The organism is Marinobacter shengliensis, from assembly GCF_003007715.1.
In the GTDB taxonomy this organism is placed as follows: Bacteria; Pseudomonadota; Gammaproteobacteria; order Pseudomonadales; family Oleiphilaceae; genus Marinobacter; species Marinobacter shengliensis.
This window is the reverse complement of sequence record NZ_PXNO01000021.1, coordinates 57,204-172,546: the sequence shown is the minus strand read 5'-3', so window position 1 is coordinate 172,546 and position 115,343 is coordinate 57,204. Positions and strand designations below refer to the sequence as shown.

Here is a 115,343-nt window from a genome sequence, read left to right as displayed (position 1 = left end):
ATGGGGTCCAGGTAATCCGGCCCATGCTTGAACACCCGGACGTTACGGCCCGCATTCCGATGCAGGCGCGCCAGCGCAGCCGTAACCATGGATTTGCCCTGGCCGGAACCCGGGGCGGTGATCATGGCGGCGGGGATTTTGTTGTCTGGCATGTGTTGCTGTTCCCTGTCGTCTGAATTTGGTGCAGACGGGCAGCGGAGCAGGGCTTTCCGGGACACGCTGTAAATACATCCCTGTACGCTTGACTGCAGCATCCCTGCTGCAGACAGTCCCGGAAAGCCCTGCTCCGCTGCCCTCGCTATACTTATGAGCTAGACTCGTTTTGGCACGAAGAAAGGCGCGCCATCCACTTCCACCGTTGCCAGTTGCTGGTTATACAAACGTTCCAGAGCATCCGGCACCAGCATCCTTTCTGCCGGGCCCCAGCAGGTTTCGCCATTGGGGTACATCAGCAAAATATGATCACACCAGCGGGCAGCCAGGTTCAGGTCGTGCAGGCACATGAAAATGGCGTTACCCGCTGCCGCCCGGTCAGTGAGCAATTTCATGACGGCCACCTGGTGGTGCAGGTCCAGGTGATTTGTCGGTTCATCCAGCAGCCAGGTGTGGGGCGACTGTGTCATCAGCGTGGCAATCGCCACTCGCTGGCGTTCGCCGCCAGACAGGGTGCTGACCAGGCGGTTTTTCAGATGCAGGACATCCAGCGCTTCAAGTGATCTCTCGGCCATGGCCAGATCGTCTGCCCCTTCCATCTGCCAGGGCGCCAGCCACGGATGACGCCCGATCAGCGCGGTTTCCAGTACCGTTGCAGGGAAGCCATCCTGTCGGTCCTGGAACACCAGCCCCAACTGTTGGGAGAGGGCTCTCCGCTTTAGCTTCGTTGTAGGCACATCATTCAGGAACAAAGCACCGGCACGGGGCGCACGAAGACCTGCGAGGGTGTGCAACAGCGTGGTCTTGCCGGCACCGTTGGGCCCAAGTACGCCCCAAACCTGACCTGATTTTATTGTCAGATCCAAAGGGTAACCGTCGGCCCGGCCAGGAATATCGATGACCAGTTCCCGGGTACTCAAGGCTTGCATTGGGGGGCGTTTATTACCGGACATCAGCGACTCCGGTACAACAGATACAGGAAAGTGGGAACGCCCAACAGCGCGGTGATCACACCCACCGGCAGTTGCTCCGGCGCGATCACAACCCTTGCCAGGGTATCCGCCAGCACCAATAGTGTGCCACCGGCTAACGCACAGGCCGGTAAAATCAGGCGCTGGTCGTTACCAAGCACCAACCGGAGCATATGCGGGACCACCAGCCCTACAAAGCCTATGCTACCGGCCATGGTCACCGCCGTGGCCGTGAGCAGGCTGGCCAGTATGTAAATCAGCCATTCCAGTGGGCGCACTGAGATCCCCAGGGCAGCAGCCTGCATGGGGCCACGGGCCAATACATTCAGACTGCGGCCAAGAGGCACCACCAGCGCACACACCAGCACCAGCACGCCAAGCCCCGGCCAGGGCGCCCTGGCGTAGGACACATCGCCCATTAGCCAGTACAACATGCCCGGCAACTCTCTGGCCGGGCTGATGGCCAGCATCAAGGTAATGACCGCCCCCCAGCCAGCCGCCACCACAACCCCCGTGAGCAAAAGGCGGGAGGGCGTCCAGCTGCCGGTGCCGTGGGCGAGCCCAAACACCATCAAGGTGGCCAGCATGGCACCGGCAAAGGCCGAACCGGAGATAACCGCGCCGCCGAGCCCCGCCAACATCGCCAGCAATGCCCCCACGGCGGCACCCCCGGACAGCCCCAACACATAGGGATCGGCAAGCGGGTTACGCAGCAGCACCTGCATCAATGCCCCGGCCACCGCCAGCAGACCTCCGGTGGCAAAGGCCGACAGCGTTCTGGGTAGCCGGAGCTCAAAAATCAGAGTGCGGTGCAGGTTGGAGCCCTCACCCAGAAACACCAACAGCACGTCCGCAGGTGCAATTGCGACACTGCCAATACCGACCGACATCACCATGGCGATCAGCCCGGCTACGGCCAGAACGGCAAGGGGCAGGGTGATCGGGCGTATCACACGGCTACTCCACTAGGGCCGTCGGCCACGGGCCACCTCCAGTTTCTCGCAAAACAATTGCGTTCCCTCGAGCATTCTCGGAGTCGGTCGCTGAACCAGTGACGGCGGAATAAAAAACAGGTTGTTTCGCTCTGTCGCAGTGATGCTGGGGAATGCCTGCCAGCGCGTCAGCCAGTGGCGATTCTCCTCACCCATTCCACCCGCCAGAATGGCCTCGGGATTCGCCGCAATCACCGCTTCCGCACTGATCCTCGGCACTAGCCGGTCCAGCTGACCAAACACGTTATCACCACCGCAAAGTTCAATCATTTCACCGATCAGGTGCTGGCTGTTGACCGTCATCAGGGGCTCATCCCAAACCTGGTAGAACACCGGCACCGGATCAGCCTTGGCGTACGCCTCCTGCAAGTCGGCAATGCCCTGACGGAATCGCTCCGCCTCTGCAAAGCCTTCTGCTTCAGTACCTGCCAGTATGGAGATGCGCTCAATGGTGTTGGAGACAGCTTCAAAACTCCGGGGTTCAATGGAGAACACCGGGACGCCCATATTCTTGAGTGAGACCAGCTGCTCCGTCGGATTCCCGGTTACCCAGCCAATCACAAGATCCGGCTGCAGCTCCAGCAGCCGTTCCATATCCATGCGGGTATGGCTACCCACTGAAGCGACCTCTCGGGCTGCCGGGGGATAATCGCTGTAAGCCACCACGGCAACTACCTGATCACCGGCGCCCGCCGCCCATGCCAGTTCTGTCGCCCCAGGCGAAAGTGCGGCAATGCGTTTTGCCGGGTGTTCCAGGCATATCTCCTCGCCCAGATCATCCGTGGCGCAGACATAGGATGCCAGGGCCGGAGATGCCAGCAGCATCCAGCCGAGCAGTATGCTCACACCCTTAAGCTTTCCCACTGGCGCCTCCCCGGCAAGATTATGCAGTTTTATCGGAAGTCATAGCGAATCGAAAGAAACCCTGCGGTTCCCGCCGCCAGGTAGCCTGAACCATCAAATCGGGTTGCCGTCGCGTATTCCTTATCCGTAACGTTCTGAAGCGTCAGCCGTGCTGTCCAGTCCTGAGCAAATTCCCACCCTGCACGAAGGTTGAAGGTGACGTAGCCCGGTAAACGATTTTGATTACTAGCATCATCGTAGCGGTAGCCACTGGCCAGAGCGGTGCCTCCCAGACTCCAGGCGCCCATTTGACGGTCCAGGTCAACCCTCAGCGATTGGTGACTGCGACGACGCAGGCGGTTATCCGTCTCACGATCACGAGGATCCATCAAGGTGAGTTTGACCCCAAGATCCCAACCATTCGACCGCAGACCGGAGGCCAGCTCCGCGCCACGAATACGGGCTTCACTCACGTTGGCAGGCCGGAGATCACCGTTGATGCTCTGGAGTTCAATCAGATTCTCTACGTCCAGTTGATAAAGAGCGGCATCCCAGTACCAGTGTTCGTAACGACCGCTAAGCCCCAGCTCCACGGACGCGCCTTCCTCCGGCTTGAGGTCCGGGTTGCCGGCATAACTGCCACCGAAATCGAATATCTCCAAAGGATAGTAAAGATCATTGAACGTGGGCGCCCGGAAAGAGGTGCCATAACTCACCCGTACCCGGTGGGAACGGTCAAACGAGTGGCCAAGGGCAATGCCACCGGTTTCCTGTCGACCGTATGCCTCGTTGTCGTCGCCGCGAAATGACAACTGAATATCGGAAGGGCCGAAGTTTAAGCGCAGTTGGGTGAATAACGCGGCATTAGTGCGACTGTTCTCATCGAACTCGATGGTGCTTTTCACTTCGTCGGATTGTAGCTCTCCCCCGACCGCAAGCTCGTGCACGCCTGCGGTGAAAGTGTTTTCCCATCGTGCGGTTCGGGTTTTGGTGTTGAATACAGAATCGCCGGCACTACGGAAGCTTTCTTGCTCGTCAGCGGATTCTGAAAGCTGGATGGACGTCGCCCAATAATCACTGACAGGGGTATTCAATGTGACGCCGATGGTCCGGATCATAAAATCCGTGTTGCCACCGTCAAATTCAGTATTGCCCTGTGACTGCATGATGACGAAACTGGCCTCTCCTCCGCTCGGCAATTCATGCACAACACGCCCGACGCCAGCGGTATTGCGAAAACCTTTGTCCTCGCCATCTTTCACAATTCTGGTGCCATCGGTCTCCTTGTGCAGCCCGCTGAGGCTGAACCGGGTTGCGCCGTCAGTCGCCGATGCGCCAGCACTGGTTTTCTGGGTGTTGAAATTGCCTGCTCCGGTTTCAACCCACCCTCTGTTACCGTGCTTTGGATCCAGTGTAAATGCCTGAATGACACCGCCTACCGCGTCAGCGCCATAGAGTGCACTGCGGGGGCCCCTGACGATTTCCACGCGCTCAACCAGATCAGCTGGAAAATACTGCCAGGGCGCGCCACCGCTGGTGGCAGAACGAAGGCGCACACCATCAACCAGAAAGACCGTGGAATCATTCGCAGTGCCACGAGTGAATACACTGGTGTTCTTGCCAAATGACCCGTTAGTGACCAGATCAATGCCGGGCTGCGCCGCCAGCAGATCGGTAAACTCGGCAGGCGCCTCACGACGGATGGTTTCTTCTTCGATGACCGTCACCGAAGACAGGCTTTCGCCCACCGTACGGGGGCCAAGCGTGGCAGTTACAACAATAGGTTCAAGAGTATCCGGGGCGGCTTCAGACTCTGAACCACTCGCCGGTAGGGCAAAAGGCATGAACACAAGGGCAGACAAGACTTTGGAACGCTTCATTTCTTCACTCGCTTCGCACCGCACTCACCCGTGCGGTTGATACTGATTCATGCGGAGGAGAAATGTTGGTATTGACGGAGGGTGGAGGGGCGTCGATCAGTTGCATTGGCCGGTTCACCCACCGCCGCTGCCCTCCGCAACGTAGGTGTCTGGAACTCATGGGCTCCAAATTCCAGGCCGGTCTCCGGGCTTCCAGGTGGAGCTGATGCTCCGGGGCAATCACCTTCCCATGCCAGAGGCACAGTGGCGCATTGGATTGCCTTTCACCTGATTACCGTTGCGGGGGCAGCGCCGGGCTCTCACCGGCTTCCCGTTTCACTCACTGCATTCGCCGGACTATCGCCAGTCCGGTTGGAACGCTCAGAGCACCTGAAATTGCGGGCAAGACTATCAACCCGGGTGGGGGTGGTCAATGAGATATGTTAATTCAGACAACGCACTTCCCAGACGTTGCCAACCGGACTCATCAGGCGGCAAACCGAAGCGCAGGGCTGGCGGCTCATCAAAACGCCTGACCAGAATGGCACGACGAGCCAACTCATCCGCTATTGGTGCTGCGTTTTCGTGATGGACCGTGCGAAACAGCAACGTACCGTTGGTTGCTGGCATGCCAGATTTCCTGAGCAGGCCGTCCATCCGCAGCCGTGACGTCTGCAGCCTGCCCCGCGCCTCTATCTGCCATGCCCTGTCAGCCAGAGCTCTTGCCATCAGGTAACGCGCCGGGCCACTGACGGTCCAGGGGCCCAATTCAAAAGCCAGCGCACGGGTCAGCTCAGGTTCAGCCAACACAGCCCCGGCGCGCATTCCGGCCAGGCCGAAAAACTTGCCCAGGGATCGCAGAAGTATCAGACCCGGCGCGCCCGCCCAGGGTTCCAACCCGAAACCCGGCTCTCCCTCGACAAACGCCTGATCAAGTACCAGCCAGCCCCCACGTGCCTGCAATCGTTGATGCCATAACAGGAGACAAGCCGGATCGAGCAGTTGCCCGGTCGGATTATTCGGCTGTATCCACACCACTGCATCCACAGAATCCAGCCAGGCCGGATCACCACTTTCCAGTTTGTCGGCAGGAATCGCCACCACCTCGAAACCAGCGCGACGCCAGGCATGACCATGCTCGCGATATCCCGGAACAGGCACAGCCACCCGACCAATACCATGCACCCTGGCGCGCACCGCAGGCAGGGCCATGATCGCCGCCTGGGAGCCCGCCACAGGCAGGCAGCTGGCACGCTTCGGCGCACCGGCCCAGGAACGGATGACCTGCTCCAGCCCATCGTCCGGCTCTGGCAATCGTTGCCATACCTCCGGTGGAATGGCCGGCACCGGCCAGGGCACCGGATTGATGCCTGTGGACAGATCAAGCCATTGCTCGCGGGGAATGCCCCAACGCTGTATTGCAGCCCGTAACCGCCCGCCATGCTCCGGGGATTCCGGAAGGTCGAAGGCCGTCATCCGGCACCTCCAGGCACCACCCAGCTGCAGGCAAGGGCGAGGACGAACAGCACCGACAACCAGAGCATTACCCCACGCTGTACCAAGGCAATGGCACCTTGGATTGTTGCTGCCGAGGCCCCGGGGCCACAACCTAACACCGGCCGCTCCTTGATGCCGCTAGCATAGGGCGCCGGCCCACCGAGGGTCACACCAAGGGCGCCCGCCCCTGCTGACATCACCGGCCCGGCATTGGGGCTATCCCAGGTTTTTGCCTGGGTACGCCAACAACGGAGCGCCTCCCGGGTATTTCCCAACAGTGCATAAGTGAGGGCTGTAAGCCGGGCAGGTAGCCAGTTCATCAGGTCATCCAGCCTGGCAGCAAACCGGCCGAAGTAAAGAAATCGTGAGTTGCGATAGCCCCACATGGCGTCCAGGGTATTGATCAATCGGTGCAAAACCACACCCGGCAGCCCGGCAAGCAGGTACCAGAACAGACTGGAGAAGACCGCATCGGCACCATTTTCCAGCATGGATTCCGAGGCGGCCGCAGCCACCCCCTCGTCGGACAGCGCCGCTGCGTCCCGACTGACAATCCACCCCACCGCTTTCCTGGCTTGGTCACCGTCGCCCGCAGTCAATGCCGCGGACACCGCCCGGCCATGTTCCGCCAGCCCCCGTAACGACATTGCGAGCCATACGCCGGCCACTTGAGCCACCAACCATAGCCAGCCGCCCAGCCAGAATTGCAGTGCTACAGCCAGTGCCAGCACCGGCGTGACGACGATCGCGGTTGCCAGCGCACCCAGGCACAGGCTCCTTGCGGCGGCCTGCGGCTGGCCATTCAGGCCAGCTTCCGCCACCGAGGCCCAACGGCCAAAGCCTGCCAGAGGGTGCCACCGGCGCGGTTCACCAACCAACCAGTCCAGTGCAACCGCCGCGACACATACCAACACCGCAACCAGAAACGTTTCCAAATGTGGGCTCCATGAATCAGATGCTGGCAAGTCTAACCGAGTGGAGCCTGATCTTGACACCTTCGCCTCCCGGTATGACCATCCTCGGTTTTCCGCCCACAAGGAATCATCGTCATGGCCCTGCCTCAAAGCTGGCTAACACCGCCCCCCGCCCCCTCAGCCGAACACGCCGCGCTTGCCGCAGCGCGACAGCAGGTTCTGACCAAACCGCCGGGCTCTCTCGGGCAACTGGAACAGCTGGCGATTACCCTGGCAGCCCTGAACGGCACAGACAGGCCAACCGTTGATCCTGTCCGCATGGTAGTGTTTGCCGGTGACCATGGCGTATGTGCTGAGGGTGTTTCCGCTTTTCCTCAGGAGGTCACCGCCCAGATGGTTGCCAACTTCGCCGGCGGTGGCGCGGCCATCAGCGTTATGGCCAGGGAGCTCGGTGCCAGCCTGGAAGTTGTGAACCTGGGCACGGTCGGAGAGGTACCGATGCTCCCCGGCGTCATTCACCAGATTATTGGCCCCAGTACTGCCAATATGGCCGAAAAATCCGCCCTTGGCCCGGGCCAGGTAGCTGCTGCACTGACCAGTGGCGACCAGGCAGCCGAGCGGTCGGCCAACGCCGGATGTCGGCTGTTCATCGGTGGCGACATGGGTATCGGCAACACAACCAGTGCCGCCGCACTCGCCTGCGCATTGCTTGACCTGCCACCCGAGAGGCTCGTCGGGCCGGGCACCGGCCTTGACAGCGAGGGGGTCACTCGCAAAGCCCGGGTGGTCGCCAAGGCACTGGCCCGGCATGGCGACGACCGAAACGCCTTGTCTGTGCTGACTTCTCTCGGCGGCTTCGAGATTGCGGCGTTGACCGGTGCCATCCTCGGCTGCGCAGCCCGCAAGATCCCGGTATTGGTCGATGGTTTTATCGTCTCGGCCGCCGCGCTTGTGGCGGTGCAACAGCAACCCGGAGCGCGTGATTGGCTCATGTTTGCGCACCGGTCTGCCGAGCCCGGTCACGACGCGGTGCTGGAAGCACTTGATGCGACCCCACTGCTGGACCTGGGCATGCGCCTGGGTGAGGGCAGCGGCGCCGCCGTTGCCCTGCCTTTGCTTCGGGCAGCCTGCGCACTGCACAACAACATGGCCAGCTTTACTGATGCCGGCGTCAGCGGAAAATCCGGGGAGTAGAACCATGACAACCACCGTGATCGACCTGATACGCCATGGCGAACCCGAGGGTGGGCAAATGTTCCGGGGCAGCAAGGACGACCCGCTGAGCCCCGTCGGCTGGCAGCAAATGGAAGCCGCCGTCCACGGTCACGACCATTGGGATGCCATTGTCAGCTCGCCGATGACACGGTGCCGCCTGTTTGCAGAACAGCTCTCGCAAAGACGCAGGATTCCCCTGCACATCGAAGATGACCTGCGGGAAATCGGATTTGGTGACTGGGAGGGGTTAACTTCGCGGCAGGTCCAGGAACGTTATGGCGACCATCTCAGCCGCTTCTGGCAGGATCCCATAAACTCCAACCCGCCCGGCGGTGAAGCCATTACCGACTTCTACCAGCGAGTCACCCTCGGGTTTGATCGCTGGCAGGACAAGCTTGCGAGTCAGCGTATCCTGGTGGTTTGCCATGGTGGCGTTATTCGCATGGTGCTGGCCAACGTGCTGGGCATTCCTCTGGAGAAATCGTTTGCCGGCTTTTCCGTGCCCTATGCCTGCCGCAGCCGGATTCAGGTGGACCAGTCCGAGTTTGGCACCTTCCGCAGCCTGGTCAGCCACCAGCCTTGAGGGTCAGTGGCAGACCAGCCACCGACATCACCACCTCATCACAGCGCTGCGCGAGTGCCTGGTTGAGCCATCCCAGCTCGTCGGCAAAGCGACGGGTGAGGGGGTCCATGCCGATGGTGCCCAGGCCTACCTCATTGGTGACGATCACCAAGGGGCCTGGATAAGTTTCCACGGCAGTCAGAAAGGCGGCACGTTCAGGCTGAAACAGCGAACGGTCGGCGAACAGGAGATTACTCAACCAGAGACTCATGCAGTCCACCAGAACCAGCGGCGAGGTATCATGCCCGTCAGCCAGGTCTGACAGCGCCCGGCCAAGGTAAACGGGCTCCTCAACCAGCTGCCAGTGTGCCGGGCGTTGTTGCTGGTGGCGCCGGATCCGCAGGGCCATTTCATCGTCACCGGCGGTGGCGGTAGCCACGTAGACCACGTCTGCGCCGGCGTCGCGTGCCCGTTGCTCCGCCAGCCCCGTTTTTCCAGACCGGATACCACCGGTAACCAGTAACTTGTTGACCATAAAACACTCTCTCGTGCTTACCCACCGTGGCCAAGGTACACCAAGTGAACAGACAGCTGCTATAGTTTGGCCAGACTCTGGAATAACCGGTCAGCCAACCGCAAACATTTAATCAAGACTCAGTCACTCTGGAGAGCCCATGCAGGCCGAACTGTTGGACATCCGCAACCACATTGCCCAATACCCCCCGTTCAATGACATGCCTGAAGAACTACTTGAACGAGTTGTCAGCGGTATTGAGGTGGTCTACTACCGCGCCGGCACCCAGATACTTGAACTCGGCCAGACCAATCATTGGCTCCACTATATCCGCAGCGGCGCCGTGGAGATTTTCCGCCGCTCCGGTGAGCTGTATAACCGCGTGGGCGAGGGCGAAATCTTTGGCCAGTTCGGATTGATGATGAACAAGAAGGTCCGGTTCCCCGCCAAAGCCATCGAAGATTGCCTGATCTACAAGATTCCGGATACCACCTTTCAGCATCTGTGGGAAAACGACGAAAACTTTGCAGACTTTGTTGAGATTGAAGACCGCAGCCGGCTGCGTTCGGCGGTGTCACGCAGAGAGAAATCCAACGAACTGATGACCGCCAAGGTTACCCGCCTGATATCCCGGGAACCGGTTTCCGCTCCGACCACCGTTCGCCTGCAGGAAGCCGCCAGAATCATGACAGACAATGGCGTATCGGCGCTGCTGTTGATGGATGAAAGCGGCGAACGCCCGAAATTGCGGGGCATCATCACCGACCGGGATCTACGTACCCGTGCGGTTACCCATGCCCTGGCCTCGGAAACCCCGATCAGCGACATCATGTCGGAAGGGCTGATCACCATCAGCGCCCGCTCCTTCATCTTCGAAGCCATGCTCACCATGCTCCACAACAACGTGCACCACCTGCCGGTGATGGAAGGCGACGAAGTGCGCGGCGTGATTGCGTTGTCAGACATCGTCAAGTATGAAAGCCAGAGCAGCCTGTACCTGGTAAGCAACATCTACCATCAGAACGACGTCAAAGGCCTGAAGAGAATCAGCCTGGAAGTCCGCGACAGCTTTGTACGCATGGTCAACGAAGACGCCAACTCCCACATGATCGGCAGCGCCATGGCCGGTATCGGTCGCAGCTTCAGCCAACGCCTGCTGGAACTGGGTGAAGAAAAACTCGGCCCGCCACCGGTTCCCTACTGCTTCATGGCCCTGGGCTCCATGGCCCGGGATGAACAGCTGGTCGTTACCGACCAGGACAACGCCATGGTGCTGGACGACAGTTTCATCCCCGAAGAACACGACGAGTATTTCCTCGCCCTTGCCAAGTTTGTCTCCGACGGCCTGGCCGAGTGTGGATACACCTACTGCACCGGCGATATCATGGCCACCAACCCCAAATGGCGGCAACCGCTGAGTGTGTGGAAAGGTTACTTCACCGACTGGATCGAAAATCCCAAGGCGGAAGCCCTGCTCAACAGCAATATCTTCTTCGACCTGGATGGCATTCACGGGCAAACCGACTTTACCGAACAGTTGAAAACCCTGATTGTAGAGAAAGCCAGCGGCAGTCAGCGCTTCCTTACCTTCCTGGCCAGGAATGCCCTGAACCGAACACCACCGCTCGGTTTCTTTCGCACCTTCGTGCTTGAGGAAGACGGCAAGCACCAGAAAACATTCAACCTCAAGCGCCGGGGTACAGCGCCATTATCCGATTTGATCCGCGTACACGCCCTGGGATGCGGCAGCCGCTCCCAGAATTCCTTTGAGCGACTGAAAGACATTGCCAAAACCAAGCTGCTGCTGGAAGACGATGCCGGCAACCTGCGCGATGCCCTGGAATTCATCTCCATTGTTCGCATCCGCCACCAGGCCCTGGCCATTGAAGAGGGGCGAGAACCCGACAACAACGTACGCCCGGAAGACCTGTCCCCGTTCGAACGCAGTCATCTGAAAGACGCCTTCCAGATCGTCAGCAACGCCCAGAAGTTCCTGCGCTTCCGTTACAACGCCGGAGGAGCCACTAGGAATGTCTGACAGCATCAAAAGCGGGAACAGCAAACAGGACTGGCCAGACAACTACCGAAAAGCCGCGGAAAAAGCGAAGGATGCCCGAATCCGCGCTTTCTACCAAGCCGGCTGCCCTGACCCGCAAACTCCCATTAAAGAGGTGCCAATGGTCGCCCTCGACTTCGAAACCACAGGCCTGGATGCCGACCGCCATTCCATCATCAGCATCGGCCTGGTCCCCTTTACCCTCGGCGGCATTCAACTCGGCAATGCCTGGCACCAGATCGTCCGGCCGCAACTGCCGTTGCAGCAAGACACCGTCACCATCCACGGCATCACCCACAGTGAAATCGAACACGCCCCGGACCTCGCCGACGTGCTCGACACCCTGTTCCAGCACCTCAACGGCCGAATCCCCGTGGTCCACTACCGCAACATCGAACGCCCGTTCCTGAACCGGGCCCTGCAGTGGCGCCTGAAAGAACAACTCCGCTTCCCGGTTATAGACACCATGGCCATCGAAGCCCACCTGCACCCCAAACGAAACCCAAGCCGCTGGCAACAACTCATGGGCAAACAACCCATCTCCATCCGCCTGGCCGACAGCCGAACCCGCTACGGCTTACCACACTACGCCGGCCACAACGCCCTGATAGACGCCATCGCCACCGCCGAACTGTTCCAGGCCCAGGTGCAGCATCATTTCGGCACTGATACGCCTATTGGAGATCTTTGGGTCTGACCGCCATAGCCCCAAAGCCCTGCAACCGCTAGAATGACCCCACACCAACCAAAGAGCCCAAAGTGACCGAACAAATCACCAAAACCACCCCCCTGGACGCCTTCCGTCGCGCCAGAAGAATGTGGCTAAAAGGGGAGAAAATCAGCCTCGCCGCCCTGGCCGATGACCTGCACATCGGCCGAGCTACCCTGTTCCGCTGGGTCGGAAACCGAGACCTGCTGATTGGTGAAATCCTATGGTCGCTCTATGAGCCTCTGTACAAAGAAGCCCGGGCCCAAACCCCCGGCCATGGCGTAGATTACGTGGTCGGCGTATTCCGCCACATCAACATGACCATTCTGCACTTCAGCCCCCTGCGCAAATTCCTGCACCAGGACCCTGAATACGCCCTGAAAATGCTCACCTCGTCTCATTCCACCCTGCACGCCCGCACCGTGGAAGTGAACACCCGCTTACTGAAAGACGAAGTGCGCGCCGGCCACCTGAGCCCACCGATGAACATCCAGAGCCTGTCCTACTTCATGGTGCGCATCGCCGAATCCTGTCTGTACAGCGATATCATCGGCGGCCGCGAACCCAGGGATGAAGAGCTGGAAGATGCCTGCACCGCTGTGCGCATCCTGCTAGGCGGGAAAGTCTGACAACATCTGCGCTGGCAGAACCGTGCAACGCAGGCTAATCTGACGCAATAACGCCGGGCCCCGGCCCGTTCAAAAGCAGACCACAAACACCCGGAATCAACACCCGCAAAGGAGCGCGACATGCCGTTACACCAATCCATTAGCCAGAAACTGTTTACGCCAATCATCATCGCACTCGCCCTGATTGCCCTCACACTCGCCCCCCAGGCACAGGCTCGCGACCTGACAGAAAAAACCGTTCGGTCTTTCATTGACAGCCTCGGCGCCGCCGAAACCCTGGCCGAAGATCATCAGGACTTTCTCGACGCCCTGGAAGCCGAACAGGGCGACGAAAACATGGATTTCTCCACCGTGTTCTCTTCCAGCCTCAAAGATCTGAAAGGCCATGCCATGTACGGTGAACTTGAAAAAGTCGTCAAACAACATGGTTTCTCCAGCGTGGACCAATGGGGCGAGACCGGGGACCGGGTGTTCCGTGCCTGGTTCGCCCTGGAAATGGACCAGCAAGGGGGCGTAGCGCAACAGGAAATGCAGCAGGCACTGGCGGAAATCGAAAACAGCCCTCATATGACCGAAGAACAAAAAGCCCAGATGCGGGCGATGATGCAATCCGCTACTTCCGCCATGGATACAGCAAGGAACGCACCGGAAAGCGACAAGCGTGCGGTTCGACCGTTTATGGAGGAATTGCGAGCCCTGAGCGAGGACGAAGACAGGGGCTGGTAACCAAAATTTACTGAACCGACATTGATTCAGGTCATATTTGAGTCTTTTATTTAAAGGTTCTTGGATTGCTTCCGATAAACAAACATGCATCCGAATCAGAATTGATCAAGACTCAAACAGGAAACTTAGATGTCAATGCTCGACAAACTCAACAACGTCTCTGTAGGGAAAAAGCTCGGTGCGGGCTTTGGCTTACTTGTATTACTCAGCGCCATACTAGTCTATATAAGCATTGACACACTCAGCGCTTATAACGAGCGCTCGGTCATCGTTGCCACGGTCAGCAGTGCCGAGACCAACCTGGTGCGTGCGAGGGTGCAAGAGAAGAATCTGCAGCTTCGGAGAGACAACCAGTATCGAGAAGAAGCAGAGCGACTAGTTAGTCGCGCCGAAGAGCGAATCAGTTCCCTTAGAGAGCTTTTGAGAGTTCCGGAAGACCAGCAAACCGTGAGAAACGTGCAGAGCAACATTAACCAGTATAAAAGCTTACTTGGTCAACTGGCTAACAACCTGGATAGCCAACCGAATGTGGTTGCTAACATTGAAAGGCAGCTGCTCGAGACCGCTCGGAATATGGTTGAAGGAACCACAAACCTGCAGGATATTCAGGTTGAGCGAATGGGCGAGCAATACAATACCGCCATCACGCAACTGGTCAGTATTGCGCTTTTTGGGCTCATCGCTGCGGTGCTGATCGCCTGGTTCATGATCAACACCATTACGAAACCCATAAGACAAACCGTTGAGGTCGCCAAAAAAGTGGCCTCTGGGGATCTCACCGTCACCGTCAACAGCGACCGCGGCGATGAGTTTGGCGTTCTACTTGCAGCCTTCGGCACCATGGTCACCCGTCTGCGAGGGCTGATTCAGCAAATTGACGCCGGCGCATCTAACATTGCCTCGTCTTCCGAGGAGCTTTCCGCCGTCACCGACCAGACCCGCCAGGGTGTGGCAGACCAAAGGGACCAGACGGATCAGGTCGCCACTGCCATGAATGAAATGGTGGCAACCGTTAGCGACGTTGCCAAGAGTGCCGAAGCTGCCTTCGCCGCAGCGCAGCGAGCGAGCCAGAAATCCGGTGACGGCGAAGCGGCAGTCAATGAGACCCTGACTTTCGTCACTGACCTGAATAGCCAAATTGGCGCCGTGATGAAACAGCTTCGCGACCTGCAAAGTGACACCCAGAACATTGGCACCGTTCTGGACGTCATCAAATCCGTCGCCGAGCAGACCAACCTGCTGGCCCTGAACGCGGCCATTGAGGCTGCTCGCGCAGGTGAGCAGGGTCGCGGGTTTGCCGTGGTGGCCGATGAAGTCCGCTCACTGGCCCAGCGCACCCAGAGTTCCGCCACCGAAATCGAAACCCTGATCAGCAACCTGGTGAGCAGCGCCGAAACCTCAGTCACCACCATGGAGAAAGGCTCCAAGCTGGCTGAGCAGACCCTTGAGAGAGCTAGATCTGCGGGTGGTACGATTCAGGAAATGGCTGAAGCCGTTGAGGAAATCCGCCAGTACAACAGCCAGATCGCCACTGCGGCAGAACAACAGACGTCTGTTGCCGAGGACATCAACCAGAACGTCACCCTGATTCGTGATGTTGGCGAGCAGAGCGCCACATCGACCGAGCAGGTATCGGCCGCCAGTGAAGAGCTGGCCAGATTGGCGGAAGGACTCAGCACCCAGGTGGCACAGTTCAGGGTGTAACCCCTGGCGATTGCGCCCGCCGCAGTTACTCAAGGCCATAAAAAACCCGGCGACTGTCTCCAGCGCCGGGTTTTCTTTTTGGCGGGCTATCAGCCGGGCTGATTACGCCAGCAGGTTGTAGACAAACACGATTGCTACAGCAATCGGCGTCACAAACCGGATCAGGTTGTACCACAAGCCAAAGGTGCTTTCCTGCAGAGCCAGGTCGCTCTTCAGAGACTCCTTGGCCACGAACCAACCCACGAAGATGGCGGTCAGCAGGCCGGAGAGCGGCAGCATGATGTTGGCGGTGAAGTAGTCCAACAGATCGAAGATGGTCTTGCCTTCGAATGCAGCGAACATACCCAGCGGTGCCACATCGGCCCACACGTTCAGTGACAGGATCGACGCGATACCCAGCAACCAGCAGGCACCACCGGCAATCACGGCACTGCCCACACGGGCAAAGCTGGTTTTCTCCTCAATCCACTCAACCACTGGCTCCAGCAGTGAGATGCCGGATGTCCAGGCGGCGAACAGCAGCAGGACGAAGAACAGGGTGCCAAACAGGGTTCCCATGGGCATGTTGCCGAACGCCAGTGGCAAGGTCTGGAAAATCAGGCCGGGGCCGGCACCGGCTTCAAGGCCGTTGGCGAATACCACCGGGAAAATAGCCAGGCCAGCCAGCAGGGCCACGACGGTATCCATGATGGCCACGGTGACTGCCGTGCGGCCGATAGAGACATCGCGGCTGAGGTAAGAGCCGTAAGCCATCATGATGGCCATACCGAGGCTCAAGGTGAAGAACGCATGACCCAGGGCCACCAGCACACCGTTAACCGTCAGGGCACTGAAATCCGGATTAAACAGGAAGGAAACCGCTTCCCCGAAGTGGCCGGTGGTGGTGGCATAACCCACCACCATCAACAGCAGGATAAACAGGGCCGGCATCAGAATGGTAACCGCACGCTCCAGGCCGCCTTTCAGGCCGCGGGCGACAACCAGCACGACCAGAGCCATGAACACCGTGTGCCAGAGCAGGAGCTTGGCCGGGCTGGCCAGCAGGCCGCCGAACATTTCACCCACGGATTCGGCAGTACCGCCGGTGAAATCACCCATGGCGGCGTGGCCAACATAGGACGCAGCCCAGCCACCGATCACCGAGTAGAACGACAGAATGATGAAGGCCGCCAGCATGCCGATGATGGCGGAAATTCGCCAGCCGGACGATGCCAGGTTGCGCTCAGCCACCAGGCGGAAACTGGTGATCGGATTGTGGCGACCATTCCGGCCGATAAACACCTCGGCCATCATGATGGGAATACCGATGATGAAGATACAGAGCAGGTAAACCAGAACGAAGGCACCGCCGCCGTTCTCACCAGTGACATAAGGGAACTTCCAGACGTTACCGAGACCAACAGCAGAACCGGTTGCTGCCAGAATAAACGCGAACTTGGACGACCAGAGTCCGCGAGCCCCGATACCGCTGTCTGATGCGGAGTTGGACTGTGACATGAATTTTCTTCCTGTGCTTTTGGCTATAGGAAACTACGAATTGTGAGGGCGCCAAACCAATGGTTCAGGCCATTGGTGCGGGATTCTGCCAGCACTGGCGCGGTGATGCCAGTGCTGAAATGTTGTTCAGTGGTTTCTGTCGACCACACAGATCCAACCGGCCAGCGCTAACTAGCCAGATTTACTGACAAACCGGGCAATCAGATCCTTCAGACCACGGGCCATGCCACTGAGTTGGTCGCTGCTGTCTTTAGCGGCTTCAGCCTGCTCGTCGCTCTGGTCGGCAAGGCCGGCGATGTTCACGATTTGCCGGTTGATCTCGTCCGATACCTGGCTTTGCTCCTCGAACGCGGCCGACATGGTAATGAAACTGTCGGAAATCGAGTCCACCGAACCCACAATGGTTTGCAGGGATTCTGCCGCGCCCTGCACCCGGGCCAGACCCTGGCTGGCGATTTCCTCACCAGAACGTACGGCCTGAATGGTTTCATCCACCTGGGCCCGAAACTGCTCAATCACCTCATGGATCTTGACGGTGGACTGCCGGGTTCTCTGGGCCAGGGACCGCACTTCATCGGCCACCACGGCAAAGCCTCTGCCTTGCTCGCCGGCGCGGGCTGCTTCAATAGCCGCGTTGAGAGCCAGCAGGTTGGTCTGCTCGGCAATGTCCGAGATCAGGTCGGCCGCTTCACCAATGGTGCGGGTGGATTCACCCAAGCGACTCACCGATTCGCCAATGCCATTCACCTGCTGCACCAGCTGCTCAATCGCGGCAGTGGCCTCACCACTGCGCTGGCTGCCCTCGTGGGCCAGCCGGTTGGCCTGCTCTGCTTCTTTGGCGTTGTGGGTAACGGCTTCCGCCACTTCCTGAATGGACGCGGTCATTTCATTGATCGCCGAGGCGGTCTGGTCCGTCTCCGCCCGCTGCCGGGCAATGGCCGTGGCCCCCTCGGTAATGAAGCCATGGGACGCCCGGGCCTGCTGCAGTAAATGCTCAGCCTGATCGTCAATTCGCGCCAGCGCTGTGCGAATCCGCGCTTCCTCACTGACCAGCACCAGGGCCAACCGCGACATCAGGCCACGCTCACCGCTGTATGTGCGGGCAACGATGGGGTCCTGGAAAGCATCGGGGCGCAACGCGAGTAAACCTTTCAAACGATTGGAAATAGACCCGAACACCAGACTGAAAGCCAGACCATGACCCACCAACACGACCAGCGCTGCCAGCCAGAGCGGCTCGAGTTGCATGGCACCCAAGGTGATTACCAGGGATAACAAAAACGGCCAGCCGGATCGGCCCATCGACATGGCCCGGTTACTGAACGATGACGACAACTTGCCTGCGGAGATACCGGCATAGAGCTTTTCAGCCCGCGCAATCTGGTCCCGAGTGGCAGCCACGCGCACGGACTCATAGCCCACCATCTGGCCGTTGTCCCAGATAGGAGTGGCATAGGCACTGACCCAGTAATGATCTCCGTTCTTTGCCCGGTTCTTGACCACACCCATCCAGGCCTTGCCCGCTTTCAGATACTCCCACATGTCGGCGAACACCGCCGGCGGCATGTCCGGGTGGCGAATCAGATTGTGGGCCTGGCCAATCAGTTCGTCCCGGGTGTAACCACTGATGGTTTCAAAATCGTCGTTGCAATAGGTGATCACGCCCTTGAGGGAGGTGGTACTGATCAGGCGCATACCTTCCGGTACGGTAATTTCGCGCTGGGTGACAGGTAGATTCTTGCGCATAGGGGTATCGATATCCGTTAAACCGGGGGATTTATTTCAGGGCGCAAGCGTAAGTCTGGATGAATATCAAGGAAATATCTAATGAGTTACGCTACGTCACATTAATGTAACGGCACACAACCCGATATCTTGAAGACAAGGCTTGTCAGGGCCCGGCCAGGACCCTTGCCCGGGGATGAAAACGGGCATTCACCCACAGTGAAAACGCGATCACCGCGCCGCCAAGCATAAGGCGCATGAGGTCCGCATCCCGGTTCCAGATCAGCAGGTTCACCAGCAACCCGGCAGGCACCAGGGCATTGTTCATAATAGCCAGGGTGCCAGCATCTACCTCACAGGCACCGCGATTCCACAGGTATAGCCCAAGCCCCGAGGCCGCGAGCCCCAGCCAACCGAGAATGCCCCACTGAAGACTGGTCGTGGGCAGCTTGTCAGCATCACCGAATATCAGGAACGACGGCAAGGCGATCACCAGCGCCCCGAAAAAGAAGTAGCCGAAGGTACGGTAGCCCGGCAAGGCCAGGGCGTAGTGGCGCATCACGTGTTTGTAGCCCACTTGGCCGGCGGCAAAGGTAAAATTAGCCACTTGCAGTAACAAGAAGCCGGTAATGAAATCTTCACTCAGGCCATCGTAGCGAATAATCCCGGCGCCCAGAGTAGCGATGGCTGCCGCCAGCAAGGCCACCGGGGAGAACCTGCGAAACAGGGCATCGTCAATCAGCGTAACGTACAAAGGGGTGAAGATGGTGAACAGCAACACTTCAGGCACCGTGAGGTAACTGAACGAGCGGTACAGGCAAAGGTAGGTAATACCGAACTGCAGCATGCCGGTAATCAGAATACCAAGCTTCATGCCCCCGGGCACACCACGCCAGCGGGTGAAGGGCAGAAACACCAGGGCCGCCAGCAGCACACGGGTAAGCACGGCAAAATCGCTGTCTACCCGGCCAGCCAGGAACTCGCCGATCAAGCTGAACGAAAACGCCCACAGCGCCGTTACCAGAACCAGAAGAACCATACCACCACACCAGAAATAAACCGGACCGCTACTGTACCGTTTTTGCCGGCATTATCCAGTACGGAAGGCGGTGCAAACCCCTATAAGCTGCCCGACCGCCAATCGGGTACCATGTCCGCCTCTGACAGGTACAACCCTGACGAACCAACATCGAAACCAGCACCATGGACGAAAACCACCAACCGTTACCCGAAGCCCGACAGCCCCTTGTTCGCCGCACGCTGGCGGAATGGAGAACCCTGGCCATTCTGGGCGGGCCGATCCTGATTGCCCAGGTGGCACAGATGGCCAATGGGGTTATTGATACCGTTATGGCGGGCCACGCCAGCGCTCGGGATTTGGCCGCGGTAGGCATAGGCAGCAGCCTGTGGATGCCACTATTCCTGTTTTTCATGGGCATGCTGGGTGCTCTGCAACCGATCATTTCCGGCTACAACGGTGCCCGGCAGCACTCGAAGATCATGCCGGCCACCTGGCAGGGCATTTACATCGCAGCCGGCGGCACGGTGATCATGGCGTTGTTGCTGACCAACGTACACCCGGTACTGGCGATGCTGAAGATGGATACAGAGACTGCCGGCATCACCCAGGGATACCTGAACGCCTTCGCCTGGGGCATTCCAGCCCTGCTTCTTATGAACGCTCTGCGGGGACTCACTGACGGCCTCGGCCACACCCGGGTAATCATGGCTTTCTCTGTACTCAGCACGCTGATCAACCTGCCTCTGAACTACATCTTCATTTACGGCAAGCTCGGCCTGCCCGCCATGGGCGGTGTGGGCTGCGGCTGGGCGACATCGCTGTCCAACGGGACGGCCGCCATTGCCTTACTGATCTACCTGAACCGGAGCCGTACCTTCCGCCAGTTTCACCTGCTGGCCGACTGGGTGAAGCCCAACTGGCGGGGAATTCGCTACATTCTGGGTATCGGTGTGCCCATTGGCTTCACCATTTTTGTTGAAGCCAGCATGTTTTCAGTCATTGCCCTGTTCCTGGCACCCCTGGGGCCGGTGATTGTGGCCGGACATCAGATTGCGCTGAACGTGGTGTCGTTGTTGTTCATGCTACCGCTGAGCATAGGCATGGCACTGACGCTGCGGGTGAGTTTTCTGGTGGGTGCCCGGGCGCCGGATACCGCCCGGCTGATTTCCCGTAGCTCACTGATCCTGGCCTCGGCGGTTGCCCTGATCTTTGCCACGTTGCTGTTTGTGTTCTCCGCACAGATCGCCGCACTTTACACCGGCGACCAGGCCGTGCGGGATGTCACCATTCGCCTGCTGGCGTTTGCCGCCATGTTCCAGGTTGCTGATGTGATTCAGGTAACCTGCATCAGTGCGCTCAGGGGCTATAAGGACACCCGCATTCCCATGTTCATTATGCTGTTTTCGTTCTGGGGGGTTGGCCTGCCACTGGGCTACGTTCTGACCTTTACAGACCTGCTTTGGCCGGCGTTGGGAGCGGCGGGGTTCTGGGTGGGGCTGACGGCGGGGCTGACCTCCGCCAGTGTTTTGCTGGGTTGGCGATTGTTCCGCTACCGGCCCGGAAACCACCATCACGGCGAACCCGACAGCCGGACTTCAGTTCAAGCCGGTTCGGCCACCAACTGAGTGTTTTTATCTGCAAATACAATCCGGTCCCGCCCGGTCTCCTTGGCCTGATACAGCGCTTCATCAGCCCTCGCCAGCCAGCTCTCCACGCTCTCGCCGTGGCCCAGCAAGGCGACACCAAACGAAGAAGTGACCGGGCCGCCGGGGTACTTGAGATGCCTGCGCAACACCTGCTGCAGGTTGTTCATGACCGTCTGCAAGCTGGAACCGTCCACACCCGGCAGCAATAACACGAACTCCTCACCACCATAACGGAACAGCTGATCAGACTTTCGTGTGTTGTGTTCAATCAGCGCCACCAAGTCCGTCAGCACATTATCACCGACGCCATGACCATACACATCGTTGATTTTCTTGAAGTGGTCGATGTCCAGCATCACCAGCGCGTAGGGTAACCCTGATCGCTCCGCATTAGCAGCAGCCGCATCAAGTTCCTCATCCATGGAGCGGCGGTTCTTGACCCCGGTCAGCGGGTCGATGGTGGCCAGGTGCTCCAAGCGTTCTCGCTGATCCTGGTTACGATAGGCAAAGACATAGGCACAGGCGCTGACCACCGTCGCCGTGGTCGCAAACGTCCACATTTGAACCGTTGAGCTGAAAGCCGTTTCAATCGACATCAGCGCCAGAACGGATAGCAGGTTCAGAATGGCCGCAAGTCGGCTCGATACCAGAAAGAAGGTTGTCACCAGGCAAGGGAAGAGCCAGAACAAACCTGCCTCACCCATAACCGCGCCAACGGTGACCGCGCCCGCGCAGATGATAATCGCCAGGAACATACCGCTGCGGTATGTGTCGCCGGTGACCCAGGCATAAGCAAGGCTGCCAACGATGCCAGACAGAATCCCGAGATCAACAAAACCGGCGAGCGGATTACCCTCGACAAATCGCAGGATCAAGAACGGCGTGATGCCAATGATGGCACTGATACCAAGCAATGTGATGATCGATAATCGGAAATCGTTTTTTAGCCGATGAAACATTCAGAGTGCGTCCGACTATGGTCTTATTTAGTGATCCAGAATAGCGCAAGCCCACGATATGTTCGCCACACCGCTACGTTTCTTAACAATTAAGCATGAACGGATACCGTTTTGTGATGCATGTCACAAAACGATTCAGCTACACTCCAAACATGCAACCGAAATACCCTTGGCAGCTTGCTATGACCAAATTGGGAATAGCTCCGCCTTCAGTCTCAATTAAGTACTTGGCTTGCCACTTGGCATACCACCATCAACGCCTACCCGGCTTTGATATTGCGATACTTGATAGTGATCAACGGTCCGGGAATCAACAGATCACATTCAGGTTCTAACGATAGCGCCGAGGGCGGACAACCGCTCGTTAAGATGCAAGGCAGGTAATACAATGACGCAAACTGCCCCGACACAATCCGAACAGGACGCCCTCAATGCCCGGCTGGAACAGGCGAACCGGCAACTGCTTCAATCCGAGAAACTGGCGGCCATTGGCCAGCTTGCCGCTGGCGTAGCCCATGAAATCAACAATCCGGTGGGGTACGTGTATTCCAACCTGCAAAGCCTGGAGAGTTACCTTAACGATCTGTTCCGTCTGACCGAGGCTGTGGATTCAGCAGCGTCGCTGGAAGATTTGCGCCTGATCAAGCAGAACATCGATTACGACTACCTGCGTGAAGACCTTAAAGACCTGTTGGCAGAATCCCGGGAGGGCATTGAGCGGGTCAAGACCATTATCTCCGCGATGAAAGACTTTTCCCACATCGAAGAGGAAGAGTTCAAGCTGGCGGATCTGCATCGGGGCATCGAAACCACCCTGAACGTGGTCAACAACGAACTCAAGTACAAGGCCGAGGTAGTGCAGGATCTTGGCGACCTACCGGAAGTTGAGTGCATCATTTCCCAGATCAACCAGGTGATCATGAACCTGCTGGTCAATGCCGCCCATGCCATTGAAGAATTCGGCAAGATTACGGTGCGCACCCGCCACATCGGTGACACCGTGGTGATTGACGTTGAAGATAACGGCAAGGGCATTTCCGAGGAACACCTGAACCGGATTTTTGAGCCTTTCTTCACCACCAAGCCGGTGGGTAAGGGCACCGGCCTTGGCCTGTCTCTCAGCTTCAATATCATCGAAAAACACAACGGTGACATCAAAGCTGTCAGCACTCCGGGGCAAGGTACTTGCTTCAGCATCACCCTGCCCGTCACCCAACCAGACCAGAACAGCGATGACTGAGTCCAGCTTGCGATCAAAGGCAGGTGCCGAGAACCTGCCAGACCAGGCAAAACTGCTTCTGGTCGACGATGAGGAAAACATCCTGCGCAGCCTGCAGCGCGTTCTGCGCCGTGAACCCTGGGAGCTGACCACCGCAGGTTCCGGTGACGAAGCACTGGCATTGATGGAGAATGAAAAATTTGACCTGGTGATCTCCGACGCCCGCATGCCCGGCATGGACGGCCCCACGCTGCTGGCAGAAATTCGCAGTAAATACCCCTGGTGTATCCGCATTCTGCTCACCGGCTATGCCGACATCACCTCCACGGTGAAAGCCATCAACGATGGCCAGATCTACCGGTACATCAGCAAACCCTGGGACGATGACGAACTGCGGCTGATTATCCGCCAGGCCCTGGCTTTCCAGTATTCCGAGCGCCGTCGGCTGGCGCTGGAAAAGCTCACCCGCAAACAGAACAAGGAGCTGCAAGCCCTCAATGCCAGCCTGGAAGACAAGGTACGGGAGCGCACCGAGGAGCTGAAAGAAACCGCCGACATGCTCGACCTGGCCTACCAGGAGCTGCGCCAGAGCTACGTCACCACCACCGAGGTGTTCTCATCGCTCATCAATAAACGGCTGCCGGCCAATCGCCAGCCCAACGCCAAGGTAATCCGTCTGGTCAAAGCCTTTGCCGAGTTTATCGAGCTGGATGAGGAAACCACCCGCAACCTGGCCATGGCCGCTGCCCTGTATAACATGGGCAAACTAAGCTGGCCGGATGAACTGTTTACCGCCCCGTCAGACTTGCTGTCCAAGAACCAGCGCCTGGAGTACCTGAAATACCCGGTCGCCGGCGAGCAGTTACTGATGGCGTTGGAGCCGTTGAAAGACACCGGCAAGATCATCCGCCACCACCAGGAAAAATGGAACGGGTACGGCGTTCCGGATCGCCTCGAAGGCAGCCAGATCCCCCTGGAATCCCGCATCCTCAAGCTAGCGGTGGATTTTGTGGAACTCCAATTCGGCCTGGTGCTTGAGCGCAAGGTAGCGCGAGACAATGCCATTAAATTGCTCAAGAAATACCGTGAACGGCTTTACGACCCGGAATTGACTGACCGTTTTGTTGAAATGCTGATCGAGCTGGCCCCAGATGTGGAACACGAAGACCCCTCGATTCTGGTACTGGATACCTTGCGCCTCAGGCCAGGCATGGTCCTGGCCCGCAACCTGTATGCTGCGTCAGGGATGCTGCTACTCAACGAGGGCAAGGAACTGAGCGCGATCCTGATCGAAAAACTGGTGGCGTTTGAAAAAGGCGAGCCAGATGGCCACCGCTATACTTTGTATGTGCACAAACCGAACGACGACACGGAGACCTCCGCATGATCAGAATTCAGCTGGTAGATGACGAACCCAACATTCTGAGCAGCCTGCGGCGGTTGCTGAAGCCCCAGGGCTGGCAGATTGACACCTTCAGCAAGGTGGAGGATGCACTGGGCGGGCTGCTGGAACACGAATACGCGGTGATAGTCTCCGACTACCAGATGCCCACGGCTGATGGCGTCACCTATTTGCAGTTCGCCAAGCAAAAACAACCGAACGCCATCCGCCTGGTACTCAGTGCCTATGGCGACCGAGAGTCCATGATCAAAGCCATCAACCAGGCGGAGGTATACCGTTACCTGTCCAAACCCTGGGACGACTACGAAGTGGTCGCCGCCATCAAAGCCGCCATTGATTTATACCAGCTACACAAGGAAAACCAGCGGCTGCGAGAAGAAAACGATGCCCAGCGTGCCATGATCAAGGCCCGGGAAGAAGAGCTGCTGCGGCTAGAGGCCGATAACCCCGGCATCACCCGGGTAAAACGCGATGCCGATGGCTCAGTATTACTGACCGACGATTAACCCAGGTGAGGCCCCATGCCTGATTTCAGTCCGGACGACAACAAGCTTGCCCTCAAGGTAGTGTTCTATGGCCCTGCGCTCAGTGGCAAGACCACCAACCTGATGCAGTTGCACAGCCTGCTCAACCCGGAGCGCAAAGGCGAGCTGATGGTGCTGGAAACCCGTGACGACCGTACCCTGTTTTTCGACATGCTGCCCATCGGCCTGCGCGGCAGCTCCGGCCTGGATCTGCGGTTAAAGCTCTACACCGTGCCCGGCCAGGTGCAGCACGACAGCACCCGCAAGGCTGTGCTGTCGCGGGCAGACGGCGTGGTGTTTGTGGCTGACTCCCAGCCATCCCAGCAAGACAACAATGCCATTGCCTTCGGCAACCTTGAAGAGAATCTTGAGAAAGTTGGACTGGATATCGACACCCTGCCCATGGTGGTGCAATTCAACAAGCGGGATATTCCTGACGTAGTACCGGAGCAGGAGCTGCAGGAGCGCTGGGCGGATACCCCCTGGTCACCGCTGGTGATGGCCTCCGCCCTGCGCGGTGACGGCGTGATTGAAAGCTTCCAGATTCTGCTCGACCGGCTGTACACGCAGATTGACGACGAATTCCATCTCGCCGCTGATCATGGCATCAGCCGCCGCATCTTTGTTGAGCGGCTGAGCCGCAGCAGCGGACAGGGGGCGCCCTGTGCGTAATTTTGAAGACGACCCGACCCTGACGGACCTGCTGAGCCGCGATCAGTTGGCGCGGCTGAACCAGAGCCTGTCTGCCCTGTGCTCAGCGCCGGTTGAACTCAGCGAACAGAAACCGGGAACAGACGCCACGCCTGTGGAATTCAATCTAGAGACGGTGGGCTGGCTCAGTGGCGCTGGCAGCGCCGAGGAACGCCAGGCGGCCTCAGGCATAGTGGCCTTCCTGATGATGTTCATCGCCAAGTACCGGCTGGCTGCCAATCTGCATCACGACGCCACCGAAGCCAGCTATGCCGAGCTGCAACGCCAGAACGAGGCCCTGAAGGAATCCGAAGCCCGCTACCGGGAGCTATCCGATCAGCTCCAGGAAAAGGTCGATCAGCAGGTCAAAGTCATCAACAAAACCCAACATGAGCTTTATGAAAGCGCCCGCCTGCGCTCCGTTGGCCAGCTGGCAGCAGGGGTCGCCCACGAGATCAACAACCCCATTGGCTTCATCAGCAGCAACCTGCGGGTAGCCCGGGATTACGTCAAAGAGCTGGGCGAAGCACTGCCTGAGACCAGCGCGAATGAGGAGCTGCTGGCCGATTTTAACGATCTGCTGGCGGAATCCATCGACGGCACCAACCGTATCGCCAGCATTGTGTCTGACCTGAAAACCTTCTCCAGCATCGACCAGGCCGATTACACTCGGTGCAGCATCAATCAGTTACTGACCAGCGCCATTCATCTGGTACAAACCGAATACCAACATCAGCTGGATATTGTTGAACGCCTGAACGAAGTGCCGGAGATATCCGGCCATCCTTCCAGGCTATCGCAAACGTTTTTCAATCTGCTGGACAACGCTGCCCAGGCGATTCGCGATGCTGAGCCGGAGAAAGGTCAGGGCAGAATTCTGGTGAAAACCCAGGTGCAGGCCAATGAAGTGCAGATCATTATTCAGGACAACGGCTGCGGCATACCCGAAGACCAACGAGCAAAAGTCTTTGATGCCTTTTTTACCAGCCGGCCGATTGGCTCTGGTACCGGGCTGGGGCTGACGGTGGCCCGGGACACCGCCCGCGCCCACGGCGGCCAGTTGCAGCTGGACACCCGCGAAGGTACCGGAACCCGGGTATTGCTAACACTACCGATCAATTAGGGACGCCGGATGGCAAAACGTTACGCATCACTGTTCTACGGCAAAGACACCGATGCCGGCCAGGCCGCCAAACCTGAGCCGAAAAAGGTGCCTTATCGCCTGCTGTTGGTGGACGACGAGCCGAACATCCTTGCCTCGTTGCGCCGGGTATTCCAGCGCGAGAACTACGAGCTGCTGTTTGCCAAGGATGGCCAGGAAGCCCTGGCCATTATGGAAAAGCAGCCAGTAGAACTGATCATGACCGACTTCATGATGCCCGGCATGAACGGCAGTGAACTGTTGCGGGAAGTGCGGGAGCGTTGGCCCCAGACCATTCGTATCATGCTCACCGGCCACGCCAATACAGACGCTGTTATGGGCTCCATCCGCGACGGCGCCGTGTACCGGTTCATTCTGAAACCCTGGAACGATGACGATATTCGCCTGACGATTGCCCTGGCACTGGAGCAGTACGAACTCCTCCAGCGGACTCGGGCACTGGAACAGCAGACCCAAAAGCAGAGCAAAGACCTGGAAACCATCAGCAAGCTGACTGCCACCAATCGCAGCCAGCTGGCGATCCTGTTACACAAAAAAGGCTGGTTGAACGCCCAGCAAATACAGCAGCTGCACCGGGAGATGCAAAGCAAGAAAAGCCCGGTGATCCGCACGCTACTGAAACACGATTGGGTAGACTTCAAAAAGGTCTTCGAGCTGCTGCGGGACGACATGCTGTTTGAGGAAGTGGACCTGCGGGAGTTCCAGCCAGACCCCAGCCTGCTGTCGCTGATCCCCCAGAAAATCTGCACCCGCCAGCTGGTGCTGCCATTGCGGGCCCAGGGCCAGCGTTTGCGCCTGGCCATGGTGGACCCGATGGATGTGAACCTGATTGACGAACTGGGGTTCATGACCGGCTACACCATCCACCCGCTGCTGTGCGAAACCGGGCAAATGCAGGCCAAACTGGCGGAGATCTTCGGCGAAAGCCACGATCTGGATGACATTGCCACCAAGATTGGCACCAATGACCCCTACGAGGGCATCGAAATCGTATTGGACGATGAAGCCGACCAGGAATCCCTGGAACAGCTTCTGGGCAGTTCCGAAGAGCCTCCTGCCATCCGCCTGGTGAACGCCATCATCCTGGAAGCCCTGCGCCTGGGCGCCAGCGACATTCACGTACACCCGCGCACCAAATCCCTGGTGGTGCGTTACCGCATCGACGGTGTGTTGCAGGACAAGATTCACATCCCCACCAATTTGCTGATGTCTGTGGTGTCACGCATCAAGGTGATGGCGGAACTGGACATTACCGAACGCCGCCGGCCCCAGGATGGCCGGATTACTGTAAAAACCCCCATGCGCATTGTCGACTTGCGTATTTCCACCCTGCCCACCATCAATGGCGAGAAAGTGGTGATGCGGGTACTGGAACGACAATCCTCGGCGCAGTCGCTCTCAGACCTCGGCCTGTCTGAACATAACCTGAACCGCTTGATGCACGTAGTGGCCAAGCCCCAGGGCATCATTTTGGCCACCGGGCCCACCGGCAGCGGCAAAACCACCACCCTGTACGCCCTGCTGCAGCACAACGCCAGCCCGGAGCGAAACTACGTCACTATTGAAGACCCCGTGGAGTTCCACGTCGACATGGCCGGGCAGGTGCCGGTAAAGGACCGCATTGGCCTGGATTTCGCCAGCGTGCTTCGGGCCATTCTGCGGCAAGACCCGGACGTCATCCTGCTGGGGGAAATACGCGACGAGGAAACCGCCGATGTGGCCTTCCACGCCGCCATGACCGGCCATTTGGTGTACTCCACCCTGCATACCAGTTCCGCCTCGGCCACTGTCGCCCGATTGCTCGACCTGGGCCTGAAGCCCTATGTGGTGGCTTCGGCGCTGGAAGCGATCATTGCCCAGCGCCTGGTAAGGCGTATCTGCAATCATTGCAAGGAAGAGACGGAGGCGCCCGTCGACATACTCAAACGGCTCGGGCCGCAGTTCATGGATGCTGACATGGTGTTCTATCGTGGCCAGGGCTGCGAGAAGTGCCACAAGGGTTACAAGGGTCGGGTAGCCATTCACGAAGTGCTGACCGTGGATGAACAACTACGCGCTGCCATCACCGAAGGCGCCAGCGCCATGCAGATTGAAACCCTGGCCCGGGAGCAGGGCATGAAAGTGCTGCTGGATGATGGCCTGGAAAAACTTCGGAGTGGGCTGACTACCCCGGAAGAAATCCTGCGGCTGCTTGGTCCCCAGGTGCTTAATGGTTGAGTCCCGTAACGTCACGGTGTTTTGGCTCTGTGCCACACTCGCCCTGTCGATTACCCTTGGTGCGGTCGGCGTAACCATCGTTTACGATGCCATCGCCGCCGGCGACGCGCCCGGCCGCCTGAGCCTGAGGCCCGGTGTTGGTCTGTTGGCAATTGCCCTCAGTATAGGCTTTGCAGCCATCGTTCTAAGGAGACGGTGGCTGGCAACGGTTTTGGCGGTAATAGTACTGATTTGTGCTCTGATCTTCTCCGCGCTCAAAGCACTGCCAGACGAAAACATCATCCGCATTCTCGCCATCAACCCCGTGCTTTTGCTAGTAACAACCTTAATAGCCCTCAGCATTCTAACCACCGTGTGGACCCATCAGACCAGTGCGTTGGGTATTGTCACCGCCGGCGTGTGCCTGATCGCAAGCGCACTGTCACTACTCTCGAACTGGTACCCAGTGTTCGAGAATTTCCATTTGGGTAGCGTAGCCGAATCAAACATTGTGATTAGCCCATTAGTGATGTTGGTCGGTGCCACACTGCCATTTATGTCCAGCGTTTTTCATCGTCAAATTGACGTTGCCTACCGGGGGCTTCTCGTCGTCGGTGCCATTGGAATCCTGCTTACCACTGCCGGCTGGCATGTTCTCAGGCTACAGCACAGCCACAATCTGTTAGAGCGTGCCAATACCCTGGCCACTCAATTGGAAGCCTCCAGCGTCAGTAACTACGCCATCAATCTGGCCCTTATCCGCCGACTGGCCGAACGCTGGGAGTACCTTGGCGGCCTGCCGCCAAAGGCCTTCCGGGAGCAAGAGGTTACAAGCTATCTCCGCGACTTTCCGGAGATAAGACTACTGACCGTTCTGGATCCTACACAACGCCCAGTCATGACCGAGTCCCGGGGACTGGAGTACCGGCTCTGGATCAATGATTTCCTGCGCCAGCCCGGAACCTCTGAGTGGCTGAACCATGTCCACGAATCCAGGCAACCGCATTTGAGCCGACCCAGAAAAACCGAAAGCGGACGCCCTCATTCCGCTATTGCCGCACCGATCACCCTGTTACAGGATTTGAACTGGACCATCATAGCTGTCGTCGATCTTGAGCACGTTTATCAGGCCCTGACTCAACACATTGAGGAAGGGCTGATTTTGCGAGTTACCGCTGACGGCCTTACGCTGTTCAACCAGAATCCGGACCTGCCGCCAAAACAACGCATCGACTTGGTATCCCGAACGGTTGAGACACACCACGATACTCGTTGGACTGTACATGTCAGTATGCCCGCAGGCACTCTGTCGCCGGACGATCTATACCTGCCACCATTGGTACTGTTCAGCGGTATCGGCCTGAGTTTCCTGGTCATGCTCAGCTACCTGTTCTGGCGCGAATCCGAACGGCGCTCCGAGTCTCTGGAAATGCTCAACAATACTCTTAACTACCACCTGGACCAGGAACGATCCCTGCGCTTAACCAATGAACGCATACTGCAGTTCTCCAGGGATATCCTTTGCTCCATCAGTGTTGATGGTCGTTTCCTGAGTGTAAGCCCCGCCTGTCAGGAAATACTCGGTTACAGCCCGGATGAGCTTCAGGGTAAACACTACGACCTGTTGCTGGTGCAGGAAGACCGGGCGGCCACCGAACAAGAGGTACAGCTACTGATATCCGGTGATCGGGACCGCGCCTCGGGTTTCCGGACAAGGCTGCGGCATCGGGATGGCCACATCATCACCATTTCCTGGACATCAGAGTGGTCCAAAGCAGACAAAACCCTGTTCTGCGTCGGTCGTGACATCACCGACGAGTTGATGGCTGAGACCCTGACCAGAGAGCGAGACCAGTTTTTCTCGCTATCGCCAGACATGTTCTGCATTGTCGATCTCAACAGCTATTTCTTCGAGATGAACCAGACCTTCCTGGAAACACTGGGATACTCGAGAGAGGAGTTACTGGGCACCTCATATCTGAAACTGGTGAATGCCGAAGACAAAGTATCGGTGCGCCAAGCCGTACAGTCGCTCACCGAGGGCCACGAGGTCTCTGAGTTGCATATCCGGGTGCAGGACAAACAAGGCAACACACATTGGCTGAATATAAACGCCACCCTCAGCGCTGACGACCTTATCTATGTGGTGGCCCGGGATACCACAGAGCAGCGGCGCATCGAACAGAAACTCAGGGAGAACGAAGCCCTTCTTAAAATGGCCGAGCGAGTGGCCATGATTGGTGGCTGGGTGGTTGATTTGAATACCGGCAAGTCCACTTGGTCGGATGTCGTTTGCGCGATACACGAGCTGCCGCCGGGCCAGGCCCCCGATGTTGAGGATGCCATTCAGTTTTACATTCCAGAGCACCGGGAGCGTATCACCAACGCAGTCCAAACCTGCATTGAAGATGGCATACCCTTTGATGAAGAACTGCAGATCATCACAGCAAAAGGACGACAACGTTGGGTAAGGGCCATTGGCCATGCAGTCAAGGATGGCAATGGGGATATCGCCAAGTTACAGGGCGCGTTTCAGGATATAACAGCGTCCCGGCAAGCCATGGAACAGATCCGACGATTTGCCGAGCGCCAGGCCACTATCTTCGAGAGCATTACCGATGCGTTTTTCACGGTAGATCGGGAATGGCGTTTCACCTACGTGAACCGACGTTCTGAGGAACTGCTGCGTAAATCTCGTGACGAATTACTGGGGCACAACCTCTGGGAGATCTTCCCGGCCGCCGTTGGTACCGAATTCGATGAGAACTATCGCTACGCCATGGATACCGGGGAGTCTGTTTCGTTTGAAGGCTATTACGAGCCTCTGGACAACTGGCTTGAAATCAGCGCTTACCCTTCTGACGAGGGACTCGCCGTTTATTATCGAAGTATCCGCGAGCGTAAGGAAGCCCAATGGAAACTGGAGGCCACCATGGCAGAACTTGAACGCAGCAATCGGGAGCTCCAGGATTTCGCCTTCGTGGCGTCCCACGACCTGCAAGAACCCCTGCGCAAGATACAGGCGTTTTCTGACCGGTTGATCAGCAGGTCAGACAAGCTGGAAGAGCAAGAGAAGGATTACCTCAAGCGCATGCAATCAGCTGCTGGCCGGATGCAGAACCTGATTGAGGACCTGCTCAGCTATTCCCGGGTGACAACCCGGGCCAAGCCCATGGTTTCCTGCGATACAGAGACTATCCTGAGGGAAGTCATGCAGGATATGGAGACCAGTATCAGCCGGGAGCAGGCCATTATCACCACTGGACGTTTGCCGGAAACCTATGGCGATGCCACACAGCTCCGACAGGTGCTACAGAACCTCTTGAGCAATGCCATCAAGTTCCACGAACCAGAACGGCCACCGGAAATCTCACTTACCGCAGAGGATGTCACCGATACCGATTGGACACTGGTGGTTCGCGATAACGGCATCGGTTTTGAGGAACGCTACGCGGAGAAACTCTTTCACCCATTCCAGCGTCTACACCAAAAGGACGGTTACACCGGCACGGGCATTGGTATGGCGATAGTCAAAAAGATTCTGGATCGCCATGGTGCAACGGTGGCCGTCAACAGCGCCCCCGGCAAGGGCACTACGTTCCGAATACGGTTCCGACGGGTTAACGAGGCACAGCCAATGACTGACGACACATACAGCCCCCTGATCATGATTGCCGATGACGATCCGGACGACCAACTGATGATACGCGAAGCCTTCGGGGAACGGTGCCAGCAATGCCAACTGTGCTTTGTATCTAACGGCGTGGAGCTGATGGCGGCATTGAAAGGTGAGTGCCCGGACTTGCTCGCCGGCAGCAGCTCCCTGCCGGACCTTATATTGCTGGATCTCAATATGCCTCTGAAAGACGGCAGGCAGGCGCTTGTTGAGATACGTTCAACGCCGGAACTTTGTCGGCTGCCTACCGTGATACTCACGACCTCCCGGAACGATGAGGACATCGGTTTCTGCCAGGCCCAGGGCGCCAACGATTATATCGTCAAGCCAACCCGGTATACCGAGCTACTGAACATTGTTGAGGCCCTGACATGTTACTGGGACCAAAAACACCGGGAACCGACCATACCGGATAGCAATGATTATGACTGACCCGATTTTGCGCGTCCTGTTGATTGAGGACGATGAAGACGATTACCTGATAACCCGGGATATGCTCGAAGAGGTGAGCCCGGTCAGCACCCATCTAATCTGGCGTGACTGCTTGAGTGATGGTCTGGCCAGCCTGCATGACAATGGCGTGGATATAGCACTTGTTGACCTTCGGCTGGGGCCTGAGTCAGGCCTCGACCTGATCCAGCGAGCCAAGGAAGAGGGTATCACCACACCGTTCATCCTGCTGACCGGCCAGGGGGACAATGAACTGGATGCCCGTGCTGTAGAGATGGGAGCCGCCGATTATCTGGTAAAAGGCCGGCTGGATGGCCACACGCTGCTGCGCAGTATCCGCTACGCCATAGACCGGGCCGCCGCCACCGAGGACCTCGCCAGCAGTGAAGCGCAATACCGGCTCCTGTTTGAAAATAGCCCGAGCCCCATGTGCCTGGCGGAACCGGATACTGGCCGCATCAAAGCCATGAACAGCGCCGCTCGCGAATTGTATGGGCTTGCCCCGCAAGGCTCCCCAAGGCTGTCATTGGATGACCTGAGAGCACCAAACCAAGCTGACCTTCCAGATGGCGACAGTCTCACCCTGCAACTCGGAGCTGTCCTGGAACACCATCTCACCCAGGACGGCCGCTCGCTGACTGTCGAAGTAACCCACGAGTTAATCTCGATCAACCAGACTGAGCTGGCGCTTTATATTTTTAACGACAAAACGAGTCAGATCGAGAATGACCGTCGGCTCAAACTGCTGAAACGCTGTATCGAATCCAGCTCTAACGGCATTGTGGTAGCAGATGCGCTGGCCGAGGATATGCCCCTGGTCTACGTAAACCCTACGTTTGAGCGAATCACCGGCTATACAGCTGAAGAAGTACTTGGCAGGAACTGCCGGTTTCTGCAGGGGGACGAATTTGACTTGAGTAATGAACAGGCCCTCGATCAGATTCGCAAGGGGCTCGCCAGAGGCGACGATATTTCGGTCGTGCTGCGTAACTACAAAAAAGACGGCAGCCCGTTCTGGAATGACCTTTACCTATCGCCCATCCGTGACGATCAGAACACGATCACCCACTTTGTTGGCGTCCTGAATGATATTTCTGAACGGAAATCCATTGAGAATCAGCTGGCCTACAATTCCAGCCATGATGTGCTGACACAGCTACCCAACCGCGCGCTGCTGGAAGACCGGCTAAACCAGGCCTGCCAGTTTGCCCGACGGTACAACCGCCACGTGGGCCTGCTTTTTATTGATCTGGACGGTTTCAAGCTGATTAACGATTCACTTGGCCATCGCACCGGCGACCAGATTCTGATTGAGGTAGCTCATCGACTCAGAGGGCTCGTGCGCTCCGGCGATACCGTGGCTCGCGTCAGTGGCGATGAGTTCGTCATAGCACTTTCCGATCTCGCACAGGATAACGACGCGCAAGTGGTGGTGGAGCAGGTCATGAAAGCTTTGGCTTTGCCTTACCGAGTATGCGATGAGACCTTGCATCTGACCGCTAGCATCGGCATGACGGCCACCGATGGCAGCATCCAGGAGCCCTCCGAGCTGATCCAGCAAGCAGACCTCGCCATGTATCAAGCGAAGCAACTTGGCCGCAACACCTGGCAATGGTTTGAGGAGGAGATGAACACCCAAGCGAACTTACGGGTCAAACTCCGCAACCAGCTTCAGGACGCCATCGACGATGAAGCGCTGACACTATTCTATCAACCCGTTGTCGACGCCCGCACCGGGCAGACAAAGTCTGTTGAGGCGTTGGTGCGCTGGGAGCATCCGGAACAAGGATTGGTGTCGCCGGGTGACTTCGTGCCGATGGCGGAGGAAACCGGTCAGATCATTGCCCTTGGGCGCTGGGTGTTGCACCAGGCCTGCCGAGATATGGTCCGCATTCACGCATCCGGCTTCAAAGATTGCACCGTTGCCGTCAATGTCTCGCCGATACAGATTCGGAAATTTGGCTTCGTCGAGGTTGTCCAGCAGGCGCTTCAGGCATCTGGACTGCCCCCCGCCTCTCTGGAACTGGAGGTAGTAGAGTCCACCGTTCTCTACGACACAGATATGGTGGTTCGTACTCTGAATGAACTCCGGGCACTGGGCGTACGTATCGCGATAGACGATTTCGGAACTGGCTTTTCAAGCCTCACATACATCAAGCTCATGCCGGCCAACAAAATAAAGATTGACCGTACGTTTATCAAAGATGTTATCCAGAATCGCAGTGACGCCGCCATTACCCAAGGGGTGATTTCGATGGCCCACCATCTATCGCTTGAGGTAGTAGCCGAGGGTGTGGAAACCGAGGCGCACGCTGCCTTTCTGCGCAGGAACAACTGCGACCTGTTGCAGGGATATGCCTTTGCGCGACCGATGCCTTTCACCGAACTCATCGACTTCATGAATCAGCAAGGCGGCCACCCGAAACTCTCAACCCAAAGCGACGAGAGCGGCCAGAAAACTCTCCTGTTACTGGACGACGAGGCCAATATCATCAAAGCGTTATCCCGCACCTTGCGAAGAGACGGGTACCGTATATTATCGACTACATCGGTGAGTGAGGCATTCAACTTGCTGGCCGAAAATGCTGTGCAGGTAATCATCTCTGACCAGCGAATGCCGGAAATGTCTGGCACGGAGTTTCTCAGCCGGGTGAAAGCCATCCACCCGAATACCGTGCGTATTGTGTTGTCTGGATACACGGATCTGAAATCCGTGACCGACGCGATAAATCAGGGCGCGATCTACAAATTCCTGACCAAACCCTGGGATGACGACCAGATTCGCGAGCATATCCGGCAGGCGTTTCACTATCATGCTGCCATGCAATGAGATTGGGTATATGGTGGCATTGACGACAGTTTCAGGGTTAGACTTTTGAGCCAAAGTGGTATTCAGGAACCAGCATTTTGTCTGATTTAATACGCATCGCCCCTGGGGCATTGACCATCGGCCGTCCATTACCCTGGGATGTTTTCGACGCCGATGGAAACGTCTTGCTGCGTCAGGGCTATGTTATCCAGACCAATACCCAACTGGAGCAATTGTTTGAGCGGGGCCGGTTCAAACCCCGGAAAATCGAACGGAAAAAGGAAAAGATTCAGGAGGATCAACGGCAGCGTAACCCGTTTGCCGACTACGCTGACCTGCTGGCCACCCTGGAAGCAACCCTCAACGCCATCACCAGTGAAGATCCGTCTGCCCAAAAACGTTTATTGGGGCTGGCGCGAATGCTGGAGCGGACCTGTCAGGAAGCCCCGGAAGCCAGCCTGGCCCTGGTGCACCTGTACTCCATCGGCCCCACCATTCACGAACAGATTCTTTTCTACGGCATTTTGTGCCACTTCACGGCCAGGGCGTTTGGGCTTGATGAAAAACGTACCAGTGTGCTGACCGCCGCGGCCCTGACCGCCAACCTGGCACTTGTGCCGGTGGCCGACCAGCTAAATGCTTCCACCCGCGTGCTCACCGACGACCAGCGGGCAGTTATCCGCAAACACCCGCACCGCAGCATCCAGGCACTGACCTCCGCCGGCATTACCAATAAACTGTTGCTGAAAATCATCGCCCAGCACCACGAGCAGGCCGATGGCTCCGGCTATCCGGAAGGATTAAGTGGCACTGATATTCTGCCAGAGGCGGAAATTCTGGCTCTGTCAGAACGCTACGTGGCCATGATCACCAAACGAGCCTACCGCAACCGGATGACCATCACCGCTGCCCGCAAACTGATAGCCACCCTCGGTGACGGCAAGGTCCGCCCGGCCATTCCACGGTCACTGTTGCAAGTACTCGGCGAATACCCGCCTGGCATGCTGGTGCGGCTCGACAATAACGAAGTCGGTGTGGTGACCGGCCGCGCCGTCAGGGCCAGGGGACCGTTTGTCAAAGCTATTTTCGGGCCCCGGGGCAACCGCTACAGCGGCACGTTTGAGCGCGACACCAGCGTTCCCGAATACAACATCCAAGGCGCCGAAGAGCCAGAAGAAATGCCTTCCATGGATTTCAGCCTGCTCTGGGGCTTTCGCAACTGAAACCCGCGGAGCGTGGCGGGCTCATGCCAAACCCAATGCCCTGGCATGATGATTCAGGTGGTCGTCAATGAACGAGGCAATAAAGAAATAGCTGTGGTCGTACCCACGGTGCATTCGCAGGTTGATGTGGTGATGAAACTTCTCACAGACATCCGCCAACGTTTCCGGGTTCAGCTGGGTTTCCAGAAACTCATCGGCCGTACCCTGGTCTACCAGTAGCGGCAGCCGCTCTTTTGCGGTCGGGATCAGGCAGGAAGCATCCCACGCTTCCCAATCGTTCTGGTCTTCCCCAAGATAACCCTTGAAGGCTTTCTGCCCCCAGGGGCACGCCATGGGATTGGCAATGGGGGCGAACGCCGATACCGATTTGTAATACCCCGGATTCTTCAAGGCACAAATCAAGGCTCCGTGGCCGCCCATGGAATGGCCGCTGACTGACCGTTCACTGCTGAGCGGCAACTCATTCTCGACCAGTTGGGGCAGTTCCTTCACCACGTAATCGTGCATGCGGTAGTGGGGTGCCCAGGGCTGTTCTGTGGCATTCACATAAAAGCCCGCGCCACTGCCAAAATCATAACTGTCGTGCTCGCCAGGCAGGTCCAGGCCCCGGGGGCTGGTATCCGGGCACACAATCGCCAGGCCCAGCCTGGCGGCCAGTTTCTGGGCACCGGCTTTCTGCATGAAATTCTGGTCGGTGCAGGTCAGCCCGGACAACCAGTACAGCACTGGCGCTGGTTTGCCTTTCTCGCCCAGAGCCGACGGCGGCAGAAACACCGCAAACTCCATGTCGCACTGGAGCGTGGCAGATGAGTGGCGGTAGCGGCGGTGCTCGCCGTCAAAGCAAACGTTGGTGGCTAGCAGTTCCATAGTCTTCCTGGCAGTTGTAGGTGGACAAGTCAGTCCGCAGCGTTGGCAAATCGCTGTTTTTCGATGGTATTACCGGATTTGGCCAACTGGGACAGAATAGCTGTACGGGTGACAATCCCCACCAGTTTGCCATGATCAACCACCGGGTACACTTTCGGCTTTCCGGCCCCCAGATTCTGCGCCAGATCGATCACTGACATCTCTGGCGACACCGTCAGCGGTTTATGGAACATCACATCGTCCACAATGGGCTCGCCCTCGCTGTGATAATTACTCACCAGCAGCGAGTGAATGCAGTCCTGCTCCGACACAAAGCCCAGAACCTGGCGCTTTTCATCCACCACTGGCAAACCGGTAACGTGGTTATCCAGTAACGCTTTAACAACCTTGGTCAGCGGTGTGCCGCAACGGATAGGCTCAATGTGATTCCACATGACTTCCGAGATTTTCAGTGAGCGCATAGGCAGCCCCTTTTCGGTTTTATTTAAGGCGCCGAAACTGGCACCGCAGTTACTCTAAACATAGGCAATGGTGGGCAAAATGGACAACTCTCAGGAGCAAAACGGTTTACACCACAAAATAGTCGACTAAACTCAACAGGTTATGCCCTCTGGGGCTCTAATCATATGACCTAGCCGTGGTAAACAGTGGGAGAACCCATGGAACCCATTTCTGAATTTGTAAGTCAAATCAATAGCCTGGTCTGGGGACCACCGATGTTGGTGATGATCCTCGGGGTCGGGCTGTTTCTCAGTATTGGTCTGAAACTGATGCCAATCCTGAAACTGGGCGCCGGGTTCCGGCTGATGTGGAGCGGCCGTGCCCGCGGTGACGAGGACGATGGTGATATTCCGCCATTCCAGGCCCTGATGACCGCCCTGTCAGCCACCGTAGGCACCGGTAACATTGCAGGGGTTGCCACCGCCGTGTTCCTGGGCGGCCCGGGCGCCCTGTTCTGGATGTGGCTGACCGCCCTGGTGGGCATGGCCACCAAGTACGGCGAGGCCGTGCTGGCCGTGCGCTACCGGGAAGTGGATGAGCGTGGTGCCCATGTGGGCGGCCCCATGTATTACATCCGCAATGGCCTGGGCAAGAAATGGGCCTGGCTTGGGGTGTTGTTCGCGATCTTCGCCTCCATTGCCGCTTTCGGTATCGGCAATACGGTACAAGCCAACTCGGTGGCGGATGTGTTGTCTGCCAACTTCGGCCTGCCCCACTGGATCACCGGCGTTCTGCTGATGATTATGGTGGGCCTGGTGCTGATTGGCGGCATCAAGCGTATTGGCCAGGTGGCCAGTGCCCTGGTGCCATTTATGGCGGTGTCTTACGTGCTGGTTGGCCTGATTGTTCTGGCCATCAATGCCAGTGAAATTCCCGCAGCCGTCAGCATGGTGTTCAGCTATGCCTTCAGCCCGGCCGCAGCCGAGGGGGGCTTTGCCGGTGCCGCTGTCTGGGCGGCTATCCGCTTTGGTGTCGCACGCGGTATCTTCTCCAACGAAGCGGGCCTGGGTTCTGCGCCCATCGCCCATGCCGCCGCCCAGACCAAGAACCCGGTCAAGCAGGGCATGGTCGCCATGCTGGGCACCTTCATCGATACCATCATTGTGTGCAGCATCACCGGCCTGGTGATTATTACCTCCGGCGCCTGGACCTCCGGCGAGACGGGTGCGGCCCTCACCTCCCTGGCCTTTGAAACAGGCCTCCCCGGCTTCGGCAACTACGTGGTCGCGATTGCGCTGGCGATTTTCGCCTTCACCACCATCATTGGCTGGTCGTTCTATGGTGAACGCTGCATCGAGTTCCTGTTTGGTGTGAAGGCCATCGTGCCTTATCGGGTGTTGTGGATTGTCGCCATCCCCGTGGGTGCCACCATCAACCTGGGCTTTATCTGGCTGGTGGCCGACACCCTCAACGCGATGATGGCGCTGCCCAACCTGATCGCCCTGCTGTTACTCAGCCCGGTGGTGTTCAAGCTCACCCGGGAACACTTTGAGAAGCAGAAGGCCCTGGGGGTGAAATAAACAATCGGTATGTCTGGTGCTCATAAGGATGTGAGCAAACCGTTGGATGCTCTGGATCAAGCCCCCCCTTGCATTCAGGGCATCCATCGCCACAGTGTCTAACGTACACAAAAAAACACCGTGTTTGCCAACAACCTGTCTGAGGAGAACGACTATGAGTTTGCGTCTTGGAGACACTGCACCGGATTTTGAACAGGATTCCAGCGAAGGCACCATTCGCTTCTATGACTGGCTTGGTGACAGCTGGGGGGTTCTGTTCTCGCACCCTGCCGACTTCACACCGGTATGCACCACGGAACTGGGCCTGACCGCCAAACTGAAAGACGAATTCGCCAAACGTGGCGTCAAGGCCATTGCCCTGAGTGTCGACCCGGTTGACTCCCACAAGGACTGGATCAAGGATATCAACGAAACCCAGGGCTGCACCGTTAACTTCCCGATCATTGCCGACCACGACAGCAAGGTGGCCAAGCTGTACGACATGATCCACCCGAACGCCGACAGCACCCTGACCGTGCGTTCGCTGTTTATCATTGATCCGAACAAGAAGGTGCGCCTGATCATTACCTACCCGGCATCCACCGGTCGTAACTTCAACGAGGTGCTGCGGGTTATCGACTCCCTGCAACTGACCGATGACCATAAAGTGGCTACGCCAGGTAACTGGGAAAAAGGCGGCGATGTGGTGATTGTGCCGTCACTGCAGGATGAAGACGAGATCAAACAGCGCTTCCCGAAGGGCTACAAGGCAGTGAAATCCTACCTGCGGATGACTCCAGACCCGTCCTCTAACTGGAGCGGTGACTGATCCTCGCCTTGCAGTAAGTTTTGTGCCAGTAAAAAGCCGGGCAGTGCGAACTGCCCGGCTTTTTCATTTTCGAGTACCCGGATGTCAGAATGCCGGTACTACTGCACCTTCGTATTTTTCTTTGATGAACTCGCGAACGGCGTCTGATTTCAGCGCATTGGCCAGTTTCTGCATGGCGTCGCTGTCCTTGTTGTCCGGGCGGGCAACCAGGATGTTTACGTAAGGGGACTCGGCACCTTCAATCACCATGGCATCTTCAGACGGGTTCAGGCCGGCTTCCAGGGCGTAGTTGGTGTTGATCAGGGCCATGTCGACCTGGTTCAGGATACGCGGCAGGGTAGCGGCTTCCAGTTCGCGGAAGTTCAGGCGCTTGGGGTTGTCGGCAATGTCACGGGGTGTGGCGGTGATTTTGCTTTCGTCTTTCAGGGTGATCAGGCCGGCTTCCTGAAGCAGCAGCAGGGCGCGGCCGCCGTTGGTGGGGTCGTTGGGGATGGCCACCACGGCACGATCTTTCAGTTCGTCGAGGGAGCTGATTTTGCTGGAGTAGGCGCCGAAGGGTTCAACGTGGATACCGGCAACGGTGACCAGGTTAGTGCCACGGCCGCTGTTGAATTCATCCAGGTACGGCTGGTGCTGGAAGAAGTTGGCGTCCATGCGCTTCTGGTCAACCTGGATGTTTGGCTGTACGTAGTCGGTGAAGACCTTCACATCCAGCTCAACACCTTGTTCGGCCATTGCCGGCTTCACGAATTCCAGCAACTCAGCATGGGGGACCGGAGTAGCGGCTACGGACAGTTTCTCTGCAACAGCAGCAGAGGAGAAAGTTGCTACGGCAGCGATGGCTACCAGAGTTTTCTTCAGATTCATTATTGCGTTCTCCTGTGGAGCATCGTGTTTAACTTTGGTTTGCGGCAAGCTGCTGGGAGGCTCCTTCCGAAAAACGCCCGTGAATACGTCCATGTAGGGCTCCGTCGCGCCATCCCTGGCGCTCCAGGTTTTCGGAAGGAGCCTCCCAGCAGCCTGCCTATACCGGACTTTGGAATTGCCTGCCCGGTTCAATCACGGCCTTACTTTCTGCTGAAATACAGCACCAGACGATCACCAACCATCTGGAGTACTTGTACGAAAATCACCAGTAACGCGACGGTAATCACCATCACGTCGGTCTGGAAACGCTGGTAACCGAAACGGATAGCCAGGTCGCCCAGGCCGCCGCCACCGATAACGCCAGACATGGCCGCGTAGGAGACCAGGGTGATGGCCGTCACGGTAATACCGGCGATGATGCCCGGAAGCGCTTCCGGCAGCAAGGCGCCGAAGATGATCTGGCGCACGTTAGCACCCATGGCCTGAGTGGCTTCGATGATGCCGCGGTCAACTTCCCGAAGGGAGGTTTCCACCAGGCGGGCGAAGAAGGGTGCGCCACCGGCCACCAGTGGCGGGATGGCGCCGGCCACGCCCAGTGACGTGCCAATGAGCAGTACGGTGAACGGGATCATCACGATCAGCAGGATGATGAAAGGCACGGAACGCAGTACGTTGACCACAAATGACAACACCGCGTAGGCCACCGGTTGTTCCAATAGCTGGCGTTTGCCGAACAGGAACAATAATACGCCAATGGGCAGGCCGATCAGTACGCTGAACAGCAGGGACATGCCCACCATCACCAGGGTGTCCCAGCTGGCCCAGCCGATTTCCAGCCAGTCGACGTTGCCCATGAGGGTTTCCATTAAAGCTTCCATCAGCGCACTACCTCCACGTGAACGTCGGCGGCTTCCAGCGCCTGCATGGCGACGTCGAGATCACCGCCCACCAGTGACAGGGTCAGCTGGCCGTAGGGGGTGTCTTTGATGTGATCGATCCGGCCGGAGAGGATGCTGAAGTCTACGCCGGATTCCCTTGCCACACTGCCCAGCAGGGGTTTGTAGGTGGATTCGCCCTTGAAGGTCAGGCGCAGGATGCGGCCTTCGGCTTTCTGCAGGTCTTCCTGGAGTTCGTTGCGGTCGATGTTTTCGCTTTCGAACACAAAATCCCGGGTGGTGGGATGCTGGGGGTGCAGGAACACCTCGCTCACCGGGCCCATTTCCACGACGCGACCGGCGTCCATTACGGCCACCCGGTCGCAGACCCGGCGCACCACGTCCATTTCGTGGGTGATCAAGACGATGGTCAGGCCCAGTTCTTTGTTGATGTCACCCAGCAGTTTCAGGACCGACTGGGTGGTTTGCGGGTCCAGTGCGCTGGTGGCTTCGTCGCACAGTAGAATGGTGGGGCGACAGGCTAGGGCGCGGGCGATACCAACGCGTTGTTTCTGGCCGCCAGACAGCTGAGACGGATACTTGTCGGCGTGGTCGGTCAGGCTCACCCGGGCCAGCAGTTCCTGTACCCGCTCCCGTATCTCGGTTTTGCTGTAGATGCCCGCCAGCTTCATCGGAAACGCGATGTTGTCTGCCACGGTTTTGGACGACAGCAGGTTGAAGTGCTGGAAGATCATGCCCACTTTGCGGCGGAAGGCTCGCAGCTCCGCAGAGTTGTACCGGGTAATGTCTTCGTCGTCGATCAGGATGCGGCCGCCGGTGGGCGGTTCCAACAGGTTGATCAGCCGTACGAGGGTGGACTTACCCGCACCGGAATGGCCGACGATGCCGAATACCTCGCCGGTTTCAATGGTCATACTGGTGGGGTGCAGCGCGGGGATCGCCCGGCCGGCCACCTGGTATGACTTCTGTACCTGGTCAAATACAATCACGATCAGTGCCTTGGTCTTTGCCTTTGGAGTGCGTAGGGCGCGCAGCCGAAAACCGGCGATTATAGCCTATTCGATGACCAAACCCGAATCCCGGCGGTGTGTAGTTGCCCTTACACAAAAAGCTACCTGACACACCCGCCTGCCCTCAGCTAAACTGCTATTTGAAAAGAACATTAATAAACCTCCACCTATCCGAGGCGCGCCGTACCTGTGACTACCCCGTCCGAGAATACGCCCTCAAGGATGAATTCCACCCAGGCATGGGTTTCCTACCTCAGCAAGGTAGAGCTGCCGGTATTGGCCAACACCCTCCGGCAGATCAACGAACTGACCGACAGCCGCAACAGCACAGTGAACGAACTGGCGAATGTCATTCTGAATGATGCCCAGTTGACCTCCCAGGTGCTCCGGCTTTCCAACACGGTGTTCTACAACCAGACCCGCACCCAGGTGAGCACGGTCAGCCGTGCCATCACGTTGATCGGTTTCGATGCCGTGAAATCCATGGCGATTTCATCGCTGATTGTCGACACTCTGCTCAAACGCAACGACCGGCCACACCTGTTGCGTTGCCTTGCCCGCGCTATTCACGCAGCCGTTCAGGCCCGGTGCCTGATGCCCAAACGCACCGAACATGCGCTTGAGGAAGTGTTTATCGGGGCCTTGCTGATGAACATCGGTGAGCTGGCATTCTGGTCCTGCGAAACCGATCAGGCGACAGAGCTGGAGGAGCGCCTGCGGCTGGATGAACCGCCTGTGGAGGCACAGAAGGCCGTACTGCACACCACCTTTACCGAGATCACCCGGGGCCTGGTGGAAGCCTGGTCTTTAGGGCCGTTTATCCGTGAAGTGGTGGCGCCCGGCAAGGCCAATTCCCTGGCCAGCAGCCTGGTGCGCAACACCGTGGAAATGGCCGCGGTGTCCGAGCATGGCTGGAGTGGGCCAGAGATGGACAAGGTGCTGGAACGTTTGTCGGCAGATGTTGGAGAAAGCCCCGCTGCCATCCGGGACCAACTGAAGGTCAACGCCCAGGAAGCCACCAAAGTAGCCGTGTCTCTGGGCATTCCGCAGGTCACGGCGTTGCTGCCCGGCAATCAGGAGAGCGCCGCCGGACACGGCGCCGAAGCCCCGGTTATGGACCCCGCCCTACAGTTGCAGATCCTTCGGGATCTGACCCATACACTGGCAGAAAAACCCGATATCAACGAAGTGTGCCAGCTGGTGATCGAAGGCATTCACCGGGCCATTGGAATGCAACGGGTAGCCCTGCTGATGAGTGACCGCACCGGACAAGACCTGATTCCCAGAAAGGTAGGAGGTCGTGGTACCGAAGAGTGGCGCGAACACCTGATTATCCACAAGGATGGCACCGGGCCACTGGGAGAGCTTTTACCCCATGGCACTTGTGCCATCTACAAACCCGGCAAACAGGCGGGCGGTGTTCCCTATGACCGCTGGCTGGGCAAGGTGCCGGCCCTGGTAGGCTCGCTTACCGCCAAGGGCCGACTGGTGGGCCTGTTCTATGCCGATAATGCGGCGGCGGGCTATGTGCCGTCGGAACAGCAGCTGGCAGCCTTTGCCCACTTTATCCAGAACGCACAATTGTGCCTCACGCTGCTAACCACCAACCACTGATCCGCCGAGAGGCGGGTCGACCCTGTTTCACATCTCGTAAAGCCGGGTGATATGCAGGACCGGGCCGGTCGGTACGCCCGTGGGAGAGCCGCCTCTCGGCTCCAGGCTGATGGCCAGCGTGCGGCTGCTGGCCAGCAGCCTGCGGGCATCCTCAGACAGCGTCACCTCGTATACTCCTCCCACGGCCATAACGCCCAACGACAAGGGGCTACCGTCACCCGGCACTACCCATAACTCGTAATCCCTGCCCTGTTCTGCGTCGACGGCGGCCACGGGTCTCAGCCTCAATCGGTTACTTCCCGCTTCGCTGACCAGCCATAGCGGATCGCTCACGTCAGCCTGCACCACTGCGCCGGTTAACTGGACATCACGGCCTGTGCCCGTCTGGTGAGGAAAAGCCACGATCACTGCCAGAACCAGGGCAGCCGCGCTTGCCAGCAAGCTCCAGCTCGGCCAGAGCCAACGCATGCGCGGGTGTGCGTGGGGAGTTTCGCCGGCAGTGGGCCAAAGCCGCCGTTCTATGTTCGCCCAAACCGAAGCAGCTGGACTGACCGACGGCACCGCCCGGGTCAGTTGGCCAAGCCGCTCTTCCCAGAACCAGACCTCCTGCCGAACCTGCACCGATTGCATCATCCAGCGCTCAAAGCGCTGCCTCGCCCGCCCGGTTAGCGAACCCAACACATACTCTGCGGCGAGACTTTCAAAACGTTCCGGCGTTTTTTTCATCGTTCCAGGCACCTCTTCAGCGCCATCAGGCCGCGCCTTATCCAGCTTTTCACCGTACCAACGGGCGAGGCCAGAGTCTGTGCCAGCTCATCATGGGTCATCCCCCGATAGTAGGACAGCAGAATGGTGTCTCGCTGGGTGTCGCTCAATTCCTCGAGGCACCCCGTCAGCGCTGTTGCTCCAGCTTGCTGTAGCCGGGTCTCCAGTGGCCCCCAGCGTCCGTCTTCCAGGTGTTTCAACATGTCGTCACCAGCACTTCTCAGTGATCGGCGCGCCCGGATGAGATCAAGAGTTCGGTATCTGGCAATGGTCAACATCCAGCCCAGGGGTGCACCTCTATCGCCGTGATACTCGCCCGCGTTGTGCCAGATCTGAACAAAGGCATCCTGCAACGCTTCTTCAGCGAGATCCTGTTGGGCTGAGAGCTTGTAACACAGCCCGAACATGCGAGCCGAGACTCGCTGGTACAGCTGTCGAAAAGCCTCCCGATCATGCTGTGCCACTGCCAACAACAGGTTCAACAATTCTTTTTGTTCTGACTCATCAACCGTCATGTTCTGCCCCGTGTTATCCAATGCTCCTGAACAGTTACGGGGCGGGTGCCGCGAAAGTTGCAAGACCGCTCGTTGAAAATCACAACTTTTATTTTGCGCCGGAGTGCATCTTTTCAGCGGTGGCACCCGTTACCCCTTTGCATTACCAACCATCGATGAGGAAGCACGGAATGAACACATTAATAAAACGCTCCGGCCTCGCAGTTGCGGTTGCCGGTTTGTGCCTGGCCGCCGGATCCGGACACGCGTCCAGCCACAGAGAAGCCCCATTCATTACCGAGATGCCGAAAGTGGACGGAACCGATTTCTATATGTTCCGCAGTTATGAATCTGGCCGGGAAGGTTTCGTCACATTGATCGCAAACTACCTTCCACTGCAGGATGCCTATGGCGGGCCCAACTACTTCGATCTTGATGAAGACGCCATCTACGAGATTCACATCGACAACACCGGGAACGCGCAGGAAGACATCACCTTCCGTTTCTCATTCCAGGATGTGAAGCAGGATCTCAAAATCGATGTGAACGGAGAAATGGTCTCCATCCCTCTGAAAACTGGCGCACCGGTTGGTCCCGGCGCCATGGATGACGCCATGAACGGCGCTATTCAGGTTCGCCAGACCTATACCGTGGATGTCATTCGAGGTGATCGGCGCACCGGCGTAGCGCAGCCCGTTACAGGTGACGGCGGCAGTCCCACCTTCAACAAGCCACTGGATAACATCGGCAGCAAAACCATTGCAGATTATCCTGCCTATGCCCAGAGCCATGTGTACACTGCCAATATTCCGGGCTGCGGCACCGGCCGGGTGTTTGCCGGCCAGCGGGCCGAAGCCTTTGCCGTCAACCTCGGCGAAGTCTTCGATCTGATCAACCTGTCGCCCGAGGATGTCACCGGCGCGAACGGCCGGGATCTTGGCCTGAATATTCTGGAAGGCAAGAACGTGACGTCGCTTGCTCTTGAGGTGCCGATCGAGTGTGTTGCCTCGGCCAATGATCCGGTCATCGGTGCCTGGACTACAGCCAGCGTTCGCCAGGCACGAGTGATCAATCCGCGACCTGTCGCCTTCGAAGAAGGTGATGCAGGCAAGGGTGCGACCGTTGAAGGTGGCGCATTCACCCAGGTGTCGCGCCTCGGTTCCCCTCTGGTCAATGAAGTCGTGATTGGCCTTCGGGACAAGGATCTCTTCAACGCCAGCGAGCCGAAAGACGATGCGTCTAACTTCGCACCCTATGTACTGACTCCCACCTTACCAGTGCTGATCGAGAGCCTGTTCGGTGTGCAGGCGCCCGACGCCTATCCGCGCACCGATCTGGTCTGGGCCTTCCTCAATGGTGTACCAGACCTGACACGCCCCGGCGGCACGCCAACCCTGGGTGAAATGCTTCGACTGAACACCAGCATTGAGGCCGCCAGCAGCGACGTCACCATGCAGGATGATCTGGGTGTCATCGCCGGAGATGTTACCGGCTTCCCGAATGGCCGCCGGCCTGTGGATGACGTAGTCGACATTGCCTTGCGGGTAGTGATGGGCGTCCTGCTCGACGAAGAGTCGGCACCTGCCGGTCAGATCAACTACACCGACGGAGCCGTGGTTGATCGGGATCTTCTGCTGAGCGGCTTCCCGTACCTGGGCCATCCGTTCTCTGGCTCCCCGAATCCACAGCGTAACTGAAGCGACAAAAGGAGGTTTCCATGAAACCCATACTCAAGATCGCGGCGCTGTTGGTGTTTGCTCTGGCACTTGCTGGCTGTTCAGACAGCTCCAACAACCGGGGCCAGGACCTGAAAATATCGGTGGATTTCACCACGTTCGTCCAGAACGAGATACAGCGCACGGCGGATGATCGCGAACCGGTCAATATCAATAACCTGGAGTTCAGCTTCAATGATCAAGACAACGAACAGGCGTTTGACAACCTGTTCTGATCGCGGCTTGCTCCGCTACCAGCGTGCCGGGAAAGGCGCGCTGGTAGCTCTTGCGCCTGCCCTGAAGGGCGGAGCCTTTTTAGCCATCCTGACCGGGATGGCCGCTTTTGGCTCCGCCGCCTGGGCAGCACCCGCCGATATCAGAACCGACTTTGGTGACACCGACATTCTGGTCACCCTGCCACAACCCGCGCTAACCCAAGCCCCGCTGCCCGACAACGCAGCGGAACTGGCAGACACCATACAGCAGCAGATCCTCCAGGCCAGACGGGATGGCGACCCAAGATACCTGGGTTATGCCAGCGGCTTGCTCTCGCAATGGCCCGAGGACCGACTGACCGACCGACTGAGAGTTCTTCGAGCCACGGTTCGGCAAAGCCTGCATCAATTTGACGAGGCACGGGCAGACCTGCAAACCGTCATTACCACCGCCAATGACCCAACTCAAAAGCGACAGGCCCAACTGACACTGGCAAACCTTGAGTTGGTGCAGGGCCGCTATGAACAGGCGGCCGCACAATGTCAGGCTTTGATTGAATCCTCACCGGGGCTGGTTGCCCACAGTTGTCAGGCACAAGTCCAGGGCCGAACCGGGCAACCCCAAGCGGCATATCAACAGCTTCTTGATCGTACCCGCGCAGAACAGCGGCACAACAGCTCGGCAAGACTCTGGGCGGAGGGGACGCTTGCCGACCTCGCAGCCCAGCTCGGCGATGCCCGTGCCCGCGACCACTGGCGGTTCATTCTCAGCCAGCATCCAGACGATCTGTACACCCGCGCCCGGCTGGCCGACTGGTTTCTGGACAATGACCAACCAGAAAACACCCTGTCTTTGACAGAAGGCTATGAGCACGTGGACTCCCTGGCAGTTATCCAGACGATTGCCATGCTGCAAACCAATCATCCCCAAGCCAATGCCATGATCACTCGCCTGAAAGAGCGGTTTTCCGAAGCTCGCTGGCGGGGGAGCCTTCTGCATGAACGAGATCTCGCACGGTTCCAACTGGATGTGGAAGGACAACCACAGCAAGCGCTTAGCCATGCCTTGGCCAACTGGCAAGATCAACGGGAGCCGGAAGACACCAGGCTGGTATTACGCGCCAGCGTTGCGGCCGGCGAAGACGAACCCGCCAATACGGTTCGCAACTGGCTGAACCAACACCGGCAAACCGACAGCCGCTTCCCGGAGACCGACTCATGAACCGATTCCTTCTTCCTGGGTTACTGTTCGTTGCGATGCTGGCAGCAAGCTCATCGCCGGCCTGGGCCCACAAGGCCAGCGATGCCTTTATCTACCTTGACCTTGACCAGTCGACCGTCCGGGTAGACCTCGCCCTCAGGGACCTTGCCCTGGAGGTGCCCCTCGACCGCAATGCCGACCGGAGGGTCAGTGGTGCCGAGCTAAGAGCAGCCCGAGGAGAAATTACCCGCTACCTGGAGGAGGGTCTGCTCCTGGCCAATCACAGCGGCAGCTGCGCCCTGCAGGGTGAGCAGTGGGGGCTATCCACCCACAGCGATGGCCCTTACGCGGCGGCTTTGTATCAGGTCTCATGCCCAAACGGACAAGTACCGGAATCCATTACCTATACACTGCTGTTTGATCGCGACCCCCTGCACAGAGGGCTTGTCAGCCTGACCTACGAAGGCCAGGAGACGCTTGCCGTTATTGGCCCCGATGACCCGACGCTGGCCTTGGCAGCAACCAGCTTCGGTAGTGGTCGCTTATTCGGCACGTTTCTCTATGAAGGCGTCGTTCACTTGCTGATAGGGCTTGATCACATTCTCTTCCTGCTGGTGTTGATGCTGCCAGCCACGATTCGACGACGGGAAACCACTGGGACCCGGCATACTTCGGTTCACGCCGGTCTGAGACCGAGGCTACTTGAACTGGTCGGCATCGTCACCGCTTTTACTGTGGCCCATTCCATTACCCTTGGACTTTCAGCACTCGGTGTGGTGCGCCTGCCCATTGCCTGGGTAGAGACCATTATTGCGTTGTCCGTTGCGCTGGCCGCCCTGAACGTCATCTGGCCGATACTGGGCCGGAAAACCTGGAAGCTGGCCTTCGGCTTCGGTCTTATTCACGGGTTTGGTTTTGCCAGTGTGCTGGGCGATCTGACCACCGGCGTCTCTCAAATGGCGGTGGCGCTGGCCGGGTTCAATCTTGGCGTGGAACTGGGGCAGGTTGCGCTGGTGCTGGTGGTTTTCCCATTGCTGTACCTCGCCGCCCGCTCGCGTTTCTACGAACGGGCCGCCGTGCCAGCCATGCTCGTGGCAGTCGGCGCCCTGAGCCTGTATTGGGTGGTGGAACGGATCGCCGAAATATAGAACCTATCCGGCCGGGGCCGTGGCGCCCGGCCGGCCTTTATCACGGGATCAGTGCAACGCCCGCATCTGCCGCGGGTAGAGCGCCGCGCTGACCTCGGGTTCTTCCAGCAAATCCGCCAGCTCGCGGTCGATATCGGTTTCCTCGCCTTCGTCTGGCAAAGGTTCGAACAGGGTGCTCAACCAGGCAGCCACGCTTGGCGCGCTGTCTCTGTCGTAGTCGGTGGACAGCGCTTTGATCCGGCGAAAGCCGATAATGCGCTGATGTTTGGGATCGCGGATTTGTTCAAAGCCCCGCCAATAGATTCTGTCTCGGGTGTGCAGCTGCACAAACAGGGTGTCGATGGGGCCGTTATCATCATCGGCACTGTCTTCATCCTCTGCCTGGGCCTGGGATGTTTCGGCATCGGTCGGTTTTCGACGGATGGTGGTCCAGGCCGGGTAGAGTACCGCTACGGCGTCGGCTTCCACATGTTCGCGGGCCGCCCGCAGAATCAGACCCCAGCGGGCCTTGTCGGCATCGGTTTCCAGAGAGTTGATGGGCAGGTCGTAGCTCTGCTCACTGGACAGAACTATGGCCATCATCGGGGCGTCCAGTTCCCCCATGGCTTCGGCCTGTGCTACGGATACCAGATCGTCGATTGCCATCGATTGGTTCATAAGATGCTCGCCTCCTCGATGCCATCAGGGTAGTCAGGGAATCAAATCCCTGTGTTACAGCATAGCCTGTTCCACCAGTAAAGATAAACGTGGAGTTTGCCGGCGCGGATCACAACCCCGCACGGGAGTTTGTGTCACCGCGTCAGAATGCGTTTTCCAGGCGTTCGTAATTGGCGAACCAGGGGTTTGCTTCCTCAAGCTGGGCGGCCAGCTGCAACAATCGATCCTCGCGACCATGGGCGGCGCCGAACTGGACGCCTACCGGCAAACCATCGCGGGTCCAGTGCATGGGTACCGACATCGCCGGCGTGCCGGTCAGGTTCGCAAGCTGGGTAAAGGGCGTTCGGGCCAGGCTTTCCAGCGCCATCTGGTCCACCTGGCCGCTACGATGGACCAGTTTGCCCGCTTTCAGGGTTAGCATCAGCCTGGCGATCAGTTTGAGGTGGGCCGGCGTATCCATTTCACCGATCCTGGCCGGCAACTGGCCGGTGGTCGGGGACAGGTACAGGTCAAAACGCTCGAAGAATGCACCCAGAGCACGGGCAAAGTCATTCCATTGCTGCCGGCGGCGAACATAATCCGGCAACGGCATAGTACGCCCCAACATACCCAGCAACCGGGTCTCCAGCTCAAAATCCTTGTCCTCTGCACCGAACTGCTCGCGGGCCCTGTCCATCATTGAGGACACTTCACCGAAGTAAAGGGCCAGGTAGCACCGTGCCAGGGCCATGCCGTCAAATTCCGGCCGGGCATATTCAACATGATGCCCAAGGCCTTCCAGCATACGGGCGGTTTCTTCGACGGCGACCACACACTCCGGCGCTACTTCGGTGTCGTAGGGAGAAGAAGTAAACACACCAATCCTCAGCCGCCCCGGCGATTGCTGCATCAGGTCCAGCCAGGAACCCTCCGGTTCCGGAATTCGGAAGGGGTCGCCACTGGCGGCTCCAGCCAGTACATCCAGCATGCTGGCGCTGTCTCTCACCGTGCGGGACACCACATGGTCGGTCGAAGCGCCGGTCCAGGCTTCACCTGCGTGGGGCCCAACCGAAATCCGGCCGCGGGATGGCTTCAGTCCAAACAGCCCGTTGTAAGCCGCCGGAATGCGGATGGAACCACCGCCATCGTTGGCTCCGGCCATGGGAACAACACCGGCGGCCACCGCAGCACCGGAGCCACCGCTAGAGCCCCCGGGCGTCAGTTCTGTGTTCCAGGGGTTGCGGCTCGGGCCCCAAAGGGCAGACTCGGTGACGGCTTTGAGGCCGAACTCCGGCGTTGCCGTGCGACCGATAAACACCAAGCCGGCCTTACGGGCAAGTTGTACGAACTGTGAGTCCCGGCTCGGAATATTCTTTCGCATGGCCCGGCTGCCGTAGGTGCAAGGTTGCCCGGCCTGTTCCTGGGCCAGGTCTTTCAGCAGCAGGGGTACACCAGAAAACGGCCCATCAGACACCGGCGACTGCCCCATGGCATCCGAGTACTGGGGGTGGCAAATGGCGTTCAGGGCCCCATTGACATGATTGGCACGCTCCACCGCCGCATCGGTTACCTCTCGGGGCGTCACATCACCCCTGCGAATCAGATCAGCCAGCGCTGTTGCATCGTATCTCAGATATTCGGACTGGTTCATGGGCCACCCTGCTTGTTGTTATTTACCCGCCCCCACTGGACTTTCGGAGCATAAACCGGAAACTCAGGAGCTTACGCCAATCCCAAAGTGAGTTCCATGGACCTGACCCTGTTTCCAGAGGCCATTAGCCCGGGCGTCGCTCTTTTCCTGCTATTAGCCTCGGCGATAACCTCAATGCTGACCGCTGTGCTCGGTGCCGGTGGTGGCGTTCTGCTGCTGGTGTTGATGGCATCCTGGATGCCACCGGCGGCGATTATTCCGGTGCATGGCATGATTCAGCTTGGTTCCAATACCGGCCGGGCAGTGCTGACCCGGCACCACATCGACTGGAAGGTTATTGCTGCCTTCACGCCCGGCGTAATAGCAGGGGCGGCGCTTGGCGCCTGGCTGTTGGTTGATTTACCCGCGCACCTCTGGCAGCTATCCATCGCTCTGTTCGTGCTGTATCTGTGTTGGGGGCCGAAACTGCCAAAAGCGTCGTTCGGGCCCGTTGGCATTTTTTTAGCTTCCGCCGTCACCAGTTTTGTCAGCCTGTTCGTGGGCGCCACGGGCCCCCTGGTCGCCGCCTTTATCAAGCAGATTCACCGGGATCGCTTTAAAACCGTGGCCACCTTCGCCGCTGCCATGACCTTGCAACATGCGCCCAAAGCACTGGTCTTCGGGGTTGCCGGATTCGTGTTCTCGGACTGGCTGCTGTTCATTCTCGCCATGATTGCCTGCGGCTTCACCGGCACCTGGCTGGGGCTGCACGTTCTGAAATCCATGACCAACCGGTGGTTCAGCCTCGCCTTCAACCTGGTACTGACACTGCTGGCGCTGCGCCTGCTGTGGCAAGCGGCGGAGTCCGCCGGCTGGTTGGCCTAAAGTCCCGTGTCGTCAGGCGGGGCGGGCACTGAGACCACCGCATTGCGCCCCCGAGATTTGGCGATATAGCACCCTTCATCCGCCCGTGCCATGACCTCCCTCGGGCCGCTGTCGCCAGCAGACACCGGTGTGAGCCCAATGCTTACAGTGACACCGAAAAAACGGCCATCGTGCTGGACTTTCAGCGCCTCGACCCGGCTGCGCAGGTTTTCTGCCAGGGCTTCGGCCCGGTCCAGACCACATCCGGGCAAAAGAACCGCAAATTCATCACCACCCAACCGTGCGACGGTATCCGATTGGCGAACCGCGCTCTGGAACAGATCCGCCAGGCGTTTCAACAGGTCGTCGCCCACCAGGTGGCCGCCCTGGTCATTGACCGGTTTGAAATGATCCAGATCGATCATCATCAAGACAGCGGGCGTCGCCTGGTGTGGCGCCTCAGCCAGCGCTTTCAGCAACGCGGCAGTGAAAGCCCTGCGGTTCACCAGTTGGGTCAGCGCATCGTGGGTAGCCTCCCAGGAGAGTCGTTCTTCTTCCCGACGCCGTTCGCTGTCGTCCCTCAGCACAAAGACCAGGCGTTCCTCATGCTCACCCCTGCGCAAGTGCAACATGGTGAGATCAATGTCGAAGACCTGACCCTGCGAGTTTTCCAGAGTAACGTACCGGTTATCGATTTCCTCGCCTTCCTGAAACTCCTCCGGCTCCATCTTGTGGTTGTCATAACGAAAGGTCACGGTCTCGAAGAAGTTCTCACCAATGCAATCATCGCCCAACGCAAGAAATTCGCCGGCCGCGTCGTTGGCGTACCGGATCAGGCCTGCCTTGTCGACCATCAGAACGCCTTCTTGCAACACATCCAGGATCGAATCGGCCCTCTGCTGCTCTTCCCGGAGCGCCTGCTCAAAGCGCATTTCACGGGTGATATCCCGCACAATCGTGATGGTGCCAAGCGCCTGGTCTGGCAGTTCAATGACCGAGGTCATGGTATCTACCCAGACATACCCCGGTGAACGGGTGGTCAGCAACCGCAGGCGTCCGCGATAGAACCTGCGGCGGGTCAATGCCCGGCGCCAGCCCGCCATGGCCGCGTCGCGATCTTCATCCGCCACTTTCGAGATAAGGTAGCGCTGGGCAACCTGTTCAGCCGTTTCACCGAGAATGCTCAACAGCGCCGGGTTAACAAATTCAATCCGGCCGAGAATATTGGAGTGGACAATGCCAATGGGGGCATCCTGGGTCAGCGAACGGAAGAACGCCTCCCGCTCCGCCAATGATCGCAGAATCTCGTCGCGCTCATGGCGGACCATGTTGAAAACCCGGGCTACATTCCGGATTTCCCGCCCTCCGATTTCCGAGACCGGCATCTGGCGTTCCCCGGTATGACGCTGATAGATCTGCAAGCTCAGATCGCGCAGTGGCCGCAACAAGCGATGGAAGAACCAGAATGCCAGGGGGACCAACACAACCAGTACCGACAGCAGTGTCCAACTGAAAGCGTCGCGCATACGATTGACCGACGCGAAGGCATCCGTCTCGGGCCAGACCGCCGCCACAAACCAAGGCACTTGGGCCATTTGCCCATAGGCAGTGATGGTCGGCATTTGCTGGTCAGACTCATCGCGAAGTGTACCTTCAAAGCCCTCCATGGCACGTACAATAGAGCTCTGCCGGGCATCCACCGGCACCATAACCCGACCGTCTCGGCCATCAGCCAGTACCACCCCCTGCCGGGTTATCAGGCGCAGATAGCCTGCATCCCCCACACGAATCCCGGAGATATCGCTCATGAAGTTGTCACCATCGAGCAGAATCAACCCGCCAATCATGCCGGTGAAACGTTTACGGTGATCAAAAAGTGGTGCAGCCAGCATTACGCCTGGCCGCCCCTCAAGAGCGGTAACGTACGGTTCGCTGATAATCGGCACGAGCTGGCTGGAAACGGCTTTGAAGTATGGCCGTTCCGAGGCATTGAAGCTGGGGACCAGGTAATCAAGGGGATTGGCGGCCAGTAGCTCACCCTCGGCATCCATTATAAACAGAGCATCAAACAAACTGAGCAGCGAAGCCTGCTGGCGCAATATCACTCGCGCCCGATTCTGGAGCAGGGCTTCCGAGGCCGGGATTTCACTGGCAACGTGAGAGAGAACGTCACGCCGCAGGGCAAGTTTCTGGTCGAGGTCACGAGTCACCATTCCGACAATCATTTCAACTTGGCGGTGCGCCTGATATTCCAGCTCTGACCGGCTCAGCGCAGAACCAATGCTGGCCACCACAACCGCGGTCACCAACACAAAAGCCACTACCAGGGCAACTGCCCGATTCGCCAGACTCGCAAACCACAACTTTATCAAATAACCAACCTCATGCTGTCCAAACCATACACACCGCATTCTACGAACTTTATGAAAGTGTAGCAAAGACAGGTTTTTCCAATCAGATTCCCGCTTGTAATTTCAGTGATAATCGTTATTATTTAGATCTATTTTCATTTTCCGAGCGATTCTGTATGGATTCCATCAGCCCTGCATCCGCCGCACTGGCCCAGCACGGCCCCCTTGCCCAACTGATCGACATGGGCGGACCGGTGATGATTGTGCTCATCGCCATTGCCGTTATTGGCCTCGTCACCTTCGTTTATCTGATGCTTTTCGGCGCCTTGTACGCACCCCGATACACCCGCAAGCTGAAGCACCTTATCCAGCAGTGGCAGTCCTCCCCGGCAGATACCCGGCCCGAAAAGGTGCGGGAGCAGGCAGGCTTTTTGGGCCGTTGTAATCCTCTGATGCATTTGATGGTGAATACCATGTCGGCCTGCAAAGGCACCGCAAACACCACAGCGGTTCGGGAGACCGCCGTGCGGGATGCCCAACACGCTCTGGAACCCTTTGAAGCGCCGCTCAAGATCATTGAAGTGATCGCAGCCCTGGCGCCACTGCTTGGCCTTCTGGGCACGGTTATGGGCATGATGGAAGCCTTCAGCGCCATGGCCGCAACCGATGGTCGTGCCAATGCCAGCCAGCTCAGTGGCGGTATCTACGAAGCGCTGACCACCACTGCCGCAGGCCTGGTCATTGCCATTCCATTTGCGGCACTGGCGGCGTGGGTGGAGTTTCGCCTGCGACGCATTCACAAAGTGATCAACAGCACCCTGGTAAGCGTGTTCAACGTGCTGCCTGCCACTGAGCCGCAGCCTGTTACCGGGCAATCCGCAGTTGCTGCGGAGCAGGCCGCTCAAGCCAGCCACAGCTACGACACCGCAGACAACCCGCGTTTTGCCCATGCAGCTGGTTGAGCCCCGACCAAACAGGCCCATACCAATCCGGATTACACCACTAATTGATGTGGTGTTTATCCTTCTGGTGTTTTTCATGCTCACCACCAGGCTGTTACCTGTGGATTATTTGGAACTGGGCAACGACACCAGCCAGCGCAGCACCACCGAAGGCGACCCCCGCCCGGAACTCCGGGTAGAGGTAGATGGCCGCATCCTTTGGCAGGACACCCGCTACAGCCTGCAGGAGCTGGTACCGGCCCTGACCGCCGCCGGCGTTTCCGAAGCAAACCTCGAGACGGCTCCAGAGGCCAGCCTGGCCAGCTTTACCCGCACGCTGAGCACGCTGGATAACGCCGGCATCACCCCCCACTGGAAACGTAGCGGCACACCCGAATCATGACCGAACTGGTTCCACCCCCCGCCACCTCCGGAAAAGGTCTGCTGGAACGTGTTGAAGATGCGTTGCTGCCGCTGATCAATCTGGTGTTCCTGTTGTTGATGTTCTTTATTGTTGCTGGCCAGCTCACTGAAAACCCATTACCGGAACTGCCGGGAAGCTCGCAGCTAAAAGAAGAGCGCGCTCCAGAGGCAGATCTGATGGTCAAGGCCGATGGCAGCTGGACAGTGGGTGGAGAAACGGTCAGCCGGAACCGACTGCTGGCAAGTTTGCCCGAACCTGAAGATCAGGCGTCTTTGCGCATTGCCGCCGACCAAAGCCTCACCATGGCGGACCTGGAAGACCTGTTGGGTGTTCTGGAAGCCGGCGGTTACACCGATGTGCTGCTACTGACGGAGCCTGGGGCATGACAACCGCAGGCCGGGGACCGAAAACTCTGATTCTGACCGCCGCCATTGTGGCGACGGTAGCCACACTGGCGCTGATGGCACCAGACAAACCCATGGAACTTCCGGTGCTGGGCGACAGCGCTGTCAACACCGCTCCGGCCATCCGGATCAGCCTTGCGGGCCGACAATCGCCAGAACCGGAACAGGAACCTGTGACCGAACCTGAACCCACCCCGGAACCAGAGCCGATACCGGAACCTGAACCCGAGCCAGAACCCGAGCCAGAACCCGAGCCAGAACCAGAGCCAGAGCCCGAACCAGAGCCCGAACCAGAGCCCGAGCCCGAGCCCGAACCAGAGCCAGAACCGGCTCCGAAGCCAGAGCCCGTTCCTGAGCCAGTCAGCGAGCCCAGCACACCAGCGCCCACGGATTCAGCGGCTGTAGAAGAAGCGGGGGAGGAAGCAGATGCCGAAAACAGCCAGGATGCGATACCCCTCCAGAACGCAGGAAATTCCAGCGAGGTCGACAGCTACCTGAGCAAGCTCAGCCGCCACCTCGCCCGTTATTACGAATACCCCCGGCGGGCCCGCCGCCTCGGGCAGGAAGGTACCCCGGTGATCGTCTTCGAATTTGCCCGTGACGGCACGCTGGTCAGCCATTCGCTGCGGGACAGCTCCGGGCATCAACTGCTTGATGACTCAGCCATGCAGATGCTGGCCCAGGCAGCGCCCCTACCCAAGGTTCCGGACTCCATGCGCGGCCAGACGTTTACCTACGCGCTGCCCGTTCGCTTCAGCTTGCGCTGAACCCGCACCACAGAAGCGCAGATCGCACTGAGCCGGTGCAGGCCAGCAAACACCGCCCCGGGCACACAGCCCGCTGCCCTTTTATTACTTACTGAATTAAAAGCCTTTTCCCCGAAAAACCCAGAGCTGGCACGGTGCCTGCTGAGTCCTGGTCAGCAGATCGAATTTGTCTGCCCAAACAGCAATCTTTCAGACGACGGCGTCTGCTCATGCCTGCCATTCACGGCAGCCCATGGGCGTCGTCGTTTTTTTTCGCCCACGGAAAAGCGGGCAAAGAAGGAACCAGGGGATAACCTATGTCTTACATCATGCCTTCGGAATTTGTCACCAAAATGGTGGACACCGGTGAATCAAAAATCTACATGGCTACCCGGGATGTACTGATCCGAGCGTTCATGGCTGGCGCCATTCTGTCCCTGGCAGCGGTATTCGCGGTCACCGTTGCCGTTCAGACAGGCAGCCCACTGATCGGCGCCATGCTGTTCCCGGTTGGCTTCTGCATGCTTTACCTGATGGGCTTTGACCTGCTCACCGGGGTGTTCATGCTCACCCCCCTGGCCCTGCTGGACAAACGCCCGGGGGTAGATACCCGCGGCATTCTTCGCAACTGGGGCTGGGTATTCCTTGGCAACTTTGCCGGCGCTTTAACCGTCGCTGTCATCATGGCCTTTGTCTTCACCTACGGCTTTAATACCGAACCCGGCGTGGTCGGCGACCGCATTGCCGCGATCGGCAAGGAGCGCACTCTGGGTTACGCGGAACACGGCGTGGCCGGCTGGTTTACCATTTTTCTGCGGGGCGTACTCTGCAACTGGATGGTATCTATGGGCGTGGTCGGAGCGATGATCTCAACCACGGTACAGGGCAAGGTGCTGGCCATGTGGATGCCGATCATGCTGTTCTTCTACATGGGCTTTGAGCATTCCATCGTCAACATGTTCCTGTTCCCCTTTGCCCTGCTGATGGGCGGCGAGTTCGGCATCATGGACTACTTCGTCTGGAACGAAATTCCCACCGTACTGGGCAACCTGGTTGGCGGCCTGTCGTTCACCGGCCTGACCCTCTATGCCACTCATGTGCGCACGGCGCCCAAGCGCACCCTGCCGGAACGCTTTAACACCAATGCGGTATGACCTCACAGCTCGCGGTCTCTACCGGCCAGCACACTGACCCGGGGCCCAAGCCGGTCAACCAGGATTTTCATGGACTGATGATCCCGGGCGACCATCAGCTGGGCACCAAGGGTATCGCGGTGGCAATTGCCGATGGCATCAGCTCCAGCAACGTCAGCCAGATTGCCAGCGAATCTGCCGTCGCCGGTTTTCTGAACGACTATTACGCCACACCAGACAGCTGGTCCGTAAAACAGTCGGCCCAACGGGTGCTCCGGGCCACCAACGCCTGGCTGCACGCCCAGACCCGGCAAAGCCGCTACCGCTATGATCAGGACAGAGGCTACGTCTGCACCCTCAGTGTACTGGTGCTGAAATCGGCGACGGCCCATGTGTTCCATGTTGGCGATGCCCGCATCTATCGTTTGCACGGTAACGCGCTGGAACAGTTAACCACCGATCACCGGGTATGGTTGTCGCAGGAAGACAGCTGCCTGAACCGGGCCATGGGGCTGAGTCAGCAAGTCGACATCGACTACCTGGCGGTGCCGGTATGGCCCGGTGATACCTTTGTGCTGGCGACTGACGGCGTCTATGAACATCTGACCGAGCGTGACATGGCCGGCATTATCCGGGCGGCCGGTGACGACCTGAACGCCGGGGCCCGAGAGCTGGTCCGCCGCGCTCTTGCCGCTGGCAGCAACGATAACCTGAGCGTGCAGCTTGTTCGTGTAGATTCCGTTGCCGCCGGAAAGAGCAGCGCCGAAGTCACCCGGGATGTTCAGCAGTTGCCCTTCGCCCGGGAACTGGCACCGGGGCAGGTACTGGATGGCTACCGTATTGTGCGGCCGATTCACGCCAGCAGCCGCAGCCACGTCTACCTGGCCATCGATGAAGCCAGCCATCAGCATGTCGCCCTGAAAGTCCCGGCCATGGAACTGCGCGAAAACCCGGCGGGGCTGGAGCAATTTGCCACCGAGCAATGGGTAGCCCAGCGCATCGACAGCCCTCACGTGGTGAAAGCCTTTGCGCCGGAACGCCCACGCAGCTGCCTGTACCTGGCCACCGAGTACGTTCAGGGAATCAGCCTGCGGCAATGGCTTCTGGACCACCCGGCGCCGGCACTGGAAACCGTGCGTCAATTGGTGGAGCAGATTGCCCGCGGGCTGCGGGCCTTTCACCGGCTGGAAATGGTGCACCAGGACCTGAAACCGGACAATATCCTGATCAACGGCGAAGGCACCGTGGTGCTCATCGACTTCGGCGCCACCCGCATCGCTGGCCTGCAGGAACTCCATGACCACGATGAGCCCACCTGGCCCCGTGGCGCCGCGCTTTACAGCGCTCCGGAAGCCTTTCTCGGCGAAACCACCGGCTGGCAGGCGGACCAGTTTTCCCTGGGCGTAATCGCCTATCAGATGCTGACCGGCCAGCTACCCTACGGCACCCGCGTGCCGGGTATTCGCAATCACCGCCAGTTACGCCAGCTCAGCTACCATCCTGCTCGCCTGCACCGGGAGGACCTTCCCGGCTGGATTGACCATGCCCTGGCCCGGGCGTTGCACCCGGAATCCCACAAACGCTACCCGGCGCTGTCGGAATTTCTGTTCGACCTGCGCCAACCGAATCCGCAGTGGCAGCAGCATCACCAGAAACCCTTGATGGAGCGCCACCCGGTGGCCTTCTGGCAGGGAATGTCTGCGCTGTTGTTACTCGCCTTACTTGCGTCCTTCGCCTGGCGCCCCTGATCGGGCAACTTTTTGCCCGGCCAGCAAAAGCTCGCCCAGAGGCCAAGCAAGGGTTTGCTCACCACCAACTTCGGCTTCGCCGAATATTACATAACTATATGTATTTTATATATTTTTTAAAGTTGGCACAGCGCTTGTAACCAGTAAGCGCGTCCAGGGAACAGCCCGGGGACAAACATTCACTTAAACGTCATGGAGCAGACTATGCCAACTCCTTGTTATATCAGCATCGAAGGTAAAACTCAGGGTAACATCACCGCTGGCGCATTCACTTCCGACTCCGTAGGTAACATCTACGTTGAAGGTCACGAAGACGAAGTGCTGGTTCAGGAATTCAGCCACGTTGTCACCGTCCCTACTGACCCGCAGTCTGGTCAGCCTTCCGGCCAGCGTGTTCACAAGCCGTTCAAGTTCACTTCTGCCCTGAACAAAGCCACCCCGCTGATGTACAACGCCCTGGCTTCCGGCGAAATGCTGCCGAAGGTAGAGCTCAAGTGGTACCGCACTTCCGTAGAAGGCAAGCAGGAGCACTTCTTCTCCACCATCCTGGAAGATGCCACCATCATCGACATCAACTGCAACATGCCCCACTGCCAGGACGCCGCCAACGCTGACTTCACCCAGCTGGTGACCGTTTCCCTGTCCTACCGCAAGGTAACCTGGGAGCATGCCGTTGCCGGTACTTCCGGTGCAGACGACTGGCGTACGCCGATCGAGGCGTAAGTTAGCTTCGCCCATGCGTCATATTGCCCCGGCCATCGTAAGATGGCCGGGGCATTTGCTTTGGACTTCAAGGAATGAAGATTATGAGCGACACTATTACTCAGAATGATGTCGATATCATTCAGGCAATCATCAGTGCATTTTACGGACAGGCTAACGCCCGACTTTTTACATCATCTTCGATTACGGATGAGACAATCATAAGGGTGGTTGAATTACTGGCGGAAATGGAAGACTGCAGCACATGGATTGATGCCGTTCCAAACCCTCAGGATCTCCTTTGGCCCGCAAACAAGCTTAGAAAATGGGCTTTACGTGTCATTAGAAAGTCGGGGGAGCCCTTTCTACTGGGCAACGTACGCATTAACATGATGTGCAAGCGCTTTCGCGCTGTTCAATTCAAACCTGCTATTCTCGACTCTTTGAACTAAACAGGGATCCGTTTGATGAAAAGAACTATCGCTATAGGGTTTGTGTTAGTCAGCATGCTCTCTGGTTGTGCTGCTACGGGCCAGACACCCATTCAGTTTCGCACCTCCAACGACCTGACTTTCGAACTCAGTAACAGTCAGTTTGATACAGTCGATGTGCAACCATTTGAAACTCAGATTTGGCTCGATTCGGCAATGATTGGTTCGTTGATGACCATGGAAACCAACCCAGATTTTGACACAGCGGTCGACGAAGTCAGGCAAGGATTTGATGAAGCGGAAAAATCCTCCGGCAAGATCGTTCAGCTGGACTTGGGTGATAGCGCCTACGGCTTCTCGGTCACCGTCAATGGATACACCACTGCATTTATCGCCACCTCAAAACATCCAACTTCATGGATTACCATAAGTATTAAGGAAGACGTGTTCGACGATGTTCTATCTTCCATGTCTGTCAGCAAGGCACACAAATGATCCACGCCGGTTATATTTGTTCAGGAAAAGAGGGGTTCTACCCCATTTTAGAACCTCTATCTAAACGCCATTGAGATTAGCCTTCTACCATGCCACGGATGGGCCTCTCTTTAGCAGTTTTACTTCTGGCCTCTGGCTGTGCCACCAATTCGTCATTGGTCATACAACCATACAGCGAATTAACCATAGAAGTACCAGATAAGATGTTCTCCTCTGTAAAGATGAGGGATGACGAACTTCTGTTTCTACGAAATGACCGGATCGTAGGTTTTGTGAAATCAGAAGACATCCCAAGTTCAGTAAGCTTAGGTTCAGCAATCGACACTTCACTGACGCTCTTTGAGAGCGCAAGTCAGGGTTCAATCAAACCAGTTTGGATAGAGCAGATTCCCGAAGCTCAGGTATTTGGAGTAGTTCAGGGAGAATTTAGAACCGTATTCATCGTACCGAACAGCCAAGCTCAATCACTTATTACATTTCAGGGGCCAACTGAAAGCTCAATGTCATTGCGGATAAATGGCGCAAAAATTTTGGAGTAGTGCAGCCGGCTTGTAACTTTGCATAGAAAAAACTTGTAACCGAAATTTTATTTTCTTTATCTGTCAGAAAACAACGCAAATGATCTATGCTGTCTATGTTTTTTTAGGCGATGAAACAACTGCCTACGGCGCAGAGATACCCGATATCCCTCGAAACCATGAATGTACTGAAGGCGCTGCAATAGCGCCTGCTCGATATTGTCTTCCGAAATAAAACTAGCCATCGGCCTGCCGACTCCATGGACCGGGTGGTGGACTTCCCCGGAGTTACACCGCTCCGTTAGTGAGTACCGCCTGCATTGTCCTGATTAAGCGACTTGTTGGCCGCCTCCGCCTGCAAACGTTCAACCAGCCAGACCTTGATGATGGATTGACGGGTAACGCCAATACGCGCAGCCTCACGGTCCAGAGACTCCACGACCCAGGCCGGAAAATCAACATTGATTCGCTTTTGTTCCTGATTCACCCGCCTTGCAGAAGACAGATCAAGATCTCCAACAACATCTTTCTGGCTCTCATCAAACTTCTTGTCAAAATCTTTAGCTTTCATAAAGCTCAACCTCTTTCTTGCGGGATCGCCTGACCGAAATCAGACGAATACGTCCTTCCCGGTAGGTCACAACGGCCGACCAGTGCTTGTCCCCAATCTTTCCAATCAGCAGATATCGAGGCTCATCCACGCACTTTGCCTTTACTTCCAGCAAATACGGGTCTTCCCACAACTGCTGGGCAGCCAGGAAATCAATGCCGTGCTTATCCAGATTGGCCTGGCTTTTGGTTCCGTCAAATTCAAACACATCCATGAGTACAAACTATTCCTTTTTTACTCGCCCGGCAAGAGAATACTACCACGGTACAAAACGTCAAAGAGACTCTGTACAACTTTGCCAACACGGGCCATAGCAATTTGTGAATCCCATGGTTACGCTTGCACGACCATTACCATTCTGTTGTCTTCAACCCAGATAGCCAACATTCATGACAGTACCAATGTCAACCATCCGAGCCATCGGCACTCTCATGTGCCAGGCCACCCGCCACATCCTGTGGGCGCCCGCCGAGACCTGGGTGCGGGAGCAAAACCGGGGTGTAGCGCTGGCATTGCGGGTGGGGTCCGGCCAGGCCACCTATCACCGTTACGATCCAATCCAGAAGCAGCATCTGATCACCTATGGCGCGCGGATGATTGCCGCCAAGCATCAGCCGGAAACCGCCCAGGGCTGGTTATCGACTCGGGAAATCCGGAGTCGGGGTTATTTTGGGGGTGAGGTGAGTGTATTGAACCTGCTGGCCCACACCTGCTGCCATGAGTTTGCCCATTTGCTGCAATACAGTGCAGGCCAGCGGCACTATGGTTCGGTGCATAACCGGCATTTCTATGAAGCGCTGGACGGGTTGTATAGCAGTGGTGCGGCGGTCGCCACCCGGCAGTATCTTGAGGAGACTGCAGGAAAAGCCGGATTGGAGCTTTCCAGCACACCTTTTGAATTCCCCAACCCCGTCCGGGCACTCCAACAGTGGCAAATAGGCGATGCGGTCTGTTTTGGCGAAGGCCGGCACGAGAAACGGGGCCAGGTTGTCCGGGTGAACCGAAAAACCTGCACGGTTGCGGTTACTTTGAATGCCCGCGGTTTGCGGTACCGGGTACCGGTTTCCCTCCTACGCCGCCCGGACTGATCCGGTTTCAGGCAGGCTCCCGATCCGCCGATTTCGCCAGCAAGCCACGAATCTCAGGTATACAAGAACCACAATTGCTGCCGCACTGCAGCCGCTGACCCAATGCTTCAACGCTGGCGGCCCCATCTTCGATTGCCTGGTTGATCTGGCGCTCGCCTACCTGGAAACAGCTGCAGACCAGCGGCCCGGTCGGTTCTGCATCGATCGAACCTGCAGCCAACAAGGATCGGCGCTGCTCCGGTGTCAGGTTCTCGGAGCCAAAACAGTCATCCAACCAGCCGAGGTCCGGCATGGTTTGCACACAGGACTCTACCAGCAATACGCCATCCAACCGGTTGCCGGTGAGCCAGGCCGCACGAAAGCGACGCCGGGCACTATCTTGCATAACCAGCTCCGGTTCCCTGGCGAAAATCTGCCGGGCCCATTCACGCCAGTCCATTGACCGGCGACCGGCCAGCCACCAGGACCGGCTATGAGGCAGTGCCTGGTGGCTCCAGTAGTCCAGTGACCTGGCGTCCAATGCGGTGCCCCCGGCCGCGGGCAGCATCAGCCGGGCTTGCCATCGAGTGATTAGTGGCCGAAGGGAGGCTACGCCAAATTTGGCTTCCGGTTGCCCTGAAATCGGGTCGACGACGGGGGCGATGAGGTCGGAGGCCAGGGCTGAGGATGCAAACTGCCGATTCCAGTGAATGGGAACGAATACCTCTCCGGGTCTCTGTGCCGGGCTGGCCCGGACCCGGCCGGTGAACCCCTTTCGGGCATGCCCTGTCAGCGTGGCCAGTGCACCTTCAATCAAACCAAAGGTGGCGATGTCCTTCGGGTGAACCTCGATAAAGGGCTCACTGCGATGGGCAAACAGTCTGGGCGCCAGTGCCGTGCGCGTCATCGTGTGCCACTGGTCCCGAATACGACCGGTATTCACGATCAGGGGATGCCGGGCATCGGGCTGCTGTCCGGGCGGCAGGTTCGAAACCGGTACCAGGCGGGCGCGACCATCGGGCGTGGGAAAGCGACCATCGGAGAACAGCCGGCGGGTCTGCAGCCAGGCACCGGGATTGCCCCCGGTAAGCGGCCACTGCACGGGTTGAAGCCGGTCATATTCCGTGGAACTCAGCTTGGCCAGGGCGGAAATATCAAACACTCTCTCACCGCCGTTACCGTAACCGGACAGTGCCGCGTGTTCTCTGAAAATCTCCGCAGGCTCCTGGTAGTCAAAGGCGTGACCATAACCGAGCGCCTGGGCGATATCCCGGATGATTCGCCAATCCGGCCGGACACCCTCTGGCACTGGCAAAAATCGACGCTGGCGTGAAATGCACCGTTCCGAGTTGGTCACGGTACCGTCCTTCTCGCCCCAACCGGCAGCAGGCAACAGGATATCGGCAAACGCCGTGGTATCGGTCTGGGCCACGCAGTCTGAGACTATAAGGGTCTCGCATCGCGCCAGGGCCTCCCTGACCCGGGCGTTGTCGGGCAGGCTGACCGCAGGATTGGTGCCCATCACCCAGAGCACCCGGATGTCGCCCCGATGAACGGCTTCAAACAGATCCACCGCCTTATAGCCCGGTCCCGCTGCCAATTTTTCACTGTGCCAGAAGTCAGTAACCCGTTGCACCGCGCCGGGCGTGTCGTAATCCATGTGGGCCGCCAGGGTGTTGGCCAGACCGCCCACTTCCCGCCCACCCATGGCGTTGGGTTGACCGGTGAGTGAAAACGGACTGGCACCGGGCCGGCCAACGCGCCCCGTGGCCAGGTGGCAGTTGATAATAGCGTTGGCTTTGTCGGTGCCAGCCACCGACTGATTGATGCCCTGGGAGAAGGCGGTGACTGTTCGATCGGTCTCGGCAAACCACCGATAGAAGCGTTCCACATCCGCAGCCGGAAGGTCACATCCGCGAGCGACCGTCAGTATCGAAGGCGCACAGGCGCGGGCCACACTCAGAGTTTCCTCGAATCCGTTGCAATGCTGTTCCAGGTACTGTGTGGCCAGGGCTCCGTGGTCATGCAGCCAAACCAGCAAGCCATTGAACAGCAGGGTGTCGGTTCCCGGCCGCAGTTGCAGGTGCAGGTCAGCCATCTCTGTGGTTGCGGTTTGCCTTGGGTCAATGGCTACCACTTTGCGCCCGGGCCGGTGGGACGCTTTTATCCGCTGATAAAGTACCGGATGCGTCCAGGCGGCATTACTGCCCGCCAGCACCAGCAAGTCCGCCAGCTCGAGGTCCTCATAACAGCCGGGCACGCAGTCCTCACCAAACGCCCTCTTGTGGGCTGCCACGGCAGACGACATGCACAACCGGGAATTGGTATCCACGTGCGGGGTGCCAATAAAGCCCTTGGCCAGCTTGTTGGCAATGTAATAGTCCTCTGTGAGCAGCTGGCCAGACAGGTAAAAAGCCACAGACTCCGGGCCATGGTCTCTGACCGAAACACGAATGGCTTCAGCTAACCGTTCAATGGCTTCCGACCACTCAACGGTATGCCCTGCCACACGGGGGGCCAGCAAACGGTCGTGTCCGGTCACGGTCTCATGTAACGCAGAGCCTTTGACACAAAGGCGACCATTATTGGCCGGGTGGCCAAGATCGCCCTGAACGGCGTCAGGTTTCGCCAGAACACCACAGCCCACACCGCAATAAGGGCAGGTGGTGGCGGTACTTCCGGGAGTGGTTCGGCGGTTTTTCATGATCAATCCTCTGCTTTACCCATAAAAAAGCCCGCCATCCGGGGTCTGTTTCCAGAGCCGGGGCGGGCTTCTTTGCCAAAATTGTCTGTTTTATGGAAAGCAATAACGGGGCCAGCGATTGCCAAAACAGCACTTGCCCGGCCGGCCTTGTGGCAACGCCCGGGCTACGGCCTTGTTCAGCAGATCCATCGGCTCCGGCAGGCCGGGATACACTTCTGCCTTGAGGTTTCACATTGGTGCGAAATCGCTCAGGTTGCACCAAAAACAGACCGGGCTCGATTGGCGTTTTCCTCGCTCAACACGGAAGGGAATATCAAGCCTTTGAAAACTATGAATATTAAAAAATGGCACGGCTTATGCTGAGGTAACAGCGAACCATCAAGACATCACATCTCTCGTTCTAAGGCATTGGCGCCTGCTCTCCGGAAACGGAGGGTGGGCGTTTTTTTTGTGCGCCAGAAAAGAGAGACACAGAGAGGTAACAGCATGAACACACGCCGTCATCAACTCAGAGGCTTGCTCACAGGCGCACTGATTGGGCTGAGCACGCTGGCCCAGGCGAGCATCGGGCCGGCCGAGAAACCAGACCTGAAACTGGGCTTCATCAAACTCACCGATATGGCGCCACTGGCGGTTGCCTGGGAACAGGGCTACTTCCTGGACGAAGGCCTGTTCGTGGAACTGGAAGCCCAGGCCAACTGGAAAGTGCTGCTGGACCGGGTGATCACCGGCGAGCTGGACGGTGCCCACATGCTGGCCGGCCAGCCTTTGGGCGCGTCCATTGGCTATGGCACTCAGGCCAACATCATTACCGCCTTCAGCATGGACCTCAACGGCAACGCGATTACCGTGTCCAACGCGGTATGGGAAACCATGAAGCCCCACCTGGACATGGATGGCGCCAAACCCGCCCACCCGATCTCCGCGAGCGCGCTGAAACCGGCGGTGGAGCAATCCCTGAGCAAAGGCGAGAGGTTCCGGATGGGCATGGTGTTCCCGGTGTCCACCCACAACTACGAACTCCGCTACTGGCTGGCCGCCGGCGGCCTGAATCCCGGCTTCTACGCCCCACAACGGGGTGATACCAGTGGCACCTTGCAGGCCGATGTTCATCTGTCCGTTACCCCGCCGCCGCAAATGCCGGCCACCATGGAAGCTGGCACCATTCAGGGCTACTGCGTGGGCGAACCCTGGAATCAGCAGGCGGTGTTCAAGGGCATCGGGGTGCCGGTCATCACCGATTATGAGATCTGGCCAAACAACCCTGAGAAAGTCTTTGGCGTGACCGAGACTTGGGCAGAGAAGCATCCCAATACCCACCTGCGGTTGTTGCGGGCACTGATCCGCGCGGCTTACTGGCTGGATGAAAACGACAACGCAAACCGCCAGGAAGCAGTAGAGCTCCTTTCCCGCTCCAGCTACGTGGGCGCAGACAAAGACGTGATCGCCAACTCTATGACCGGCACGTTCGAATACGAGAAAGGGGATGTGCGGGAGGTTCCGGACTTCAACGTGTTCTTCCGCTATCACGCCACTTACCCCTATCCCTCTGATGCAATCTGGTATCTGACCCAGATGCGCCGGTGGGGCCAGATTCCGGACGCCAAGCCAGATGACTGGTACATGCAGACCGCAGCCAGGGTATACCGGGGTGATCTGTATGCTCAGGCCGCGCAGTCACTGATCGATGATGGTGTGATGAACGCCAGTGACTTCCCTGACTTTGACGCTGAAAACTTTGAACGCCCCTTCCAGGGCGAGCTGATTGACGGCGTGCCTTTCACACCCCGTGAACCGAACGCTTACATAGACCGCTTTGATATTGGGCTGAAAGGCACCGAGACACCGTAAGGGGGCACAACATGAGCACTTTTAGCATAAGGATTGGCCAGTCGATGGCTGCCAGGAGCCGCAACTTCCTCGCCCGGCTGAGCCCAAATGAATTGGTGGCAGCTGGCAAAGAGGCTTTGCTGCCCTTGATCGGAATTCTGGTGTTTCTGGGATTCTGGCATCTGGCAGCACCCCAGGTACAGACGTCCCTGGGAGCGTTTCCGGGGCCAGCTCAGGTCTGGGAGCAGGCAGGGCAACTCTGGCAAGAGCACGCCAACCAGCGGGAACGCGCCAGCCAGTTCATCGCCATGCAGGAGCAGCGTAATGCCAGGATTCTGGCTGACAATCCGGACGCAGAGGTACGAATCCGGTCTTACCCGGGCGCACCCACCTTTATCGATCAGATCGGTACCAGCCTGGTCACGGTGCTGTCAGGGTTTGCCTTGGCCACGCTGATTGCGGTGCCCCTGGGAATTGTGTTCGGTCTTAACCGGTATTTTCAGGCGGCGGTCAATCCGCTGATCCAGATCTTCAAGCCGGTGTCGCCCCTGGCCTGGCTGCCACTGGTCACCATGGTGGTGTCAGCCACGTACGTCAGCGATGACCCGATGTTCCAGAAGTCGTTTCTGACGTCGATGATCACCGTCACCCTTTGCAGCCTGTGGCCCACGCTGATCAATACCAGCGTGGGCGTGGCCGCGGTGAATCCGGACCTGCTGAACGTGTCGAAGGTGCTGAAGCTGTCGTTCTGGACCCACGTTCGCAAGGTGGTGCTGCCGTCGTCGGTACCGATGATTTTTACCGGGTTGCGGGTGTCTCTGGGTATTGCCTGGATGGTGCTGATTGCGGCGGAGATGCTGGCGCAGAGTCCCGGGCTTGGGAAGTTTGTCTGGGATGAGTTTCAGAATGGCAGCAGTCAGTCGTTGAGCCGGATCATGGTGGCGGTGCTGGCCATCGGGTTTATCGGGTTTTTGCTGGATCGGGTGATGCTGTTGATTCAGAAGAAGGTGGCCTGGAACGAGTGATCAAACTTGGGAGCATGCCGCACCGGGTGGGTTACGCCTCCCGAAACACGCGGCGAGTACATCCATGTACGCTCCGCAAAAACATCCATGTTTTTGAGGGTTTCGGGAGGCGTAACCCACCCGGCGCTCCGCTTGCTTTTGAGGTGATTTCCATGAGTAAAACACATTTAGAACTTACCGGTGTTGAGATGGCGTTTGATACGCCGAAAGGGCCGTTCGTTGCCCTGGACAACGTGAACCTGAAGATCCAGAAAGGGGAGTTTGTTTCGCTTATCGGCCACTCCGGCTGTGGTAAATCGACGGTGCTGAACATTGTCGCCGGCTTGTTGCAGGCCTCCAAGGGTGGCTGTGTGTTGAACGGGCATGAGGTGAACTCACCGGGGCCGGAGCGGGCGGTGGTGTTTCAGAATCATGCGCTGATGCCTTGGCTGACGGTGTATGAGAATGTGGAGCTGGCTGTTCGGCAGGTGTTTCGCAAGTCGATGAACCGTAAGGAGCGCCGGGACTGGATTACCCATAACCTGGAGCTGGTGAATATGGCCCATGCCGCCAATAAACGGCCGGGGGAGATTTCCGGGGGCATGGCGCAGCGGGTGGGGATTGCCCGGGCGTTGGCGATGAAACCGAGCGTGCTGCTGATGGATGAGCCCTTCGGGGCCCTGGATGCGTTGACCCGGGCACATCTTCAGGATTCGCTGATGGAGATTCAGCAGGAGCTGAACAATACGGTGATCATGATCACCCACGATGTAGACGAGGCGGTGCTGTTGTCGGACCGCATCATCATGATGACCAACGGGCCGGCGGCGACGGTGGGGGAAGATCTGCACATTGATTTGCCTCGGCCGCGTAATCGGGTGGCGTTGGCGGATGACGCCAAATATGTGCATTACCGGCAGGAGGTGCTGTCGTTCCTGTACGAGAAACAGCGCAAGCTGGAATCCCTGAGCAGCCGGCGGGCCGCCAGTGCCTCCACGCAGGGTGGGGAGAGTGCAAAGGTGGAGAAGGAGAAACAGCCGGCATCTGCCTGAGACTGCACGGCACCGGGGCTACTTTGCCCCCGGTGCCATCAGGGATGGTGTCAGCCCAGAACGCCGGCCATGGAGACCAGGGCCCGGGCCACATCGGGTAATCGCTTGCCCTGATCCATGGCCAGCTTTCGCAGCAATCGGTGGGCTTCGTCGTTGCTGATGTCACGATGTTCCATCAGTAGCAACACGGCCTTTTCCTGGGTGCGCCGGTCTTCCAGAGCTTCTTTTGCACTTTGCAGTTCTTCAGACATCTGGCGCAGGCGGCGGGTTTGCTCCTGAACCAGATCAAAGATGGATCTGCCTGACTGTTGCCCGACACCGTCACCGGCCCAGGCATCTGCCGTACTCGCATCTACTCCATTATCGCAGACCACCAATACCGGCATTGTCGAGGCGTTCCGTTGTTCCAGCGAGCCCAGCAGAGTTTCCTGGTGAGCCAGGGAGTGGCGCGCCTCGGTGTAGCGTTCCACGCAACGGTGGTGGAAGGCGTTTTCCACGGAATCTTCGATTTTCTTGAGATCATCCATACGGTCGGTCATCAGGTTAAACCAGCGATCGGCCATTTCCCTGTCCAGGGATTTATAGGGTCCGACCGACACCGCCTTCTGGCGCATCCGCTCTATTTCCAGTTCCCGCGGGTGAGACCGCAGGGCCTGCCAGAGAGCCAGGCTGTCTTCGCTGGCAAAGGCAACAAATACCTCGAAACACCGTTCCTGCGCTTCAACCAGGTGCATCATGCGCCGTGACAGTGCGTTTTCGAAGTGGCCACTGGAGAATCCCGCTGAGCCTGCCGCCCGCTCCTGGCCACAGTATTCCTTACCATTCATCACGTGCACCATGGCCACCAGCAGGCCGGCAATGGAGGGTTCAGCAACGGTTTCGGCGGCTTCAAAAACCACCGTAATCAGCTGATGGATGGTGTCGCAAAACCAGTCCGTAGCATCCACCACGCTGGCTTCCTGCCCGACCACTTTCTGCCTGAACTCGGCCAGCTGATCGAGGCTATGAAGGGCACTGGCAATATGACCCAGCAGCGGGCTGCTGACCGGATGGGTAGTCAGGTCTTCCTGTATGTCGGTCAGCGCCTTACGGAAGATGACAGCCAGTTGGTCGTTCTCTTTCAGGATAACCGAACGCTCCCGGGCGAAACGCTGGCAACCGGACCCCAGATACAGGTTGGTAGCTCCCCGCTCCCGTTGCAGTCCGTGCACCAGGTTACCCACGCTCTGCACCAGCCGGCCCATCTGCAGAAAGTACTCCAGGTTGCGGATTTCGCACTGCCGGGAGGCCATCAGAAAGTCTGCGGCTGTGGCCGTCGCGGCCGTATTGGTCTGGCGTTTGCTGTTCATGGTGCAACTCCTGGTATCGGTACACAGCGGGTTCCTGTCTGACTGGACTGCAGCAATTAACAGGCCAGAACCACCGGCATCATCTTCGTGCGTTTCGCCCCATCCCGGGGCATCTTTTCTGCCCGGCACGGGTGCAATAGAGCCGCGATATCATCTAAGCAACTGAATTAAATGGAGTTAAAAAGTTGGCATGGAGATCGCTATGTCCTAATCAAGGACGACTGTCCCGGCCATGGAATCAGGCCGGACCATCAGATCATTGTTGTTGGCATTGGTGCCGGACCATCTGTTCTCTTCGGAGTGCATGATGCTCCGGCTTTTTTCGTTTGGTTTTCGGCAATTCGTTGAGTAAGGGAGCGCGCCTATGGAACACACACAGACCCCTGCGCTGGTGATCTGCGGCCATGGCATGGTTGCGCAGCGATTGCTAGAGCAACTGGTGGCCACAGGGCACCCGTTCAGCCGCATCGTGGTGTTCAACGGTGAGCCTTTCGCTGCCTATAACCGAATCCAGCTGTCGTCCTTGCTGGCGAATCAGGTCCGGGAGTCAGAGCTGGAACTGAAACCCCGGTCCTGGTTCCGCCAGCACAAAATCGAGGTCTATAACCGTGAGCCGGTCACGGCCATCGAACCGCATCAGCGCCGGGTGACGACCGCCAGCGGGCGCACGCTGGCTTACCACACCCTTGTGCTGGCCACTGGCGCCAGTCCTTCACGTCTTGGCCTGCCCGGCGAGGATCTGGATGGCGTGATGACCTTCCGGGATCTGACCGATACCCGCACCCTGATTCACCGGGCGCAGACACATCGCCGTGCGGTCGTCATCGGCGGCGGTTTTCTTGGCCTGGAAGCGGCCGAGGGGCTCAGGGCCCGGGGTATGGACGTCACGATTCTGCATCGCAGCGGTCACCTGCTGAACCGACAGCTCAATCCAGCCGCCGGCGAATTACTGAAACACCAGTTACAGCAACGGGGCCTCACCGTTCTGACCGGTACAGAGCCGACAGCGCTGCTGGGCAAAAACCAGGTCCAGGCGGTACAACTCAGCGACGGCACCGTGCTGGCGACGGACCTGGTGGTGCTGGCAACCGGTATTCATCCGAACAAAGCACTGGCAGAAGCCGCCGGCCTGGCCTGCGACCGGGGCGTACAGGTGGATTCGCAGATGACCACTTCCAATCCTCATATCCACGCCCTCGGTGAATGCTGCCAGTTTCAGGAACACACGTTTGGCCTCGTGGAGCCCGGCTACGAACAGGCGGCCGTGTTGGCCCGGCATCTCTGCCAGGTGTCCGGAAACCCGGGTTTCACACCGGGAGAAATCGCCACACGCCTGAAAATCAGCGACCTCCCCATTTTTTCCTGCGGGCCGATCACTCCGGGCCCGCACACCGAAACCATTGAGTGGCAGGACTACGCCCAAGCGGTCTACGGCCAACTGCTGGTGGAACACAACCGCCTGACCGGCGCCATTCTGCTCGGCGACACCAGCAGCGCCCCCTGGTACAGCGAGTTGATTCGTTCAGGCACGGATATATCCCGCTACCGGGACACCATCGCTTTCGGCAAACCCTATTGCGACGCAGCGGCCTGATCCGCTGCCATGAGAGAGGACAAGACTATGAGCAAACAGACCCTGATCGTGATCGGTAACGGCATGGTTGGCCATCACTTCCTGGAACAGTTCAGCCAGTCTCCGGCCGCCGACGCCTATAACATCGTCGTTTTCGGCGAAGAAAAGCAACTGGCCTACGACCGGGTGCACCTGTCGGAGTATTTCAGCGGCTCAAGCCATGCGGACCTGGCCATGGGCACCGCGGACTGGTATGCCGACCAGGGCATTGATCTGCACCTGAATGAGCCGGTGACCGGCATTGATCGGGACGCCCGGATGATCACCACACCCAAGGGCGAGTACCCCTACGATCAGCTGGTGCTGGCCACCGGCTCCTACCCGTTTGTCCCGCCCATTGACGGTAACGATCAGGAAGGCTGCTTTGTGTACCGCACCCTGGATGACCTGGACGCCATTCAGGCCAGCGCCCAGAAGGCGAAGACCGGCGTGGTGGTCGGCGGCGGTCTGCTGGGGCTGGAAGCGGCGAACGCGCTGAAAAGCCTCGGCTTACAGGCCCACGTGGTGGAGTTTGCTCCACGCCTGATGCCGGTTCAGCTGGACGATCAGGGCGGCGCCCTGTTACGCCAGAAAATTGAAGACCTTGGTGTGCAGGTGCACACCGAGAAAGCCACCACCGCCATTGTGCCGGGCAGCGCCGCGCGGCTACGGATGAATTTCTCGGATGAAAGCCATCTGGAAACCGACCTGATTGTGTTCTCCGCCGGCATCCGCCCCCAGGATACCCTGGCTCGGGCCTGCGGCCTTGAACTGGGCGAACGCGGCGGGATTGTGATCAACAACCAGTGCACCACGTCCGACCCGCACATCCACGCCATTGGCGAATGCGCGCTCTGGAACAACTTTGTCTTCGGCCTTGTGGCGCCGGGCTACACCATGGCCCGCACGCTATCGGCGGCGCTGAACAACGACGCCAGTGCGGCCTTTACCGGTGCCGACATTAGTACCAAACTGAAGTTGCTGGGGGTGGATGTGGGCTCCATCGGCGACGCCCATGCCAAGACCCCCGGCGCCCGTAACATTCGCTTTCACGATGAGCAGGCCGGCCACTACCGGCGCATGGTGGTGAGCCAGGACGGCAAGACCCTGCTGGGCGCCATCCTGGTGGGCGATAACGGGCCCTACGATACCCTGCTGCAATACGCCCTCAATGGCATTGAGTTGCCGGCCAATCCGGAAGCCCTGATTCTGCCGGAGAGCGAAGGCGGAGCCCCGGCCCTTGGTGCCGATTCCCTGCCGGATACCGCGTCCATCTGTTCCTGCCACAACGTTACCAAGGGCGACATCTGCTGCGCGATTGACGCCGGCTGCACTGATCTGGGCGGCGTGAAGGCCGAAACCAAGGCCAGCAGCGGCTGTGGTGGCTGTGCCGCTTTGCTCAAAAAGGTGGTGGACAGCGAGCTGGAGAAACGCGGCGTGGAGGTGTGCACGGATTTGTGCGAGCACTTCCCCTACACCCGCCAGGAGCTGTTCCATTTAGTGAAGGTGAACGGCATCCGCACCTTCCGGGGCCTGCTCAAGCAATACGGCAAGGGCCAGGGCTGTGATATCTGCAAGCCGACGGTGGGTTCGATTCTGGCCACCTGCTGGAACGAGCACATCCTGGCCACGGACCACGTGCCGCTGCAGGACACCAACGATACCTTCATGGCCAACATGCAGAAGAACGGCACCTATTCCATCGTGCCGCGCATTCCCGGCGGCGAGATCACCCCGGATAAGCTGATTGTGCTGGGCGAGGTGGCCAAGCAGTACAACCTGTACACGAAGATCACCGGCGGTCAGCGGGTGGACCTGTTCGGTGCCACCCTGAGTGAGCTGCCGGAGATCTGGGAAAAGCTGATCGCCGCCGGTTTCGAAACCGGCCACGCCTACGGCAAGTCCCTGCGCACGGTGAAGTCCTGTGTGGGCAGCACCTGGTGCCGCTACGGCGTGCAGGACAGCGTGGGCATGGCGATCACCCTGGAGAATCGCTACAAGGGCCTGCGGGCGCCCCACAAGGTGAAGATGGCGGTGTCTGGCTGCACCCGCGAATGCGCCGAGGCCCAGAGCAAGGACTTCGGGGTGATTGCCACCGAGAAGGGCTGGAATCTGTACGTGTGTGGCAACGGCGGCATGCGGCCCCGGCATGCGGATCTGTTTGCCACGGATCTGTCGGATGAGGAGCTGATCCGGACCATTGACCGGGTGGTGATGTTCTATGTGCGCACGGCGGACCGGCTGCAGCGGACATCGGTCTGGATGGAGAATCTGGAGGGTGGTCTGGAGTATCTGAAGCAGGTGGTGTTGGAGGACAGCCTGGGTATCGGCGAGGAGCTGGAGCAGCATATGGCGGATCTGGTGGATACCTATCAGTGTGAGTGGAAGACCGCCGTTGAGGATCCTGAGAAGCGCAAGCGGTTCCGGGAGTTTGTGAATGCGCCGGAGCAGAAGGACCCGGTGCAGCAGTGGACTTCAGAGCGGGGGCAGCGTCGGCCGGTTTTGGAGGTGGTTTCTTCGTAGCCTTCTGTTTAGGGGCGGAGCGCGGGGGCCGGATTCATTTTCTTCTGGAAAAAATAACTCGCTTTGCTCAGACATCTTTTTTCCTGCCAGAAAATGAATCCGGCCCCCACGCTCACAAACATTAGTGGGATAGGCAACTGACTTAGATTGAAACTTGGGAGACTGTTTATGAAAGCTCGGACTTGTTGGGAAGCGGTTTGTACGGTGGACGATCTGGTGGCTGACTCCGGCATTGCGGTTTGGACGGAGGACGGGCCGGTGGCGGTGTTTTATCTGCCGCATCGCTTGCCGGCGTTGTTTGCGATCAGCCATACCGATCCGTTCAGCGGCTCGAATGTGCTGGCCCGGGGGATTACCGGGGATATCAACGGGGAGCCGGTGGTGGCGTCGCCGCTGTACAAGCAGCATTTCAGTCTGCGTACCGGGCGATGCCTGGAGGACGAGAATGTTGCGGTAAAAGTGTACCCGGTGTTGCTGGACGGGGATCAGATCCGTCTGGAGGTGCCGGTGGCTCAGGCGGCGTCGGTGGCCGCCTGAGATCTGAGAGACGCTTACGTCAGCTGATGAATTCGACGTTTTCTTCCAGCGGTGCCCTTGGGCTGGTGATCTGGTTCACCGGGCTGTCGGGGTTGGCGTAGCCGATGGCCATGCCGGCGAAGACTTTTCGGTGTTCGGGCAGGCCCAGGAATTCGCTGATGGTTTTTGGGTACACCGACCAGGATTCCTGGGCGCAGCTGTCGAGACCTTCGGCGCGCAGCAACAGCATGATGGTTTGCAGGATCATGCCCAGGTCTGACCACTGGGGCGGGCCCATGTTGTCGTCGACGGTGCAGAACAGGCCGACCGGGGCGCCGAAGAACTCGAAGTTGCGTTTGAACCACTCGAAGCGGGCGGCTTTGTCTTCCCTGGGGATGTCGAGCTGTCGGTACATGAGTTCGCCAATCTCGAAGCGGCGATCGCGGTAGGGTGACTGCAGTTTGGGTGGGTAGATTTCGTATTCCGGCACTTCGTTGAAGCCCTTGCTGACTTTCTCCCGCATCAGGGTTTTCAGGCGGGCCAGGGCATCGCCGGTAACCACGTGCAGGTGCCACGGTTGCAGGTTGCCGCCAGACGGGGCCCGGGTGGCGGTTTCGATCACTTTGCGAAGGGTGGCCTCGGAGACCGGGGTGTCCAGGAAATCCCGGACGGATTTACGGGATTGGACGGCTTGTTGTACATCCATTGAATACAGCTCCCAAAAAACGTCGTTGTTGTTTGAACAGGCTCAGACTGCCGCCCAGTATGGAGACCGTTTCAGAGCTTGACCACCCTCACTGGCGGGTTTAGTCTCCGGCAACATTACAAGGCCAATCGAGGGTGTTCGGGTCATGGAAGATCACAGTCAGTTTCGCCTGCTGTCAGAGCGGCGGTTCCTGCCGTTTTTTGTGACCCAGTTCGCCGGGGCATTCAACGACAACCTGTTCAAGAACGCCTTGCTTTTGCTGGTCACCTACACTGCCGGGGGCCTGTTCGGGTTGTCGGCGGATGTGGTGGTCAACCTCGCCGCCATGCTTTTTATCCTGCCGTTCTTTCTGTTCTCGGCCATTGCCGGCCAGGTGGCGGACCGGTTCGAGAAGTCTGCGGTGATCCGCTGGATCAAGTTTGCCGAAGTGGTGATCATGGGCGTCGCCGCCGTCGGGCTCTGGTTCGGCTGGTACGAGATGTTGTTCCTGCTTTTGTTCCTCACCGGGGTGCAATCCGCCTTTTTCGGGCCGGTAAAGTACGCCATTCTGCCCCAGGCCCTGAAGGATTCTGAGCTGGTGGGTGGCAACGCGCTGGTGGAGATGGGCACCTTTGTAGCCATTCTGGTGGGCACGCTGATGGCCGGCGTGATGATGAAAGCCCCGGTGCCGGGCCCGGTGATTGCGGTAGCCGTGGCTTTACTGGCCATCACAGGCCTGATCGCCGCGCTGCGTATTCCCAAGGCAGAGGCCGCCGCGCCGAATCTGAAGATCCGGTTCCGCCCGCTACAGGAAACCTGGAAGCTGATGGCCATCGCCCGGGATAATCACAATGTGTTCCTGAGCATTCTGGCCATTTCCTGGTTCTGGTTTCTCGGCGCCGCCTACCTGACCCAGTTCCCCAACTTTGCCAAAACCCACCTGATGGGCGACGAGACCGTGGTCACCATCCTGCTGGCCATTTTCACCATTGGCATTGCCGCCGGCTCCATTGCCTGTGAGCGGCTGTCCGGCCACAAGATTGAGCTGGGCATTGTGCCCATTGGTTCCCTCGGGCTCAGTTTCTTCGGCATTGACCTGTACTTCAACATGCCCGAGCAGCCCATCCCCTCAGACTGGTGGATGATCATCACCGATCCCCATTACCGCCAGGTAGCCATCGACTTGCTGGCCATCGGCATCTTTGGCGGGCTGTTTATTGTGCCGCTGTATGCCTATGTTCAGCGAGAAGCCTCGCCAGACACCCGGGCACGGGTAATCGCCGCCCTCAACATTTTTAACGCCTTGTTCATGGTGATCAGTGCTTTGCTGGCGATGCTGATGCTGGGCGTGATCGGGCTGAGCATTCCCGAGTTTTTCCTGGTGCTGTCGATCATGAACCTGATCGTGGCCGGCTTTGTTTATCAGCAGGTGCCGGATTTTGCCCTGCGCTTTGTGATCTGGGTGCTGTCCCACACCGTTTACCGGGTCAGCCATCATCACCTGGACAGGATCCCCGAAGAAGGGCCAGCGCTGTTGGTGTGTAACCACGTGTCCTACATGGACGCCCTGGTGATTGCCGGTGCCGTGCGCAGGCCAGTGCGCTTTGTGATGGACCACAACATCTTCGCAACCCCCATCATGGGCAGCTTCTTCCGGCTGGCCAAGACCATCCCGATTGGTCCTAAATCCAAAGTCCCGGAAATCTACGAAGCGGCCTTCGACCGCATTGACGAGGAGCTGGCCGCCGGCCATCTGGTGTGCATCTTCCCGGAAGGCAAACTGACCAAGGACGGCGAGGTGGATACCTTCAAGCCCGGTGTGGACATGATTCTGCAGCGCCGGCCGGTCACCGTCGTGCCGATGGCCCTGAGAGGCCTGTGGGGCAGTTTCTTCAGCCACTGCGGTGGCCCGGCATTCAGCCACCTGCCGAAGCGCTTCTGGTCCCGGATACACCTTCTGGCGGACCACCCCGTTGGCCCGGAGCAGGCCTGCGCATCGTTTCTGGAGGAAAAAGTCAAAGCCTTGCGGGGTGACCACCGCTGATCCCAACCACCGCGCAGTCGCCTGGGTAACACAGAACCGGGTTAATAAAGTCAATAAAGCCTGGGCCGACTTGCGCTAGTATCGGCCCATAGATCAATAACAAGGATTGCGCTGTGAAACCTCTGAGCCCCACCGACCAATTGTTTCTCTGGCTGGAAAAACGCCAGCAACCCATGCATGTGGGAGGCCTGCAGTTATTCTCGTTTCCCGAGGGCGCGCCGGATGATTATGTGGCACAGCTAGCGGAGGAGCTGAGGCAGAAATTTGAGGTGACGCCGCCGTTTAACCAGCGGCTGAGCTACAAGCTGGGTCAGCCAATGTGGGTGGAAGACGAACACCTGGACCTGGAACACCATTTCCGTTTCGAGGCCTTGCCAACCCCCGGCCGTATCCGGGAGTTACTGGCATTTGTGTCGGCGGAGCATTCCCATTTGATGGACCGAGAACGGCCCATGTGGGAAGTACACCTGATTGAAGGGCTTAAGGATCGGCAGTTTGCCATCTACACCAAGATTCACCATTCCCTGGTGGATGGCGTATCCGCCATGCGCATGGCCACCCGGATGCTCAGCGACAACCCGCAGGACACCGGTCTCCCCCCCATCTGGGACCTGCCCCGCAAGGCCCGGCCAGACCGGGACGACCCGGGCAGCTCCCTATGGCACAGCATCACCCACCTGCTGGGGATGTCTGGCAAGCAGCTGGGCACCATTCCCACGGTGGCCAAAGAGCTGCTGAAAACCATCAACCAGGCCCGTAAAGACCCGGCGTACGACTCCATCTTCCACGCGCCACGCAGCGTGTTGAACCAGAAAATCACCGGCTCCCGCCGTTTCGCCGCCCAGTCCTATTGCCTCACCCGCATCAAGTCGGTGTGCGAAGCCTACTGCACCACCATCAACGATGTGGTCACCGCCATGTGCGCCTCGGCTCTGCGCACGTATCTGATGAATCAGGATGCCCTGCCGGAGAAACCGCTGATTGCCTTTGTGCCTGTGTCCCTGCACCGGGACGACAGCACCGAGGGCAATCAGGTGGGGGTGATTCTCGCCAACCTGCATACCGACGAGACCAACGCCGGCCAGCGCTTGCTGAAGATCCATCATGGTATGCAGGAGGCAAAGGACCGGTACCGGCACATGTCGCCGGAAGAGATCATCAACTACACCGCGCTTACCCTGGCCCCCGCGGCATTCCACCTGCTCACCGGCATGGCGCCCAAGTGGCAGACCTTCAACGTGGTGATTTCGAATGTGCCGGGGCCGTCCTCACCCCGCTACTGGAACGGCGCCAAGCTGGAGGGTATGTACCCGGTGTCCATTGCCATGGATCGCATGGCCCTGAACATGACCCTGACCAGCTACAACGGCCAGGTGGAGTTCGGGCTGATCGGCTGTCGCAGAACCCTGCCAAGCTTGCAGCGGATGCTGGATTACCTGGAGGACGGCCTCGCGGAACTGGAGACCGCTGCAAGTCTCTGATCAGCCGATCCGGTCGGCGTGGTTACGCTCGGAGATCTGGCTGTTCAGGGTCCAGAAGTCGTACAGCACACCAATCAGGAACAGGCCGCCGGTCAGCAGGTAGATGATGCCGGTGATCCACTTGCCCATGTACATGCGGTGTACGCCGAACACGCCCAGGAAGGTAAGCAGTATCCAGCTGATGTTGTAGCTGATATTGCCATCCTGGAAGCGCTTGTCGGCCTCGCGGTCCATGCTCGGGATCAGGAACAGATCAATGATCCAGCCAATGAGGAACAGCCCGAAGGTGAAGAACCAGATGGTGCCGGTGATGGGTTTGCCGTAATAAAAGCGATGGGAGCCGAGGAATCCGAAGATCCAGAGCAGGTAGCCTATGATTTTGCTGTGGGTGTCTGGTTGTCCGTTCATCTTGGTTCCTTTTTTTGGATGGTGTTACTCCTGCCCTAGCCTGTGGGTTTGGGGGCGGGACTGGGGAGGTTGGATTATTTTTCCCTTGGAAAAAACAACTCGCTTCGCTCAGACATTTTTTTTCTGGCGGGAAAAATAATCCAACCTCCCCGTCCGTCAAAATATCAGGGCATAGGCGGAGAAAGACAACTGCGAAAACCAATACATAACACTGAAAAGAACGTTCAAAAACCGCTATGTGTTAATAGATACGCCTTCCAAAAGGTCAGCAGGGCGTGGGGTGGTCAGAGAATTTTTTCTGTGAAAAAGATGTCTGAGCGCAGCGAGTTGTTTTTCGCAGAAAAAATTCTCTGACCACCTTACGACCACGCTCCCAACCCAAAGGCGCAACAAACAAACTATCAAGGCCCCACCTCCGGAGCCGGGTCCGGCCCACCTTCCCGAAACTCGGAGGCGGACTTCCCGGTCCACTTGCGAAAGGCCCGGCTGAAGTTGGACAGGTCGGCATAGCCCAGCTCATAGGCAATCTCGCTGACCGACTGATTGGTATAACGCAACAGCTGTATGGCCCGGTCTTTCAGTACCGCCTCGACGATTTCGCGGTAGCTGGTGTCTTTCTCCGCCAGTCGGCGCTTGAGCGTTCGGGACGACACACAGAAACGCTCTGCCATGGCTTCCAGAGAGGGCAACGGCCCAGGCGTCATGCGCAGCATGTTGCGAATCGCGAGCACGATATCACCCTGTTCTTTCAACGCCTTTTGCAGTTCAAACTCGCACTGGTCCCGGGCCATGCGGGAGGCCTCGGCGTCGGCCAGGCGCATGCGCACATCAAGTAGTTTGCGGGGAAACACCAGCATTTCCTCCGGCTGGCCGTACTCAAAGCGCACCGGCAGTTGGCTCGCAAACCTAGAATAGTAGGCCGGCTCCGGGCCAGACAGGCGCACCGAGACCCCCGGCAACTTGCCGTCTTCCAGGGCAAAGCCGCGGCTTTCGGCATCGGCGCGGTCCAGGAGCTGTTCGGTTAACAGAATCAGGGTGGCGCTGACGGTTTCCGCCAGAAAACCGTAGAGCCCCGGCACATCGAATTCGGTGCACAGCTGCACCAGCACCTGATCACCGGCCAGGGATTGTTTCATACTCAGGAACGGGGCCCGCAACTGCAGGTAACGGCGCACCGAATCCAGAGCTCCCTCAAAGGTCGGGCTGGTCAGGGCGGCAAAACCGAGGGTGCCGTGAATGGTCAGCCGCAGTTCCTTGGCCAGGTGGAAGCTGAGGCCATCCTTTCCGGCCAGCTCCAGGGCGCGCTGGGCCATCAGGATGGCATCGGTTACGAAGATGCGGCTGTCGTTGGCCTTGAGGTCGTCGGCCGTGAAATCCAGCCCCTGGTAAAGGGCCCTGTCGTTGTGGCCAAGCTGACGAACCGTTTCACCCAGTACCCGCAGGTAAACGCCGGGTACCAGGAACAGCCCCAGCATTTGTCGTTCTTTGTCTGCACTGGTTGATGCCATGCGGTGTCCCTGATTGATATTTATCGTGTTTCTGACTCTATCAGAAGCCACCGCCACTGGCAGTGGGGCGGCTCGCACCGATTTACCTGTCTCCCGGGCCAATTGTGCGGCGCTTTTTGTCCCAATGTGAACGGTAGCCGTCCCAACCTCGCATTCTGAAACGCCGTTGACTCCTCCACACTGGGCCCATGACATCAGCCAAAGCGTTCAATCGCAGAGGAGTACAGACATGCTGACAACAACTCAAACAGACAAGCAAAACAAGGTTTCACATACACCGGACAATGTCTCGATCAAGCCGCAGCGCATGGGCTTTGAATTTGGAGAACAGGTACCGCGGTACTGGTTGGATAACAATTACCTGATCAGCCATACCATGAATGCGCTGTCGGTGCTGTTCCCCGAGGGCGAGCAGTTCTTTGTGGATTCGGTACGGGCGTTCCGGGGCCAGATTCAGGACCCCAAGCTGAAAGAGGAAGTTCGCGGCTTTATTGGCCAGGAAGCCATGCATTCGCTGGAACACATTGCCATGAACCAGCACGTGCGGGACCAGGGCATGCCGGTGGAGGAAATGGAGCGTGACCTGAAGGTGATTCTGGACGTGGCCCGCAAACTGCCCAAGCGCCACCAGCTGGCCATTACCTGTGCCCTGGAGCACATCACCGCCATGATGGCCGACATGCTGCTGGAGCGGGATGACGTGCGCGAGGATATGCATGAGAGCATGCGCCCTTTGTGGGTCTGGCACGCCATTGAAGAGACCGAACACAAGGCGGTGGCCTACGATGTCTTCCAGCAGGCTGGCGGCACCTACGCCGAGCGGGCGTTCTATCAGGTGTTCAGTACCGTCGCACTGGGCATTGTGGGTACCTGGTACACCGGCCGTATGATCATGCACGATCGCAAGCATTTCTCGTTGAAGGATGCCGCCAAGGGCATGTGGCGCATGTGGGGCAAGGACGGTGCGTTTTCCAGCCTGATTCCGACCTGGCTGGAGTACTTCAAGCCCGGTTTCCACCCCTGGGACAAGGACAACAGTGAGGTGATCGGTCGGTTCAAGGCGGAGATCGAGGGTTACATTGCGCCGCAGTATAAGAATGGGAATCGGCGGACCTTGCAGTAACGCTTGAGCCTCAGCGTGACTCCGGGGGGGCTGGAGTTACGCTGGCGAGCGGGTGGGGTAAGCTTTTCTTCCGGAAAAAACAACTCGCTTTGCTCAGACATCTTTTTTCCTGCAGAAAAGCTTACCCCACCCACTCTCCTGCTTGACTGGACTTTTTACTCTGGGCTCTTTTCGGCCCGGAGTGTTATTTTCCGCCTGCCGCTATCACTTCTCCCTTTTTCCACAGCCGCCACTCGCCTGGCTGGTAGACATCCCATTGTTCATCACTGGTCAGGGGTTCGGTGACGATCACACTGACAACGTCGTTGGGGGTGGTTTCGGATTCGAAATCGACGGTTACGTCGGCGTCTTTTAGGCGGGCCGGGCCGAAGGGGGCTCGGCGGGTGATGCTGGCCATTTTGGTGGTGCAGTAGGTGAACAGCCAGTCGCCGTTACTGAGCAGCAGGTTGAACACGCCTTCGCGGGCGTAGGTTTGTGACAGGCGCACCAGTCTCTCGACCACTTCCTCCAGAGGTGCATTGCGGTCACAGTGACTGCGCAGGTGGTTGAGAATGTCGCAGAACAGGGCTTCGCTGTCGGTGTCGCCCACCGGCTCGTAGAACCCCTCTGCGGCCCGAAAGTTGGAGAGCTGGCCATTGTGGGCGAAGACCCAGTAGCGGCCCCAGAGTTCGCGGATAAACGGGTGGGTGTTGGCCAGGCAGATTTCGCCGACGTTGGCCTGGCGGATGTGGCAGATGGCCACTTCGCTTTTGATCGGGTGGGTCTGGACCACTTCGGCCAGGCGGGAGCTGGCACTGGCGTCGGAATCGTGGAAGCTGCGAACGCCCTTGCCCTCGTAGAAAGATACGCCCCAGCCGTCTTTGTGGGGGCCGGTTTCGCCACCACGGCGGGTCAGACCGGTGAAGCTGAAGCAAAGGTCTGTAGGGGTGTTGGCGCTCATGGCCAGCAGTTCGCACATGGTGAATTCGGTCCTTGGCAGTCGTTGTGGTTAGCCTAAGGATACCCGATTCAGACCGTACCTCCAGCCACGGTTTTTTCGCTCCGGTCACGGTGCACCGGCCCCGCAGGGGCCACCCGATTCCGACCAGCGCGTTTGCCGGTATAGAGGCAGCGGTCGGCGACACAGAACAGGGTTTCGGCATCCTGGCCATGGTCAGGCCACTGGGCAATGCCGAAGGACGCCGTCACCCGGATACCGGCCTCACCGTAGTGTAACTCCCGGCCGGCAATGCGCTCTCGCAGTTCGTCCATCAGTTCAAATGCGTCTGCGGGTTTTACGTCCCGCAGGATCAAACCGAACTCTTCACCACCAAGACGGCCCACGGAGTCAGTGGTACGCAGGCGTTCGCTCAGACATTGGCCAATGTTGCGCAGCACGTGATCACCGGCATCATGGCCCAGTGTGTCGTTCACCAGCTTGAAATGGTCGATGTCCATCACCACCAGCGCAAACCCGCTGCCGTTGCGTTCGCATTCGGCAATCGTGCGGGCCAGGGTGGACTGGAAATTAGCCCGGTTAGCCAGGCCGGTCAGGGCATCGGTCTGGGCCATGTCGACCAGCCGTTGCTCGGCCTCCTCCCGGCGCTCCTCGTACATATGCATGAACACTTGCATAAGCACGCCGCACAACACCATGTTCAGCAGGTCAATCATGCCGTGGGCGGTGCCAACGGTTTCCAGGAAGAAGTAGTAGACAACAAGGCCGACGACCATGAACGGCACGCTCAGGATCATGCCTTCGCATTTACCCAGCAGCAAATAGGCCAGCACCGGCATCATCAACACCCAGACAAAGGCCGCGATGGAGGCATCCGGCAACAACATGATGACAATAAAGAATGAGAAGATAGCCACCAGGTAGGCGTAGATCCACTGCTGCAGGTGGGGCGTGGTCTTCAGCCGTTGCGCGCCGAAGAACAGTAGGCCGCTGGCAAGCAGTTCAATGGCAGATACCCAGGGGAATCCGTTGAAAAACTGAAGCACAGCAAACACCACCAGTGCAGAACCGGTGACAAAAAACAGTAATCTTGCGAGTGTACGGCGGTGATTGTCCCGCAAACCGGAGCGGCTGTGTTCCAGCGCCGCGCCCAGATCGGGATGCTTTGGCGTATTCATGCTGACTCTTCCCTGGATCAGCCTCAGAGTATAGCCCTTGAAGACTGGTTGTAAAATAAGCAATCGGTATTCAAGGGCCGGGGGTTAGAACCGATCAGACGTACAGGTTCTTTCTGGAGAAACGCTCCACCAGTGGCTGGTAGGCAGAACCCAACAGGCGATTGATGGCATCAATGCCCCAGGCATCCGGGCCCACCAGGATGCGGGATTCGTTCTTCAGAATGCCTTTGACGATGATTTCGGCCGCCTTGTCCGGGGTGGTCATGGCCAGCTTGTCGAAGCCCTTACGCTGGGCGTCGGCGTTTTCGGACTTGCCCATACGAGCGGCGTTGGCAATGTTGGTACGAATGCCACCCGGGTGCACACAGCTGACATGCACTGGCTGGTTCTCCAGCTTCATTTCCTGGCGCAGGGATTCGGTGAAGCCACGAACGGCAAACTTGGCGGCGTTATAGGCGCTTTGCTTGGGCACACCGATCAGGCCGAATACGCTGGAGATGTTCACCACGTGACCGTCGCCGGAGGCGATCAGGTGCGGCAAAAAGGCCCGTGTGCCGTGGGCGACGCCCCAGAAATCGATGTCCATGACCCACTTGAAGTCGTCGTCGGTCATTTCCCGCACCGTGGCAGACAGCGCCACACCCGCGTTATTGATCACCAGGTTTACCTGGCCGAAATCCGCCTTCACCTGCTCCGCATGGGCGTATATCTCGTCACGGTCAGACACGTCCAGGCGGTAGGTTTTGACACGGTTCTTGTCCAGGGTGGCGACGGTTTCCGCCAGGCCGGCTTCGTTGACATCCGACAGCGCCAGGCGGCAGCCCCGAGCCGCCAGGGCATGGGCCAGGGCACGGCCAATGCCGGAGCCTGCACCGGTCACCACGGCAACTTTGTTTTTCAGATCTTTCATGGCGGGAGCCTCTTGTTGTGGTCTTTCCAATTAAAGCAGCGTCTTGGTACTTCGCTACTTTAGAGAGCCACCCGTGCCAAACCTATGGCAGCGGACTCCGCCTGGTGCCGGCAGCGGGGCCAGTCAACAGGCTATTCCAGCAGGTTATCCAGAGGCTGGTCGTAACCCGGTGCGAAGACCTCCAGAAAGTAGCGCACCTCCGGCAATCCGTCTGCGTCCATCCGGGCGCGGATCTGGGCTTCGGCGGGCACGAATTCCGGGTTGCCGGCACGGATTTCCGCCCGGCACTTGAGCCAGGCCGAGAGCCGGTCAGCCGCCTTGATCAATTCCTTTTCCTGCTCAGCCAGCCGGGACTCCCGAACATAGGGCGAGAAGTCATCCCGAAGATCGGCCGGCAACAAGGCCAGTAACTCCGCTTCTGCCTTGTGTTCGATATCACCGAAGGCTTCCCGCATCACTTTCGAGTGATATTTCACCGGTGTCGGCATGTCGCCGGTGATCACCTCGGTGGCATCGTGGTACAGCGCGGCAGCCGCGATGCGGTCAGCGTTGACCTGACCGTCAAAATGCCGGTTGCGGATCAGCGCCAGCGCGTGAGCGATGGTGGCGACTTCCCAGGAATGAGTCGCCACATTCTCTTCAATGGCGTTACGCATCAAGCCCCAGCGCTTGATCCAGCGCAGACGGGAAACATAGGCAAAGAAGTGGCTGGCAGTGCGCTGTGTCAGACTGGCCATAGAACTACCTGATTCAATTAGGATTAACGAACGTCCAGCGTGAACTGCACGGTGACAAGCCCCTGTTCATCGGTGATGGCCTGGCGGGACGGCTCCAGGGTGAACAACTGGGCAGGGTCTACTTCGTGGGTTTCCTGCAGCAGGCGGCGAACCGCCAGACCCCGGTTGGTAGCCAGTTGCCCCAGGGCCTCTGGCGGCAGCGGGCGCTCACCCTCGCGCCAGGCTTGTTGTGCCTGGGCCCAGGCTTCGTCGGTCAGTTCCTCGCCCCGGGCTTCCATCCGGGCGCGCAGTAGCGCCAGGGCGTCAGCTTCCGGATTCACGCCGCCGCGAACGTTCAGCACCAGCTCAGGGCGCTCCCTCAAAGCCTGTGCCAGGGCCGACAGTTTGGCGGCCTCACCCTCTGCCAACTCAACGCTACCCGGCACAAAACTGACCTCGCCCAGGTCTTCACTACTGAAGCCCGCCAGATCAGCCAGGGAGCCCAACATGCTGAAAGGGGATGCAGCGGCTTTCACCAGTAGGTTCACAAAGGCGCGCATGACGATCTGGCCGACCCGAAATTCCGGATCGGCGATATCACCCTGCACCGGCAAGTCGACCTCAATGAGGCCACGGCGGTCTGTCAGCAGCGCGAGGCCGAGCTTGACCGGCGCGCTGATGGCCTCATCACTCGGAACGGCCTGACCCAGCTCCATACGGTCCAGCACTACCCGGTTTGAGGCTTTCAGGCGGGTGCCGGTGAACGCATAGTCCAGATTCATTTTGAGCTTGCCCGAGTCGACGGCGTAGCCCAGGTATCGGCCGAAGTAGGGTGACAATACCGGCAATGCCAGATCCTCCATGGCCAGGCGAATGTCGCTGGTATCCTCGGTGCCCAATGCGCCCAGCGTGCCTTCAAAGGTGACGGGGGCAACGCCTGCGAGTCGGCCCTTGAGGTTCACCCGTCCTTGCTGTGGCGGCACATTACTGATGCCGCTGACCGCACCGGTGAGATGATCAAAGTTGGTACTGAACGGCGGCTCCAGTGTGCGATCGGAATAACCGACGGCGCCGTCTTCAACCACCAGTTGATTGATCCGGAAAACAAACTCCGGTTCGCCGGAGCTGGCTTCGGGGCCTGTCGATTGCGCTGATGCAGGCTCACTGCCGGTATCTGGCTGCCCGCGAACGATCCGGGCCAGATTGTGCACGCTATCAAATGAGCGAACGACGTTCAGCGAGGGCCGTGCCAGGGTTACCGTGCCGATTTCCAGCCTTGGCGGGTAAACATTGAATTCGATTGGCGCCAGGCGCAGGGTACGCCAGCCCAACATGGAGGCATCGCCATCAGGCAGCCTTAAATCCAGGTTTGCGACCTCGCCGGTGCCGCTGAACGTACCAGTCATCGGATCGTCCTGGCTGTCCAGGTCCAGGTTGCCATCAAAACTCAACTCACCGCTGGCCAACGCCAGGTTGGCCGCTTGCTGCAGGTATGGCTCCATCACCGCAAGCACAAGATCGGAACCGGATACTGCCGCCTCCAGCGTGAACGGCGCCGGTGTCAACTGGCCGTTGGCGGCGACACGGCCACCACTGGCAAGCGCTGAACTCAGCCGGTAGCTGACGGGTTCATCCAGGCGATCCGATAAACCGCCCAGGGTTATGTCCAGATCCACCAGTTCCAGCTCCGCCGCCTGCTGTGGCACCTGATCCCGCCAGCGCACCCGCCCGTCAGCCAGCTCAAAACCCTGAACCGACCAGCGAAACGCCGGTACGCCGGTGTCCGGTGGCTCGCCCTGGCCTTCATCGGCAGTGGCTTCTGCCATAGTTGCCAGCCAGTCAATCTGACCCTCGTTGTTGCGGACCGCGGCAACAAAGGGTTGATCGAGTGTGATCATACCTACGCGGACTTCTCTGGCTGTCAGATCAAAGCCGATACCATCAACCTGGATACCGGAAGTGGTCAAGCCCGGTTCCTCATCCCCGGCATCCAGGGCCAGGGCAAGGTTCTGCACAGTCAGCTTGCCCTGGGACGTGATCAGCTCAAACGGCTCGCCGCCCGCCAACTGGTAATGGGACTCGATGGTCACGGTGCCATCCCGTAACTGCCACGGCAGAAACGGCTTCAGAAAATGCGCCAGGGTGTCATGCTGCACGTCAGACACTTTCAGGCGGCCTTCGGAGTACAGTGGCGTTACGCTCAGCTCGCCGTCCCACTCAATGGTCTGGTCACCCAGGGCAGCGATCACTGAATACTGACTGCCACCGGTCTCCCTTGGCCAGGTGGCCAGCTCGTTGATGGACAGGTCGAGCGGGGTAATACGGAACTCTGCCGGCTCCGCCTGGCTGAAATCCCGGAACAGCAACTCGCCGCCATCGATCGCCAGGTGCTGGAAGTACAGCTTGGGTATCGCGCCTGCCTCATCCCCGGCTTCGGCTGCGGCTACGGGTTCCTGTGCGAGCTCATCTGGCCGGGAGGCCTGCCAGTCGCGGGCAAAGTTGATGCTATAGTCATCCAACAGATCCAGCCGGATGTGCGGTTCCTGCAGGCGAATGTCCTGGAAATGGACGATCCCCCGGAACAGGGGAAAGAAACCCAGATTTACAAACAGGCGATCAAACCCGACCACTTTTTCGCCGGCACGGTCGTCCGCAGACAACCCCGTTATATCCAGGGTCAGGGTGAAGGGGTTTACCCGAACTTCCGACAACTCAGCCTGCCAGCCCATCTGCTGATTCAGCTGTTCCGGCAAAGTCTTTTCGAGCCACCAGGGCAAAGCCAAAAAGCCTGCGAGGGCGTACAAGCCAAACAGAACGACCGCTACAATAGCCAGGTTTCTGGGCAAACGACTGGGGGAATGACTCCGGGCCACGAAACTCTCCTTGATCGAGGGCGAACACACGGGGCTGCCTGCACCCCCTGCCTGACACTAGGATAGTCCGCCCGGTAGTCCTTTGTCAGCCGCTGACACGCCAACGTGAACCCGTTATGCTTGAGTGCCGTACCTGTAGACACTTAGCGGGTTACGCAGCAAGACGAGGAGAGGTGAATGGACATCGGCGATATGCGTCGGGATTTTGAAAGTGAGGGGCTGGACAGGGAACACCTGAATGACGACCCAGTAGCCCAGTTCCAGGCCTGGTTTAACGATGCCCGTAGTGCCGGGATTCTGGAACCCAACGCCATGTCACTTGCCACCACCGGCTCTGACCAGATGCCGGACTTGCGCACCGTGCTACTGAAATACTTTGATAGCCAAGGCTTTGTTTTCTACACCAACTACGGCAGCCGCAAGGCCAGAGAACTGGACGAAAACCCAAGGGCTGCGCTGCTGTTCCCCTGGATCGGTCTGAACCGCCAGGTACGTATTCAGGGAAAGGTAGAGAAAGTCAGTAAGGCGGAATCCCTCAGGTACTTCGCCTCCAGACCCCGTGGCAGCCAGCTCGGTGCCTGGGTTTCTGAACAGAGCAAGGCGATTACCTCAAGGGGGCTACTGGAACAAAAGGTGGCGGAGATGAAACGCAAGTTCAGCTCCGGTGAAATACCCTTACCCAGCTTCTGGGGCGGTTATCGGGTGGTACCGGAACGCATCGAGTTCTGGCAGGGACGGCCAAGCCGACTTCACGACCGTTTTGAATACGTGAGAGAGGCCGATGGCTGGACCATCCAACGACTCCAACCCTGATCGTCCCAGTATCTGGCTGTGCCACCAGATCAACCGGGATGTTCCCGAAGCTCCGGCCTGGATGACCGGTTTCGAGGCTGAAACACTGGCTCGGCTGGCGGGTACTCGCCGCCAGGAGTTCCTGACCAGCCGCTGGCTACTCCGGCAAAGCCTTGCGCAAACCAGCGACCGTGCACCAGAGTGCTGTCTTCCCGTGGATGGGCGACCAAACCGTGCCGTTTATCCGGAAGGCCATTATCTCTCATTGAGCCATAGCCGGGGTCTTTGCGCCGTAGGCACAGACACCTATCAGCTGGGTATCGACATCGAGCCAAGCCAACGCAGGCCGGATTGGGTCGCCGTTGCCAGACGCTGGTTCTCCCCCATCGAACAGGAGTGGCTGTTTCGCGCCGATGACCCCTTCAATTTCCTTAAAGTATGGACCCTGAAAGAGGCCTGGCTCAAGGCAACCGATCGTGGCATTGCCGGCAACCTGCAAACCCTTGAAGTTCGCAACCAATTTGAGCTCTATGGCGATCAGCCAGACCAGACCTGGCTGGCCAGTTGCTTCTACGTGGAGGGTTTTCTGGTAACGTTGGTCTATCGAGGCAGGGATCAGGGCGGCCCGGGCAGTTGGCCGGGTATCACCTTGCTGGAACCACCCCCGGATGACTACAACCTGGCACTGGCGGGTACCCAGGAAGCAAGTTGGGAACCCATGTTCCACAGGGTCATCCGGTCAAAGCGATAACCGGGACTCACTGTTATGACCCAAGATAGCGAACGCTGCCCCTGGTGTGGCACCGACCCACTCTACGTGCATTACCACGACACCGTCTGGGGCCGCCCGGAATACGATGACCAGGCTCTGTTTGAAAAGCTGTGCCTGGACGGCCAGCAGGCCGGCCTGAGCTGGATTACCATTCTGCGTAAACAGCAGGGCTATCGCGACGCCTACGCCGGTTTCGATCCCGAGGCCATTGCCAGGTTTACCGAGCAGGATGAAGCCCGTCTGATGCAAAACCCGGAAATTATCCGCAACCGGCTGAAAGTGCGTTCTGTGGTCACCAACGCCCGCAGTTTTCTCAAACTTCAGGAGCGTGGCATCGAGTTTTCCACATTTCTTTGGCAATTCGTGGACGGCAAGCCAATCCAGAACCACTGGCAGCGCTTTGAGGAGGTCCCAGCCATCACAAAAGAATCCGAAACCATGTCAAAGGCGCTGAAGAAGGCTGGCTTCACTTTTGTGGGCCCAACCATCGTCTACGCCTTCATGCAGGCCACCGGCATGGTCAACGATCACCTCGTTCATTGCCCCGCCCATCACGAGTGCTTTACGCTGTCACAATGATCTCACCCGGGTGGTTGCACGTAAGTTCCTTGGTAGCACCATTTCGGGAGCCAATCCGTGCGCATCACCCTCAACCAACTCAGAAATCTCGAGCAGCCGGTCATTGAACTGCTGGAGATCATCTCACTGGAAGGCCAGCATTACATGGCCAGACTCCATGGGCCGGAAGGCCTGATGCTGTTGTCTGACGACAATGGACAAACACGCCTGTTTCGTAGCGCCTGGCAGCTGCAGGACACCCTGAGCGATCTGGACGTGCGTGAAACCCAGATTGTTCACCCGTCCGCCTACCATGAAATGGTGGGCATGGAGCCAACAGAACTCGAACCCATGCGGATACAGGTTCAGAGGCAGCGGTCGTGATTGCAGTTGCCCGTCTCGCCATCCTGGTCGGCATAGCCGGCCTGATACCGTTTCTTGCAGGAACCGCCGGCCTGTTTGCAATGCCGGGGAAAAGCATCATCATCCTGAGCTGGTTCTACGCGTACAGTGCGGGCATTCTCGCGTTCATGGCCGGCATTTACTGGACCATCGCACTGCAACTGGAGAACCGCTCCTACCCCCAGTCACCACTGGTGTCGATGTTGCTCAGCCAGTTGTTTTTCGTCGCCGCCGGCGTAGGGCTACTATTACAAACGCCCCACAAGATTGCCCTGTACACCACCGCCTACCTGCTGCTGTACATCGTAGACGCTCGCTGGATGCGGCCCTACTGGCCTGCATGGTATCTGCGACTGCGCCTGGTGCTGACCACCGTGGTGCTGGTATGCCAGGTGACCGTCGGCGTGTGGTTCTATCTTAGTCACGGTGCCTGAGGTCAGGCACCGTTGTTCGGCTCCGAAAACCACTGTTGCAGCTTCTTTAACGCGGTCTTCTCTATCTGGCGTACCCGCTCACGGCTGATTCCCAACTGATCCGACAGGGTTTGCAGCGTCTCCGGTTCGGATACGCCCAGTCCATAACGTCGGGACAGAATATCCCTCTCCCGCTCAGTCAACTCACCCATCATGGCCTGCAAGGTAATCTGCCGGTCCCGCTGCCGCAGAGGATGGTCTGGAGACATGGTTTCGCCACTGGCCAGGCTGTCGCCCAGGGTAATGGTACCGTCTTCAAGCAAAGGCACATCGGTGGACACTTCCCGGGCGGCCAGCGCTCTCAGTTCGCCGATGCGCGAGGGCGAGGCCTCCATGGCTTTGGCCAGCTCGGTCTGCGATGGCGTGCGCCCCAGGGCCTGGTGTAATCGCATGGAGGTTTTTTGGAGCTGACGTATTTCCTCGACGACGTTCTCCGGTGTGTGCACTACCCGCACGCCACGCTGCAGGCAACGGCGCACCTCCTCGCTGATCCACCAGTAGGCATAGGTTGAAAAACGAAAACCCTTGGCCGGGTCGTATCGTTCAACCGCCTTGATCAAACCCACATTGGCGTCCTGAATCAGGTCTGACATGGGGATACCGTGCTGGTTGTAACGGCGGGCGATGTGCACCGCCAACCTCAGGTTGCACTGAATCAGCCGGCGCCGGCAGGCCATGGCTAGGTGATAGGCCCGGCGACAGCGGCTGGAGAAGGCACAGGCATCACCCAGGCTACCAACCACTTCCCGAAGGGTTTGTGGGGTGTCATCGGGCAAACAGAGTTCCTGGCTGATCACTCTTAAGCTGCGAATCAGCTGCCGCGCCAGGCGGCGCTCCGCATCATCGCTGAGAAGTTCATGTCGGGACGCATCCCTGAAGTACAACCCTACCAGGGAATCCCTTTCACCATCGTGGGGAAGAGTCGGAGACGGTCCCTGCCGATCATGTATCTGCATTGGCTAAGGTACCCGTTGAAACTTTGCTGAATATACGGTGAGGTCGGGCGGGCAGATTGCCCTGGAAGGCGTGGAAAACCGAGACAAACGAGCGGGGAGGTGAGGAGATCGGTCACGCCCGGCCATGTTACTTACCCGGTGAAAACACCGGGCAAAACGGCCGACCGGGCGCCCGATCAGGAGGCAAGACGTCCTCCATTACCCACCGGCAAAGCGACCGGTTTTGCCGGTGGGTAATTCTTCAGGTGGTTGAAGCCGCCACAATGGCGTACTCGTGATTGTGGGGTTCAATCAGAGCACCGTGCAGGGCCACAATCGCCTGGTTGTAGTGGTCTTCTTCAATCACAAACTGGATATCCACCTGACGCATGCACTGGTGAATCGCCAGAACGCTGATGTCCTGGTCCGCCAGCGATTTCACAGAGCGTGCCAGGATACCCGGCACCTTCATATCACTGCCGATGGCAGACACCAGGGCCACTTTTCGGGTACTGATCTCGGCATTGGGGAATTCTTCCTCCAGCGCCTTGACCACACGCTTCACGTGCTTGAGCGTGGTGTCCACATAATGGGTAATGGTGTTGGCGTTGGTGTCCTTGGACATGAAGCGCACCTTGAAGCGGCTGAGCACTTCCAGGATTCGGCGGTCTGAGCCCGGCTCACCCTGCATGTCCTGGTCAAACACCTCAATGGCGAACACGCCCTTGGCACCGGCCACGATTTCCACCTGCGGCTTCTCGCTGACGTAATCGCCAGTGATCAGCGTGCCGGTGTGCTCCGGTTCAAAGGTGTTCATCACCCGCAACGGAATCTCGTTTTGGCGCAGGCCCTTACCGGCACGGGGGTGAATGGCTTCCATACCGAGGTTGGCGAGCTGGTCGGCGACGTCGTAGTTGGTTCGGCCCAGGGGCACCACCTTCTCTTCACCCACAATATTGGGGTCAGCAGAACTCAGGTGGTATTCCTTGTGAATGATCGCTTCACGGGCATTGGTGATTACCGCCACCCGGCTGAAGGTCATTTCACTGTATCCCCGGTCAAAGGTTCGCATCAGGCCTTCCTTGCACTGAGCGTAGCCGGTGACAATCGGCAGTTCGCGAGTCAGGTCAACGCTGTCGAACGCCTGCTTAAGCTTCTGGTCGAGAGGCAGCAGTTCGCTGTCGCGCCAGCCGGTCAGGTCGACAAAGCGCGCATTGATGCCTTCCTGCTGCAATTTCAGGGCGGTGTTGAACGCACTGTGGGCTTCACCGATTCCGGCGAGCATTTCCCGAACGGTCAGCAGATGCTCTTCCAGCTGGAACTGGCCATAGGAACACAGACGCTGGAGGTCGATCAGACAACCCCGCACCCCTTCAATTCGGTCGGTAATGAACTGGTCAGCCTGCTGTTTGAGCATGGGGTCTTCAAACAGTTCGCCGTTGATGTCGGTCAGGAACTGGATCAGTTTGGTGAGGTCGTCGCCCCAGGCCCAGTCAGATTCAGCGTCTGCGAACAGGGCGTATACGCCCGGCTCGCCGGTTTTCTTGTGCTCCAGCAGTTCGTTGGTGACACCACCGTAGGCTGACACCACGAAAATCCGCTGGTAGAGGTCGCTCTTCTTGCGTTTACCAATAATGATATTGTCGCGAACGGCCTCATAATTACTCATTGAGGTACCGCCGATCTTCTCGACGGTATGCTGTGCCGTAGTCATATTTTTGCCTTCGCTATCCTGCGGAATGAATGGTCTGGATGACGGGCGCCTTACGACGCCTCGCTGACACCTTCCTGCATGATTTCATCAACCGACTCGGCCAGCAGGCTGGCTCCCAGGCGCAAGTCCTCCTCGCTGGTGGTCAGCGGCATCAGGCACTTGATGACTTCGTCGTTCGGACCACTGGTCTCGATGATCAGGCCCTTCTGGAAAGCACGCTTGGTAATGGCACCGGTGATGTCCGCATGGGTCGCTTCAATGCCACGCATCAGGCCCCGGCCCTTCATCTTGAACTCACTCGGGTACTTGTCGCAGATCGCCTGCAGGGCGTCGCCCAGCACCTTGGTCTTGGCCTTCACTTCGTTAGCGAAACTGTCGTCTTTCCAGTAGGTTTCTACCGCGGCACGGGCCGTGACAAACGCCATGTTGTTACCACGGAAGGTACCGTTGTGCTCACCGGATTCCCAAACATCCAGCTCCGGCTTGAACAGCACCAGCGCCATCGGCAGACCGTAACCGGAAAGCGACTTGGACACGGTCACAATGTCCGGCTTGATGCCGGCGAATTCAAAGCTGAAGAACTCGCCGGTACGGCCGTTGCCCGCCTGGATGTCATCCAGAATCAGCAGGATGTCGTGTTTCTTACACAGGTCAGACAGGCCTTTGAGCCATTCGGCACGGGCTGCGTTAAGACCGCCCTCGCCTTGAACCGCCTCGACAATCACTGCCGCCGGCAATTCAACACCAGAAGAGCTGTCGGACAGCACCTTGTCCATGATCATCAGGGTGTCGATGTCTTCACCGAGGTAACCATCGTAAAACTGGAAATCAACGCTGCCCAGCGGCGTGCCGACACCACCACGGTGGTGCTTGTTACCGGTTGCAGCAACCGCACCCATGGTGACACCGTGGAAACCGTTGGTGAACGAGATAATACCGGTGCGGCCTTTGACCTTACGGGCCAGCTTCATGGCCGCTTCCACACAGTTGGTGCCGGTGGGGCCAGTGAACTGCATCTTGTAGTCCAGGCCGCGGGGATCCAGGATGTACTTCTTATAGGCTTCCATGAAGTCATGCTTGGCCGTGGTAAACATATCCAGGCCCTGGCTCACGCCGTCCGCTTCGATGTACTCAAGCAGTGCTTTTTTCAGAATATCGTTGTTGTGGCCGTAGTTCAGGGAACCGGCACCGGCCAGGAAGTCCAGGTACTGTTTGCCGTCTTCGGTGTACAGGTGCGCGTTCTTGGCACGGTTAAAAATCACCGGGAAGGCACGGGAATAAACGCGTACTTCGGATTCAGTGGACTTAAAAATTTCCATTGTCTTGCCTCTTAGCATGTCAGGTTCGAGGTAATTGCGCGGGGAGCCTGCTGGTAATACGTGTCGGTCGCAACAAGCCCGCCGTGCGTTGATGTCAGCCCTTTGGCAGGCCCACCTCGGGTGGCCCGCCGGCTGTTTCTAGTCGCTATCGGCGATTCACATCAGTGAATCAGGGCACTCAGACAGGCTTCGTGAAGGGCCCGATGCGCAGCAGGAACTCGGGGTCGTGCTTGCCGCCAAAGTGGGTCTCTTTCTCGAAGTGCTCGTGATAGGTGAGCTCGGCTCCCAGATCACGTGCAAAAGAGCGGAACAGCGCCCAGGACGCCTCGTTGTCTTCGGTAATCGTGGTTTCCAGATGCGTGACATTTTTGCACGCTTCGCGACCCACAATTTCCTTCAGCATCCGCTTGGCGAGGCCCTGTCCACGACCTTTCTCGTGAACCGCCACCTGCCAGACAAACACGGTCTCGGGCTGTTGGGGAGGGATGTATCCGGAGATAAAGCCGACCAGATCGCCTTCCTTCTCCGCGGCCACGCCGGTTTCGGCAAAGTGGCTGCACTGCAACAGGTTGCAGTAAATCGAGTTGGGGTCCAGCGGCGGGCATTCCGCTACCAGCTGGTGGAGCCTGTAGCCATCATCCTTGGTGGGTTTGCGCAAGGCGATGGCGGTGGTATTCGATCCTTCTGATGTCATAACGTGATCAATTCGCTTCAAAAGTTAGAGTTGAATTATATAGACCACAAAATATATTTCAAGTCGCCCCCCCAACAGCCACCAAGAACTACCGGGGTTCGATTCTTTCAGAATAGACCGAATTGAAGCATTCGCCAGTGACAGACTGGTTACGGAATGGAAGGAAAAACCACATTGCCAGGATCCAGACTGGTTCCACCCACCAGGCGGCTCCGATAAGACACTGCCGCAGGCGAGCCTTCCGGCCACAGCCGGTCAAACTGTGACAGCCAGGCACTCACATCGTAAGCCACAGGCATCAGGGAAACGTGCAAACCGGGCCGCGCCAAGCCCGCCACAGGCTCAGAGAAGGGGCTCGTAAAGCCAATACGGGTAATCAAACCGCGTGGGTCAGAGCGCAGGTTACCCATCCCCGCCGCGCCGTTATTGGTCACCAGGCAAGGGCGCCCATCCACTTCTCCAGACCAGAGAACCGGCAGGCAGGTGTGAGTGCACGCGATCACATCGGCACCGGTGGTGCGAAACCAACTGACCAACTGCCGGTCGTTACCGGCGGCGAATGCTTCATGCGACAACCCCCAGCCCGCCAGCGACTCAGGGTCACCATGCAACACCAAAATCTTTAGGCCTCCAAAGATCAGGCAGCGGTATCTTGGTAATAGCGAGAGTTTCTTTTGGATATCGGGGTGTTGGTCCGCCAGCGCCTGCAGGCGTTCCATCATCTGGTTCGAACGCGCCACCACACCTTGATCCACGTACTCCGGGTAGGCACAACCACAGCCCGCTCCGGCATTGGGAAGCGATAGCTCATAATCCACATTGCCGAGAACCGCGGTATGGTCCAGAACCCGGCTGTTGATCTCCCGGAACAAGGTGTCGTCGGCGTTGAACCAGTTAAAATCGCCATTGAACACCAGTTTGACCCGGTGACCATGGCGCTCCTCCGCCTGCGCCATGGCTTCGATTTCGTCCAGGGCAAAGGGGTTGCCGTACAGCCCGCCGACGATATACAGCACACTCTCGGAGGCATGGGAGGGCTCCCCGCAAAGCGCTTCCGGCCGGTAGCGGTAAGCCAGCGGGCAGCTGCGCCCTTCTGTGTCAGCCATTGCCTGATCCCTCCCGTTTTATCACGCGCCCTCAGCAACCACAGACTTTCCGGCCAGGCGCCGCAGCAGCAAAGGCAGGAAGAAACACGCCGTACAGATCAGAAAGCCGTAGGCATTCACACCCAGCAACATGGCGTAGGCACCATCACCAATCGCCCAGCTGGAGGGAATGAGGCCCGCCGCCAGCAGAACACCCAACCCGAGCCCGGTCCAGAAACTGAGGTGAAAGCTCCAGGGCGACCACTGGGTAAAACCATAGAACAGGAAAACCGGCGCAAGCCCCATCACCATGGTACCCGAGATGGTCGTGGCCTTGAGGATATCGGTACCTGCGAACATGGGCAGGTTGCCCAGGAAAGCAAAAATAACCATCACCACCGCGCCCACTCGCATACTCGGCAGTTTGTCCTTGGCGCGGCGAGCCAGACGGGGCAAATCCACCGCCAGGGATTTGGCCAGGGACGTGAACGTGGAGTCCAGGGTCGAGCCCGCGGAGGTCATCATCACCACACTCATAAAGAACAACGCCGCCAGACCAAGGGATTGACCGACCGCCGCCGGTGCATTGCCCATTGCTTCAATGCCATTGAGACGCGCATGCACGCCCACCAGACTGAAGATAAACACTGCCACAAAGCCAAGAAGACCCGCCACCACGAAGCTCTTGAGCATGGTCTTTTCCTTGTTCACAAAGCCCCGGTCGGTCAGCACCGGGTCATGGAACGGGTAACTGAATAGCTGCAGCAAAGCCACCAGCAGCAGATCGAAGCCGGCGTTCAGGCGGAACTCGCCGTTGGTCAGCAGCGCGCTGGTATCGTTGGCCGGAATAATCAGGAACAACACCGCCCCGACGAAGAACACGAACACAAAGGCCTGAATCACATCGGTAAAGATCGAAGACCGAAGCCCGCCTTTAAGGCTGTACGCCAGGGTAAAAACGGTAAACAGCATCGCCGCAGCGTAGTATTCCCACTCACCAGGCAGGCCGAAATACCCACCGACCACGGCGGTGTTACTCCAGACTTCGTTATACAACCGGATGAGGATCGCCGCCGCAAACGCCAGCGCTGCGAACCGACCAAATCGGGAGGTCAGAAAATCCTGCAAACTGCGCGCCCCAGTCTGGGTACGGATCAGGTAAATCACGTAACCCGCCACGGGAATCGACAACCAGTAGCTGGCATAAGCCAGACCACCGACCACACCATACGCCGCCCCGAGATTGGCGGCGTTGGTCACCGATTTGGCAAAAATCCAGCTGATAAAGATACTCGCGGTGAGCGACCACTGGCCCACCGGATTGCCGTGATCATCCGCGCCCTTGTAAAACGAATTCGCGTTCTTGCTCTTGGGCGACAGCACGTACATAACCACGCCGTAGACCACCAGGAATCCCCAGAACAGGGAGGCTTCAGTAATGTTCATTTTTTATTCCATTGTTTAGTGCAGGTCATTGAGCGGTGGAGGGGGTTCCAAAACGAAAATCGTGGATTTTCTAATGGTTTTGGAACCCCCTCCACCGCTCAACGCCCCCGACATCGATAACGGCTTTCCGGTACACCACCGGTATTCAACAAGGCTGTTGGGGTTGGGGGATGCCCTCCAAAACCATTAAAAAATCCACGATTTTTGTTTTGGAGGGCATCCCCCAACCCCAACAGCCGTAACTCCAAAGCTCCAGAACCCCAGAACTCCGAAACAAGACATCAACCGGGCGCCGAACAACTAGCCCCAAACCGGTAACAGGAAAAACACCGGTGATGCCGCAACATAATCCGCTCGTCCATGCTCTCAGCCAGCGTGCCGCCCAGGTCGTACTGCGGGTCATCATCCACCAGCGTGCAGGCATACACCCGAACCTGATCTCCCTTCTTCACCAGCATCCGCGTGTAGGTGCACATGAAGTGGGAACGGGCCTCTTTGGTCGGGTACTTCTCCATGCAAGTCTCGGTAATCTCCGGGCTGCCGTCTTCAGATCCCGGCGTGCCCAGGTCCGGAAACGCGGTAAACGCCAGGTTCTCCGGAATGTTCCACTGACGGAAAATCTCACGGAACGCGGCTTCCACGTCCACCGGGTTTTCGCCGGGGTCGGTCTGGCGGGCGATGGACACCTTGAAACCTTGTTCGATCAGCCAATGGATACCCTCCAGCGCCTGGTCAAAGCTGCCTTCGCCGCGATCTTTGTCGTGCCGTGCGCGATCCGGAAAATCCAGGCTGACCCGGAAGTGAATCGGGTAGGGGTTGTCCAGTAACGGCAACACCTGGTGTTGCCGTTTATGCAGCGGCTCGGTGGCGTTGGTCAGTACAAAACAGGGCCGATGCTGGCTGGCGTAATCCAGGATATTCACGAAATCCCGGATCACGAACGGCTCTCCGCCGGTGAAGGAGAACTGCTCCACGCCCATGTCGATGGCTTCGTGGATAAACGGTTTCACATCGCTGAGCTTCATGCCCGGAATGCGACCATCGCCGGGGTGTGAACCTTCCAGGCAGAAGGGGCAGGCCAGGTTGCAGGCGGTGCCCGTGTGAATCCACAGCTCCTTGAGCTTGTCCGCGTCGATGTATCCCCGGGGGTCGCCGTTGCGGGTGTGGGTCCAGCTGTCGAATGCCCGGGGTTCCAGCACTTCCACGGCCGGAATGCGTTTACTGCGTGCCGGTCGGGTTTCAGTCAGGGGCATAGGTGCTCCTCAATGCTTTTGTATTTTTGCCACCACGGCGCCAGCCGTGGAGCTTCTCCAGCAGCCTCAGAATGCCTTCGGGCGCATGGGCCCGCTTCCATTCACCCGCCGCGTACTTGGCTGACTCGTTCCAGGTGGGGTACGGGTGAATGGTGCCCAGAATCTTGTTCAGCCCCAGGCCATGTTTCATCGCCAGCGTGAACTCGGCAAGAATTTCCCCTGCATGGGCACCCACCACCACGGCCCCCAGAATCTTGTCTTTGCCCGGCGGCGTGAGCACCTTGATGAAGCCGTGGTCTTCGCTCTCGGCGATGGCTCTGTCCAGATCGTCCAGGCCATAGCGAGTCACCTCGTAGGCAACCCCTTGCTGCTGAGCCTCCGCTTCACTTAAACCAACCCGGGCCACTTCCGGAGAGGTAAACGTCACCCAGGGCATTACCCGGTAATCCACCTTGAAGCGCTTGAACTGGCCAAACAGACCGTTCACCGCCGCGTACCAGGCCTGATGGGCGGCCGCATGGGTGAACTGGTACGGACCGGCCACGTCGCCGCAGGCAAACACGTTGGGATAACGCAAGCTCATGTCGTCTTCCACCGGCACAGTTCCGTTCGGCAAGGTGTCCACGCCAATCGCTTCCAGGTTCAGGCCGGAGGTATTCGCCGCGCGCCCCACCGCCACCAAAACCTGATCAAAGGGAATCCGTATCTTCTCGCCTTCATAATCGCAATAGGCGACCTTCTCTCCATCCTCTATACGAAACTCGGCAGCGGAATGTTTCAACCGGACGTCAATTCCGTCAGATTCAAACTGTTTGAGTACCAGCTCGGAGACATCAGCATCTTCTTTTGCCAGCAATCGCTCGCCTTTTTCCACCTGGGTCACCTGGCAGCCAAGCCGGGCAAACGCGTGCGCCAGTTCCGAGCCAATGGGGCCACCACCGAGCACGAGCAGGCGTTGCGGTTGCTCCTCCAGTTCCCACAAATTATCGGAGGTCAGCGGCTGCATGTCGTTCAGGCCGGGAATGGGTGGCACGGCAGGTTTGCCGCCGGTGGCGACAATGATGCTGCGGGCAGTGAGACGTTCGGTGCGGCCATCATTGTGTTTCACCTCCAGCTCCCAGGGCGACACGAAACTCGCCTCGCCGGAAATGCAGTCCACGCCCAGCTTGCGGTAGCGTTCCGGGGAATCGTGGGGCTCCACTTTTGCGATGACATCCTTGACCCGATTCATGATGTTCTTGAACGAGCCTTTTACCGGCACCGCCTCCAGCCCGTAACGATTGGCATGGCGCAAGGTGTCGGCCGCCTTGGCGCTGCGTATCAGGGCCTTGGAGGGCACACAGCCGGTGTTCAGGCAGTCGCCACCCATCTTGTGTTTTTCAATCAGCGCCACTTTGGCCTTCACCGCCGCTGCGATATAGGCCGATACCAGCCCGGCCGAACCACCGCCGATCACCAGCAGGTTATAATCAAAATGGTCAGGCTTCTGCCAGCCGGCATACACTTTGCGGCGGCGGATGAACCCCACCACAAACTTGGCGATCAGCGGGAACAGCCCCAGCAGGGCAAAGGACAGCAGCAGGTTGGCCGAAAGAATGTCACCGGTCGACTGGATTTGCCCCAGCTGGGTGCCCGCGTTCACGTACACAAAGGTACCGGGCAACATGGCAATCCAACTCACCAGGGCATAGGTGCGCAGCTTCATGGCGGTCAGACCCATGGCCAGGTTGATCAGGAAGAAGGGGAACACCGGCACCAGGCGCAGGGTGGCCAGATAGAACGCACCGTCTTTCTCGATGCCGCGGTCCATTTTAGCCACCGTTTCCGCGTAGCGCTTACGCAGGGTGTCCCGCATCAGGAATCGGGCAACCAGAAAGGCCAGGGATGCGCCCACGGTCGACGCAATGGAGACCGCCGCCAAACCGTAAAGGTTACCGAAGAAGGCACCACCGGCCAGAGTCATGATGGTGGCTCCGGGCAGAGACAGGGCGGTCACAACCACATAGATAACCGCGTAACCTGAGACGGCCAATACCAGATTCTGGTCAATCCACTGCCCGATGGCACTCTGGTGCGACTGGAGGTTTTCCAGAGTAAGAAGTTTGTGGCCGTCGAATCCGAGGAAGATCCCCACGATGGCGGCGATAATCAGAAGAAGTAAAAGCTTGCTGCGATTCATATCCATGCCTGTAAGAATTGAATAAACCAATACGCTGTTATAGCCAAGACACGATCACCGGCTGGATGTTACACAGCCCCTGAACTATTATTTTTGAGCACTCACTACAGAATACCGGAACTTTTACCGATTCCGAAACACTATACAAAGACAAACAGCCATACTGACAGCGACAAGGGACGGAAACCCATGGACACAGCGGCACGCCCGGAACTTGAAACATCACTGATCGACGACCTCAAGCGGGGCGACGCGACGGCCTATCACCGGGCAGTCCGTGAATACTCACCGGGTATGCTGGCGGTGGCCCGGTTTTATCTGGACCATTCCAGCGCCGAAGAGGTTGTCCAGGACTGCTGGGTAACCGTGATAGATGCAATACAGAAATTTGAAGGCCGCTCAGGCCTGAAAACCTGGCTGCACCGCATCGTTGCCAATCGGTGCAAAAACAAACTGCGCTCAAGCAATCGGGAAGTGGCCACGGATTTCTCGGAAAGCCTGGAACCGGAACTGGCCGACCGTTTCAATGCCAAAGGCCGTTGGGACCTGCCCCCAAAGCTTCAGTTCCATGAATCAGCCGACAATCTGGTGGAAAACGGTGCCCTCAGCGATTGCCTGGACAAACATTTGTCTGCCCTGCCGGAAACTCAGCGCTCAGCCCTGATGCTCTATGAAGCCCACCAGCACAAATCGGATGATGTCTGTAACATTCTGGATGTCAGTGCCTCTAACCTGCGTGTACTGTTACATCGGGCAAGGCAGAAGATCTTTCTCATGGTGGAGACTTTCCAGGAGACCGGCGAATGCTAATGTGCAGGGGCCTGGCCGAAATCGCCAGTGATTACATTGATGGCGAACTCAGCGGCCGTCAGAATCTGACTGTGAAAATGCATCTGATGATGTGCAAGGACTGCCGGACGTTTATTGGCAATTTGAGGGCCAGCAGCAGTCTGCTCAGCGCACACTCCGCCGGTCGGCCCGATGAAGAGTTTCTTAGGCAGATCGACGAGAGGGTAACTGAGGCGCTAAAAAATCGGGCAACCAAAGACAGCGAGTCGGACTAGCTCCGAGCGTTTTACTCTGCCTCGAAGATGAGGGTATCCGGGTGAAAAGTGTACCAGGCAAACCAGAAAGCCCGTGTTGCCGGCAACAGGGTGCCGGATTCATCACGCAACTCGGCAGAAGGCACGTCAGGGTCATAATGCAGTATTACAGCTTTTCCTCCAACGCGGTCTTCAAGAACGGTACCGTGTTCGGCTAACTCTGGAAACGGCCAGGCTTTGCTTTCTCCGTTGTAACTCCAGCCCAACACCCAGGTTTTCGGATGGTACTTCCGGCTGGTGTGGGTAACCGGGAAGAAGAGACGCTCCGAGTGATCGTAATCGCCGTAGGGAGATAAACGGTAATTCCGGCGATGGCCGGTATCGGTGGAAAGCACCAGTCCGTTTTTGCCAACTCGCTCCCGCCAGCGGCTCCAGAGTTCATGGCGAATGGCGACGGGCTTCAACTCTTTTCCAACCAAGGGTCCTGAAATCGCACGCCCTTCTATCTGCGACCAGAGCGATTCGGTCTGATGGTCGTACATCAAAAGGTCACTGTTGTATAACAGGCCAGACACACCAAAAGTGAGCTCACGCCCGTCGACGACTGGATCAAAGGCCATACCAGTGCCGCATAAGGGACAGAAGGTAATCAACACCGGCCCCTCGTCAAGGCGATGATTGACGATCTCATGCCAGTTCAGAATACCGATCGGATAAGCGAAGCTGGATTCGCCGGCATCAAAGGTCAGCATGAGATCATTCTTACGCCAGAGTGGCGCGTTACCGGGGGGCTGAAACACCGGTTCGTTGATAGACGGAATACCGTCTCTCGGCGGCCCACCGCGCAGGATCTCGCTGGCCGGCACCAATGCGCCACTGAGATCAAAGCCATTATTGCGCTCCGCCATGACAGGCTGAGCGACAAGCAACAGGCCCGCCAGAAAGACCAGGGGTTTGATAAGCGGGTTCATGTCTCCTCCGCAGGCTCTCCGATTGATATTGCTTCAGAGACACCGAAAGCAGCAGGTTGTTACACCAGGCCTTATACCTCGGAATTGCGGACTTTACCGTAAACTTCCAGCTCGGCCGCCACCGTCTGGCTTCGCGAGTGGAGGTCTTTGCTGACGCTGGTATAGGTGGATACCAGGTAGGGAACACAATAGGTCAGCACCACTTTCAGCCAATCCATGGATGCTGTGCCTGTCACAGCTTCCCATTGATTGATCACCACCAGCAGCGTACCCACCACCATCGCCAGTTTTGCGGCACGCCGTGGCGTGCCATGGCTCACTGCGAGCCCACCAGCCTCTCTGGACCGACGTGCAAGGTGATAAAACATTCGTGACATTGGCATCAGTCTCTTATCCAGCTTTACAAGGCGCTACACGAAGACACTGGCCCGGAGATATTGTTACGGATTCAGCGCCACCTCAGGAACTCTACAACGAGCGGACTGTCTTTGGAACGATCATTCAAAAACCAATCAAGGAGACAAGAATGCCCAAACAATTACCCCTCGCCCTGCTGCTGCTCCGTCTCGGCGTTTTCATCGTGTTTTTGTTCTGGACTTTGGACAAGCTTGTTCAGCCAGACCATGCTGCTAAAGTTTTCGGGGCTTTCTACGGGCTGGATGGTCTGGGAGAAACGGCTTTCTACCTGATCGGCGCCGCGCAACTCGTACTGATCCTTGCGTTCGTGGCGGGTGTTTTCAAAACCTGGACCTATGGTGCCATTCTGATCTTTCACGGCGTTTCTACCTTGTCGGCTTTCGGCAAATACCTTCAGCCTTTTGACAACCTCCTGTTCTTTGCTGCCTGGCCGATGCTCGCCGCCTGCGCCGCTCTATTCCTGTTGCGGGAATACGATACCCTGACACTCTCCCGCCAACCGGCCCCTGCAACTGCGTGAATTGGTGCATTAACCTGTAACATTCACCCCGGTTGCCTGTCCCTAGTACCAATAACAACACACATGCAATCGGGGTAACTATGTTATTAAACTGGCTGTCGAGGCGCCTCGCCGCCTACCTTTCCAAACAGATCAAATGCTACTCTGCCCGAACGTCCAGTTGGGCGGCCTTTCAGGGCTCGATCAAACCCGGCGATGTGATTCTGGTGGAAGGCAATACAAGAATCAGCACCGCCATCAAGTACCTGACCCAGTCCACCTGGTCCCATGCGGCGCTGTACCTGGGCCCAGAGGCAGGCCTGGGCGTCGCTGAAGACGGCGAAGCGTATGTTCTTGTTGAGGCGGATCTTGAGAAAGGCATTCGTTGTCTGCCTCTGTCGTTTTACCGGCACTTTCACACCCGGATCTGCCGGCCAGTGGGGCTCAGTGAGCAGGATATCAGTAAGCTGATCGACTACTCGAAAAGCCGGCTCGGGCACCAGTACGACCTGAAAAACGTCTGGGACCTGGCACGCTACCTATGCCCCACGCCACCGGTACCAACCCGTTATCGTCGTTCCATGCTGGCACTGGGCAGTGGCGACCCAACCCGGGCCATTTGTTCGACATTTATCGCTCAAGGCTTCCAGTCGATCCGGTATCCGATACTGCCTGAGCGTCTGATCGATTCAGAAGATGACGCGGATTCTGAGGCCCAGCAACGGGAGTACTTCCGGATTCGACATCATTCCCTGTTCGCCCCCCGGGACTTTGATGCATCGCCCTATTTCGCTGTGATCAAACCTACTTTGGAGCAAGGGTTTGATTATCGGCAATTCCCATGGAAGGAATAGGCGTTAGCGGACATGCTGGCGTCCGCTTTTGGTGAAGCCTTCCGAGTTCGGACGTCCCAACAGATACCCCTGCAGCTCATCGCAACCCGCCAAGGCCAACCAGCTCGCCTGCGCTTCGGTTTCAACACCTTCGGCAATCACCTCGCAGCCCATGCTGTGAGCCATATTGATAATCGTCCGGCAAAGCACTTCATCCTGTTCGCTATCTGGCAAACCGTTCACGAAACTCCGGTCGATTTTGATTCGGGATACCGGCATCACCTTAAAATACGCTAGCGAAGAGTAACCGGTACCGAAATCATCAACGGCCAGGTCCAGCCCGAGCTGTCGAAAGCGATTTAACGTGGCCATGGCCCGTTCGACATCTTCCATTAATGCGGTCTCGGTAATTTCCAGCTCCAGTTGCCCGGCCGATACGCCGTGTCGTTGCAGAAGAGCCGCAATCCGATCGGCAAAGGCCTCGTCGTGAAGCTGCATGGCAGACACGTTTACCGCCATCCGACCTCTGAACCCTTGGTTGACCCAAAGCTTTAGCCGGGCAACCGCCTGATCGAGCACCCAGTCACCGATGCTGACAATGAGCCCGGTTTCCTCTGCCAGGGGGATGAATTCTGCAGGTGACACGCCGCCCAGAATCGGGTGATGCCAACGGAGAAGAACTTCATAGCCGGCACAGTGCCTTAGACGATCAAACTGAGGCTGAAAATGTAACTCAAGTTGTTGATTCTGGATGGCTGCCTTCAGACTGCTGATCATCTCCTGCCGGCGATGAACCTGCTCTCCGAATTCCGAAGCGAAGAACTGTACCCGCTCACTTGACGATTTCTTTGCCCGACGCATCGCAATTTCGGCATGGCTTAGCAGGGTTCGGGCATCCCGGCCGTCCAAAAGGATAACGGCCACTCCCGCACTGACCTCACATTCGTAGGACTTGCCAGCCACCTGGACCGGCCTTTGACAAGCCTCAATGATGGCGGATATCCGCGCCTGAAGGTTCTCAAACGGGTGGCGATGGTGCTCACGGACCAGCAAGCCGAAGACATCACCCCCCAACCGGGCGACATGACCATGGTCGGCACTGAAACCCCCAATCCTTCGGGCAATTTCCTGTAGCACGCGATCCCCGGTCTTATGTCCGGCCAGGCCGTTCAGGGCCTGAAAATCGTTCAGCCCAAGCACAAGAACGGCCTCTTTAACGGATTCTCCCGGAGTCACCTGATCAAAATGACGGTCGAGCTGCTCTTCAAAAAGGTTCCGGTTGGCAAGCCCGGTAAGCTGATCATACAACGTGCGGATTTGCAGTTCCTGCTCAGTCTTGCGAAGAGTTTGGGTACGTTCATCCAGTAGTTGATCCAGCTCCCGATTGAGCAGATGCAAGCGTGCGAGGTAAGAAGCATTCTGCTTGAGCATGCTGTTGAAAGCGCCTTCGACTTCCCCAAACTCGTCGTGGCGGCCGGTGGGTGTCAGATATTTCAGCGGGTGTTCCGCGTCTTCACCAGCCCGGGAAATCCGCTCCCGAAGTTTGAGGAGAGGAGACAACATCATCCGGTCAATCACAAACATAGTGACTGCGGTTACAAACACCGCAATCAACAACGACAAGCCCAATATCCTGAAAACAAAGGCGAGCAGTTCGGCGGGAACCTCGCTTACATCCACGCGCGCTTGCACCTCGTAGTCAGAGAGCGTTGGGTCTGAGGTCCAAACCAGATCGATGGCCCCTGCCGCGGTTCTTGGCGCATTACGAAGCACTCCATCGGCGGGCTTTGGCTGTTCAATGGCCTCGCCCGCCGTATACATCACGCCATCCCTACTCAGGGAAATCCCGACCAGCGGGCTGCTGGCAATCAGCGTATTCAGATCCTCCGGATGAATCGGATGGCTTTGGGTATGCTTGAGAAAAGTGATCACCGCCTGGCTTGCGACATCCACCCGTTCACTTAATAGATTTTCTTCGTAGTTTCGGTAAGAGGGGATCAGGATCGCCGCTTCGATGACCAGTATCGCCAGAAATGCCGTCAGGGTGAGGTTGCGGCAGAGCCGACATGCCACTAATTGCTTTGCCCAGTGCCGCAAAGTACGCCTGTTGAGCGGAAATCTAACTGAAGCCGGCCCGCCAGCACGTTCATTCACGCCTACACCAACACCCGGTTTCATATGCGCCTCTTGAGTCAGCTTGTTGTATTAAAGAGACACCCGAAACACAGCAGTATTACAAAAAAAGGGTGGACCTTTCGGCTCCACCCAACCTGGACTCAACACGAACGACTCAGGAATCGACTATTGCTTGTCGATAAACTTCTTCTGTTCCACCCGGGAATACTCGGTTAGCGCTGCCAGTTCTTTCGAACCCCATGCCAGAGGGTCCGCAGCCATTGGCGCGACCATGCAGATCTGGACCATTTCATCCAGATGCACCATGTCCAGTCCGAAGTCGCGCTGCCCCATGGCAACCCTATGCGGGTATTCATTCTTGAATGTGGCGTTGTATCCGGCGCCATTGGCATGACAGGTGGCGCAGGAAAGGCCATTGGAAGACAGGCTGTTATCGTTAAACAGCTTTTCACCCAACTCCCGGAGTTCCGCTACGTTACCCTGGTAGGGCTGGTAACCTTCAGGCCGGCGAACCGCTTTTTTGAGAGCTGCAGAGGCGCCTTCTCCCTCCGCTTCGCCTTCTGCCTCACCCTCTGCCTCGCCCTCGGCTTCACCTTCCCCCTCGGCATAGCCCTCCGCTTCTCCCTCAGCCCGGGCTTCGCCCGCACCTTCAGCTTCACCGCGGGCTTCGCCTTCCGCTTCTCCCCGGGCCTTACCTTCTGCTTCTCCCTGCGCCGCTTCGGCCGACGGTATCAGCCCGAAGCCGGAACCAACACCGGCGTTGAAGCCTGCACCCGCAACCGCCACGACGGTCATCATGGGAACCGTCACCATTAGATTTCGCGACAACCTGCCAAGCAGGGCCCTGCGTTTGTTTTCTGTGGACATAATCAGTCACCTCCGGTCGTTTTTTCATTATTCAGGGTGCTGGCCTGTTTCTGGCCTTTGAACACGGACACCCCGGCCGCGTATTTGTTACTTTGAGTTGGTCTTTGGCCATCCTGGCTCGGCTGGCACTCTGTCCAGGCCAATCGAGGCCAGGAAAGGATCGTTGCTGTAAGACTCCGAGGGGTGCCCCGGCCAATACCGCATGATCACCTCGCTCTTACCCACACGCAGGTGTGTGAGACTCACGGTTTCTCGGCCCTCCCGCCGCATGGCCACAGCCAGCCTTGGCGGTAGGGAGGGCTCGATATTGCGATGCAGTGACAACAGCTTCGAGAACGCCTGATCCGGCTGACAGTGCCCAAGTGCCCTGCGAATCAACAGTCGACGTAACGCCGGCACCAGCCTGGGCAACCAGGAAGAGGTGCTGATGCAGGAACCACCTGTCAACGTCGATTCCCGCAGCGTCTCCCCGTCCCACGCCCAGTGGGTCGGGCTGGCTCTTTCAGGCTCAAACGCCAACAGAAGAAAAGGTGGAAAGTTCTTGAGTGTCGCCCGAAACAGGTAATTGCGGACTTCGGCAGCGTTGCTCATTTGGCTTAAGCTCCTTACCAGCATTCCGCGGCTCTGCGCGTCGCCCGGGGGTACTCTGGACGTATATCGATAGTCGTTAAGAATCATGACAGCCACACCCCGGTCATTTGCCGCTATCCAGGTACCACCACCGAGAGGATCTATTGGCATGACCGTACTTACGCCCTCATATCGATCCACAACAGGCGGCTCGGCCATGGGCCGTTCGAGGGACTCATCCCGGCTGAAAAGCAGATCCAGCCCATGGGGCGAGTGGCACCAACTGACCGTACACACGATGTGACCTCAAGCACTTCTGGCCAGACCCTCGGCCTGTTTTTCCAGGTAACGCAACGTGGATGGATGAACGCCGAAATTGGAGCTGACCTCCATGCCGGCCTGTTCCGCCAACATGCCGATGATCGCCATGTGGTGAATGGTATGGCTGGCCAGGAATACCAGCTCACGCTCAACACTGGTGCTGACCATTTGTCGCGCACCGGCGCTGTTGTGCAGCATCGCCAGTTCACCCTCACAACCCTCTCGCCACTGATCCTGCAACTCCTGTGCGATACGAATGAGCCGGTCGCGACCGGCCCTCCGGTCCGTTTCGAGCACTAACTCGCGGTGTCGGTTCTCGTAGTCCAGCAGCGCGCCCGGGCGTGAAGATGCAGACAGCAGAGCGGTGTAATGATCAATGATGTGCCGAACATGCTTGCCAATCGCCTGCGGCTTCTTGACACCGGAACCCTGTCGATAACATTCCGCTGGGAGTATGTTCAGCAGGTTCACCAGTTGGTCGATCGCAAGGGTGTTTTCCTCAATGAGGCCGCTGATACCCGGATCGTGATCTGAATTTGGCTGTGTCATTCTTGTCATCCATTGTTTTCAGGTTTTGGACAGTTCGGGTGAGCATGAGCCGCGCTCCTGCTCACACCGATGACCAGATCAGGCCTCAGCTTTTCCTTCCGCCTCGCCTTCGCCTTCTCCCTCGGCTTCACCTTCACCTTCGGCTTTGCCTTCAGCCTCACCTTCGCCATAGCCTTTTTTGCCGGCCTTGCCTTCCGCTTCGGCTTCTCCCGCTGCCAGCATCATGTAGGCTGGCTCGGCAGATACTTCGGATGCCGAAACGTTGAATGCCGAGGCACCCATGACAACCGCAAATACCGGGCCGGTGTAGGCCATGCCGCGTGCAAGTTTTCCTAGCAATCGCTGTTTATATGCTTCTCTGGACATGATGTGTCCTCCTTGGTTTTAACGCGTTGACCGGACAACAAGCCCGGCCCTACCAAATCCCGGAACCGGTGTGCGCATGCGCTCACCGACTCCCGGACAGTCGTTGCGGCACCTTGTCGGAATACCGCACGGAGAGCGCCTCTGCGGCGGCCTCCAGATTGTTCATATCCACCAGATAGCGTTCACAGACCTCCAGCCAACCCGACAAGCGGCTGAAACCATGGGCATCCAGAGGCACGCCGCCTTCGGCACAGCAACTGGCAATCAGGTGGGTCAGGGCTTCATTAACCGCCAGGCTCTGGATACCGTTCGCCTCGGGGAGAGGCCCTTCCGTCGGCACCAGCAGCGCCCGCACCAAGCCTGAGTGTTGGCTTGTGGCCGCCTTAGCAACCTCAATGCCGTCACCCTCAGCCCGGTGCAGCAACGGCAGACTTAGACCCTCAACCTGATAGTCCTCCGCGGCGTTCAGTATTGCTCCCCGGCCGTAGTTGCCCCGCCAGCGATTGGCCAGGGCCAACGTCAGGGTATCTCTTAGATCCAGCCGGCAATGGCTGATCATAAACAGGGGGTGATCCGAGTCCTGCCGGGAGACCAGTCCGGCGTCCACTGCAATGTCATGGTGTTTAGCCGCATGGGCAGCCAGGCAATCGGCCAGCGCCTGGGCAACGCCGGAGAGCGGCAGCCGAGAGCGGACCACCTGACCATCAAGAATCAGAGTAAAACCCGGAATATCCCGAACAATTTCCAGCCTGGGCAAGGAGTCTTTACCCGCCTCATCATGGACAGCCAGGGGCTCGAACAGGTGTTCAATCTGGTTAACCAGGGGGGCACT

General features: G+C 58.2%; 104 protein-coding genes and 1 riboswitch (2 of these 105 cut by a window edge). Of the genes, 54 read left to right on the top strand and 50 right to left on the bottom strand.

Going from position 1 to position 115,343, the window contains the following annotated elements; genetic code table 11:
- The 7 genes from C7H10_RS06915 to cbiB all read right to left on the bottom strand — a co-directional run.
- Nucleotides 1-152 carry the beginning of a cobyrinic acid a,c-diamide synthase CobB gene (locus C7H10_RS06915; RefSeq protein ID WP_106694285.1) on the bottom strand. 1,156 nt of this gene lie to the left of the window's left edge, so the window shows 152 of its 1,308 coding nt (coding positions 1-152); it begins with the start codon at nucleotides 150-152; the stop codon falls past the left edge of the window.
- A 159-nt stretch (nucleotides 153-311) separates the two neighbouring features.
- Entirely contained in the window at nucleotides 312-1,082 is a 771-nt protein-coding gene (locus C7H10_RS06910) for an ABC transporter ATP-binding protein (RefSeq protein ID WP_106694511.1), read from the bottom strand.
- A gap of 23 nt (nucleotides 1,083-1,105) precedes the next feature.
- A complete protein-coding gene (locus C7H10_RS06905) occupies nucleotides 1,106-2,020 on the bottom strand; it encodes a FecCD family ABC transporter permease (protein ID WP_106694510.1) in 915 nt (304 codons plus the stop codon).
- Nucleotides 2,021-2,089: 69 nt separating this feature from the next.
- Nucleotides 2,090-2,980 (bottom strand): cobalamin-binding protein, encoded by an 891-nt coding sequence (locus C7H10_RS06900; protein WP_106694284.1) that lies wholly within the window; start codon nucleotides 2,978-2,980, stop codon nucleotides 2,090-2,092.
- A 29-nt stretch (nucleotides 2,981-3,009) separates the two neighbouring features.
- Nucleotides 3,010-4,839: a TonB-dependent receptor domain-containing protein gene (locus C7H10_RS06895; RefSeq protein ID WP_106694283.1), complete on the bottom strand. Its 1,830-nt coding sequence runs from the start codon at nucleotides 4,837-4,839 to the stop codon at nucleotides 3,010-3,012.
- Between the two features lie 158 nt (nucleotides 4,840-4,997).
- A riboswitch (cobalamin riboswitch) is annotated at nucleotides 4,998-5,190 on the bottom strand.
- A 39-nt stretch (nucleotides 5,191-5,229) separates the two neighbouring features.
- Entirely contained in the window at nucleotides 5,230-6,294 is a 1,065-nt protein-coding gene (gene cobD / locus C7H10_RS06890; protein WP_106694282.1) for a threonine-phosphate decarboxylase CobD, read from the bottom strand.
- Nucleotides 6,291-7,250, bottom strand: coding sequence for an adenosylcobinamide-phosphate synthase CbiB (gene cbiB / locus C7H10_RS06885; RefSeq protein WP_106694281.1), 960 nt, complete (start codon nucleotides 7,248-7,250; stop codon nucleotides 6,291-6,293). The genes cobD and cbiB overlap by 4 nt, the downstream gene beginning before the upstream one ends.
- A gap of 114 nt (nucleotides 7,251-7,364) precedes the next feature.
- On the opposite strand from cbiB, the gene cobT reads away from it, so the two are divergent.
- Nucleotides 7,365-8,423: a nicotinate-nucleotide--dimethylbenzimidazole phosphoribosyltransferase gene (cobT, locus tag C7H10_RS06880; RefSeq protein ID WP_106694280.1), complete on the top strand. Its 1,059-nt coding sequence runs from the start codon at nucleotides 7,365-7,367 to the stop codon at nucleotides 8,421-8,423.
- Nucleotides 8,424-8,427: 4 nt separating this feature from the next.
- Nucleotides 8,428-9,027 (top strand): histidine phosphatase family protein, encoded by a 600-nt coding sequence (locus C7H10_RS06875; RefSeq protein WP_106694279.1) that lies wholly within the window; start codon nucleotides 8,428-8,430, stop codon nucleotides 9,025-9,027.
- Here the strand turns inward: C7H10_RS06875 and cobU are convergent.
- Nucleotides 9,011-9,541: a bifunctional adenosylcobinamide kinase/adenosylcobinamide-phosphate guanylyltransferase gene (cobU, locus tag C7H10_RS06870; protein WP_106694278.1), complete on the bottom strand. Its 531-nt coding sequence runs from the start codon at nucleotides 9,539-9,541 to the stop codon at nucleotides 9,011-9,013. The genes C7H10_RS06875 and cobU overlap by 17 nt on opposite strands.
- A gap of 139 nt (nucleotides 9,542-9,680) precedes the next feature.
- On the opposite strand from cobU, the gene C7H10_RS06865 reads away from it, so the two are divergent.
- The 5 genes from C7H10_RS06865 (at nucleotide 9,681) to C7H10_RS06845 (ending at nucleotide 15,344) form a co-directional block, all read left to right on the top strand.
- Nucleotides 9,681-11,558: a putative nucleotidyltransferase substrate binding domain-containing protein gene (locus C7H10_RS06865; protein ID WP_106694277.1), complete on the top strand. Its 1,878-nt coding sequence runs from the start codon at nucleotides 9,681-9,683 to the stop codon at nucleotides 11,556-11,558.
- Nucleotides 11,551-12,273: a 3'-5' exonuclease gene (locus C7H10_RS06860; RefSeq protein WP_106694276.1), complete on the top strand. Its 723-nt coding sequence runs from the start codon at nucleotides 11,551-11,553 to the stop codon at nucleotides 12,271-12,273. Before C7H10_RS06865 ends, C7H10_RS06860 begins: the two co-directional genes overlap by 8 nt.
- Before the next feature lie 62 nt (nucleotides 12,274-12,335).
- On the top strand, nucleotides 12,336-12,914 hold the full coding sequence (locus C7H10_RS06855; RefSeq protein WP_228263890.1) for a QsdR family transcriptional regulator: 579 nt from the start codon (nucleotides 12,336-12,338) through the stop codon (nucleotides 12,912-12,914).
- A gap of 120 nt (nucleotides 12,915-13,034) precedes the next feature.
- Nucleotides 13,035-13,640 (top strand): hypothetical protein, encoded by a 606-nt coding sequence (locus tag C7H10_RS06850; protein WP_244178208.1) that lies wholly within the window; start codon nucleotides 13,035-13,037, stop codon nucleotides 13,638-13,640.
- A 129-nt stretch (nucleotides 13,641-13,769) separates the two neighbouring features.
- A complete protein-coding gene (locus C7H10_RS06845; RefSeq protein ID WP_106694275.1) occupies nucleotides 13,770-15,344 on the top strand; it encodes a methyl-accepting chemotaxis protein in 1,575 nt (524 codons plus the stop codon).
- Between the two features lie 102 nt (nucleotides 15,345-15,446).
- Here the strand turns inward: C7H10_RS06845 and C7H10_RS06840 are convergent, their stop codons facing one another.
- The 3 genes from C7H10_RS06840 to C7H10_RS06830 form a co-directional block, all read right to left on the bottom strand.
- The gene (locus C7H10_RS06840; protein WP_061331234.1) at nucleotides 15,447-16,841 is read right to left on the bottom strand and encodes a sodium-dependent transporter; all 1,395 of its coding nucleotides are present in this window, start codon (nucleotides 16,839-16,841) and stop codon (nucleotides 15,447-15,449) included.
- A 171-nt stretch (nucleotides 16,842-17,012) separates the two neighbouring features.
- Nucleotides 17,013-18,587 (bottom strand): methyl-accepting chemotaxis protein, encoded by a 1,575-nt coding sequence (locus C7H10_RS06835; RefSeq protein ID WP_106694274.1) that lies wholly within the window; start codon nucleotides 18,585-18,587, stop codon nucleotides 17,013-17,015.
- A gap of 145 nt (nucleotides 18,588-18,732) precedes the next feature.
- Entirely contained in the window at nucleotides 18,733-19,605 is an 873-nt protein-coding gene (locus C7H10_RS06830) for a carboxylate/amino acid/amine transporter (RefSeq protein WP_058092806.1), read from the bottom strand.
- Between the two features lie 164 nt (nucleotides 19,606-19,769).
- Between C7H10_RS06830 and C7H10_RS06825 the strand changes: the two genes are divergently transcribed.
- Nucleotides 19,770-21,212, top strand: coding sequence for an MATE family efflux transporter (locus C7H10_RS06825; protein WP_058092807.1), 1,443 nt, complete (start codon nucleotides 19,770-19,772; stop codon nucleotides 21,210-21,212).
- On the opposite strand, the gene C7H10_RS06820 is transcribed toward C7H10_RS06825, so the two are convergent.
- Nucleotides 21,188-22,192, bottom strand: coding sequence for a GGDEF domain-containing protein (locus C7H10_RS06820; RefSeq protein WP_106694273.1), 1,005 nt, complete (start codon nucleotides 22,190-22,192; stop codon nucleotides 21,188-21,190). The two genes, C7H10_RS06825 and C7H10_RS06820, sit on opposite strands and share 25 nt — an antisense overlap.
- Nucleotides 22,193-22,580: 388 nt before the next feature.
- Here C7H10_RS06820 and C7H10_RS06815 point away from each other — a divergent pair, with 388 nt between their 5' ends.
- From C7H10_RS06815 to C7H10_RS06775, 9 genes are all read left to right on the top strand, one after another.
- Complete coding sequence (locus C7H10_RS06815) at nucleotides 22,581-23,432, top strand: sensor histidine kinase (protein WP_106694272.1); 852 nt, start codon at nucleotides 22,581-22,583, stop codon at nucleotides 23,430-23,432.
- Nucleotides 23,425-24,798, top strand: coding sequence for a response regulator c-di-GMP phosphodiesterase, NosR family (gene nosR / locus C7H10_RS06810; protein ID WP_106694271.1), 1,374 nt, complete (start codon nucleotides 23,425-23,427; stop codon nucleotides 24,796-24,798). Before C7H10_RS06815 ends, nosR begins: the two co-directional genes overlap by 8 nt.
- Nucleotides 24,795-25,319 (top strand): response regulator, encoded by a 525-nt coding sequence (locus tag C7H10_RS06805; RefSeq protein WP_106694270.1) that lies wholly within the window; start codon nucleotides 24,795-24,797, stop codon nucleotides 25,317-25,319. Before nosR ends, C7H10_RS06805 begins: the two co-directional genes overlap by 4 nt.
- A gap of 15 nt (nucleotides 25,320-25,334) precedes the next feature.
- A complete protein-coding gene (locus tag C7H10_RS06800) occupies nucleotides 25,335-26,009 on the top strand; it encodes a GTP-binding protein (RefSeq protein ID WP_106694269.1) in 675 nt (224 codons plus the stop codon).
- Nucleotides 26,002-27,150 carry a sensor histidine kinase gene (locus C7H10_RS06795; RefSeq protein WP_106694268.1) on the top strand — a complete coding sequence of 383 codons (1,149 nt, stop codon included), beginning with the start codon at nucleotides 26,002-26,004 and terminating at the stop codon, nucleotides 27,148-27,150. The genes C7H10_RS06800 and C7H10_RS06795 overlap by 8 nt, the downstream gene beginning before the upstream one ends.
- Before the next feature lie 9 nt (nucleotides 27,151-27,159).
- A complete protein-coding gene (locus tag C7H10_RS06790) occupies nucleotides 27,160-29,406 on the top strand; it encodes an ATPase, T2SS/T4P/T4SS family (protein WP_106694267.1) in 2,247 nt (748 codons plus the stop codon).
- Complete coding sequence (locus tag C7H10_RS06785) at nucleotides 29,399-33,493, top strand: PAS domain S-box protein (protein WP_106694266.1); 4,095 nt, start codon at nucleotides 29,399-29,401, stop codon at nucleotides 33,491-33,493. Before C7H10_RS06790 ends, C7H10_RS06785 begins: the two co-directional genes overlap by 8 nt.
- Nucleotides 33,486-36,341 carry an EAL domain-containing protein gene (locus tag C7H10_RS06780; RefSeq protein WP_208622809.1) on the top strand — a complete coding sequence of 952 codons (2,856 nt, stop codon included), beginning with the start codon at nucleotides 33,486-33,488 and terminating at the stop codon, nucleotides 36,339-36,341. Before C7H10_RS06785 ends, C7H10_RS06780 begins: the two co-directional genes overlap by 8 nt.
- A 77-nt stretch (nucleotides 36,342-36,418) precedes the next feature.
- Nucleotides 36,419-37,543 carry an HD-GYP domain-containing protein gene (locus C7H10_RS06775; protein ID WP_106694264.1) on the top strand — a complete coding sequence of 375 codons (1,125 nt, stop codon included), beginning with the start codon at nucleotides 36,419-36,421 and terminating at the stop codon, nucleotides 37,541-37,543.
- A gap of 21 nt (nucleotides 37,544-37,564) precedes the next feature.
- Here C7H10_RS06775 and fghA read toward each other — a convergent pair whose 3' ends face one another.
- Together fghA and C7H10_RS06765 are read right to left on the bottom strand one after the other, a co-directional pair.
- On the bottom strand, nucleotides 37,565-38,410 hold the full coding sequence (fghA, locus tag C7H10_RS06770; RefSeq protein WP_106694263.1) for an S-formylglutathione hydrolase: 846 nt from the start codon (nucleotides 38,408-38,410) through the stop codon (nucleotides 37,565-37,567).
- A gap of 29 nt (nucleotides 38,411-38,439) precedes the next feature.
- A complete protein-coding gene (locus C7H10_RS06765; RefSeq protein ID WP_106694262.1) occupies nucleotides 38,440-38,871 on the bottom strand; it encodes a CBS domain-containing protein in 432 nt (143 codons plus the stop codon).
- Nucleotides 38,872-39,069: 198 nt separating this feature from the next.
- Here C7H10_RS06765 and C7H10_RS06760 point away from each other — a divergent pair, with 198 nt between their 5' ends.
- The gene (locus C7H10_RS06760; protein WP_058092812.1) at nucleotides 39,070-40,431 is read left to right on the top strand and encodes an alanine/glycine:cation symporter family protein; all 1,362 of its coding nucleotides are present in this window, start codon (nucleotides 39,070-39,072) and stop codon (nucleotides 40,429-40,431) included.
- A 154-nt stretch (nucleotides 40,432-40,585) separates the two neighbouring features.
- Complete coding sequence (locus tag C7H10_RS06755; protein WP_058092813.1) at nucleotides 40,586-41,239, top strand: peroxiredoxin; 654 nt, start codon at nucleotides 40,586-40,588, stop codon at nucleotides 41,237-41,239.
- Nucleotides 41,240-41,323: 84 nt separating this feature from the next.
- On the opposite strand, the gene C7H10_RS06750 is transcribed toward C7H10_RS06755, so the two are convergent.
- From C7H10_RS06750 to C7H10_RS06740, 3 genes are all read right to left on the bottom strand, one after another.
- The gene (locus C7H10_RS06750; RefSeq protein ID WP_106694508.1) at nucleotides 41,324-42,106 is read right to left on the bottom strand and encodes a MetQ/NlpA family ABC transporter substrate-binding protein; all 783 of its coding nucleotides are present in this window, start codon (nucleotides 42,104-42,106) and stop codon (nucleotides 41,324-41,326) included.
- A 200-nt stretch (nucleotides 42,107-42,306) separates the two neighbouring features.
- Entirely contained in the window at nucleotides 42,307-42,984 is a 678-nt protein-coding gene (locus C7H10_RS06745; protein ID WP_058092815.1) for a methionine ABC transporter permease, read from the bottom strand.
- Complete coding sequence (locus C7H10_RS06740; protein ID WP_106694261.1) at nucleotides 42,984-43,991, bottom strand: methionine ABC transporter ATP-binding protein; 1,008 nt, start codon at nucleotides 43,989-43,991, stop codon at nucleotides 42,984-42,986. Before C7H10_RS06740 ends, C7H10_RS06745 begins: the two co-directional genes overlap by 1 nt.
- A 243-nt stretch (nucleotides 43,992-44,234) precedes the next feature.
- Here C7H10_RS06740 and C7H10_RS06735 point away from each other — a divergent pair, with 243 nt between their 5' ends.
- Nucleotides 44,235-45,626, top strand: coding sequence for an HDOD domain-containing protein (locus C7H10_RS06735; protein ID WP_106694260.1), 1,392 nt, complete (start codon nucleotides 44,235-44,237; stop codon nucleotides 45,624-45,626).
- A 27-nt stretch (nucleotides 45,627-45,653) separates the two neighbouring features.
- Here C7H10_RS06735 and C7H10_RS06730 read toward each other — a convergent pair whose 3' ends face one another.
- Complete coding sequence (locus C7H10_RS06730; RefSeq protein WP_106694259.1) at nucleotides 45,654-46,352, bottom strand: anti-sigma factor; 699 nt, start codon at nucleotides 46,350-46,352, stop codon at nucleotides 45,654-45,656.
- Nucleotides 46,349-46,906 carry a sigma-70 family RNA polymerase sigma factor gene (locus C7H10_RS06725; protein WP_106694258.1) on the bottom strand — a complete coding sequence of 186 codons (558 nt, stop codon included), beginning with the start codon at nucleotides 46,904-46,906 and terminating at the stop codon, nucleotides 46,349-46,351. The genes C7H10_RS06730 and C7H10_RS06725 overlap by 4 nt, the downstream gene beginning before the upstream one ends.
- A 170-nt stretch (nucleotides 46,907-47,076) precedes the next feature.
- Between C7H10_RS06725 and C7H10_RS06720 the strand changes: the two genes are divergently transcribed.
- The 4 genes from C7H10_RS06720 to C7H10_RS06705 are packed head-to-tail and all read left to right on the top strand — an operon-like array spanning nucleotide 47,077 to nucleotide 51,164.
- On the top strand, nucleotides 47,077-48,582 hold the full coding sequence (locus C7H10_RS06720) for a DUF4331 domain-containing protein (RefSeq protein WP_106694257.1): 1,506 nt from the start codon (nucleotides 47,077-47,079) through the stop codon (nucleotides 48,580-48,582).
- 20 nt (nucleotides 48,583-48,602) lie between these two features.
- Entirely contained in the window at nucleotides 48,603-48,836 is a 234-nt protein-coding gene (locus tag C7H10_RS06715; RefSeq protein ID WP_106694256.1) for a hypothetical protein, read from the top strand.
- Nucleotides 48,796-50,037, top strand: a complete 1,242-nt coding sequence (locus C7H10_RS06710; protein ID WP_244178207.1) for a tetratricopeptide repeat protein — start codon at nucleotides 48,796-48,798, stop codon at nucleotides 50,035-50,037. Before C7H10_RS06715 ends, C7H10_RS06710 begins: the two co-directional genes overlap by 41 nt.
- Complete coding sequence (locus C7H10_RS06705) at nucleotides 50,034-51,164, top strand: HupE/UreJ family protein (RefSeq protein ID WP_106694255.1); 1,131 nt, start codon at nucleotides 50,034-50,036, stop codon at nucleotides 51,162-51,164. The genes C7H10_RS06710 and C7H10_RS06705 overlap by 4 nt, the downstream gene beginning before the upstream one ends.
- A 48-nt stretch (nucleotides 51,165-51,212) precedes the next feature.
- On the opposite strand, the gene C7H10_RS06700 is transcribed toward C7H10_RS06705, so the two are convergent.
- Both C7H10_RS06700 and C7H10_RS06695 read right to left on the bottom strand, forming a co-directional pair.
- Entirely contained in the window at nucleotides 51,213-51,821 is a 609-nt protein-coding gene (locus tag C7H10_RS06700; protein ID WP_058092818.1) for a hypothetical protein, read from the bottom strand.
- Nucleotides 51,822-51,963: 142 nt separating this feature from the next.
- Nucleotides 51,964-53,451: an amidase gene (locus tag C7H10_RS06695; RefSeq protein ID WP_106694254.1), complete on the bottom strand. Its 1,488-nt coding sequence runs from the start codon at nucleotides 53,449-53,451 to the stop codon at nucleotides 51,964-51,966.
- Nucleotides 53,452-53,547: 96 nt separating this feature from the next.
- Between C7H10_RS06695 and C7H10_RS06690 the strand changes: the two genes are divergently transcribed.
- Complete coding sequence (locus C7H10_RS06690; RefSeq protein WP_061331247.1) at nucleotides 53,548-54,315, top strand: sulfite exporter TauE/SafE family protein; 768 nt, start codon at nucleotides 53,548-53,550, stop codon at nucleotides 54,313-54,315.
- On the opposite strand, the gene C7H10_RS06685 is transcribed toward C7H10_RS06690, so the two are convergent.
- The gene (locus tag C7H10_RS06685) at nucleotides 54,312-56,666 is read right to left on the bottom strand and encodes a sensor domain-containing diguanylate cyclase (RefSeq protein WP_341865211.1); all 2,355 of its coding nucleotides are present in this window, start codon (nucleotides 56,664-56,666) and stop codon (nucleotides 54,312-54,314) included. The genes C7H10_RS06690 and C7H10_RS06685 overlap by 4 nt on opposite strands.
- Before the next feature lie 155 nt (nucleotides 56,667-56,821).
- Here C7H10_RS06685 and C7H10_RS06680 point away from each other — a divergent pair, with 155 nt between their 5' ends.
- The 10 genes from C7H10_RS06680 to C7H10_RS19095 all read left to right on the top strand — a co-directional run bounded on the left by C7H10_RS06680 (nucleotide 56,822) and on the right by C7H10_RS19095 (nucleotide 64,208).
- Entirely contained in the window at nucleotides 56,822-57,607 is a 786-nt protein-coding gene (locus C7H10_RS06680) for a MotA/TolQ/ExbB proton channel family protein (protein WP_106694252.1), read from the top strand.
- On the top strand, nucleotides 57,594-57,989 hold the full coding sequence (locus tag C7H10_RS06675; protein WP_106694251.1) for an ExbD/TolR family protein: 396 nt from the start codon (nucleotides 57,594-57,596) through the stop codon (nucleotides 57,987-57,989). Before C7H10_RS06680 ends, C7H10_RS06675 begins: the two co-directional genes overlap by 14 nt.
- Nucleotides 57,986-58,396 carry an ExbD/TolR family protein gene (locus C7H10_RS06670; protein WP_106694250.1) on the top strand — a complete coding sequence of 137 codons (411 nt, stop codon included), beginning with the start codon at nucleotides 57,986-57,988 and terminating at the stop codon, nucleotides 58,394-58,396. Before C7H10_RS06675 ends, C7H10_RS06670 begins: the two co-directional genes overlap by 4 nt.
- Nucleotides 58,393-59,181: an energy transducer TonB gene (locus C7H10_RS06665; protein ID WP_106694249.1), complete on the top strand. Its 789-nt coding sequence runs from the start codon at nucleotides 58,393-58,395 to the stop codon at nucleotides 59,179-59,181. The genes C7H10_RS06670 and C7H10_RS06665 overlap by 4 nt, the downstream gene beginning before the upstream one ends.
- 296 nt (nucleotides 59,182-59,477) lie before the next feature.
- Nucleotides 59,478-60,314 carry a formate/nitrite transporter family protein gene (locus C7H10_RS06660; protein WP_058092825.1) on the top strand — a complete coding sequence of 279 codons (837 nt, stop codon included), beginning with the start codon at nucleotides 59,478-59,480 and terminating at the stop codon, nucleotides 60,312-60,314.
- The gene (locus tag C7H10_RS06655) at nucleotides 60,311-62,041 is read left to right on the top strand and encodes a bifunctional protein-serine/threonine kinase/phosphatase (RefSeq protein WP_106694248.1); all 1,731 of its coding nucleotides are present in this window, start codon (nucleotides 60,311-60,313) and stop codon (nucleotides 62,039-62,041) included. The genes C7H10_RS06660 and C7H10_RS06655 overlap by 4 nt, the downstream gene beginning before the upstream one ends.
- 204 nt (nucleotides 62,042-62,245) lie before the next feature.
- On the top strand, nucleotides 62,246-62,764 hold the full coding sequence (locus tag C7H10_RS06650) for an Hcp family type VI secretion system effector (protein WP_058092827.1): 519 nt from the start codon (nucleotides 62,246-62,248) through the stop codon (nucleotides 62,762-62,764).
- An 83-nt stretch (nucleotides 62,765-62,847) separates the two neighbouring features.
- Nucleotides 62,848-63,195 carry a hypothetical protein gene (locus C7H10_RS06645; RefSeq protein WP_061331255.1) on the top strand — a complete coding sequence of 116 codons (348 nt, stop codon included), beginning with the start codon at nucleotides 62,848-62,850 and terminating at the stop codon, nucleotides 63,193-63,195.
- A 15-nt stretch (nucleotides 63,196-63,210) separates the two neighbouring features.
- The gene (locus C7H10_RS06640) at nucleotides 63,211-63,669 is read left to right on the top strand and encodes a hypothetical protein (protein ID WP_106694247.1); all 459 of its coding nucleotides are present in this window, start codon (nucleotides 63,211-63,213) and stop codon (nucleotides 63,667-63,669) included.
- Between the two features lie 272 nt (nucleotides 63,670-63,941).
- Nucleotides 63,942-64,208, top strand: coding sequence for a hypothetical protein (locus C7H10_RS19095; RefSeq protein ID WP_146136802.1), 267 nt, complete (start codon nucleotides 63,942-63,944; stop codon nucleotides 64,206-64,208).
- A gap of 280 nt (nucleotides 64,209-64,488) precedes the next feature.
- Here the strand turns inward: C7H10_RS19095 and brnA are convergent, their stop codons facing one another.
- Together brnA and C7H10_RS06630 are read right to left on the bottom strand one after the other, a co-directional pair.
- On the bottom strand, nucleotides 64,489-64,758 hold the full coding sequence (brnA, locus tag C7H10_RS06635) for a type II toxin-antitoxin system BrnA family antitoxin (RefSeq protein ID WP_106694246.1): 270 nt from the start codon (nucleotides 64,756-64,758) through the stop codon (nucleotides 64,489-64,491).
- Entirely contained in the window at nucleotides 64,748-65,011 is a 264-nt protein-coding gene (locus C7H10_RS06630; protein ID WP_106694245.1) for a BrnT family toxin, read from the bottom strand. The genes brnA and C7H10_RS06630 overlap by 11 nt, the downstream gene beginning before the upstream one ends.
- A gap of 187 nt (nucleotides 65,012-65,198) precedes the next feature.
- On the opposite strand from C7H10_RS06630, the gene C7H10_RS06625 reads away from it, so the two are divergent.
- Nucleotides 65,199-65,885 (top strand): hypothetical protein, encoded by a 687-nt coding sequence (locus C7H10_RS06625; RefSeq protein WP_244178205.1) that lies wholly within the window; start codon nucleotides 65,199-65,201, stop codon nucleotides 65,883-65,885.
- 7 nt (nucleotides 65,886-65,892) lie between these two features.
- Here the strand turns inward: C7H10_RS06625 and C7H10_RS06620 are convergent, their stop codons facing one another.
- The gene (locus C7H10_RS06620) at nucleotides 65,893-68,568 is read right to left on the bottom strand and encodes a nitrate reductase (protein ID WP_106694244.1); all 2,676 of its coding nucleotides are present in this window, start codon (nucleotides 68,566-68,568) and stop codon (nucleotides 65,893-65,895) included.
- 486 nt (nucleotides 68,569-69,054) lie between these two features.
- Here C7H10_RS06620 and C7H10_RS06615 point away from each other — a divergent pair, with 486 nt between their 5' ends.
- The 3 genes from C7H10_RS06615 to C7H10_RS06605 all read left to right on the top strand — a co-directional run bounded on the left by C7H10_RS06615 (nucleotide 69,055) and on the right by C7H10_RS06605 (nucleotide 72,454).
- Entirely contained in the window at nucleotides 69,055-70,419 is a 1,365-nt protein-coding gene (locus C7H10_RS06615; protein ID WP_106694505.1) for a CmpA/NrtA family ABC transporter substrate-binding protein, read from the top strand.
- Nucleotides 70,420-70,430: 11 nt separating this feature from the next.
- Nucleotides 70,431-71,423: an ABC transporter permease gene (locus tag C7H10_RS06610; RefSeq protein WP_106694243.1), complete on the top strand. Its 993-nt coding sequence runs from the start codon at nucleotides 70,431-70,433 to the stop codon at nucleotides 71,421-71,423.
- 152 nt (nucleotides 71,424-71,575) lie between these two features.
- The gene (locus C7H10_RS06605) at nucleotides 71,576-72,454 is read left to right on the top strand and encodes an ABC transporter ATP-binding protein (RefSeq protein ID WP_106694242.1); all 879 of its coding nucleotides are present in this window, start codon (nucleotides 71,576-71,578) and stop codon (nucleotides 72,452-72,454) included.
- A 50-nt stretch (nucleotides 72,455-72,504) separates the two neighbouring features.
- Here the strand turns inward: C7H10_RS06605 and C7H10_RS06600 are convergent, their stop codons facing one another.
- Nucleotides 72,505-73,803, bottom strand: coding sequence for a nitrate regulatory protein (locus C7H10_RS06600; RefSeq protein ID WP_106694241.1), 1,299 nt, complete (start codon nucleotides 73,801-73,803; stop codon nucleotides 72,505-72,507).
- A 364-nt stretch (nucleotides 73,804-74,167) separates the two neighbouring features.
- Here C7H10_RS06600 and C7H10_RS06595 point away from each other — a divergent pair, with 364 nt between their 5' ends.
- The 3 genes from C7H10_RS06595 to nirD all read left to right on the top strand — a co-directional run bounded on the left by C7H10_RS06595 (nucleotide 74,168) and on the right by nirD (nucleotide 78,475).
- Nucleotides 74,168-75,397: an NAD(P)/FAD-dependent oxidoreductase gene (locus C7H10_RS06595; protein WP_106694240.1), complete on the top strand. Its 1,230-nt coding sequence runs from the start codon at nucleotides 74,168-74,170 to the stop codon at nucleotides 75,395-75,397.
- A 27-nt stretch (nucleotides 75,398-75,424) separates the two neighbouring features.
- The gene (gene nirB / locus C7H10_RS06590) at nucleotides 75,425-77,938 is read left to right on the top strand and encodes a nitrite reductase large subunit NirB (protein WP_106694239.1); all 2,514 of its coding nucleotides are present in this window, start codon (nucleotides 75,425-75,427) and stop codon (nucleotides 77,936-77,938) included.
- Between the two features lie 168 nt (nucleotides 77,939-78,106).
- Complete coding sequence (gene nirD, locus C7H10_RS06585) at nucleotides 78,107-78,475, top strand: nitrite reductase small subunit NirD (protein ID WP_106694238.1); 369 nt, start codon at nucleotides 78,107-78,109, stop codon at nucleotides 78,473-78,475.
- A 19-nt stretch (nucleotides 78,476-78,494) separates the two neighbouring features.
- Here nirD and C7H10_RS06580 read toward each other — a convergent pair whose 3' ends face one another.
- On the bottom strand, nucleotides 78,495-79,160 hold the full coding sequence (locus C7H10_RS06580) for a nitroreductase (RefSeq protein ID WP_106694237.1): 666 nt from the start codon (nucleotides 79,158-79,160) through the stop codon (nucleotides 78,495-78,497).
- A 145-nt stretch (nucleotides 79,161-79,305) separates the two neighbouring features.
- Here C7H10_RS06580 and C7H10_RS06575 point away from each other — a divergent pair, with 145 nt between their 5' ends.
- Nucleotides 79,306-81,183: an MFS transporter gene (locus C7H10_RS06575; RefSeq protein ID WP_106694236.1), complete on the top strand. Its 1,878-nt coding sequence runs from the start codon at nucleotides 79,306-79,308 to the stop codon at nucleotides 81,181-81,183.
- 113 nt (nucleotides 81,184-81,296) lie between these two features.
- Nucleotides 81,297-82,664, top strand: coding sequence for a WS/DGAT/MGAT family O-acyltransferase (locus C7H10_RS06570; protein WP_106694235.1), 1,368 nt, complete (start codon nucleotides 81,297-81,299; stop codon nucleotides 82,662-82,664).
- Here the strand turns inward: C7H10_RS06570 and C7H10_RS06565 are convergent, their stop codons facing one another.
- Both C7H10_RS06565 and C7H10_RS06560 read right to left on the bottom strand, forming a co-directional pair.
- Nucleotides 82,665-83,072 carry an NINE protein gene (locus C7H10_RS06565; protein ID WP_106694234.1) on the bottom strand — a complete coding sequence of 136 codons (408 nt, stop codon included), beginning with the start codon at nucleotides 83,070-83,072 and terminating at the stop codon, nucleotides 82,665-82,667.
- A gap of 401 nt (nucleotides 83,073-83,473) precedes the next feature.
- Complete coding sequence (locus C7H10_RS06560; RefSeq protein ID WP_106694233.1) at nucleotides 83,474-84,580, bottom strand: AraC family transcriptional regulator; 1,107 nt, start codon at nucleotides 84,578-84,580, stop codon at nucleotides 83,474-83,476.
- A gap of 229 nt (nucleotides 84,581-84,809) precedes the next feature.
- Here C7H10_RS06560 and C7H10_RS06555 point away from each other — a divergent pair, with 229 nt between their 5' ends.
- On the top strand, nucleotides 84,810-85,703 hold the full coding sequence (locus C7H10_RS06555; protein ID WP_061331283.1) for a metal-dependent hydrolase: 894 nt from the start codon (nucleotides 84,810-84,812) through the stop codon (nucleotides 85,701-85,703).
- A 184-nt stretch (nucleotides 85,704-85,887) separates the two neighbouring features.
- Here the strand turns inward: C7H10_RS06555 and C7H10_RS06550 are convergent, their stop codons facing one another.
- The 5 genes from C7H10_RS06550 to C7H10_RS06530 all read right to left on the bottom strand — a co-directional run bounded on the left by C7H10_RS06550 (nucleotide 85,888) and on the right by C7H10_RS06530 (nucleotide 92,317).
- A complete protein-coding gene (locus C7H10_RS06550; protein WP_106694232.1) occupies nucleotides 85,888-86,661 on the bottom strand; it encodes a class II glutamine amidotransferase in 774 nt (257 codons plus the stop codon).
- Nucleotides 86,662-86,711: 50 nt separating this feature from the next.
- Entirely contained in the window at nucleotides 86,712-87,818 is a 1,107-nt protein-coding gene (locus C7H10_RS06545) for a GGDEF domain-containing protein (protein ID WP_106694231.1), read from the bottom strand.
- Between the two features lie 94 nt (nucleotides 87,819-87,912).
- Entirely contained in the window at nucleotides 87,913-88,728 is an 816-nt protein-coding gene (locus C7H10_RS06540) for an SDR family NAD(P)-dependent oxidoreductase (RefSeq protein ID WP_058092851.1), read from the bottom strand.
- A 131-nt stretch (nucleotides 88,729-88,859) separates the two neighbouring features.
- Nucleotides 88,860-89,465: a 5'-deoxynucleotidase gene (gene yfbR / locus C7H10_RS06535; protein WP_106694230.1), complete on the bottom strand. Its 606-nt coding sequence runs from the start codon at nucleotides 89,463-89,465 to the stop codon at nucleotides 88,860-88,862.
- 23 nt (nucleotides 89,466-89,488) lie between these two features.
- Nucleotides 89,489-92,317 (bottom strand): DUF748 domain-containing protein, encoded by a 2,829-nt coding sequence (locus tag C7H10_RS06530; RefSeq protein WP_106694229.1) that lies wholly within the window; start codon nucleotides 92,315-92,317, stop codon nucleotides 89,489-89,491.
- Nucleotides 92,318-92,494: 177 nt separating this feature from the next.
- Between C7H10_RS06530 and pdxH the strand changes: the two genes are divergently transcribed.
- The 5 genes from pdxH to C7H10_RS06505 are packed head-to-tail and all read left to right on the top strand — an operon-like array spanning nucleotide 92,495 to nucleotide 95,275.
- On the top strand, nucleotides 92,495-93,130 hold the full coding sequence (pdxH, locus tag C7H10_RS06525; protein WP_106694228.1) for a pyridoxamine 5'-phosphate oxidase: 636 nt from the start codon (nucleotides 92,495-92,497) through the stop codon (nucleotides 93,128-93,130).
- Nucleotides 93,099-93,860: a 4'-phosphopantetheinyl transferase family protein gene (locus C7H10_RS06520; protein ID WP_106694227.1), complete on the top strand. Its 762-nt coding sequence runs from the start codon at nucleotides 93,099-93,101 to the stop codon at nucleotides 93,858-93,860. The genes pdxH and C7H10_RS06520 overlap by 32 nt, the downstream gene beginning before the upstream one ends.
- Before the next feature lie 15 nt (nucleotides 93,861-93,875).
- Nucleotides 93,876-94,460 (top strand): DNA-3-methyladenine glycosylase I, encoded by a 585-nt coding sequence (locus C7H10_RS06515; protein ID WP_106694226.1) that lies wholly within the window; start codon nucleotides 93,876-93,878, stop codon nucleotides 94,458-94,460.
- A 57-nt stretch (nucleotides 94,461-94,517) separates the two neighbouring features.
- Complete coding sequence (locus C7H10_RS06510; protein ID WP_106694225.1) at nucleotides 94,518-94,823, top strand: DUF6482 family protein; 306 nt, start codon at nucleotides 94,518-94,520, stop codon at nucleotides 94,821-94,823.
- Nucleotides 94,820-95,275, top strand: coding sequence for a DUF3429 domain-containing protein (locus C7H10_RS06505; protein ID WP_106694224.1), 456 nt, complete (start codon nucleotides 94,820-94,822; stop codon nucleotides 95,273-95,275). Before C7H10_RS06510 ends, C7H10_RS06505 begins: the two co-directional genes overlap by 4 nt.
- Before the next feature lie 2 nt (nucleotides 95,276-95,277).
- On the opposite strand, the gene C7H10_RS06500 is transcribed toward C7H10_RS06505, so the two are convergent.
- The 8 genes from C7H10_RS06500 to C7H10_RS06465 form a co-directional block, all read right to left on the bottom strand.
- Nucleotides 95,278-96,270 carry a sigma-70 family RNA polymerase sigma factor gene (locus C7H10_RS06500; protein WP_061331304.1) on the bottom strand — a complete coding sequence of 331 codons (993 nt, stop codon included), beginning with the start codon at nucleotides 96,268-96,270 and terminating at the stop codon, nucleotides 95,278-95,280.
- A 241-nt stretch (nucleotides 96,271-96,511) separates the two neighbouring features.
- Nucleotides 96,512-97,963, bottom strand: coding sequence for an aspartate kinase (locus C7H10_RS06495; RefSeq protein ID WP_061331306.1), 1,452 nt, complete (start codon nucleotides 97,961-97,963; stop codon nucleotides 96,512-96,514).
- A 50-nt stretch (nucleotides 97,964-98,013) separates the two neighbouring features.
- The gene (gene ectB / locus C7H10_RS06490) at nucleotides 98,014-99,282 is read right to left on the bottom strand and encodes a diaminobutyrate--2-oxoglutarate transaminase (RefSeq protein WP_061331308.1); all 1,269 of its coding nucleotides are present in this window, start codon (nucleotides 99,280-99,282) and stop codon (nucleotides 98,014-98,016) included.
- A gap of 178 nt (nucleotides 99,283-99,460) precedes the next feature.
- Nucleotides 99,461-99,976 (bottom strand): diaminobutyrate acetyltransferase, encoded by a 516-nt coding sequence (ectA, locus tag C7H10_RS06485; RefSeq protein ID WP_106694223.1) that lies wholly within the window; start codon nucleotides 99,974-99,976, stop codon nucleotides 99,461-99,463.
- Between the two features lie 149 nt (nucleotides 99,977-100,125).
- Nucleotides 100,126-101,082, bottom strand: coding sequence for a hypothetical protein (locus tag C7H10_RS06480; protein ID WP_106694222.1), 957 nt, complete (start codon nucleotides 101,080-101,082; stop codon nucleotides 100,126-100,128).
- A 21-nt stretch (nucleotides 101,083-101,103) separates the two neighbouring features.
- Entirely contained in the window at nucleotides 101,104-102,507 is a 1,404-nt protein-coding gene (locus C7H10_RS06475; RefSeq protein ID WP_106694221.1) for a sodium:solute symporter family transporter, read from the bottom strand.
- A gap of 281 nt (nucleotides 102,508-102,788) precedes the next feature.
- Entirely contained in the window at nucleotides 102,789-103,760 is a 972-nt protein-coding gene (locus C7H10_RS06470) for a radical SAM protein (protein WP_106694504.1), read from the bottom strand.
- Nucleotides 103,747-105,939: an FAD-dependent oxidoreductase gene (locus C7H10_RS06465; RefSeq protein ID WP_106694220.1), complete on the bottom strand. Its 2,193-nt coding sequence runs from the start codon at nucleotides 105,937-105,939 to the stop codon at nucleotides 103,747-103,749. Before C7H10_RS06465 ends, C7H10_RS06470 begins: the two co-directional genes overlap by 14 nt.
- Before the next feature lie 189 nt (nucleotides 105,940-106,128).
- Here C7H10_RS06465 and C7H10_RS06460 point away from each other — a divergent pair, with 189 nt between their 5' ends.
- Complete coding sequence (locus C7H10_RS06460) at nucleotides 106,129-106,749, top strand: RNA polymerase sigma factor (RefSeq protein ID WP_106694219.1); 621 nt, start codon at nucleotides 106,129-106,131, stop codon at nucleotides 106,747-106,749.
- The gene (locus tag C7H10_RS06455) at nucleotides 106,743-107,003 is read left to right on the top strand and encodes a zf-HC2 domain-containing protein (protein ID WP_106694218.1); all 261 of its coding nucleotides are present in this window, start codon (nucleotides 106,743-106,745) and stop codon (nucleotides 107,001-107,003) included. The genes C7H10_RS06460 and C7H10_RS06455 overlap by 7 nt, the downstream gene beginning before the upstream one ends.
- Nucleotides 107,004-107,014: 11 nt before the next feature.
- On the opposite strand, the gene C7H10_RS06450 is transcribed toward C7H10_RS06455, so the two are convergent.
- Both C7H10_RS06450 and nrtS read right to left on the bottom strand, forming a co-directional pair.
- Nucleotides 107,015-107,953: a DUF3179 domain-containing protein gene (locus C7H10_RS06450; protein ID WP_106694217.1), complete on the bottom strand. Its 939-nt coding sequence runs from the start codon at nucleotides 107,951-107,953 to the stop codon at nucleotides 107,015-107,017.
- A gap of 71 nt (nucleotides 107,954-108,024) precedes the next feature.
- Nucleotides 108,025-108,330, bottom strand: coding sequence for a nitrate/nitrite transporter NrtS (nrtS, locus tag C7H10_RS06445; protein WP_244178204.1), 306 nt, complete (start codon nucleotides 108,328-108,330; stop codon nucleotides 108,025-108,027).
- Here nrtS and C7H10_RS06440 point away from each other — a divergent pair.
- Nucleotides 108,324-108,890 carry a hypothetical protein gene (locus C7H10_RS06440; protein ID WP_244178203.1) on the top strand — a complete coding sequence of 189 codons (567 nt, stop codon included), beginning with the start codon at nucleotides 108,324-108,326 and terminating at the stop codon, nucleotides 108,888-108,890. The genes nrtS and C7H10_RS06440 overlap by 7 nt on opposite strands.
- Before the next feature lie 80 nt (nucleotides 108,891-108,970).
- Nucleotides 108,971-109,723, top strand: a complete 753-nt coding sequence (locus C7H10_RS06435; protein ID WP_106694214.1) for a YiiX/YebB-like N1pC/P60 family cysteine hydrolase — start codon at nucleotides 108,971-108,973, stop codon at nucleotides 109,721-109,723.
- A 3-nt stretch (nucleotides 109,724-109,726) separates the two neighbouring features.
- Here the strand turns inward: C7H10_RS06435 and C7H10_RS06430 are convergent, their stop codons facing one another.
- The 6 genes from C7H10_RS06430 to C7H10_RS06405 form a co-directional block, all read right to left on the bottom strand.
- Entirely contained in the window at nucleotides 109,727-111,775 is a 2,049-nt protein-coding gene (locus C7H10_RS06430; RefSeq protein WP_244178202.1) for a putative bifunctional diguanylate cyclase/phosphodiesterase, read from the bottom strand.
- A gap of 228 nt (nucleotides 111,776-112,003) precedes the next feature.
- The gene (locus C7H10_RS06425; RefSeq protein WP_106694212.1) at nucleotides 112,004-112,705 is read right to left on the bottom strand and encodes a c-type cytochrome; all 702 of its coding nucleotides are present in this window, start codon (nucleotides 112,703-112,705) and stop codon (nucleotides 112,004-112,006) included.
- Between the two features lie 87 nt (nucleotides 112,706-112,792).
- Nucleotides 112,793-113,494, bottom strand: coding sequence for an NRDE family protein (locus C7H10_RS06420; protein WP_106694211.1), 702 nt, complete (start codon nucleotides 113,492-113,494; stop codon nucleotides 112,793-112,795).
- Nucleotides 113,495-113,581: 87 nt separating this feature from the next.
- A complete protein-coding gene (locus C7H10_RS06415; protein WP_106694210.1) occupies nucleotides 113,582-114,145 on the bottom strand; it encodes a DinB family protein in 564 nt (187 codons plus the stop codon).
- 78 nt (nucleotides 114,146-114,223) lie between these two features.
- Entirely contained in the window at nucleotides 114,224-114,511 is a 288-nt protein-coding gene (locus tag C7H10_RS19245) for a hypothetical protein (protein ID WP_208622807.1), read from the bottom strand.
- 82 nt (nucleotides 114,512-114,593) lie between these two features.
- Nucleotides 114,594-115,343 carry the 3' portion of an amylase gene (locus C7H10_RS06405; RefSeq protein WP_244178201.1) on the bottom strand. 1,623 nt of this gene lie beyond the right edge of the window, so the window shows 750 of its 2,373 coding nt (coding positions 1,624-2,373); its start codon lies off the right edge, out of view; it ends in the stop codon at nucleotides 114,594-114,596.

Coding starts and splice junctions, on each gene's coding strand:
- C7H10_RS06745 (WP_058092815.1), bottom strand. CDS start 42,984: ATGGAAGCTTTAATGGAAACCCTCATGGGCAACGTCGACTGGCTGGAA.
- C7H10_RS06660 (WP_058092825.1), top strand. CDS start 59,478: ATGTCTTACATCATGCCTTCGGAATTTGTCACCAAAATGGTGGACACC.
- C7H10_RS06665 (WP_106694249.1), top strand. CDS start 58,393: ATGACAACCGCAGGCCGGGGACCGAAAACTCTGATTCTGACCGCCGCC.
- C7H10_RS06620 (WP_106694244.1), bottom strand. CDS start 68,568: ATGAAAAACCGCCGAACCACTCCCGGAAGTACCGCCACCACCTGCCCT.
- C7H10_RS06495 (WP_061331306.1), bottom strand. CDS start 97,963: ATGACTACGGCACAGCATACCGTCGAGAAGATCGGCGGTACCTCAATG.
- C7H10_RS06630 (WP_106694245.1), bottom strand. CDS start 65,011: ATGGATGTGTTTGAATTTGACGGAACCAAAAGCCAGGCCAATCTGGAT.
- C7H10_RS06730 (WP_106694259.1), bottom strand. CDS start 46,352: ATGAAAAAAACGCCGGAACGTTTTGAAAGTCTCGCCGCAGAGTATGTG.
- C7H10_RS06735 (WP_106694260.1), top strand. CDS start 44,235: ATGAATTCCACCCAGGCATGGGTTTCCTACCTCAGCAAGGTAGAGCTG.
- C7H10_RS06830 (WP_058092806.1), bottom strand. CDS start 19,605: ATGGTTCTTCTGGTTCTGGTAACGGCGCTGTGGGCGTTTTCGTTCAGC.
- C7H10_RS06910 (WP_106694511.1), bottom strand. CDS start 1,082: ATGCAAGCCTTGAGTACCCGGGAACTGGTCATCGATATTCCTGGCCGG.
- yfbR (WP_106694230.1), bottom strand. CDS start 89,465: ATGGCCAGTCTGACACAGCGCACTGCCAGCCACTTCTTTGCCTATGTT.
- cobD (WP_106694282.1), bottom strand. CDS start 6,294: ATGACGGCCTTCGACCTTCCGGAATCCCCGGAGCATGGCGGGCGGTTA.
- C7H10_RS06655 (WP_106694248.1), top strand. CDS start 60,311: ATGACCTCACAGCTCGCGGTCTCTACCGGCCAGCACACTGACCCGGGG.
- C7H10_RS06425 (WP_106694212.1), bottom strand. CDS start 112,705: ATGTCCACAGAAAACAAACGCAGGGCCCTGCTTGGCAGGTTGTCGCGA.
- C7H10_RS06905 (WP_106694510.1), bottom strand. CDS start 2,020: ATGGTGATGTCGGTCGGTATTGGCAGTGTCGCAATTGCACCTGCGGAC.
- C7H10_RS06710 (WP_244178207.1), top strand. CDS start 48,796: ATGATCAAGACAACGAACAGGCGTTTGACAACCTGTTCTGATCGCGGC.
- C7H10_RS19245 (WP_208622807.1), bottom strand. CDS start 114,511: ATGTCCAGAGAAGCATATAAACAGCGATTGCTAGGAAAACTTGCACGC.
- C7H10_RS06670 (WP_106694250.1), top strand. CDS start 57,986: ATGACCGAACTGGTTCCACCCCCCGCCACCTCCGGAAAAGGTCTGCTG.
- C7H10_RS06800 (WP_106694269.1), top strand. CDS start 25,335: ATGCCTGATTTCAGTCCGGACGACAACAAGCTTGCCCTCAAGGTAGTG.
- cobU (WP_106694278.1), bottom strand. CDS start 9,541: ATGGTCAACAAGTTACTGGTTACCGGTGGTATCCGGTCTGGAAAAACG.
- C7H10_RS06850 (WP_244178208.1), top strand. CDS start 13,035: ATGCCGTTACACCAATCCATTAGCCAGAAACTGTTTACGCCAATCATC.
- C7H10_RS06460 (WP_106694219.1), top strand. CDS start 106,129: ATGGACACAGCGGCACGCCCGGAACTTGAAACATCACTGATCGACGAC.
- C7H10_RS06645 (WP_061331255.1), top strand. CDS start 62,848: ATGAGCGACACTATTACTCAGAATGATGTCGATATCATTCAGGCAATC.
- C7H10_RS06690 (WP_061331247.1), top strand. CDS start 53,548: ATGGACCTGACCCTGTTTCCAGAGGCCATTAGCCCGGGCGTCGCTCTT.
- C7H10_RS06725 (WP_106694258.1), bottom strand. CDS start 46,906: ATGACGGTTGATGAGTCAGAACAAAAAGAATTGTTGAACCTGTTGTTG.
- C7H10_RS06805 (WP_106694270.1), top strand. CDS start 24,795: ATGATCAGAATTCAGCTGGTAGATGACGAACCCAACATTCTGAGCAGC.
- C7H10_RS06580 (WP_106694237.1), bottom strand. CDS start 79,160: ATGGATGTACAACAAGCCGTCCAATCCCGTAAATCCGTCCGGGATTTC.
- C7H10_RS06615 (WP_106694505.1), top strand. CDS start 69,055: ATGAACACACGCCGTCATCAACTCAGAGGCTTGCTCACAGGCGCACTG.
- C7H10_RS06820 (WP_106694273.1), bottom strand. CDS start 22,192: ATGTTTCATCGGCTAAAAAACGATTTCCGATTATCGATCATCACATTG.
- C7H10_RS06675 (WP_106694251.1), top strand. CDS start 57,594: ATGCAGCTGGTTGAGCCCCGACCAAACAGGCCCATACCAATCCGGATT.
- C7H10_RS06785 (WP_106694266.1), top strand. CDS start 29,399: ATGGTTGAGTCCCGTAACGTCACGGTGTTTTGGCTCTGTGCCACACTC.
- C7H10_RS06415 (WP_106694210.1), bottom strand. CDS start 114,145: ATGACACAGCCAAATTCAGATCACGATCCGGGTATCAGCGGCCTCATT.
- C7H10_RS06650 (WP_058092827.1), top strand. CDS start 62,246: ATGCCAACTCCTTGTTATATCAGCATCGAAGGTAAAACTCAGGGTAAC.
- C7H10_RS06420 (WP_106694211.1), bottom strand. CDS start 113,494: ATGGCCGAGCCGCCTGTTGTGGATCGATATGAGGGCGTAAGTACGGTC.
- C7H10_RS06555 (WP_061331283.1), top strand. CDS start 84,810: ATGCTGACAACAACTCAAACAGACAAGCAAAACAAGGTTTCACATACA.
- C7H10_RS06470 (WP_106694504.1), bottom strand. CDS start 103,760: ATGCCCCTGACTGAAACCCGACCGGCACGCAGTAAACGCATTCCGGCC.
- C7H10_RS06475 (WP_106694221.1), bottom strand. CDS start 102,507: ATGAACATTACTGAAGCCTCCCTGTTCTGGGGATTCCTGGTGGTCTAC.
- C7H10_RS06625 (WP_244178205.1), top strand. CDS start 65,199: ATGTCAACCATCCGAGCCATCGGCACTCTCATGTGCCAGGCCACCCGC.
- C7H10_RS06605 (WP_106694242.1), top strand. CDS start 71,576: ATGAGTAAAACACATTTAGAACTTACCGGTGTTGAGATGGCGTTTGAT.
- C7H10_RS06540 (WP_058092851.1), bottom strand. CDS start 88,728: ATGAAAGATCTGAAAAACAAAGTTGCCGTGGTGACCGGTGCAGGCTCC.
- ectA (WP_106694223.1), bottom strand. CDS start 99,976: ATGACATCAGAAGGATCGAATACCACCGCCATCGCCTTGCGCAAACCC.
- C7H10_RS06515 (WP_106694226.1), top strand. CDS start 93,876: ATGACCCAAGATAGCGAACGCTGCCCCTGGTGTGGCACCGACCCACTC.
- C7H10_RS06705 (WP_106694255.1), top strand. CDS start 50,034: ATGAACCGATTCCTTCTTCCTGGGTTACTGTTCGTTGCGATGCTGGCA.
- C7H10_RS06825 (WP_058092807.1), top strand. CDS start 19,770: ATGGACGAAAACCACCAACCGTTACCCGAAGCCCGACAGCCCCTTGTT.
- C7H10_RS06550 (WP_106694232.1), bottom strand. CDS start 86,661: ATGTGCGAACTGCTGGCCATGAGCGCCAACACCCCTACAGACCTTTGC.
- ectB (WP_061331308.1), bottom strand. CDS start 99,282: ATGGAAATTTTTAAGTCCACTGAATCCGAAGTACGCGTTTATTCCCGT.
- C7H10_RS06760 (WP_058092812.1), top strand. CDS start 39,070: ATGGAACCCATTTCTGAATTTGTAAGTCAAATCAATAGCCTGGTCTGG.
- brnA (WP_106694246.1), bottom strand. CDS start 64,758: ATGAAAGCTAAAGATTTTGACAAGAAGTTTGATGAGAGCCAGAAAGAT.
- C7H10_RS06610 (WP_106694243.1), top strand. CDS start 70,431: ATGAGCACTTTTAGCATAAGGATTGGCCAGTCGATGGCTGCCAGGAGC.
- C7H10_RS06780 (WP_208622809.1), top strand. CDS start 33,486: ATGACTGACCCGATTTTGCGCGTCCTGTTGATTGAGGACGATGAAGAC.
- C7H10_RS06835 (WP_106694274.1), bottom strand. CDS start 18,587: ATGCGCAAGAATCTACCTGTCACCCAGCGCGAAATTACCGTACCGGAA.
- fghA (WP_106694263.1), bottom strand. CDS start 38,410: ATGGAACTGCTAGCCACCAACGTTTGCTTTGACGGCGAGCACCGCCGC.
- C7H10_RS06715 (WP_106694256.1), top strand. CDS start 48,603: ATGAAACCCATACTCAAGATCGCGGCGCTGTTGGTGTTTGCTCTGGCA.
- cobT (WP_106694280.1), top strand. CDS start 7,365: ATGGCCCTGCCTCAAAGCTGGCTAACACCGCCCCCCGCCCCCTCAGCC.
- nirB (WP_106694239.1), top strand. CDS start 75,425: ATGAGCAAACAGACCCTGATCGTGATCGGTAACGGCATGGTTGGCCAT.
- C7H10_RS06435 (WP_106694214.1), top strand. CDS start 108,971: ATGTTATTAAACTGGCTGTCGAGGCGCCTCGCCGCCTACCTTTCCAAA.
- C7H10_RS06465 (WP_106694220.1), bottom strand. CDS start 105,939: ATGAATCGCAGCAAGCTTTTACTTCTTCTGATTATCGCCGCCATCGTG.
- nrtS (WP_244178204.1), bottom strand. CDS start 108,330: ATGTCACGAATGTTTTATCACCTTGCACGTCGGTCCAGAGAGGCTGGT.
- C7H10_RS06875 (WP_106694279.1), top strand. CDS start 8,428: ATGACAACCACCGTGATCGACCTGATACGCCATGGCGAACCCGAGGGT.
- C7H10_RS06560 (WP_106694233.1), bottom strand. CDS start 84,580: ATGGCATCAACCAGTGCAGACAAAGAACGACAAATGCTGGGGCTGTTC.
- C7H10_RS06755 (WP_058092813.1), top strand. CDS start 40,586: ATGAGTTTGCGTCTTGGAGACACTGCACCGGATTTTGAACAGGATTCC.
- C7H10_RS06865 (WP_106694277.1), top strand. CDS start 9,681: ATGCAGGCCGAACTGTTGGACATCCGCAACCACATTGCCCAATACCCC.
- nirD (WP_106694238.1), top strand. CDS start 78,107: ATGAAAGCTCGGACTTGTTGGGAAGCGGTTTGTACGGTGGACGATCTG.
- C7H10_RS06600 (WP_106694241.1), bottom strand. CDS start 73,803: ATGAACAGCAAACGCCAGACCAATACGGCCGCGACGGCCACAGCCGCA.
- C7H10_RS06640 (WP_106694247.1), top strand. CDS start 63,211: ATGAAAAGAACTATCGCTATAGGGTTTGTGTTAGTCAGCATGCTCTCT.
- pdxH (WP_106694228.1), top strand. CDS start 92,495: ATGGACATCGGCGATATGCGTCGGGATTTTGAAAGTGAGGGGCTGGAC.
- C7H10_RS06720 (WP_106694257.1), top strand. CDS start 47,077: ATGAACACATTAATAAAACGCTCCGGCCTCGCAGTTGCGGTTGCCGGT.
- nosR (WP_106694271.1), top strand. CDS start 23,425: ATGACTGAGTCCAGCTTGCGATCAAAGGCAGGTGCCGAGAACCTGCCA.
- C7H10_RS06765 (WP_106694262.1), bottom strand. CDS start 38,871: ATGCGCTCACTGAAAATCTCGGAAGTCATGTGGAATCACATTGAGCCT.
- C7H10_RS06695 (WP_106694254.1), bottom strand. CDS start 53,451: ATGAACCAGTCCGAATATCTGAGATACGATGCAACAGCGCTGGCTGAT.
- C7H10_RS06565 (WP_106694234.1), bottom strand. CDS start 83,072: ATGAACGGACAACCAGACACCCACAGCAAAATCATAGGCTACCTGCTC.
- C7H10_RS06750 (WP_106694508.1), bottom strand. CDS start 42,106: ATGAATCTGAAGAAAACTCTGGTAGCCATCGCTGCCGTAGCAACTTTC.
- C7H10_RS06790 (WP_106694267.1), top strand. CDS start 27,160: ATGGCAAAACGTTACGCATCACTGTTCTACGGCAAAGACACCGATGCC.
- C7H10_RS06455 (WP_106694218.1), top strand. CDS start 106,743: ATGCTAATGTGCAGGGGCCTGGCCGAAATCGCCAGTGATTACATTGAT.
- C7H10_RS06680 (WP_106694252.1), top strand. CDS start 56,822: ATGGATTCCATCAGCCCTGCATCCGCCGCACTGGCCCAGCACGGCCCC.
- C7H10_RS06480 (WP_106694222.1), bottom strand. CDS start 101,082: ATGGCTGACACAGAAGGGCGCAGCTGCCCGCTGGCTTACCGCTACCGG.
- C7H10_RS06700 (WP_058092818.1), bottom strand. CDS start 51,821: ATGAACCAATCGATGGCAATCGACGATCTGGTATCCGTAGCACAGGCC.
- C7H10_RS06595 (WP_106694240.1), top strand. CDS start 74,168: ATGGAACACACACAGACCCCTGCGCTGGTGATCTGCGGCCATGGCATG.
- C7H10_RS06575 (WP_106694236.1), top strand. CDS start 79,306: ATGGAAGATCACAGTCAGTTTCGCCTGCTGTCAGAGCGGCGGTTCCTG.
- C7H10_RS06545 (WP_106694231.1), bottom strand. CDS start 87,818: ATGAATACGCCAAAGCATCCCGATCTGGGCGCGGCGCTGGAACACAGC.
- C7H10_RS06845 (WP_106694275.1), top strand. CDS start 13,770: ATGTCAATGCTCGACAAACTCAACAACGTCTCTGTAGGGAAAAAGCTC.
- C7H10_RS06840 (WP_061331234.1), bottom strand. CDS start 16,841: ATGTCACAGTCCAACTCCGCATCAGACAGCGGTATCGGGGCTCGCGGA.
- C7H10_RS06860 (WP_106694276.1), top strand. CDS start 11,551: ATGTCTGACAGCATCAAAAGCGGGAACAGCAAACAGGACTGGCCAGAC.
- C7H10_RS06815 (WP_106694272.1), top strand. CDS start 22,581: ATGACGCAAACTGCCCCGACACAATCCGAACAGGACGCCCTCAATGCC.
- C7H10_RS06895 (WP_106694283.1), bottom strand. CDS start 4,839: ATGAAGCGTTCCAAAGTCTTGTCTGCCCTTGTGTTCATGCCTTTTGCC.
- C7H10_RS06450 (WP_106694217.1), bottom strand. CDS start 107,953: ATGAACCCGCTTATCAAACCCCTGGTCTTTCTGGCGGGCCTGTTGCTT.
- C7H10_RS06520 (WP_106694227.1), top strand. CDS start 93,099: ATGGCTGGACCATCCAACGACTCCAACCCTGATCGTCCCAGTATCTGG.
- C7H10_RS06500 (WP_061331304.1), bottom strand. CDS start 96,270: ATGCAGATACATGATCGGCAGGGACCGTCTCCGACTCTTCCCCACGAT.